General features: G+C 33.6%; 114 protein-coding genes and 1 pseudogene (1 of these 115 cut by a window edge). 64 read left to right on the top strand and 51 right to left on the bottom strand.

Features of this window, described 5'->3' with window-relative positions; all coding sequences use genetic code 11:
* Positions 1–64: 64 nt before the first annotated feature.
* Positions 65–1,585, bottom strand: a complete 1,521-nt coding sequence (locus tag ACE94K_RS10535; protein WP_378183910.1) for a helix-turn-helix domain-containing protein — start codon at positions 1,583–1,585, stop codon at positions 65–67.
* A 285-nt stretch (positions 1,586–1,870) separates the two neighbouring features.
* Complete coding sequence (mazG, locus tag ACE94K_RS10530; RefSeq protein WP_378183908.1) at positions 1,871–2,644, bottom strand: nucleoside triphosphate pyrophosphohydrolase; 774 nt, start codon at positions 2,642–2,644, stop codon at positions 1,871–1,873.
* A 124-nt stretch (positions 2,645–2,768) separates the two neighbouring features.
* Here mazG and ACE94K_RS10525 point away from each other — a divergent pair, with 124 nt between their 5' ends.
* Positions 2,769–4,058: a hypothetical protein gene (locus ACE94K_RS10525; RefSeq protein WP_378183906.1), complete on the top strand. Its 1,290-nt coding sequence runs from the start codon at positions 2,769–2,771 to the stop codon at positions 4,056–4,058.
* A 4-nt stretch (positions 4,059–4,062) separates the two neighbouring features.
* On the opposite strand, the gene ACE94K_RS10520 is transcribed toward ACE94K_RS10525, so the two are convergent.
* From ACE94K_RS10520 to ACE94K_RS10510, 3 genes are all read right to left on the bottom strand, one after another.
* On the bottom strand, positions 4,063–5,007 hold the full coding sequence (locus ACE94K_RS10520) for an NAD(P)H-dependent flavin oxidoreductase (RefSeq protein ID WP_378183904.1): 945 nt from the start codon (positions 5,005–5,007) through the stop codon (positions 4,063–4,065).
* 47 nt (positions 5,008–5,054) lie between these two features.
* Positions 5,055–6,242, bottom strand: coding sequence for a tRNA 2-thiouridine(34) synthase MnmA (mnmA, locus tag ACE94K_RS10515; protein ID WP_378183902.1), 1,188 nt, complete (start codon positions 6,240–6,242; stop codon positions 5,055–5,057).
* 152 nt (positions 6,243–6,394) lie between these two features.
* On the bottom strand, positions 6,395–7,081 hold the full coding sequence (locus tag ACE94K_RS10510) for a toxin-antitoxin system YwqK family antitoxin (protein WP_378183900.1): 687 nt from the start codon (positions 7,079–7,081) through the stop codon (positions 6,395–6,397).
* Between the two features lie 254 nt (positions 7,082–7,335).
* Between ACE94K_RS10510 and ACE94K_RS10505 the strand changes: the two genes are divergently transcribed.
* Complete coding sequence (locus tag ACE94K_RS10505; RefSeq protein ID WP_378183898.1) at positions 7,336–8,325, top strand: fasciclin domain-containing protein; 990 nt, start codon at positions 7,336–7,338, stop codon at positions 8,323–8,325.
* An 81-nt stretch (positions 8,326–8,406) separates the two neighbouring features.
* On the opposite strand, the gene yidC is transcribed toward ACE94K_RS10505, so the two are convergent.
* The 5 genes from yidC to ruvX form a co-directional block, all read right to left on the bottom strand.
* Positions 8,407–10,296 carry a membrane protein insertase YidC gene (yidC, locus tag ACE94K_RS10500; protein WP_378183896.1) on the bottom strand — a complete coding sequence of 630 codons (1,890 nt, stop codon included), beginning with the start codon at positions 10,294–10,296 and terminating at the stop codon, positions 8,407–8,409.
* An 88-nt stretch (positions 10,297–10,384) separates the two neighbouring features.
* Positions 10,385–12,028, bottom strand: coding sequence for a CTP synthase (locus ACE94K_RS10495; protein ID WP_378183894.1), 1,644 nt, complete (start codon positions 12,026–12,028; stop codon positions 10,385–10,387).
* 208 nt (positions 12,029–12,236) lie between these two features.
* Complete coding sequence (locus ACE94K_RS10490; protein WP_378183892.1) at positions 12,237–12,656, bottom strand: DUF5606 domain-containing protein; 420 nt, start codon at positions 12,654–12,656, stop codon at positions 12,237–12,239.
* Positions 12,657–12,769: 113 nt separating this feature from the next.
* Positions 12,770–13,360 (bottom strand): peptide deformylase, encoded by a 591-nt coding sequence (gene def, locus ACE94K_RS10485; RefSeq protein ID WP_378183890.1) that lies wholly within the window; start codon positions 13,358–13,360, stop codon positions 12,770–12,772.
* A 47-nt stretch (positions 13,361–13,407) separates the two neighbouring features.
* Positions 13,408–13,818, bottom strand: a complete 411-nt coding sequence (ruvX, locus tag ACE94K_RS10480) for a Holliday junction resolvase RuvX (RefSeq protein ID WP_378183888.1) — start codon at positions 13,816–13,818, stop codon at positions 13,408–13,410.
* A gap of 125 nt (positions 13,819–13,943) precedes the next feature.
* Between ruvX and ACE94K_RS10475 the strand changes: the two genes are divergently transcribed.
* Both ACE94K_RS10475 and ACE94K_RS10470 read left to right on the top strand, forming a co-directional pair.
* On the top strand, positions 13,944–14,759 hold the full coding sequence (locus ACE94K_RS10475; RefSeq protein ID WP_378183886.1) for a 2,3,4,5-tetrahydropyridine-2,6-dicarboxylate N-succinyltransferase: 816 nt from the start codon (positions 13,944–13,946) through the stop codon (positions 14,757–14,759).
* A 72-nt stretch (positions 14,760–14,831) separates the two neighbouring features.
* Complete coding sequence (locus ACE94K_RS10470; protein WP_378183884.1) at positions 14,832–15,896, top strand: glycosyltransferase family 9 protein; 1,065 nt, start codon at positions 14,832–14,834, stop codon at positions 15,894–15,896.
* On the opposite strand, the gene ACE94K_RS10465 is transcribed toward ACE94K_RS10470, so the two are convergent.
* Positions 15,893–16,765, bottom strand: a complete 873-nt coding sequence (locus ACE94K_RS10465; protein ID WP_378183882.1) for a glycosyltransferase family 2 protein — start codon at positions 16,763–16,765, stop codon at positions 15,893–15,895. The genes ACE94K_RS10470 and ACE94K_RS10465 overlap by 4 nt on opposite strands.
* Before the next feature lie 22 nt (positions 16,766–16,787).
* On the opposite strand from ACE94K_RS10465, the gene ACE94K_RS10460 reads away from it, so the two are divergent.
* Positions 16,788–17,549 (top strand): glycosyltransferase family 2 protein, encoded by a 762-nt coding sequence (locus ACE94K_RS10460; RefSeq protein ID WP_378183880.1) that lies wholly within the window; start codon positions 16,788–16,790, stop codon positions 17,547–17,549.
* Positions 17,550–17,551: 2 nt separating this feature from the next.
* On the opposite strand, the gene ACE94K_RS10455 is transcribed toward ACE94K_RS10460, so the two are convergent.
* Both ACE94K_RS10455 and ACE94K_RS10450 read right to left on the bottom strand, forming a co-directional pair.
* Complete coding sequence (locus tag ACE94K_RS10455; protein WP_378183878.1) at positions 17,552–18,337, bottom strand: lipopolysaccharide kinase InaA family protein; 786 nt, start codon at positions 18,335–18,337, stop codon at positions 17,552–17,554.
* Positions 18,338–18,341: 4 nt separating this feature from the next.
* Complete coding sequence (locus ACE94K_RS10450) at positions 18,342–18,989, bottom strand: class I SAM-dependent methyltransferase (RefSeq protein ID WP_378183876.1); 648 nt, start codon at positions 18,987–18,989, stop codon at positions 18,342–18,344.
* 149 nt (positions 18,990–19,138) lie between these two features.
* Between ACE94K_RS10450 and ACE94K_RS10445 the strand changes: the two genes are divergently transcribed.
* The 9 genes and pseudogenes from ACE94K_RS10445 (at position 19,139) to ACE94K_RS10405 (ending at position 27,158) form a co-directional block, all read left to right on the top strand.
* Positions 19,139–19,942, top strand: coding sequence for a glycosyltransferase family 2 protein (locus tag ACE94K_RS10445; protein WP_378183874.1), 804 nt, complete (start codon positions 19,139–19,141; stop codon positions 19,940–19,942).
* A 2-nt stretch (positions 19,943–19,944) separates the two neighbouring features.
* A complete protein-coding gene (locus ACE94K_RS10440) occupies positions 19,945–20,874 on the top strand; it encodes a glycosyltransferase family 2 protein (protein WP_378183872.1) in 930 nt (309 codons plus the stop codon).
* The gene (locus ACE94K_RS10435) at positions 20,871–21,857 is read left to right on the top strand and encodes a glycosyltransferase (RefSeq protein WP_378183870.1); all 987 of its coding nucleotides are present in this window, start codon (positions 20,871–20,873) and stop codon (positions 21,855–21,857) included. The genes ACE94K_RS10440 and ACE94K_RS10435 overlap by 4 nt, the downstream gene beginning before the upstream one ends.
* Positions 21,857–22,426, top strand: a complete 570-nt coding sequence (locus tag ACE94K_RS10430; RefSeq protein WP_378183868.1) for an L-threonylcarbamoyladenylate synthase — start codon at positions 21,857–21,859, stop codon at positions 22,424–22,426. The genes ACE94K_RS10435 and ACE94K_RS10430 overlap by 1 nt, the downstream gene beginning before the upstream one ends.
* 100 nt (positions 22,427–22,526) lie before the next feature.
* Complete coding sequence (locus ACE94K_RS10425; protein ID WP_378183866.1) at positions 22,527–23,975, top strand: CCA tRNA nucleotidyltransferase; 1,449 nt, start codon at positions 22,527–22,529, stop codon at positions 23,973–23,975.
* A gap of 38 nt (positions 23,976–24,013) precedes the next feature.
* Positions 24,014–24,346 (top strand): annotated as a pseudogene (locus ACE94K_RS10420) (four helix bundle protein).
* A 67-nt stretch (positions 24,347–24,413) separates the two neighbouring features.
* The gene (locus ACE94K_RS10415; RefSeq protein WP_378183864.1) at positions 24,414–25,442 is read left to right on the top strand and encodes a heme A synthase; all 1,029 of its coding nucleotides are present in this window, start codon (positions 24,414–24,416) and stop codon (positions 25,440–25,442) included.
* A 56-nt stretch (positions 25,443–25,498) separates the two neighbouring features.
* Positions 25,499–26,008 carry a hypothetical protein gene (locus tag ACE94K_RS10410; RefSeq protein WP_378183862.1) on the top strand — a complete coding sequence of 170 codons (510 nt, stop codon included), beginning with the start codon at positions 25,499–25,501 and terminating at the stop codon, positions 26,006–26,008.
* A gap of 91 nt (positions 26,009–26,099) precedes the next feature.
* Positions 26,100–27,158: a nucleoid-associated protein gene (locus ACE94K_RS10405; RefSeq protein WP_378183860.1), complete on the top strand. Its 1,059-nt coding sequence runs from the start codon at positions 26,100–26,102 to the stop codon at positions 27,156–27,158.
* Positions 27,159–27,232: 74 nt separating this feature from the next.
* Here ACE94K_RS10405 and ACE94K_RS10400 read toward each other — a convergent pair whose 3' ends face one another.
* On the bottom strand, positions 27,233–28,300 hold the full coding sequence (locus tag ACE94K_RS10400; RefSeq protein WP_378183858.1) for a hypothetical protein: 1,068 nt from the start codon (positions 28,298–28,300) through the stop codon (positions 27,233–27,235).
* Between the two features lie 152 nt (positions 28,301–28,452).
* Between ACE94K_RS10400 and ACE94K_RS10395 the strand changes: the two genes are divergently transcribed.
* The 23 genes from ACE94K_RS10395 (at position 28,453) to ACE94K_RS10285 (ending at position 49,552) form a co-directional block, all read left to right on the top strand.
* Complete coding sequence (locus ACE94K_RS10395) at positions 28,453–29,352, top strand: ABC transporter ATP-binding protein (RefSeq protein ID WP_378183856.1); 900 nt, start codon at positions 28,453–28,455, stop codon at positions 29,350–29,352.
* A gap of 4 nt (positions 29,353–29,356) precedes the next feature.
* Entirely contained in the window at positions 29,357–30,196 is an 840-nt protein-coding gene (locus tag ACE94K_RS10390) for an ABC transporter permease (RefSeq protein ID WP_378183854.1), read from the top strand.
* 26 nt (positions 30,197–30,222) lie between these two features.
* Complete coding sequence (locus tag ACE94K_RS10385; protein ID WP_378183852.1) at positions 30,223–33,636, top strand: T9SS type B sorting domain-containing protein; 3,414 nt, start codon at positions 30,223–30,225, stop codon at positions 33,634–33,636.
* A 79-nt stretch (positions 33,637–33,715) separates the two neighbouring features.
* The gene (gene uvrB / locus ACE94K_RS10380; protein ID WP_378183850.1) at positions 33,716–35,722 is read left to right on the top strand and encodes an excinuclease ABC subunit UvrB; all 2,007 of its coding nucleotides are present in this window, start codon (positions 33,716–33,718) and stop codon (positions 35,720–35,722) included.
* Positions 35,723–35,902: 180 nt separating this feature from the next.
* Positions 35,903–36,919 carry an adenosine deaminase gene (locus ACE94K_RS10375; RefSeq protein WP_378183848.1) on the top strand — a complete coding sequence of 339 codons (1,017 nt, stop codon included), beginning with the start codon at positions 35,903–35,905 and terminating at the stop codon, positions 36,917–36,919.
* 252 nt (positions 36,920–37,171) lie between these two features.
* On the top strand, positions 37,172–37,423 hold the full coding sequence (locus tag ACE94K_RS10370) for a type II toxin-antitoxin system ParD family antitoxin (RefSeq protein ID WP_378183846.1): 252 nt from the start codon (positions 37,172–37,174) through the stop codon (positions 37,421–37,423).
* Positions 37,416–37,715 (top strand): type II toxin-antitoxin system RelE/ParE family toxin, encoded by a 300-nt coding sequence (locus ACE94K_RS10365; RefSeq protein WP_378183843.1) that lies wholly within the window; start codon positions 37,416–37,418, stop codon positions 37,713–37,715. Before ACE94K_RS10370 ends, ACE94K_RS10365 begins: the two co-directional genes overlap by 8 nt.
* A 77-nt stretch (positions 37,716–37,792) precedes the next feature.
* Positions 37,793–37,984: a hypothetical protein gene (locus ACE94K_RS10360; RefSeq protein ID WP_378183840.1), complete on the top strand. Its 192-nt coding sequence runs from the start codon at positions 37,793–37,795 to the stop codon at positions 37,982–37,984.
* Positions 37,985–37,995: 11 nt separating this feature from the next.
* Positions 37,996–38,403, top strand: coding sequence for a hypothetical protein (locus tag ACE94K_RS10355; protein ID WP_378183838.1), 408 nt, complete (start codon positions 37,996–37,998; stop codon positions 38,401–38,403).
* 109 nt (positions 38,404–38,512) lie between these two features.
* Positions 38,513–39,400 carry a hypothetical protein gene (locus ACE94K_RS10350; protein ID WP_378183835.1) on the top strand — a complete coding sequence of 296 codons (888 nt, stop codon included), beginning with the start codon at positions 38,513–38,515 and terminating at the stop codon, positions 39,398–39,400.
* 197 nt (positions 39,401–39,597) lie between these two features.
* Entirely contained in the window at positions 39,598–39,876 is a 279-nt protein-coding gene (locus ACE94K_RS10345) for a hypothetical protein (protein ID WP_378183832.1), read from the top strand.
* Positions 39,876–40,346: a hypothetical protein gene (locus tag ACE94K_RS10340; protein ID WP_378183828.1), complete on the top strand. Its 471-nt coding sequence runs from the start codon at positions 39,876–39,878 to the stop codon at positions 40,344–40,346. Before ACE94K_RS10345 ends, ACE94K_RS10340 begins: the two co-directional genes overlap by 1 nt.
* Positions 40,347–40,382: 36 nt before the next feature.
* Positions 40,383–40,853 (top strand): hypothetical protein, encoded by a 471-nt coding sequence (locus ACE94K_RS10335; protein WP_378183825.1) that lies wholly within the window; start codon positions 40,383–40,385, stop codon positions 40,851–40,853.
* Between the two features lie 134 nt (positions 40,854–40,987).
* Positions 40,988–41,569 carry a TetR/AcrR family transcriptional regulator gene (locus ACE94K_RS10330; RefSeq protein ID WP_378183822.1) on the top strand — a complete coding sequence of 194 codons (582 nt, stop codon included), beginning with the start codon at positions 40,988–40,990 and terminating at the stop codon, positions 41,567–41,569.
* A 50-nt stretch (positions 41,570–41,619) separates the two neighbouring features.
* Entirely contained in the window at positions 41,620–42,510 is an 891-nt protein-coding gene (locus tag ACE94K_RS10325) for a hypothetical protein (protein WP_378183819.1), read from the top strand.
* 6 nt (positions 42,511–42,516) lie between these two features.
* Positions 42,517–43,416 carry a haloalkane dehalogenase gene (locus tag ACE94K_RS10320; protein ID WP_378183816.1) on the top strand — a complete coding sequence of 300 codons (900 nt, stop codon included), beginning with the start codon at positions 42,517–42,519 and terminating at the stop codon, positions 43,414–43,416.
* A gap of 280 nt (positions 43,417–43,696) precedes the next feature.
* The gene (locus ACE94K_RS10315) at positions 43,697–44,182 is read left to right on the top strand and encodes a putative adhesin (RefSeq protein WP_378183813.1); all 486 of its coding nucleotides are present in this window, start codon (positions 43,697–43,699) and stop codon (positions 44,180–44,182) included.
* A gap of 429 nt (positions 44,183–44,611) precedes the next feature.
* The gene (locus ACE94K_RS10310) at positions 44,612–45,058 is read left to right on the top strand and encodes a GNAT family N-acetyltransferase (protein WP_378183810.1); all 447 of its coding nucleotides are present in this window, start codon (positions 44,612–44,614) and stop codon (positions 45,056–45,058) included.
* 96 nt (positions 45,059–45,154) lie between these two features.
* Positions 45,155–45,592, top strand: a complete 438-nt coding sequence (locus ACE94K_RS10305) for a nuclear transport factor 2 family protein (RefSeq protein WP_378183808.1) — start codon at positions 45,155–45,157, stop codon at positions 45,590–45,592.
* A 97-nt stretch (positions 45,593–45,689) separates the two neighbouring features.
* Complete coding sequence (locus ACE94K_RS10300) at positions 45,690–46,670, top strand: M28 family metallopeptidase (protein WP_378183805.1); 981 nt, start codon at positions 45,690–45,692, stop codon at positions 46,668–46,670.
* Positions 46,667–47,089: a hypothetical protein gene (locus ACE94K_RS10295; protein ID WP_378183803.1), complete on the top strand. Its 423-nt coding sequence runs from the start codon at positions 46,667–46,669 to the stop codon at positions 47,087–47,089. Before ACE94K_RS10300 ends, ACE94K_RS10295 begins: the two co-directional genes overlap by 4 nt.
* A gap of 158 nt (positions 47,090–47,247) precedes the next feature.
* The gene (locus ACE94K_RS10290; protein WP_378183801.1) at positions 47,248–48,915 is read left to right on the top strand and encodes a formate--tetrahydrofolate ligase; all 1,668 of its coding nucleotides are present in this window, start codon (positions 47,248–47,250) and stop codon (positions 48,913–48,915) included.
* A 91-nt stretch (positions 48,916–49,006) separates the two neighbouring features.
* A complete protein-coding gene (locus ACE94K_RS10285) occupies positions 49,007–49,552 on the top strand; it encodes a hypothetical protein (RefSeq protein WP_378183798.1) in 546 nt (181 codons plus the stop codon).
* Between the two features lie 68 nt (positions 49,553–49,620).
* On the opposite strand, the gene ACE94K_RS10280 is transcribed toward ACE94K_RS10285, so the two are convergent.
* The 3 genes from ACE94K_RS10280 to ACE94K_RS10270 form a co-directional block, all read right to left on the bottom strand.
* On the bottom strand, positions 49,621–50,067 hold the full coding sequence (locus ACE94K_RS10280; RefSeq protein WP_378183795.1) for a hypothetical protein: 447 nt from the start codon (positions 50,065–50,067) through the stop codon (positions 49,621–49,623).
* A gap of 2 nt (positions 50,068–50,069) precedes the next feature.
* Positions 50,070–50,876, bottom strand: coding sequence for an RNA polymerase sigma factor (locus tag ACE94K_RS10275; protein WP_378183792.1), 807 nt, complete (start codon positions 50,874–50,876; stop codon positions 50,070–50,072).
* 127 nt (positions 50,877–51,003) lie between these two features.
* Positions 51,004–51,456: a DUF1569 domain-containing protein gene (locus tag ACE94K_RS10270; protein WP_378183789.1), complete on the bottom strand. Its 453-nt coding sequence runs from the start codon at positions 51,454–51,456 to the stop codon at positions 51,004–51,006.
* A 347-nt stretch (positions 51,457–51,803) separates the two neighbouring features.
* Between ACE94K_RS10270 and ACE94K_RS10265 the strand changes: the two genes are divergently transcribed.
* The gene (locus ACE94K_RS10265) at positions 51,804–52,274 is read left to right on the top strand and encodes a hypothetical protein (RefSeq protein WP_378183786.1); all 471 of its coding nucleotides are present in this window, start codon (positions 51,804–51,806) and stop codon (positions 52,272–52,274) included.
* A 3-nt stretch (positions 52,275–52,277) separates the two neighbouring features.
* Here ACE94K_RS10265 and ACE94K_RS10260 read toward each other — a convergent pair whose 3' ends face one another.
* From ACE94K_RS10260 to ACE94K_RS10245, 4 genes are all read right to left on the bottom strand, one after another.
* Positions 52,278–52,457, bottom strand: a complete 180-nt coding sequence (locus ACE94K_RS10260) for an Arc family DNA binding domain-containing protein (protein WP_378183783.1) — start codon at positions 52,455–52,457, stop codon at positions 52,278–52,280.
* Between the two features lie 3 nt (positions 52,458–52,460).
* Entirely contained in the window at positions 52,461–53,315 is an 855-nt protein-coding gene (locus tag ACE94K_RS10255) for an SPFH domain-containing protein (RefSeq protein WP_378183780.1), read from the bottom strand.
* Between the two features lie 150 nt (positions 53,316–53,465).
* Positions 53,466–53,897 carry an Hsp20/alpha crystallin family protein gene (locus ACE94K_RS10250; RefSeq protein WP_378183777.1) on the bottom strand — a complete coding sequence of 144 codons (432 nt, stop codon included), beginning with the start codon at positions 53,895–53,897 and terminating at the stop codon, positions 53,466–53,468.
* Between the two features lie 212 nt (positions 53,898–54,109).
* A complete protein-coding gene (locus ACE94K_RS10245) occupies positions 54,110–54,511 on the bottom strand; it encodes a TerB family tellurite resistance protein (protein ID WP_378183774.1) in 402 nt (133 codons plus the stop codon).
* Positions 54,512–54,615: 104 nt separating this feature from the next.
* On the opposite strand from ACE94K_RS10245, the gene ACE94K_RS10240 reads away from it, so the two are divergent.
* Positions 54,616–54,876: a DUF1456 family protein gene (locus ACE94K_RS10240; protein WP_378183771.1), complete on the top strand. Its 261-nt coding sequence runs from the start codon at positions 54,616–54,618 to the stop codon at positions 54,874–54,876.
* Between the two features lie 80 nt (positions 54,877–54,956).
* Complete coding sequence (locus ACE94K_RS10235) at positions 54,957–56,564, top strand: class I SAM-dependent methyltransferase (RefSeq protein ID WP_378183768.1); 1,608 nt, start codon at positions 54,957–54,959, stop codon at positions 56,562–56,564.
* A 100-nt stretch (positions 56,565–56,664) separates the two neighbouring features.
* Here ACE94K_RS10235 and ACE94K_RS10230 read toward each other — a convergent pair whose 3' ends face one another.
* The 10 genes from ACE94K_RS10230 to ACE94K_RS10185 form a co-directional block, all read right to left on the bottom strand.
* Entirely contained in the window at positions 56,665–57,000 is a 336-nt protein-coding gene (locus tag ACE94K_RS10230; protein WP_378183765.1) for a hypothetical protein, read from the bottom strand.
* 171 nt (positions 57,001–57,171) lie between these two features.
* Positions 57,172–57,684, bottom strand: coding sequence for a PAS domain-containing protein (locus tag ACE94K_RS10225; RefSeq protein WP_378183762.1), 513 nt, complete (start codon positions 57,682–57,684; stop codon positions 57,172–57,174).
* A gap of 94 nt (positions 57,685–57,778) precedes the next feature.
* Positions 57,779–60,193 (bottom strand): TonB-dependent receptor domain-containing protein, encoded by a 2,415-nt coding sequence (locus ACE94K_RS10220; protein WP_378183759.1) that lies wholly within the window; start codon positions 60,191–60,193, stop codon positions 57,779–57,781.
* Entirely contained in the window at positions 60,174–61,535 is a 1,362-nt protein-coding gene (locus ACE94K_RS10215) for an HTTM domain-containing protein (protein WP_378183756.1), read from the bottom strand. The genes ACE94K_RS10220 and ACE94K_RS10215 overlap by 20 nt, the downstream gene beginning before the upstream one ends.
* A gap of 18 nt (positions 61,536–61,553) precedes the next feature.
* A complete protein-coding gene (locus ACE94K_RS10210; protein ID WP_378183753.1) occupies positions 61,554–62,666 on the bottom strand; it encodes an imelysin family protein in 1,113 nt (370 codons plus the stop codon).
* 105 nt (positions 62,667–62,771) lie between these two features.
* Entirely contained in the window at positions 62,772–63,998 is a 1,227-nt protein-coding gene (locus ACE94K_RS10205; protein WP_378183750.1) for a DUF4856 domain-containing protein, read from the bottom strand.
* 194 nt (positions 63,999–64,192) lie between these two features.
* Positions 64,193–64,654, bottom strand: coding sequence for a heme-binding domain-containing protein (locus ACE94K_RS10200; protein ID WP_378183747.1), 462 nt, complete (start codon positions 64,652–64,654; stop codon positions 64,193–64,195).
* An 18-nt stretch (positions 64,655–64,672) separates the two neighbouring features.
* Positions 64,673–65,539: a hydroxymethylglutaryl-CoA lyase gene (locus ACE94K_RS10195; RefSeq protein WP_378183744.1), complete on the bottom strand. Its 867-nt coding sequence runs from the start codon at positions 65,537–65,539 to the stop codon at positions 64,673–64,675.
* A gap of 49 nt (positions 65,540–65,588) precedes the next feature.
* Entirely contained in the window at positions 65,589–66,215 is a 627-nt protein-coding gene (locus ACE94K_RS10190) for a LysE family translocator (RefSeq protein WP_378183741.1), read from the bottom strand.
* Between the two features lie 15 nt (positions 66,216–66,230).
* Positions 66,231–67,268, bottom strand: coding sequence for a quinone-dependent dihydroorotate dehydrogenase (locus ACE94K_RS10185; protein WP_378183738.1), 1,038 nt, complete (start codon positions 67,266–67,268; stop codon positions 66,231–66,233).
* Between the two features lie 101 nt (positions 67,269–67,369).
* Between ACE94K_RS10185 and pepT the strand changes: the two genes are divergently transcribed.
* The gene (pepT, locus tag ACE94K_RS10180) at positions 67,370–68,605 is read left to right on the top strand and encodes a peptidase T (RefSeq protein WP_378183735.1); all 1,236 of its coding nucleotides are present in this window, start codon (positions 67,370–67,372) and stop codon (positions 68,603–68,605) included.
* Between the two features lie 74 nt (positions 68,606–68,679).
* On the opposite strand, the gene yajC is transcribed toward pepT, so the two are convergent.
* The 4 genes from yajC to ACE94K_RS10160 form a co-directional block, all read right to left on the bottom strand.
* Positions 68,680–68,979: a preprotein translocase subunit YajC gene (yajC, locus tag ACE94K_RS10175; protein WP_378183732.1), complete on the bottom strand. Its 300-nt coding sequence runs from the start codon at positions 68,977–68,979 to the stop codon at positions 68,680–68,682.
* Positions 68,980–68,988: 9 nt separating this feature from the next.
* Positions 68,989–69,468 (bottom strand): DUF1573 domain-containing protein, encoded by a 480-nt coding sequence (locus ACE94K_RS10170; protein WP_378183729.1) that lies wholly within the window; start codon positions 69,466–69,468, stop codon positions 68,989–68,991.
* Between the two features lie 49 nt (positions 69,469–69,517).
* Positions 69,518–70,429, bottom strand: coding sequence for a transcription antitermination factor NusB (gene nusB / locus ACE94K_RS10165; protein ID WP_378184257.1), 912 nt, complete (start codon positions 70,427–70,429; stop codon positions 69,518–69,520).
* 168 nt (positions 70,430–70,597) lie between these two features.
* Positions 70,598–71,689 carry a Leu/Phe/Val dehydrogenase gene (locus ACE94K_RS10160; RefSeq protein WP_378183726.1) on the bottom strand — a complete coding sequence of 364 codons (1,092 nt, stop codon included), beginning with the start codon at positions 71,687–71,689 and terminating at the stop codon, positions 70,598–70,600.
* 141 nt (positions 71,690–71,830) lie between these two features.
* Here ACE94K_RS10160 and ACE94K_RS10155 point away from each other — a divergent pair, with 141 nt between their 5' ends.
* The 3 genes from ACE94K_RS10155 (at position 71,831) to ACE94K_RS10145 (ending at position 76,678) form a co-directional block, all read left to right on the top strand.
* Positions 71,831–73,588, top strand: coding sequence for an ABC transporter ATP-binding protein (locus tag ACE94K_RS10155; RefSeq protein WP_378183723.1), 1,758 nt, complete (start codon positions 71,831–71,833; stop codon positions 73,586–73,588).
* A 78-nt stretch (positions 73,589–73,666) separates the two neighbouring features.
* The gene (locus ACE94K_RS10150; RefSeq protein WP_378183720.1) at positions 73,667–74,059 is read left to right on the top strand and encodes a PUR family DNA/RNA-binding protein; all 393 of its coding nucleotides are present in this window, start codon (positions 73,667–73,669) and stop codon (positions 74,057–74,059) included.
* A 105-nt stretch (positions 74,060–74,164) separates the two neighbouring features.
* On the top strand, positions 74,165–76,678 hold the full coding sequence (locus ACE94K_RS10145) for a M14 family metallopeptidase (RefSeq protein WP_378183717.1): 2,514 nt from the start codon (positions 74,165–74,167) through the stop codon (positions 76,676–76,678).
* Positions 76,679–76,755: 77 nt separating this feature from the next.
* Here the strand turns inward: ACE94K_RS10145 and ACE94K_RS10140 are convergent, their stop codons facing one another.
* Positions 76,756–77,619 carry an alpha/beta fold hydrolase gene (locus ACE94K_RS10140; protein WP_378183714.1) on the bottom strand — a complete coding sequence of 288 codons (864 nt, stop codon included), beginning with the start codon at positions 77,617–77,619 and terminating at the stop codon, positions 76,756–76,758.
* 1 nt (position 77,620) lies between these two features.
* Positions 77,621–78,085, bottom strand: a complete 465-nt coding sequence (locus ACE94K_RS10135) for a DUF962 domain-containing protein (protein ID WP_378183711.1) — start codon at positions 78,083–78,085, stop codon at positions 77,621–77,623.
* Positions 78,086–78,288: 203 nt separating this feature from the next.
* On the opposite strand from ACE94K_RS10135, the gene ACE94K_RS10130 reads away from it, so the two are divergent.
* Positions 78,289–78,846, top strand: a complete 558-nt coding sequence (locus ACE94K_RS10130; RefSeq protein ID WP_378183708.1) for a thioredoxin family protein — start codon at positions 78,289–78,291, stop codon at positions 78,844–78,846.
* Positions 78,847–78,863: 17 nt separating this feature from the next.
* On the opposite strand, the gene ACE94K_RS10125 is transcribed toward ACE94K_RS10130, so the two are convergent.
* From ACE94K_RS10125 to ACE94K_RS10105, 5 genes are all read right to left on the bottom strand, one after another.
* Positions 78,864–79,382, bottom strand: coding sequence for a YfiT family bacillithiol transferase (locus ACE94K_RS10125; protein ID WP_378183705.1), 519 nt, complete (start codon positions 79,380–79,382; stop codon positions 78,864–78,866).
* A 7-nt stretch (positions 79,383–79,389) separates the two neighbouring features.
* The gene (locus ACE94K_RS10120; protein ID WP_378183702.1) at positions 79,390–80,190 is read right to left on the bottom strand and encodes a hypothetical protein; all 801 of its coding nucleotides are present in this window, start codon (positions 80,188–80,190) and stop codon (positions 79,390–79,392) included.
* Between the two features lie 244 nt (positions 80,191–80,434).
* Positions 80,435–81,367, bottom strand: coding sequence for a peptidylprolyl isomerase (locus tag ACE94K_RS10115; protein ID WP_378183699.1), 933 nt, complete (start codon positions 81,365–81,367; stop codon positions 80,435–80,437).
* 512 nt (positions 81,368–81,879) lie between these two features.
* On the bottom strand, positions 81,880–82,677 hold the full coding sequence (locus ACE94K_RS10110; RefSeq protein ID WP_378183696.1) for a hypothetical protein: 798 nt from the start codon (positions 82,675–82,677) through the stop codon (positions 81,880–81,882).
* The gene (locus ACE94K_RS10105) at positions 82,674–83,240 is read right to left on the bottom strand and encodes an RNA polymerase sigma factor (RefSeq protein WP_378183693.1); all 567 of its coding nucleotides are present in this window, start codon (positions 83,238–83,240) and stop codon (positions 82,674–82,676) included. The genes ACE94K_RS10110 and ACE94K_RS10105 overlap by 4 nt, the downstream gene beginning before the upstream one ends.
* Before the next feature lie 103 nt (positions 83,241–83,343).
* On the opposite strand from ACE94K_RS10105, the gene ACE94K_RS10100 reads away from it, so the two are divergent.
* Positions 83,344–83,901 carry a hypothetical protein gene (locus tag ACE94K_RS10100; protein ID WP_378183690.1) on the top strand — a complete coding sequence of 186 codons (558 nt, stop codon included), beginning with the start codon at positions 83,344–83,346 and terminating at the stop codon, positions 83,899–83,901.
* The gene (locus tag ACE94K_RS10095; protein ID WP_378183687.1) at positions 83,846–86,686 is read left to right on the top strand and encodes a CHAT domain-containing protein; all 2,841 of its coding nucleotides are present in this window, start codon (positions 83,846–83,848) and stop codon (positions 86,684–86,686) included. The genes ACE94K_RS10100 and ACE94K_RS10095 overlap by 56 nt, the downstream gene beginning before the upstream one ends.
* Here ACE94K_RS10095 and ACE94K_RS10090 read toward each other — a convergent pair.
* On the bottom strand, positions 86,675–87,079 hold the full coding sequence (locus ACE94K_RS10090) for a hypothetical protein (RefSeq protein WP_378183684.1): 405 nt from the start codon (positions 87,077–87,079) through the stop codon (positions 86,675–86,677). The two genes, ACE94K_RS10095 and ACE94K_RS10090, sit on opposite strands and share 12 nt — an antisense overlap.
* Positions 87,072–88,973 carry a histidine kinase gene (locus ACE94K_RS10085; RefSeq protein ID WP_378183681.1) on the bottom strand — a complete coding sequence of 634 codons (1,902 nt, stop codon included), beginning with the start codon at positions 88,971–88,973 and terminating at the stop codon, positions 87,072–87,074. The genes ACE94K_RS10090 and ACE94K_RS10085 overlap by 8 nt, the downstream gene beginning before the upstream one ends.
* A gap of 240 nt (positions 88,974–89,213) precedes the next feature.
* Between ACE94K_RS10085 and ACE94K_RS10080 the strand changes: the two genes are divergently transcribed.
* From ACE94K_RS10080 to ACE94K_RS10065, 4 genes are all read left to right on the top strand, one after another.
* On the top strand, positions 89,214–89,954 hold the full coding sequence (locus tag ACE94K_RS10080; protein WP_378183678.1) for a LytR/AlgR family response regulator transcription factor: 741 nt from the start codon (positions 89,214–89,216) through the stop codon (positions 89,952–89,954).
* 180 nt (positions 89,955–90,134) lie between these two features.
* Positions 90,135–90,356, top strand: a complete 222-nt coding sequence (locus tag ACE94K_RS10075) for a hypothetical protein (protein WP_378183675.1) — start codon at positions 90,135–90,137, stop codon at positions 90,354–90,356.
* A 202-nt stretch (positions 90,357–90,558) separates the two neighbouring features.
* The gene (locus tag ACE94K_RS10070) at positions 90,559–90,705 is read left to right on the top strand and encodes a hypothetical protein (protein WP_378183672.1); all 147 of its coding nucleotides are present in this window, start codon (positions 90,559–90,561) and stop codon (positions 90,703–90,705) included.
* 255 nt (positions 90,706–90,960) lie between these two features.
* Positions 90,961–92,166, top strand: a complete 1,206-nt coding sequence (locus ACE94K_RS10065) for a hypothetical protein (RefSeq protein WP_378183669.1) — start codon at positions 90,961–90,963, stop codon at positions 92,164–92,166.
* Between the two features lie 81 nt (positions 92,167–92,247).
* On the opposite strand, the gene recQ is transcribed toward ACE94K_RS10065, so the two are convergent.
* Complete coding sequence (gene recQ, locus ACE94K_RS10060) at positions 92,248–94,455, bottom strand: DNA helicase RecQ (protein ID WP_378183666.1); 2,208 nt, start codon at positions 94,453–94,455, stop codon at positions 92,248–92,250.
* 232 nt (positions 94,456–94,687) lie between these two features.
* On the opposite strand from recQ, the gene ACE94K_RS10055 reads away from it, so the two are divergent.
* The 4 genes from ACE94K_RS10055 to lptB all read left to right on the top strand — a co-directional run bounded on the left by ACE94K_RS10055 (position 94,688) and on the right by lptB (position 97,655).
* A complete protein-coding gene (locus ACE94K_RS10055; protein WP_378183663.1) occupies positions 94,688–95,653 on the top strand; it encodes an SIS domain-containing protein in 966 nt (321 codons plus the stop codon).
* Positions 95,653–96,489, top strand: coding sequence for a twin-arginine translocase subunit TatC (gene tatC / locus ACE94K_RS10050; RefSeq protein ID WP_378183660.1), 837 nt, complete (start codon positions 95,653–95,655; stop codon positions 96,487–96,489). Before ACE94K_RS10055 ends, tatC begins: the two co-directional genes overlap by 1 nt.
* On the top strand, positions 96,486–96,836 hold the full coding sequence (locus ACE94K_RS10045; RefSeq protein WP_378183657.1) for a carboxymuconolactone decarboxylase family protein: 351 nt from the start codon (positions 96,486–96,488) through the stop codon (positions 96,834–96,836). The genes tatC and ACE94K_RS10045 overlap by 4 nt, the downstream gene beginning before the upstream one ends.
* A 78-nt stretch (positions 96,837–96,914) precedes the next feature.
* Positions 96,915–97,655 carry an LPS export ABC transporter ATP-binding protein gene (gene lptB / locus ACE94K_RS10040; protein WP_378183654.1) on the top strand — a complete coding sequence of 247 codons (741 nt, stop codon included), beginning with the start codon at positions 96,915–96,917 and terminating at the stop codon, positions 97,653–97,655.
* A gap of 63 nt (positions 97,656–97,718) precedes the next feature.
* Here the strand turns inward: lptB and ACE94K_RS10035 are convergent, their stop codons facing one another.
* The gene (locus ACE94K_RS10035) at positions 97,719–98,480 is read right to left on the bottom strand and encodes a CDP-alcohol phosphatidyltransferase family protein (RefSeq protein ID WP_378183651.1); all 762 of its coding nucleotides are present in this window, start codon (positions 98,478–98,480) and stop codon (positions 97,719–97,721) included.
* A 126-nt stretch (positions 98,481–98,606) separates the two neighbouring features.
* Between ACE94K_RS10035 and ACE94K_RS10030 the strand changes: the two genes are divergently transcribed.
* The 5 genes from ACE94K_RS10030 (at position 98,607) to ACE94K_RS10010 (ending at position 105,009) form a co-directional block, all read left to right on the top strand.
* Positions 98,607–99,695 carry a PorV/PorQ family protein gene (locus ACE94K_RS10030; protein WP_378183649.1) on the top strand — a complete coding sequence of 363 codons (1,089 nt, stop codon included), beginning with the start codon at positions 98,607–98,609 and terminating at the stop codon, positions 99,693–99,695.
* Between the two features lie 91 nt (positions 99,696–99,786).
* The gene (gene lnt, locus ACE94K_RS10025; RefSeq protein WP_378183646.1) at positions 99,787–101,367 is read left to right on the top strand and encodes an apolipoprotein N-acyltransferase; all 1,581 of its coding nucleotides are present in this window, start codon (positions 99,787–99,789) and stop codon (positions 101,365–101,367) included.
* Positions 101,368–101,701: 334 nt separating this feature from the next.
* Positions 101,702–102,367 (top strand): hypothetical protein, encoded by a 666-nt coding sequence (locus ACE94K_RS10020; RefSeq protein WP_378183643.1) that lies wholly within the window; start codon positions 101,702–101,704, stop codon positions 102,365–102,367.
* A gap of 181 nt (positions 102,368–102,548) precedes the next feature.
* On the top strand, positions 102,549–104,414 hold the full coding sequence (locus tag ACE94K_RS10015; protein WP_378183640.1) for an ABC-F family ATP-binding cassette domain-containing protein: 1,866 nt from the start codon (positions 102,549–102,551) through the stop codon (positions 104,412–104,414).
* A 22-nt stretch (positions 104,415–104,436) separates the two neighbouring features.
* Complete coding sequence (locus tag ACE94K_RS10010) at positions 104,437–105,009, top strand: hypothetical protein (RefSeq protein WP_378183638.1); 573 nt, start codon at positions 104,437–104,439, stop codon at positions 105,007–105,009.
* On the opposite strand, the gene ACE94K_RS10005 is transcribed toward ACE94K_RS10010, so the two are convergent.
* A complete protein-coding gene (locus tag ACE94K_RS10005) occupies positions 104,999–105,523 on the bottom strand; it encodes a hypothetical protein (RefSeq protein ID WP_378183635.1) in 525 nt (174 codons plus the stop codon). The genes ACE94K_RS10010 and ACE94K_RS10005 overlap by 11 nt on opposite strands.
* Before the next feature lie 167 nt (positions 105,524–105,690).
* Here ACE94K_RS10005 and ACE94K_RS10000 point away from each other — a divergent pair, with 167 nt between their 5' ends.
* A complete protein-coding gene (locus tag ACE94K_RS10000) occupies positions 105,691–106,377 on the top strand; it encodes an ABC transporter ATP-binding protein (protein ID WP_378183632.1) in 687 nt (228 codons plus the stop codon).
* 70 nt (positions 106,378–106,447) lie between these two features.
* Positions 106,448–107,905 (top strand): sodium:solute symporter, encoded by a 1,458-nt coding sequence (locus ACE94K_RS09995; RefSeq protein ID WP_378183629.1) that lies wholly within the window; start codon positions 106,448–106,450, stop codon positions 107,903–107,905.
* On the opposite strand, the gene ACE94K_RS09990 is transcribed toward ACE94K_RS09995, so the two are convergent.
* Entirely contained in the window at positions 107,882–108,244 is a 363-nt protein-coding gene (locus ACE94K_RS09990; RefSeq protein WP_378183626.1) for a CoA-binding protein, read from the bottom strand. The genes ACE94K_RS09995 and ACE94K_RS09990 overlap by 24 nt on opposite strands.
* A gap of 432 nt (positions 108,245–108,676) precedes the next feature.
* On the opposite strand from ACE94K_RS09990, the gene ACE94K_RS09985 reads away from it, so the two are divergent.
* Positions 108,677–111,097, top strand: a complete 2,421-nt coding sequence (locus ACE94K_RS09985) for a TonB-dependent receptor domain-containing protein (protein ID WP_378183623.1) — start codon at positions 108,677–108,679, stop codon at positions 111,095–111,097.
* A 267-nt stretch (positions 111,098–111,364) separates the two neighbouring features.
* Here ACE94K_RS09985 and ACE94K_RS09980 read toward each other — a convergent pair whose 3' ends face one another.
* From ACE94K_RS09980 to ACE94K_RS09970, 3 genes are all read right to left on the bottom strand, one after another.
* A complete protein-coding gene (locus ACE94K_RS09980) occupies positions 111,365–112,375 on the bottom strand; it encodes a 3-oxoacyl-ACP synthase III family protein (RefSeq protein WP_378183620.1) in 1,011 nt (336 codons plus the stop codon).
* A 331-nt stretch (positions 112,376–112,706) separates the two neighbouring features.
* Positions 112,707–114,014, bottom strand: coding sequence for an ABC1 kinase family protein (locus ACE94K_RS09975; protein ID WP_378183618.1), 1,308 nt, complete (start codon positions 114,012–114,014; stop codon positions 112,707–112,709).
* A 37-nt stretch (positions 114,015–114,051) separates the two neighbouring features.
* Entirely contained in the window at positions 114,052–114,717 is a 666-nt protein-coding gene (locus tag ACE94K_RS09970; protein ID WP_378183615.1) for a TetR family transcriptional regulator C-terminal domain-containing protein, read from the bottom strand.
* A gap of 255 nt (positions 114,718–114,972) precedes the next feature.
* Here ACE94K_RS09970 and htpG point away from each other — a divergent pair, with 255 nt between their 5' ends.
* Positions 114,973–115,343, top strand: the 5' end (the start) of a protein-coding gene (gene htpG, locus ACE94K_RS09965; protein WP_378183612.1) for a molecular chaperone HtpG. The gene runs 1,516 nt beyond the window's last position; 371 of the gene's 1,887 nt are visible here — the first part of the coding sequence; the start codon lies at positions 114,973–114,975; the stop codon falls past the right edge of the window.

Here is a 115,343-nt window from a genome sequence, read left to right as displayed (position 1 = left end):
GTTTACCTTTACCGAATAAATTTTACTTTTTCCGAAGAAAGTTTACTTTAAAACACAATAAAAATCAGGCTACGAGTGATTTTACATACTCTGAAGGAGTGATTTGATTATATTTTTTGAAAGACTTATTAAATGTCACTTTATTATTGAAACCGACTTCATAAGCAATATCAATGATATTGAAGTTTTTATGCCTTTCTTCTCTAAGAAGCTCTTTAGCTTCTTCTATACGATATTTATTGATCAGCTCAAAGAAGTTTAGATTAAAATGCTCATTGATAATCTGAGAAGCATTGTGCCTGGTAGTATCCATCAATTCGGATAGAACTTGGAGTGTAATATCGTTCTTTTTATATATTTTTTCTTCATTCAATAAATACAACAACTTTTCTTTTAGCTCAAGAGATAAGCTTTCTGTGAGACCGGATTTTTTGTACTTGCTGTTATATGGATTGTTTTTTGATTCTGCTTTAATAATTTTTAGACTTCCAAAAATACTCGGTTGAACAAAAGCTGTATAACTAACATAAAGAACGAGCAGTGCCATTACACCTACTTGCATATTAAAAAGAAAACCACTGTAAATTTGCGACATGATCAAAAAAGCATAAATACCGTAAGTAATGATGTAAACCGAGCAGAAAACTACGATATTTCTTTGCCATAAAAACTCTGTTTTTAGCATCGCCTTTTTATTCTTTATAGTCTTAATATACAATTGAATTACTAAAATACCATACACCACTAATGATATTAATTTGATCACAGTGATCAATGTTCCGTGCGGTGTTGTACCGTGTAACATCATTCTTAATTTTTCTTCTGCCGATAGCATGTAAATTGGCATCAATAGGAACACTACCAAGAAGATCGTAGGCACTGTGTGTAATAGATCAATTGCTCTAAATTTATACTTCAGAATTACTCTTTTGAAATAGAAATAAATAAGTGGTCCATAAAGAAACGAAAATGATGTAGAGATATACAAACTATGAGAAAAATAATACTGATAGTTAGTCAACAATGCACAAATGTGTATGATAAAAATAGAATGCAATAAAACAAATGAACTCATTAATAGATTTGCTATTTTATCAGATCTCTTTCTAAGATTAAGAACGATGGCAACAAAAAGACCTATAAACCCAGCGTACAAACAAAATATTGACCATATGTTTACCTTTTTCAGATATTTATCAGATAATAGTTTATACGATTCGGAATCACTGATTTTTTCAAAAAAACTATGTCCAACAAACGCAATATCCAAACTTGCCATTACATACCGATTTATGTATTGTACCGCAAGATCAGGTTCATTAATTTCTGAATACGCAAATGCAATTTTTTTAAGCACCGATAAAGAATCAACTTTTTTCTCTTCTAATTCTTTCAGATACTTTTCGATTACTTTATGGTATTGTTGAGAATCCTTAAGACCCTGAGAAGAAGAAAAAGTAAGCGCACTACGTATATCCTTGTCTATTGTAATTTCAGAATCCGTACCGTACAGAGATGCTGTAATAAACAATAAAACAAGAACACTCAACAAAGTTATCCCTTTATTTTTTTTTGAGTTAGCCACACAATAATTACTAAATAATTATACTTCCTAATTTACGATAACTTTTTCACAATTTTTTCACAACATTGGATCACCCGATAATATCTTACTAAAAATATCAGTAAAAACAAGGGTTCTCAAAGGATAAATAATTTACAAAAACTATGGTATAACCGTAAAATTTAGAAGAAAATTCATCATTGATAAGTCCTTAAAGAACAAAAAAAAATAAAATCAGTACTTTTTAAGATTTTTGCTTTACCATTTTCTGGTTTGAGAAAACTTTTCAAATAGCATTTAAAGGCATTATAATTTTTTAGCTTCTTCCCAAAAGACATCCATTTCTGCCAATGTCATTTCTTGTAAACTTTTACTCTTTTCTTTTGCCTTTTCTTCTAAATATTGAAATCTCTTTATAAACTTTTTATTAGTTCGTTCTAAAGCATCCTCGGGATTAATCTTTAGAAAACGTGCATAATTTATCATGGAGAATAGGACATCTCCAAATTCGGATTCTATTTTATCCTGATTCTGATCATTAATTTCTTCTTGTAGTTCTGCTAGTTCTTCTTGTAACTTCTCGAATACTTGTTGTGGTTCTTCCCAATCAAAGCCTACTCCGGCAACTTTGTCTTGTATTCTGCTGGCTTTTACTAAAGCTGGTAAGGATTTTGGAACTCCTTCCAAAACACTTTTCTTACCTTCTTTCAGCTTTAATTTTTCCCAATTTCGCTTTACATCCTCTTCATCAAATACTTTGACATCTCCGTAAATATGTGGATGTCGATTGATAAGTTTATCACATATATCATTAGCTACATCGGCAATATCAAAATCGCTTGTTTCGCTTCCAATTTTAGCATAAAAAACAATGTGCAACAATAGATCTCCGAGTTCTTTTTTAACCTCATTAAGGTTATTATCTAAAATTGCATCTCCTAATTCATATGTTTCTTCTATGGTAAGATGTCGCAAAGACTGTAGGGTTTGCTTTTTATCCCAAGGACATTGTTCTCGCAATTCGTCCATGATGGTTAGTAATCTATCAAAAGCTTTTAGTTGATTTTCTCTAGTATTCATAGCCATTGTTTATTTCAAAAATAAGGTTAGTAAGATGCAACCTATAATTCGACAATAAAAGCAATTTTATCAGAAAAAAGTATAGCTTTGACTTTTTTTTACATCGACTAAAATTAGTTTTTACATGGTTCCCTTAAAAATTCTTTTTGCAAGTATCCCTGCTGACGGACATTTTAATCCAATGACAAAGTTAGGCGTACACCTTAAAGAGAGAGGACACGATGTAAGATGGTATACGGGCAATACCTATAAAAATAAATTAATCCAAATGGGCATTCCTTATATACCTTTTAAAATAGCAAAAGAAATTAAGGTCTCAGAACTAGATGAAGCCTATCCCGAAAGGAAAAAATTAAAAGGAATATCTCATATCAAATTTGATATTATTAACCTTTTCATTAATAGAATGAAAGATTATTATGCCGATGTGAGAGATTTATATGAATCTTTCCCTTTTGATATCATAGTTTTTGACAACACATTTCCAGGTACGATCGTTAAAGATAAGCTAAAAGTTCCTGCGGTGGGAATCGGTGTGGTTCCCTTGGCGCTAAGTGCTTCTGATATCCCACAATATGGCATGGGACAGCAACCGGCTTCAAATTTTCTTGGTAAACGAAAACAAAACTTTATTAAGTTAATGGCTGAAAAACTTATTTTTAGAGAAACAAAAGAAGCATATAATCAATTATTAGAACACCTTGATTTACCCAAAGAAGATCATAATATTTTTGATATCGCCCCTTTAAACTCTTCTATCTTTCTACAAAACGGAATAGCAGAAATGGATTATCCCAGACATTTTATCCCTGAATCTATCAAATATGTAGGTGCTTTAGAAACCTGGTCTGATCATAAAGTGGAAAAAAATAAGAATTGGAAAAAAATCCTAGATTCATCAAAAAAAACAATCCTTATTTCTCAAGGGACTGTGGAAAAAAACAACAATAAACTAATAATTCCGGCTTTAGAAGCATTTAAAAGTTCTGATTATAACGTTTTAGTTGCCACAGGACATAATGATACAGACGCTTTACGAAAACAATATCCTCAGAAACATATATATATTGAAGATTTTATATCTTTTGAAATGGTCATGCCAGTCACGGATGTTTTCATATTTAATGGTGGTTACGGCAGCAGTATGATTAGTATCAGGTACGGAGTTCCGATGATTACTGCAGGGGTCAATGAGGGTAAAAACGAAATTTGTGCTCGAATCGATTACTGTGAGTTGGGAATTGATTTAAAAACGGAAAGACCCAGAGTTATTTCTCTTCAAAACGCTGTAACCAAAATATTAAACTCTAACAAATACAGCACAAAAGTGAAACAAGTACAGAAAAAACTTAATTCTTATGACACATTGAATATTTGTGAGGAATATATTATGAATTTAATCTCTAAAAAATGAGAAGCTAAAACTTAATAGTACTCATCATTTGCCGTGTCTTTTCAAAATCTGTTATTAAATCCTCAATGATTTTGGATGCGGGTTTAATATCGTGAATCAATCCTGACACCTGTCCGATTTCTAATTCACCTTCTGCAAGATCACCTTCAAACATCCCGCGTTTTGCCCTTGCACGACCCAAAAGATTTTTTAGCTCTTCTGTAGATGGTCCTTTCGTGTATAGTTCTGCTACATCATTATAGAACTTATTTTTAAGCATTCTTACAGGTGCTAGTTCCTTTAACGTAAGATGTGTATCTCCTTCTTTGGCATCAACGACCATTTGCTTAAAATCCTGATGCGAAGATGCTTCGTCACTAGCTACAAATCTACTACCAATCTGAACTCCATCTGCACCTAAAGCCATTACTGCAAACATAGATGCACCAGTTGCAATACCACCCGCAGCAATTAAGGGTATTTGTATTTTTTCTTTAACCATAGGAATCAAGGCTAAAGTTGTTGTTTCATCCCTTCCATTATGCCCTCCTGCCTCAAAACCCTCAGCAACCACAGCATCTACTCCTGCATCTTCGGCTTTTAAAGCGAATTTCAAACTACTTACCACATGTACTACAGTGATTCCTCTTTCTTTGAGATAAGAAGTGTAGGTCTTTGGATTTCCTGCAGATGTAAAAACGATCTTCACACCTTCTTCAAGAATAATATCTATGATCTCTTGAAGGTTTGGATATAACATAGGTACGTTTACTCCAAAAGGTTTATTGGTAGCTGTTTTACATTTTTGGATATGCTCCCTCAAAACATTCGGATACATAGAACCTGCACCTATCAGTCCTAAACCACCCGAATTACTCACCGCACTGGCTAGTCTCCATCCACTAGCCCAAATCATCCCTCCTTGAATAACAGGATATTGAATTTTAAAAAGTTCTTTAACTTTATTCATTAGTATTTTGATATTTTGTTTGTGAGAGTTTAGATATCGATTTGACTTTACGAAATTACACCAGATCCAATTAATTCTTCTCCAATATACCAGGCTACAAACTGACCCTCGGTAATAGCGCTTTGGGGATTTTCGAAAACTACATACATCCCGGAATCCGACTGATACAGTTTCGCTTTATCTAAAGGTTGTCTATATCGTATTCTAGCCATAACCTCTAACTCCTGATCAACATTAAGTTTTAGATCTTCTCTCACCCAGTGTAATTCTTCATTGCTTATAAAAAGGGCTTTTCTATATAACCCAGGATGACTTTTGCCTTGTCCTGTATAGATAACATTTGTTTCTACATCTGTCTCAATAACAAAAAGTGGTTCTGGTGTTCCCCCAACAGCTAGTCCTTTTCTTTGTCCTTTAGTATAATAATGCGCTCCTTGATGTTTGCCCACTATTTTTCCATCATTAACATCATATGTAAATTTTGATGATAGAAATGCTAATTCTTCTCTCTTAGAATTAAAACTAGGAATTGTTTTATGATACATTTCCTTTGAAGAGGAAATTTCAATAATATCCCCTTTCTTGGGCTGTAACTTTTGCTGAAGAAACTCGGGTAATCTTACTTTTCCAATAAAACATAACCCTTGAGAGTCTTTTTTATCAGCAGTAATTAAATTTTGTTCTTTTGCTATTGATCTTACTTCGGGTTTCAGCAATTCTCCAACAGGAAAAAGAGTTTTTGCTAATTGATCTTGAGACAATTGACATAGGAAGTATGACTGGTCTTTATTAGGATCTTTCCCTGCTAATAACCGATGTATTTCCTTACCATTTTCTGTGATAGTTTCTTTTCTGCAATAATGTCCTGTAGCCACATAATCAGCGCCTAAAGATAATGCGATCTTTAAGAAAACATCAAATTTAATTTCTCGATTACATAAAACATCTGGATTTGGTGTCCTTCCTCTTTCATACTCATTAAACATATAATCCACGATACGTTCTTTGTATTCTTCACTCAGATCTACTGTCTGAAATGGGATTCCCAGTTTTTCAGCTACCAACAAAGCATCATTACTATCATCCAACCAGGGGCACTCATCCGAGATCGTTACCGAATCATCATGCCAATTTTTCATAAAAAGACCTATCACCTCATATCCCTGTTCTTTTAATAGATATGCTGCTACACTAGAATCCACTCCACCCGATAAACCTACAATAACTCTTTTCATTACTATTATTTTGTCTGTATTTTTAACTTTGGTTTAAAAGCAAAAATAACAGCATCACCGTTTTTAAATTGTGTACAAAAATAACAAATAAAAAAAGCAATGCTAATGCATTGCTTAAAGCTTTTTCTATCTGTTTCTATTTAAAATTGATATTAAGAACCTCTCTTACTAACAGGAAATCGTTTTTGCTCCTTTAGCTTACCACTTTCATAGTATTTCCATATTCCATCTTTACGATCTCGCTTATAATTCCCTTCAATTTTCACCTTTCCCTGCGCATCATAATATTTAGTAATTCCGTGTAATTGGTCATTTTCGTATGTAAACTCTTTAATAATAACACCTTTATTAGAATACATAAGCCGTTTACCTTCTTTTTTACCCTCTTGATAAGTTGTTTTTTCTGTAAGCTGCCCATTTTCAAAATACGTCTTTTGTTCTCCGTGTAGTTTTCCAAAACTATATTCCTCTGTCATCATTATTTTAGACGATCCATTATGATAATATGTCCACACACCAACTCTTTCTTTACCAATCATATTCCCTTCGCTAATTACCTTACCTTTCTCAGTAAAATATTTTACGTTTACTGTATCCGTGTTTTTGGAAAATACTTTAATCGCTGTGGGAGATTTTCCACTACTAGGCTTGTAAAATTTAAACTCTCCTATTTCTTTACCGTGTTCAAATGTACCCTCATATCGCAATTGATCACTATCTGGGTACCTCTTTTGCCATTTCCCATGTCTTTTGCCATCAGCATCAAACTTGTTAAATTCTTGAGCATTAACCATCATCATCCCACAAACAAAAAAGAAAAACAAAAATTTATTTCGCATAGTTCATCTAATTATTTGGTAACTTCGTTTTCCAAAAAGTATACCAATATTCTTAAAAAATATAATTAAAAGAAAATTTCAGATACATTTTATGATTTTAATCTTACAAAAAAATCATTAAAATTTCATAAAAAACCATACAGCTATATTAAAAGCAGCAATACTTAACTTTTGTTTAACAAAATAATGAAAATATGTAAAATCATTATGACGTTAAGCATCTGAACAAATAATAACTTTTAAAACTCAAAAACATGAAAATTATTTCAAAAATCACGAACGCGATAATCATTGGGGCCTTAATTCTGGGAGTCACCTCTTGTAGTGATGATGATGACGGCAACATTATTATTCCTGAAAATAATATAGTTGTAACAGCTACAGCGGATACCGACTTATCACTATTAGTTACAGCCCTTGCTGCAGCTGATGGAGATTTAGTATCTGTTCTAAGTGGAGCTGGTCCTTTTACTGTATTAGCTCCTACTAATGAGGCGATACAAGCTTATCTTACAGCTAATAATTATGCTGATATTAATGCAATTCCTACAGCAGAGTTACAGCAACTATTACTTAACCACGTAATTCCCGGAGAATTTAGTTCTACTGCTCTTACTAATAGTGGAGCAGGTTATGAAAATACAGCTTCTACCGCCGGACCTAATGGAAGTGCTATTAGTATATATTACAACACAACAAGTGGAGTTGTTTTTAATGGAGGTGCCACGGTTACCACAGCGGATATTGAAGCCTCAAATGGAATTATTCATAAAATTAATGCAATAATAGAATTGCCGGATGTAACAACTTTTGTAACAGCAGATCCCGAGTTTTCTAGTCTTGTAGCGGCTTTAACAGCTTACAATTTTGATTACGTAAACACTTTAAAAGGAAATGGACCGTTTACTGTATTTGCTCCTAATGATACTGCTTTTGATGAACTACTTGCAGTAAACGACAATTGGAATGTACCTGCTGATATTGACGAAACAGTTTTGAGCAACGCTTTAAATCTTCACGTAGTGCCAGATTCCAACATAAGAGAAGCAGATATTGTAGACGGAAATTTGACTACCTTATCAAAAGAAATAACCGTTAATGCTACTGCTAAAACCATTAAACTTGCGGGTAATGATGATGCAAGTGCCAGTACCATTATTGCAACAGATGTTCAAGCCACTAATGGTGTTATTCACGTAATTAATAAGGTTATTTTGGATTTACCATCAATAAACCCAAACTAATTATTAAAATAAAAACTATAAAAAAACTGCTTTGTACTTAAAGTACAAAGCAGTTTTTTTATAAATATATTATATGATCCCCTATTTTTTAGTCTTGGCTTTTTGCTGTTGTTCAGCCTGCTCCATCAACTGTTTCATTTTGGCCTGAAACTTACCTTGTTTTTTAGGTTTTTTCTTATTCTCCTGAATCTTAGCATGAATCTTATCTTCATCTATAATTACGTTCTTTATCACCAACATAATACCAATTGTGATTAAGTTAGAAATGAAATAATATAAAGATAATCCACTGGCATAGTTATTAAAGAAAATCAGCATCATCAAAGGAGATAAATACATAATAAACTTCATATTAGGCATGCCAGGTTGTTGTTGTTGCATTGTCTGACCGGTAGTCATCATCATATAAATGAATATCGCTACAGACGCTAAAATTGGGAATAAACTAATATGATCTCCATAAAATGGAATTTCAAACGGTAATTTAGCTATCGTATCATAACTTGATAAATCATCTGCCCATAAGAAACTTTTTTGTCTCAAATCAAAAGCACTTGGGAAAAAATTGAACAACGCATAGAAAACCGGAATCTGCATCAAAGCTGGTAAACAACCACTCATTGGGCTTGCTCCTGCTTTACTATACAAAGCCATGGTTTCTTGTTGTTTTTTCATAGCATTGTCCTTATACTTTTCATTAATCTCTGTTATTTCAGGCCTTAAAATTTTCATTTTAGCCTGAGAAACATACGATTTATAAGTTACTGGTGACAATACAATCCTTACTACTATAGTCATCACTATAATTGCAATCCCGTATGGAAGAAAACCACTTAGAAAACTAAAGAACGGAATAAAAATATATCTGTTTATAACTCCAAAAATCCCCCATCCTAATGGTACAATTTCATCCAAATTACGATCGTAAGAGCTTAGAATTTTATAATCTGTTGGTCCATAATACCAATTCATATTGTAATCTAATTCACCCCCTTGTAATTCTAAAGGCATCGATGCAGCAAACTCCTTTGTTACTTTTATATCTTTATCATCTAGTTCACTAGTGTTTGCAATGTTTTTCGATGCTAAGGTTGCTGTTTTAAAAGGAGTATCGGTTAGTAAAATTGAAGTAAAAAAGTGTTGTTTGAAACCAATCCAACTTACTTGTTCTTCTTGATCTTCGTCAAAATCACCCTGTCCCGTAAAATCATCTTTATCACCTTCATACTCATAGTGAATATCGGTATATCTGTTCTCATAAGAAGCACTCTTGGCTTGTCTGATAGCTTGTAATTTCCAATCTAAGCTAACTGCTTGACTGCTATTTATGACTTGTTGTAAACCTTTCGACTTTATAGAAAAATCCATCATATAATCGTTAGGCTTCAATTCGTATCTGTATTCTAAATATTTAGATTCTGAAACCTTTAGTTTCATAGATAAAACAGTGTTATCACCGCTTTTTGTTATTGACGGTTCAAAAAACAGGTCTTTGGTATTTAAGATCCTATTGTCGGTTGTTCCAAAGTTAAGATTGAAGGAAGCATTTTTTCCGTCTTTTATTAAATATAAAGGTACTGAGTCATAGGTCTTGAAATTCTTTAACAACGCTTCTTTAATATAACCTCCCCTATTACTAATTTTTAAACTTAGCACCTCATTCTCAATCTGAGTAACATTTTCTTTTGCTGAAGGCAAACTAGCTGAGTAAGCAAAAGCGCCTAATTGAGATTGCGCTGCAACTATCGCTAGTGAATCTGTTGGATTAACCACTATAGGTTCACTTGGTTCAACAAAATCTGTGGCTTTACTCTCACTGTCTTGTTGTTGGTTTTCAACCTGTTCTTTTTTTGCTTTTTCCGCTTCAATCTCCTCTGGTGTAGGCTTATTGATATAAAACATCCACGCAAAAATTCCAAATATCAGTATAAATCCAATTACTGTATTAAGGTCAAACTTTTTTTCTTCCATTGATATGTGTATAAAAAAACCTCTATTTGATTATTCAAAAGGTTTTTAAAAATTATAATACTTTTTAATTAGTCAATTATCTAGCCAGTTACGATCCTTGTGCCACTTTGACATCTTTGTTACAATCAGAATGTTCTACTGCGGCTTTAACAAAAGCAACAAAAAGTGGATGGGGATTTGCTACCGTGCTTTTATATTCTGGATGATATTGCACTCCTACAAACCAAGGATGATCCGGAATTTCCACGATTTCCACCAATCCGGTTTTAGGATTGATCCCGGTAGTTCTTAGTCCCGCCTTTTCTAGTTGCTCTTTATATTGATCATTGTATTCATAGCGATGACGATGACGTTCTGCGATTAAAGTTTTTCCGTAAGCTTCTGATACCTTGCTGTTGTCGACCAGTTCACAATCCCAGGCACCTAGTCTCATAGTACCACCCATATCTGTAATATTTTTCTGTTCTTCCATTAAACTGATCACCGGATTTGCAGTATTTTCATCAACTTCGACAGAACAGGCATCTTTAAGACCCAATACATTTCTAGCATATTCTATAACTGCCATCTGCATTCCAAGGCAAATTCCAAAAAATGGCAATTTATTTTCTCTGGCATATTGCACTGCCTTTATTTTTCCTTCAATACCTCGTTCCCCAAATCCTGGTGCAACTAAAACGCCATCTAAATGCGCTATTTTATTTGCAATAGTTTTTTCATCTATGTATTCCGAGTGAATACTTTCTACATTTACCTTTACCTCATTTTCCGCACCGGCATGAATAAATGCTTCTAAGATTGATTTATACGAATCCTGTAATTCTACATATTTTCCAATAAGCCCGATAGTCACTTCACATTTCGGATTTTTATGTCTATCCAGAAAATTATTCCATTTATCTAAGTTTGGAACATCATCATCTCTTAACACCAATTGTTTTAAAACTACGGTATCGAGCCCTTCTTCTAACATTAAATTAGGTACATCATATATTGTAGAAGCGTCAATAGATTGAATCACTGCTTCTTTCTTTACGTTACAAAACAAAGCAAGCTTACTTCTAATATCTTCTGATAGCTCATGTTCTGTTCTACATACTAAGATATCTGCTTTTATACCGCTTTCCATTAATGTTTTTACACTATGTTGGGTTGGTTTCGTTTTTAATTCTCCAGCAGCAGAAAGATATGGGATTAGTGTTAAATGTATTACTAAAGCATTTGTATCGCCAAGCTCCCATTTTAGTTGGCGTACCGCTTCAATATAGGGTAATGACTCTATATCACCGACCGTACCTCCAATCTCGGTAATTACAATATCATAATCCCCACTTTTTCCTAAAATTTGGATTCGTTCCTTAATTTCATTAGTAATATGCGGCACTACCTGAACTGTTTTGCCTAAAAATTCACCACGACGTTCTTTTTCAATAACGCTCTGATAAATTCTACCGGTAGTTACATTATTTGCTTGCGACGTAGGTGTATTCAGAAAACGTTCGTAATGTCCAAGATCGAGATCAGTTTCTGCTCCATCATCGGTTACATAGCATTCTCCGTGTTCATAAGGGTTTAACGTTCCTGGATCTACATTAATGTACGGATCCAGTTTCTGAATCGTAACTCTGTATCCTCTTGCCTGAAGCAATTTTGCTAAAGAAGCCGCTATAATTCCTTTTCCTAATGATGAAGATACGCCTCCGGTTACAAAAACATATTTGGTATTAGCCATGTAAACTTAACTATTAGTACGGTTGTGTTTAAATTTTGCGCAAAAATACAAAGAAGAACCCAAACAGGACATTGAAAACTTTGCAATATTCATATAACTTATCCATAATTCGTTAACAGTATAAAAAACTGAAAATGAATTGATAACGTTATATACAAAAAAAATCCTATCTCATAAAGACAGGATTTTAATTCTATAATATCAGGTTTTATTCTTCTTCTTTAGAAACCTCTTCTTTTGGTTCTTCAAAATCGGTAATTCCTTTTGCCTGAAGAATATTGTACCATTGGATCACTTTTTTCATATCACTTACATATACTCTATCCTCATCATAATCCGGTAAGACTTCACTAAAATAAGCCTCTAACTTATTCTTAGATTCCTTGTGGCTAATAGCTTGTTCGCCATTTTCTTTTTCTTGAATCCTTTTAAAAATCTCTCTTAACGGAACTTCTTCAGTAAATGTATAAATAGCAATTTCGCTAAGTATACTCACATTATTTTGTATACTAACTGATAGTTTTTTCCCATCAGCCAATGACTCTGCAACAAATCCACTACGCGTCTGTGCTTTTAATTCGAACAAACCCGGTTTTCCGGAAATTGATAATATTTTGTCTAAACTCATAAATTTCTTTTCAAAGATGGCAAATATCTACAGTTCATTTTAAAAAATCAAACATTCGCCAATATAAATTATTACTGAATTCTTTGTCTTAAATTGTATCTTAATTCTTTCTATTAACGACTCTTTTTTGCCAACGGAAATCTCATGCGATATTCTGGAGTAATTTTACCTTTAGATATATTCGTGAGCTTTCCTTTAATCAAACGTTTTTTAAGACTAGATAGTTTATCTGTAAACAAAACTCCTTCAATATGATCATACTCGTGTTGAATGACTCTTGCTGCAAGCCCACTATATATTTCGGTGTGTTCTACAAAATTCTCATCAAAATAGTTAATTTTTATAGTTTCCTTTCTAAATACATCTTCTCGTACTTCGGGAATACTTAAACACCCTTCACAGAAAGACCACTCTTCACCAGTCTCTTCAAGAATAATGGCATTTATAAATACTTTTTTAAATCCTTTCAAAACCTCTCTTTCTTCTTCAGAAAGCTCCTCGTCATCTGCAAAAGGCTCTGCATCTACCAAAAATAATCGTATCGGGAGTCCAATTTGCGGCGCAGCCAGCCCAACTCCATGAGCATTATACATAGTCTCGAACATATTATCGAGTAATTCTGATAGCTTAGGATAGTCCTTAGTTATCTCCTTTGCTTTTTTCTTTAATACAGGATCACCGTATGCTACAATGGGTAAAATCATTTAATAAATATTCTATATTTTCTATTTTTTATTTTATTGAATACACTTTATAAATTATAAAGATAATCCTGAAGTATGATGGTGGCACTAATCTGATCTACTAATGCTTTATCTCTTCTTTTTTTCTTTGATATTCCGCTGGCAATCATAGTATCAAATGCCATCTTAGAAGTGAACCGTTCATCTATTCGTTTTATCGGAATATCAGGCAATAATGCTGATAATTTCTTTAAAAATGGTTGTATTAACTTCTCACTTTCTGACGGTTCTCCGTGTAAACGTTTCGGCTCGCCAACTACAAACAATTCTACTTGTTCTTGTGTCACATAGTTTTGTAACCAACCCAATAATTCTTTAGTATCTACAGTGGTTAACCCAGAAGCTATGATCTTGGATTCATCTGTAACAGCTATCCCACATCGCTTACCTCCATAATCTATTGCCAAAATCCTTGCCATACTTTGTTTTATGCAAAAGTATGACATTATTATAAATTAGGGTAAAATATTAAGAGTATCCTAAAATATTTAATGAGCGTATGATTTTAGAATGAAGCTATTATCTTTACGAAAATTTTTTATCAATGAACCAACTAAAAGAAACCATAGAAAAAGCTTGGGACAACAGAGAGCTTTTAAAAGAATCCAATACTCAGGATGCCATTAGAAAAGTCGTAGATCTTTTAGATTTAGGAGAACTTCGTGTAGCAGAACCGATAGAAGGCGGATGGCAAGTTAACGAATGGGTTAAAAAAGGAGTGGTACTCTATTTTCCTATTCAGAAAATGGAAACACTGGAGGCCGGTATTTTCGAATACCACGATAAAATTCCATTAAAAAAAGGGTACCAAGCAAAAGGAATCAGAGTAGTCCCGAATGCCGTTGCTCGACACGGAGCTTACATTTCGCCCGGCACTATCTTAATGCCTAGTTATGTTAACATCGGAGCATATGTTGATGAAGGAACTATGGTAGATACATGGGCAACAGTGGGTAGTTGTGCACAAATTGGTAAAAATGTACATCTGAGTGGTGGTGTTGGAATCGGCGGTGTTTTAGAACCATTACAGGCCGCACCAGTAATTATAGAGGATAATGCATTCATAGGATCCAGATGTATCGTGGTTGAAGGCGTTCGTGTAGAAACTGAAGCAGTACTTGGTGCTAACGTAGTATTAACTGCTTCTACAAAAATCATTGATGTTACTGGCGAAACTCCGGTAGAAAGCAAAGGAGTTGTTCCAGCTAGATCAGTGGTGATCCCTGGAAGTTATTCTAAAAAGTTTGCCGCAGGAGAATATAACGTTCCTTGTGCTTTAATTATTGGTAAACGAAAAGAAAGTACTAATAAGAAGACTTCTCTTAACGATGCACTTAGAGAGCACGATGTAGCTGTTTAATTATAAATAAAACATATACTTGTGAGCTTGTCTTTTTTTAGGCAAGCTCCTTATTTTAATCGATAGTCTTAAATGAAAATACTAGTCATTCAGCAGAAAATGATAGGCGACGTGCTTACCAGCACTATTATCTGTGAAGCGCTTAAGAAAGAATATCCTGGAGCCACTATTGATTATCTTATAAACTCTAGCACAAAACCTGTTATCCAAGAAAATCCATTTTTTGATCATATTGTCGAATTCAAGAACGAATATCGTGACAGTAAAAAAGAGTTTTATTCTTTTTTAAAAGAAATCAAAAAGTCAAAATATGATTTGGTGGTTGATGCATATGGAAAATTAGAAAGTAACCTTATCTCCTACTTTTCCAAAGCTCCGGAGAAAGTTTCTTTTTATAAATGGTACACCAGATTTTTATATTCGAAAGTTATTCATAGAAAACCTGAACCTATTACCAGTGCTTCAATAGCTGTCGAAAACCGATTGAGATTGGTATATCCAGAAGATAAAATTGCCACTCACATTATTCGACCCAAAATATTCCTAACGGAAGAAGAGAAGAATTCATCAAACTCCTATCTAAAAGACAATGGAATAACCTCAGAAAAACCTCTTATTATGATTAGCGCATTGGGAAGTGAGATGAGAAAAACCTTGCCATTTGAATATATGGCTAAGGTCATTGATGAAATTGTCAAATCTACTAATGCGAATATTCTATTTAATTATATTCCCAGTCAGGAAAAAGATGCAAAAGCCATTTACGACCTAACTAATCCCATGACTCAGGATCACATTCATTTTCAGGTTTTTGGAAAAAGTCTACGCGAGTTTATAGCCATCCTATCTCATTGTGATGTCCTAATTGGAAATGAAGGTGGCGCAGTTAATATGGCGAAAGCTTTAGATAAACCAACATTTACGATTTTCTCACCTTGGATTATCAAAAAAGACTGGAACATGTTTGAAGATGGTCTCAAACACGATTCGGTTCACTTGTACGATTTTAAACCCAAATTATATGGAAACAAAACACCGAAAGAAATGAAAGATAAAGCTATAGAATTATATAAAAGTTTATCACCAGAATTTATTATCCCAAAATTAAAATCGTATCTAAACAACCTGAAACTTTAATCTTTTTCGATTCCAAAAGGAGTTCTGATAACTTTATCCCGTTTGGTAACTTTTCGGATTGCCTTATTTTTTGTGATCATCTCAGGTTGTACATATCCTCTTTCATGATACAGATGTAAACAAATCGCACTATATCGAATTTGCTTTGCCCTAATCCCTAAATTAAATAATCGCTCTCCTATCTCTCTATCTTCTCCCCCATACTGCATGCGCTCGTCAAAGCCATTAACTAATAACACATCTTTTTTCCAACCAGAAACATTCATTCCATCCCAAGTGGCTTTAGTAGGAGTTATAAAATTAAGAAAGCTCTCTTTAAATCCCCTCGAAGTTAATTTATTCAACTTAAAAGAAGATTTCAGCCCGTGTCTTTTTAACCAATTTACGTTAAAACAGTTTTGAGTTTTAATATCTTCTTGAGTAATACCTTCTGAAATATCTTTAGGTAACTTAAAATAACCTCCCGATAAAAACCAACCAGGTTTTCTTAATCTAAGATGCGTTTCAATAAAATCATTTCTTGGTATACAATCACCATCTGTAAATAGTAAATAATCAGCAGAAGCCACTGTAATCGCTTTATTTAAAATTACAGTCTTTCTAAACCCAAGGTCTTCTTGCCATATATGCTTTATAGGATATTTGACCACCCTAGAGAAATCTCGAATAACATTCTTAGTTTCTTCGCTAGAACCATCATCCGCAATGAGTACCTCAAAACCATTTATGCTTTGATGTTCATAACCTAACAAGACTTTTTGCAACCATTGTGGTTGATCATACGTACTTATAATAACTGTTATTATTGGTGATTGCATTGCCGTAAAAATAACTATTTTTGCACGATAGCGTGCTAATAAATAAAACATCTATCAATCTTAAAACACCAGAATGGTTAAACTATCTGCCGTTATCATAACATACAATGAAGAAAAAAAAATAGAGAGATGCTTATCCTCATTAGTTGGTGTTGTTGATGAAATTGTAGTTGTAGATTCTTTTTCTACCGATAGAACAGCAGAAATCTGTAAGCAGTATGACGTTAAATTTATTACACAAGAATTTCTAGGATATATAGAGCAAAAGAACTTTGCAATCAACCAAGCTTCAAATGATCATATCATATCGCTTGATGGCGATGAAGCTTTATCTTCTGAACTACAGGATTCTCTGATCCAATTAAAATCTAATTGGGTACATGATGGATACTATATGAACAGGTATAATAATTTTTGCGGGCAATGGATAAAATATTCTGATTGGTATCCCGACAAAAAACTAAGAGCTTTTAAAAAAGGTTCAGGCTCCTGGAAAGGTATCAATCCACACGATTCCTACAAGTTAGATAATCCTAAGTCATCTGCTAAATTACAAGGGGATATCCTGCACTGGAATTATACAACCTATCAAGAATTTAATCTCAAAACAGATAAATTCTCTACCATCTCTGCAGAATCTTATTATAAATTAGGAAAAAAAGCACCCGTTTGGAAAATTGTTGTAAATCCAACGTGGGCCTTTTTCAAAGCTTACTTTTTGAGATTGGGATTTTTAGATGGTTTTAATGGATTTGTAATCTGTGTTCAAACTGCAAATATTACATTCCTGAAGTATTCAAAACTTAGAGAGTTGATAAAAAACGGTACATCTTAAAGTTAAGATTCTTCTCTGTACTTCTTTTTCCAAAAGAAGATTTTTCGTTTTAATTTTCGTTTACCGTGATAGCGATTCTGAAATTCCTGAGTGTACTGCCACATCCACTTAAATATCTCAGCTTCATTTTCACCTGTACATTTAGCATATTCGTTACTCATTACTCTAACCATCGATTCGTGAATTGTGAGTCGTGCAAAGTTTTTTATTCGAGTTTCAAAACTCATCTCCCCAAATTCCATTCGATTTAAATCAACCAAATAGAACTCATACCCATTTTCTGTTCTCTCAATTAAAGTATTTCCCGGAGAATGGTCTAAGAAATTCACTCCATTCTTATGTAACTCATAGGTAAATCGCGTAAAGGCTCTCAAGATTTCCTCATGATCCGCAATACTAAAATCGGTAGTCAATTCTCTATAAGTAAGGTCACATTCAACCAGCTCGCTTACATAATAGCTTTTTTTGAACAAAAGTGGTGTTGTTCTTATTTCATAAGCAACCGGAAAAGGAGTTTTGATTCCTAAATCTAATAATTTATTAGCATACATATATGATCGCTCAGCTTTGGATTTTCTAAAAAAACGATAGGCTATCTGATTAATAATATTAGGAATCTTGAATGATTTAATCGTATATTTTTCACTATCCAGATTTACAATTTTAATGACATTTCGTTCTGCATCACCTAGTATTTCATCGTACTTTTCAAAATTATCAAGGGCTTCGACAATAGATTGATGCATATAGTTTTTGGTAGTATGTACAATGATATTTTTTGACATCATTTACCTATCTGATAAACTTCGCTACAGTAGCATATTGAGGAAACCTTATATCTAAATGCCTAAAAAACAAAGGAATATTATAAAGCAAAGGCTTAATTGATTTACTTTTATTAATTCCTTCATGTGTAAGTACCGTATAACCAAGGTTTTCATACATCTTCTGAATACTTTTTCCGGTAAAAAAACGAAGATGGGTTCTATCCATTACCCCATAATCTTCATATTCCCAATCTTTATTAAAAAGCACCTTTAAAAAGGTATTATGATATCTAACATTAGGTATAGAACTTATCACTACGCCATTCTCGGCAAGCTTATGCTTTATTTTATCTAAAACCATATAAGGATCAACGAGATGCTCTAAAACATCATTAAAATAAATAACATCAAAATAGTTATCAGGCAATTCATCTAAAAAGTCTTCACATTTTCCAGAAAACACTTTATCCAGTTTAGTCTTAGCAACTTGTGCTTCACTATCCATATATTCAATTCCCCAAACTTCTGCTTCTGTTTTATCTTTTATAATTTTTGCAAAGGCACCATTTCCACATCCGACATCTATGACTTTTTTGGTTTGCTCAGGAATATATTTTATCATTTCCTTTCGAACGTTATCATAGTAACCATCTGGTTTATTATCGTAATCCATAAACATTTGTTTGATCATCGCAAATATATCAAAATATAGCTTCTATCTTAAAGTTATACTAAGTCATTATAATGATTATCATATATTCACCTTTTAGAATGAATATTTATTTCTAAAATCCTTTACTTTGTAACATAAATAATATTTTAATGAAAGTATATCCTAAATGCTCTTTAGTCACGCCTACGTATAATTGGCCAGAGGCTTTAGAACTATTACTTTTAAGTATAACAAAACAAACACATCTCCCTAATGAAGTCATAATAGCCGATGATGGATCCAGAGAAGATACAGCAGCGTTGATCAAGCGAATGCAAAAAGAATTCCCTGTACCATTACATCATATCTGGCATGAAGACAATAAAAATCAAAAGCCTGCTATTATGAATAAAGCCATAGCTAGTGCTAAGTTTGACTATATTCTAGAGATCGATGGTGATATTATTATGCATAAGGATTTTGTAAAAGATCATCTTTCTTTAGCAGAAAAAGATGTTTTTCTATATGGTAGTAGAGTAAATATACGAGAAGACTATTTGGACACTCTATTTGATAAAAAGCAAACGCATTTCAACTTCTTTTCAAAAGGCATCAAAAAAAGAGGACGTACCATACGTATTCCTTTTCTTGCTAATAGATATAAAACAGAAGACAAACGCTCTTCTAAACTAAGAGGTTGTAATATGTCTTTTTGGAGAGAAGATTTCTTAAAAATTAATGGTTTTAATGAATCTTTGACCGGTTGGGGTATTGATGATAGCGAGATGATCCAGCGTTTAATCAACATTGGAATAAAAGGAAAACGACTTAAATTTAAAGGAATCGTATACCATATTTACCATAAGGAACAAGATAAAAGTCATATCCATATAAACGAGATTATCGAGAAAGAAACCACAGAAAAGAAAATTACTTATATCGAAAAAGGAGTTGATCAATATCTAAAAGACTAATCATGTTTGATATTTCGGTTATTATCATTAATTATAATTCTGAAGAATATACTATAAATTGCATAAAATCGCTCTTAGAACAAACTTCAGCGCAGCTATTTTGCCAATATATCATAGTTGATAATGGTTCTGAACGTCAAAGCTATGTCAAGCTAAAGAAGTATGTAGATTCTATAAATATCATTCCACCAGTAGAATTAATTAGAAGTAACATCAACACTGGTTTTGGAGGTGGAAATATGATTGGTGTACAAAAAGCTACTGGAAGATATATCGCCTTTATTAACAATGATACAATTCTTGAAGATGATTGCTTGTCATCGTTAAAAAACTTTATGGACAAGCGATTAGATGTTGGTGTTTGTGGACCTCAAGCCTTCACAGAAGATAAAAAAATCTTACCTACAATAGATCATTTTGCGTCTTTAGGAAGAGAAATTCTTGGAAGAAAATTTCTTGAAAAATCCAATTCTAAAAAGTATCCAAAACGTAAAAAATTATACACAGAACCTAAACAAGGTCAATTCATCGCAGGAAGTTTTATGTTTTTCAGAGCTGATGACTTTAACATCATTGGAGGATTCGATACAAATATCTTTTTATACTACGAAGAAACCGATATTTGCAAACGTCTTGCTGGTATTAATAAATCTGCGTATCTCGTTCCAGAAGCTACATTTATACATTATCACGGTGCAAGTACCGAAAAATCAGTTGCAATTAAAACTGAATTAAAAATTTCCTTGATGTATATCATTAGAAAACATTACGGTATCATTCCGTTTTACATATTATTGACCTACTTACAGATTAGATATTTCTTTAGTAGTATTGTAAAACCAAAGTATTGGCCCTTATTTTATACTTTGTTATTACAGGCTCCACTCACGAGATCTTTAAAACACAAACAAAAAATTAAACCAGTACTATGAAAATATTGATCGTTGACAATTCAGGGATTATCCCAGCAATCAATTACGGAGGTATTGAACGAGTAATATGGGGGTTAGGAAAAGAATTGAATAAACTGGGACACGAAGTAGTTTATTTAGTCAGGCCTGGATCTCGATGTGATTTTGCAGAAGTATTAGCACTTAATCCTGATCAGGATTTAAATTCTCAAATACCAGATGATATTGATATAGCACATTTTAGTCATACGCCTCTTTATGAAGTCAATAAACCTTTCATTGTAACTATTCACACGAATCCACCAAAAGCCGAAATATTAGATATAAATACCGTTTTCATCTCTAAGAATCATGCCAACAGATTTGGATCATCGACCTTTGTATACAACGGTTTAGATTGGGACGACTATACAGACCCCGATTTGGATCAGGAAAGAACATATTTACATTTTTTGGGAAAAGCAGCCTGGAAAGTGAAAAATGTATTTGGTGCAGCCAAAATTGCCCTCGAATCAAAGAATAACCTACATATTTTAGGAGGAGAAAGATGGAACTTTCGAAATTTTAAAAGAGGTCTGAAATATGTTTTAAACCCTAAAATAATTTTTAGAGGTATGGTAAATAATGAAACCAAAATGGAGATCCTTAAGTATTCAAAAGGACTTCTATTTCCGGTAAAATGGCATGAACCATTCGGATTGGCCATTATTGAAAGTTTATATGCAGGTTGTGCTGTTTTCGGTACTAAAAATGGTTCGTTACCAGAATTAATAACTCCTGAAGTTGGTTTTACCGGTACCGGATCTGATGAAATTGCAGAAGCTATTCGAGAATTCGATTACAACCCCAAAAGATGCCACGAGTATGCCGTAAAATATTTTAATTCTAAAGTAATGACAACATCCTATCTAAAATTATATGATAAAGTTATTTCTGGAGAAACCATCAATAAAGAAGTCCCAAAGTATATAGACGCAGAGAATGTAGTTCCAAAATTCAACTAATGGAAGATCAAAGAGAAGAAATAGAAAAAACAATAGACGTTCTTAAAAAAGGAGGACTTATACTCTATCCTACCGATACCGTTTGGGGAATAGGATGTGATGCTACCAATGCAGAAGCAGTAGATAAAATATATGCTTTAAAACAAAGAGCAGATAGCAAAGCAATGCTATGCCTTGTCAGTGATTTTAAAATGCTTCAGCAATATGTAGAAGAAGTTCCAGAAGTGGCTTATGATATTCTCAAATTCGCTACAAAACCAACAACAATTATTTATGATCGTCCTTTGAGAGTAGCAGAAAATCTGATAGCAGCTGATAATACCCTAGGGATTAGAGTGGCTCGTGATCCCTTTTGCGGAAAACTTATTAGAAAATTTAAACGCCCTATTGTTTCTACCTCAGCAAATATTAGTGGAAAACCAACTCCTCGAAACTTTCAAGAAATGAGTAAAGAGATTTTGGAAGGCGTGGACTATGTCGTAAATTTGCCTTTGAAAAACAAAGATGCTAAACCTTCCTCCATTATTAAAATCGGAGGCGATAGCACCGTAAAAATTATAAGGAAGTAAAATATCAGCACCTTTGCATATAAGGTATCTATAAGAACAATTTTTGATTTCGGGAATACCCTCGAAACTTTAAAATCTCGATTATCGAGTACATTGATTCATGTCGGAAGAAAATAATTACAAAGAAGCATTACAACATGCTGTTTTTAATGCCATAACACAAGCTGCAGCTAATCTTAGTTTAGAAAGTTATGTTATTGGAGGCTTTGTTAGAGATCATATTTTACAAAGAGGTACTGCCAAGGATATCGATATTGTGGCGGTAGGCAGTGGAATTGAATTAGCAAAAGAAGTATCAAAATTACTTCCCGGAAACCCTAAAATTCAGATATTTAAAACCTATGGAACGGCAATGCTAAAAGCCGGCGATATCGAGGTTGAGTTTGTTGGTGCCAGAAAAGAATCTTATCGAGAAAATAGCAGGAATCCGATTGTAGAAAATGGAACATTACAAGATGATCAAAACAGAAGAGATTTTACGATCAATGCCTTGGCATTAAGTCTTTCTAAAGATAATTTTGGAGATATACTGGATCCGTTTGACGGGTTGGAAGATCTTCGTTCTAAAATTATCAGAACACCATTAGATCCAGATATCACATACTCTGACGATCCACTGCGAATGATGCGTGCTATTCGTTTTGCAACACAGTTAAATTTTAAGATCGAAGAGAAATCGCTAAAAGCAATTACCAAAAACAAGGATCGTATTAAAATCATTACTAAAGAACGTATTGTAGACGAACTAAATAAAATTTTATCAAGCGAAAAACCTTCTGTAGGATTTTTGCTTTTAGAAAAAACAGGTTTATTACCTTATATACTACCAGAGCTAGTTGCCTTAAAAGGTATTGACGAAGTAGAAGGACAACGCCATAAGGATAACTTTTATCATACCCTAGAAGTTGTAGATAATATTTCTGAAAATACAGATGATCTATGGCTGCGTTGGGCTGCGTTGTTACACGATATTGGAAAGGCTCCTACTAAAAGATTTAGCAAAAAAGTTGGATGGACATTTCATGGCCACGAGTTTGTTGGTTCTAAAATGGTCTATAAACTATTTAAGCGTTTAAAAATGCCCTTAAATGACAAAATGAAGTTTGTTCAGAAAATGGTTTTAATGAGCTCGCGTCCAATTGTTATTGCATCAGATGTGACAGATGCTGCTGTACGACGGCTGGTATTTGATGCTGGTGATTATATTGAAGAATTGATGACGCTTTGCGAAGCAGATATTACCACCAAAAATCCCAAACGCTTTAAGAAGTACCATAACAATTTCAAGATCGTTCGCCAGAAAATGGTGGAAGTAGAGGAACGTGATCATATCCGTAACTTTCAGCCTCCTGTGAGCGGAGAAGAAATTATGGAAACTTTCAATATAAAACCCTCTCGTGAAATAGGCATTATCAAAGAGGCAATCAAAGAAGCTATTCTGGAGGGAGAAATACCTAATGAACACGAAGCTGCCTATGAATTTATGATAAAAAAAGGAGAAGAACTGGGGTTGAAGAGTAATAAAGTATCTAAGACACAAAGAAATTGAGTGATTTAGTTTTGCTGGCTTAGTAATTTATAAAGCTTATGGGTACGTTTAAAGACTTATTAATTTGGCAGAAATCTATTGAATTAGTTACTCAAATTTATTCTGAAACTAAAGACTTTCCTGCTGATGTACAATATGGATTGACATCACAAATTAGAAGATCAAGTATATCTATTCCAAGTACTATTGTAGAAGGGTATGGAAGATTAGATAAAAACAACTAATTACGATTCTTAAATATTGCTATGAGTTCTCTTTTTGAACTACAAACCCAGTTAGAAATTTCTAAAAACTTAAATTTTCTCAATAAAGAAAAATTTGAGGTTATCTTTGAAAACACAAGAGAAATTGAGCGTATGTTAGCTAGTTAAATAAGGAAAATCAAAATATTTTAAATACTTAGGTACTTAGATACTTTTAAACTTAGATTCTAAAAAAATGAAAAAATACTTTAGACCACTTGTAATTACTTCTGTTGTGCTTATCTATTTGATTATAATTGCCGGAGCAGTGGTAAGGATGACAGGATCAGGAATGGGATGTCCTGATTGGCCTAAATGTTTTGGATACTATATTCCGCCGACGGAAGAGGCACAAATTCAATGGAAACCCAATCACGAATATCAGAAAGGGTTTATTGTAATCCTAAACGAAGAATTAAGAATCGCTGCCAAAGATTTTACATCTTCATCTACATTCACCCCATCGAATTGGGAACCCTATACGAAACACGACTATGCTAAATTTAATGTATGGCATACCTGGATCGAATATATCAATAGGCTGGTTACCGTGCTATCCGGAATCCCCATCTTATTAATGTTTATTTTATCATTATGGTTCTGGAAAGAAAAACGAAAGATAACACTGTTTTCAGGATTAACGATTATTGCCATGGGATTTCAGGCATGGTTGGGTAAAATTGTAGTGGACTCTAATTTGTTACCTCTCAGAATTACCGTACATATGCTTGTCGCTTTTATCATTTTGGCAATTTTGCTCTATATATTATTCCTGACCAGAGATCGAAATATTTCAGTTGCATTTAATAAAAAGTTTAAAAGCGTTTTGGTCTTTTCAGTTATACTTACTTTAATTCAGGTAGCTTTAGGAACTCAGGTAAGGCAATATGTGGATGAACAGATCAAAATCATAGGAGAACTTGCCAAATCAGAATGGCTAAATCCCCCTACACTTACTTTTTATATACACAGATCATTTTCCATTTTGATTGTCCTAATCAATGGCTGGTTATTATGGTACAATAAAAAAATGCAACTGAAATTGACCAAATTGAATTGGGTCATTGTACTTATTGGTTTAGAAGCTTTAACCGGGATCATTATGTACTATTTTGATTTTCCTTTTTTATCCCAACCTTTACATCTAGTAATTTCATCTTTGCTATTTGGAGTACAGTTTTACATATTGCTAGAGGTGTTCAAAAATAAATCTATTGAAACCTGAAAATTTAAAATAGTCAGAAACAAGTTTGTATCTTTGTGCCTCCAAATTAATCAAGAATGATTTACCGCTTCAGAATTATCCTGGATACCGAAGAAGATGTATTTAGAGATATCGAAATAGAACAAGATGCGACTTTAGAGCAGTTTCACGATGTCATCAACCAATCCTTTGGTTTTGATGGTATGGAAATGGCCTCTTTTTATACGAGTGATGAGCAATGGAATCAAGGAGAAGAAATTTCTCTTTTTGATATGAGCGATGGTAATCAACCGGTAAGATTGATGAATGAAACCACATTGCTAGATGTAGTTCACGAAGCTTCCCCAAGATTGATTTACATATATGATTTTCTAAGTATGTGGACTTTTTTAGTGGAACTGGCTGAAATTGCTGATTATGAAAACGGTAGAGAGTATCCCAATGTGATGTTTGTGCACGGACAACTACCAGATAATGCGCCGGACAAAGAATTCAAAACAGATGAATTTGATGAAAATGATGACGAAGAAGGTTTCTTGGATCTTGATGATTATGATGAACTTGGATTCGATGAAAATTGGAATTAAATCTTGAGTATTTAAGCTTCTTAGAATCAAAGAATATATTCACAACTGAAATTAAATAGATCCCAGCCTTCGCCGGGATGACATATACGTTATGATCAACTTATACAGCACCCAAATAGAGTCGCTTTCGATTCACAGAATAGGTAATAAAAGTAGAAATGAGAATATTTTTCTTTCAGATGCTCCTTATACACTAAATGATGAGCTAACGGCTCTACTAAAAGAATATTTCTTCAAACCATTTAGAGAAAAAGAAGAGAATTATTTTCAGTTTGTCAATGAAGTAGATGTAGAATTCAATCCACTCTATAAAATAGTTACCGAAATTTTTAACAATCCATCTTCTGCTCACGAAAAATCAAAAAGAATTGCTTCTCTTTTGTACGAACAGTCACAACATCCTCATATTAAAAGTGGAGAAGTATATGTTACCTACTTAGAAAACCTAACCATTGATAACGAAAAAACAAGTGCTGTTGGGATTTTTAAATCAGAATTGAAATACGATTTCCTGCAATTTGAAGAAAAAGGAACTAATTTAGAACTACTCCATCAACAAGGAGTAAATCTGAACAAGCTTGATAAAGGATGTTTGATCTTTAATCACAAAAAAGAAGAAGGATATAAAATTCTTTCAGTCGACTCTAATCGCTACGATACTAAATATTGGCTAGAACATTTCTTGGGGGTTGAAGCTTTTGCCGACGAAAACTTCTATACCAAAAAATATATGAAATTTTGCCAGGACTTTGCCAAAGATGTGGTATTACCTGCAGAAGACAAAAAGGAGGAAGTAATGTTTATGAATCGAGCGGTAAATCATTTTGCAAAAAATGACACGTTTGAAGAATCTGCTTTTATAAATGAAGTCATTGACAATCCCGATTTAATTCCAGAATTTAAGCATTATAAGACAGAGAAAGCTCCAAAATATCATATTGAAGATCTTACAGAATTCCCAATTGCGAACACCGCTGTTTCAGCAGCAAGAAAAAAGATGAAAAACACTATCAATCTGGATACCAATATCCAGATTAAAATGGATTTCATCAATCCGGAATCTGCCGAAAAATTTGTAGAAAAAGGGTGGGATGAAGAAAAACAGATGTACTACTATTTGGTATATTTTAATAAAGAGCAGAAGGATTAATATAGAGATCAGGATGTGATTATTTGAGTTAATAATCTTAAAACTCAAATACTCAAATACCCACCTCGCACCTATTAACCTTCCAGCAACCGCTTCATATTTACATTCTCGTAGTTTCTTCTTACAAAATCCAACGCAGTTTTTAAAATTTCGCCCATGGTTTTACTTCTGCGAAACTTTAGATCCAAGGTAAAATTATAAAGATGTTCTCTTAACTCCTTTATATTTTCCTCTGTAGAAATAGTATCCTTACACATACATTTCACCAATGTTTCATATCGAGATCTCGAGTTTAAAATTCGCTTTGCTAAAACAGAACGTTCTTCTTTTTTATATTGTTCGATAGAGTTGGGCTGTAGCTTCTTCATCACAATGTCAACCATATCAAAATTCTCTTTAAAAAATTGAGGCTGATATACTTTTAGTTTTCCTTCAAAACATTGTTGATCAAAATCGATGGCCCTGATTTTATACTCTACGTGATCAAAATCGTGGATCGGAATAATGACATAATTATAAGAACGCATATCGCCCAACAGGCGCATCTGGCATCGCTCATTGAATTTTACGAATTCTTTAGCAATCTGTGATTTGGCTTGATCACTAAGATCCGGTAAAAAATCCTTGATAAATACGTCTCCCGGAATTCCGGCGATATGTTCTTCTATCAAAGTGTTTTTATATACCAAAAAGTTGATCCTATTTGGTGAAAACATATGCTCCAGCTCTAATCCATAAATTCTGGATGCATCAGCTTTCTTTACATATATATAAGTGTAATTATCATTCAGGATATTTCTTACTCGAACTCTAAAAGGTTTAGAATTTCCGAAGGTACAGTAATCAATAGCATCAATATTCAAAAATTCTATAGCATCTTCGTTACCATCAGAATGTAATATGGTATAAACTTTTTTTAAACTCGACTCGATCTCAGGCCGCTCGTGTTCTTCATAGTAAACACGAACCCACAACGTATCTTCATCATTACTATCGTATACAACGATCGAACCTGAAAACCTTAACAAATCATCATAAAACACAGGTATTTTAATTTTACGATTGCATTCCTTTAGGTAACTATCCAGGCTATCATTAATTGGATATGTAGGTTTCTTTTTAGACATTAACTTTTCTTCCATATTCTCACAGCTTTCAGTTGGCAATTTACAAAACCTGACTTCAAATTATTATATATCCTTTAGAAATACTTTAGAGAGAAACTTCAGGGTTGCTTGTAACAAAAATGTACTCCAGTCGTCTACTATATTATAACCGCCAAAAGAAATTACAATTGGAAACCATTCTAACTCTGAAGAATCTTACAAAAAGATTTGGACCTATAACCGCAGTCAAAGATCTTTCTTTTACCATAAAAAAAGGAAATGTTTATGGAATACTTGGACCTAATGGAAGTGGTAAATCAACGACGCTCGGAATTGTGCTTAACGTAGTCAATAAAACCTCGGGAGATTTTACCTGGTTTGACGGAAACTCCTCAACTCACGATGCGCTGAAAAAAGTAGGAGCCATCATAGAACGTCCTAATTTTTATCCTTATATGACCGCGTCGCAAAACCTAAAACTGGTATGTCAAATTAAGGGAGTTCCTACGGATAAAATAGATGAAAAATTAAAGCTTGTCGGGCTTTTAGAGCGAAAGGATAGCAAATTCAGAACTTTTTCTCTAGGTATGAAACAACGATTAGCAATCGCATCTGCATTACTGAATGATCCTGAAATTTTAATTCTGGACGAACCCACCAATGGATTAGACCCTCAGGGAATTCATCAGATAAGGGAAATTATTAAGGTCATCGCTTCTCAAGGAACCACTATACTCTTGGCATCTCACCTACTAGACGAAGTAGAAAAAGTATGTAGCCACGTTGTGATCATTCGTAAAGGAGTAAAACTATATTCGGGTCCTGTTGATGAAATGAATGCAAGTCACGGTTTCTTCGAACTTAAAAGTAATCAAAACAGCATACTTAAAAAGTGGTTAAGTGAACAAAACACTTTTGGGAATATTAAGGAGGAAGAGGGCAAACTTATAGCTTTTTTAAATAGCGAATTAGATGCAGAGAGTTTAAATAAACAGTTATATGAAGCTGGTATTACGCTAACCCATCTTGTAAAAAGAAAAGAAAGCCTTGAAGAACAGTTCCTACAATTAACCAACAATTTAAACTAAAGCAATGTTACGATTACTCAATATAGAATTTCAAAAATTACGATATAATAAATCGGCTAAAGTACTGACAATAACCTATTTTATTCTAATCACTTTAATTTCTCTAATCGCCTCTTATGAATTTAGTTTCGGTGGGGTTAATTTCAGATTAGCAGATCAGGGAATTTTTAATTTTCCATATATATGGCACTTCAATGCTTGGATTGCCGCTTGGTTAAAATTATTCTTGGCTATTGTTATAGTTTCTATGATGGCTAATGAATACTCCAACAGAACATTAAAGCAGAACTTAATAGACGGTTTGAGTAAAAAAGAATTTATAGCATCTAAATTTCTTACTGTCGTTGTTTTTTCATTAGTATCTACCCTATTTTTATTTATCGTTTCATTAATACTCGGACTTATTTTTTCTGATTATAATGAGATTTCAATTATTCTTTCTGATTTAGAATTCATTCTGGCATATTTTGTCAAACTCGTTGGATTCTTTTCATTCTGCATGTTTTTAGGAGTTCTTATAAAACGTTCTGCTTTTGCATTAGGATTTTTGATTTTCTGGCAACTTATCGAATTGGCATTCAGATTATTTTCCGGGTTGATCAAATGGAAATTTGATTCGGATATCATTGATAAAATCATACCTTTTTTACCTTTAGACAGTATGGCCAATCTGGTGAATGAGCCTTGGTCTAGATTAAATTTCGTACAATCGGCTGCTAACCAGTTAGGAGAAAACTTCCAGAGAGACTACGCTGTACATTGGTATGAAATTATTATTGTTCTGGTTTGGACCGCAATATTTGTGAGACTTTCATATTATCTTCTTAAAAAGAGAGATTTGTAATATCTTTGAGTTTTTGAACTCAACTCATGAAACACATATCATTTGTCCTTTTATTTTTATTAGGTGCAACTTTATTTGCACAGGGAGAAGCTAATAATTGGTATTTTGGGCAAAATGCAGGAGTAAATTTTAGTACAACGCCTCCTACTCCGCTGACCGATGGAAGAATCAACACTTTAGAAGGTTGCACTACAATATCGGATGCTACAGGAGGTCTTCTTTTTTACACAGATGGTTCCACAATTTTTACACGGAATCACGATATTATGCTAAATGGTGTTGATCTTAGAGGAGATACATCAAGTACTTCATCTGCTTTGATTGTACCTCAGCCAAACACACCTAATATTTATATTGTTTTTACGGTAGATGAGCCTCATCACTTTAATGCTGATAATGATCCTAACACTTTTGATGGAGATGGTGTAAATGATGGCTTGTTGTATTCTATTGTCGACATGACTTTGGATGGTGGAAATGGAGCGGTGGTAGCCGGGCAAAAAAATGTTCCATTAATTACCTATGACACCTCTGACCCTGCTGAAAGTTTATATAAATGTTCAGAAAAAATTACGGCTGTAAAAAGCGATGATTGTGATTCGTTTTGGGTGATTACCCATTTTATAGATACCTATTATGCATTTATGGTAGACCAAACAGGAGTTAACACGACTCCGATAACCTCTCAGGTAGGAGTTACTGTGCCGGTTTCAGGATATCGAAGAAATGCTTTAGGATACCTCAAAGCTTCTCCAGAAGGAGATAAGTTGGCTGTGGTGCATTTTGGACTCACCAATGTAACCGGAGGTGATGGACCGGGTAAAGTTTTGTTTTACGATTTCGATAACAGCACGGGTATTGTTAGTAACGAAATAGAATTATATGATGGAGATGCTCCTTATGGTATAGAGTTTTCACAAAGCGGTGAACGTTTATATACAACGGTTGGTGAAGGAAATGGTGGATTTGGTAATGGATTTTTAATGCAATTTGACCTCACCTTACCAGATACTCAAATAGCTGCAAGCGGAACAAGAATTTTAAATGAGAACGGACAAGATACTTCTAATTTTAGTGCCGGCGCATTACAATTAGGCCCAGATGGCAGAATATATAGAGCCTTGTACGATTTTGACTCTGGAACCGGTAATTACCTTGGAGTTATAGAAAATCCCGAAGCTGTGGCTGCCAACGTAAATTATCGAGATCAGGGACTATTACTTAATGTAGATGGTAGAAGAGGCTCAAGGATAGGTCTACCTCCTTTTATCCAATCAATTTTTGCGCAAACCATCGATATCATTAACAGTGGAGATCCTAATAATGTCAATCTTGTTTTATGTGAAGGAGACACTTATCGATTAGAGTATCAAGATATCCCTTCTGCTACATATACCTGGTTTGTGGACGATATTCAGATTACAGATACCAATTTCTTTCTTGATATTACCACAACAGGCAATTATCGATTAGAAGTAGATCTTAACGATGGTAGCTGCCCGTTGATAGGTGTAGCAAACGTAACTTTTTTTGAAGTTCCTTCTGTTCAAAATACTCCAGCCAATCAAATTATTTGCGATGATAATAATGATGGCATTACAGACTTGGATCTTTCCGTATTTGATACTACCATTCTGGGGACACAAGACCCTAATCAGTTTCAAATACGCTATTTTAGATCAATTGCTGATGCGAACGCAGCTCTAAATGAATTGCCTCAAAATTTCACTACTGAAAACAATCCACAAACTATTGCCGCCAGAATCGAAAACATCGGAAATATCGATTGCTACGATACAACTAGTTTTCAAATAGAAATTTTTAATGAACCAACTGCATTCGCTACTAGTCCAATTCTTGCCTGTGATAATGCGGATGATGGAGATGACACCAACGGAATGATCGCTTATGACTTAACTACTGCTAATACAGATATTTATAATGGTCAAAGTGTTTCTGATTACACTATTACCTATCACACTACACTTTTGGATGCTGAAAACGGTACTAATGCCATCGTAGATCCAACAAACGCTGTGTTATCAAGTACAATGACTGCAGTATATGCAAGACTTGAAAATAATGTAAATCCGGATTGTTTTGACACTTTGGAAATTCCGGTAACCATTAATATTTTACCAGAAGCTAATGATACATCCTTAACTCAATGTGACGAATATATGAATACCAATGACGGTATCACATTATTTAATCTAAATGAGGCCTCAGATCAAATTACCGGAGGAGTAGCAGACCGCTCCCTCTTATTTTTCGAAGATTTAACTTCAGCAGATGCCGGAACGCCATCCATTATGAATACCACTAGTTATCAAAATACCGTTCCTAATCAGCAGATTTTTGTTAGGGTTACTAATGATGTTACTGGCTGTTTCAGAATAGCGACATTAGATCTTGTAGTCAGTACGACGTCTGCCAATGATGCAACGTTAGCTGTATGTGATGACGATGGTATTGAAGATGGTTTTAGAGAATTCGATCTTATCCAAGCTGATGCACAGATCTTACTTGGTATCGTAAGTCCAAACCTTTCCATTAATTATTATGAAACTACCGAGGATGCATTAAATGAAACAAATCCAATCACTCGCTACACGAATACAACCGCTGGTACTCAAGGACAAGATATTGTATATGCAAGAGTTGAAGACGATTTAAATCAGTGCTTTGGAATCAATGAGGTGGCACTTTTTGTCAATCCTCTACCTGATATCGAAGATCAAGATGAAGCATTTCTATGTGAAGGCACCAATATTATTATTGATTCAGGATTAGAATCCGGAAATCCAAATAATTTCGACTATCTATGGTCTACGGGAGAAACTACAGAAAGTATTACAATTAATACTGCAATGGACTATTCAGTTACTGTTACTAACCGCATAACAGGATGTAACAAGGATCGAACCGTATCTGTTACTAATTCTGCACCAGCTACAATTAATAATATTGAAATCAATGATGCTTCTAATAATAATACGGTCACTATCAATGTCACTGGATCTGGTAATTACGAATTTGCCATAGCCTTTAACGGAAGTAATATCAGAACCTATCAGGACAGCCCTACATTTACAGATGTCCCGCCCGGGTTTCATACTGTATACATTAGAGATAAAAACGGATGCGACCCTGAAACTATTCAGGATATTTCTGTGGTAGGATTTCCTAAATATTTTACACCTAATGGGGATGGTTTTCACGAAACCTGGAATGTAGAAGGCATATCATCTCAAGTTCTGGGCAATTCTATCATTTATATTTTTGATCGTAGCGGAAAGTTAATAAAACAATTGGTTCCTTCAGGTAATGGTTGGGATGGAACATATGGCGGAAGGTTAATGCCATCAAGCCAATATTGGTTTCGGGTACAATTAGGAGACGGCAGAATTCGTACTGGAAGTTTTTCTTTAATACGATAAACTTTACCCAAAATTTATACACTCTTTTAAAAATAGTAGTAGTATTCTGTATCTTTATTCAGAAAAGAAAGCGCATACCATGAAGTTCGAACTCAAGTCAGATTTTAAGCCCACCGGAGACCAACCTGAAGCGATAAAACAACTAGTAAATGCAATAGAAGCAGGAGAAAGATACCAGACACTTTTGGGGGTAACCGGATCCGGTAAAACGTTTACAGCCGCCAATGTCATTTCTCAGGTACAGCGACCCACTCTAGTATTGGCGCATAATAAAACCCTGGCAGCTCAGCTATATTCTGAGTTCAAGCAATTTTTTCCTGAGAACGCTATAGAATATTTTGTTTCTTATTATGATTATTATCAACCAGAAGCCTATATCCCGACTACGGGAACTTATATAGAAAAGGATCTATCGATTAACGATGAGATCGAAAAACTGCGATTAAGCGCTACCTCTTCCCTACTTTCAGGGCGCAGAGATGTATTAGTAGTTGCTTCGGTTTCGTGCTTGTACGGTATTGGAAATCCGATCGAATTTCAGAAGAATGTAATTTCTATCCAACAAGGACAATTCGTATCAAGAACAGCATTACTCCATAAATTGGTTCAAAGTTTATACTCCAGAACTGAAGGAGATTTCCGCCACGGAAACTTTAGAATTAAGGGAGATACCGTAGATATTTTTCCGAGCTATGCGGATGATGCATTTAGAGTACATTTTTTTGGTGATGAAATTGAAGAAATAGAGGCCTTTGATGTTCAAACTAATGAAATTATAGAAAAATATGACCGCTTAAATATCTATCCTGCTAATATGTTCGTTACCTCTCCGGATGTATTACACGGAGCTATTGATCAAATCGCTTTGGACCTTGGAAAACAAGTAGAATATTTTAAAGAAATAGGAAAATTTCTAGAAGCCAAGAGATTAGAAGAGCGCACCAACTTTGATTTAGAAATGATCAAAGAGTTGGGCTACTGTTCCGGAATCGAAAATTATTCTCGCTATCTTGATGGTAGAGAACCGGGAACCAGACCTTTCTGTCTATTGGACTACTTCCCTGATGACTATTTGATGATTGTAGATGAAAGCCACGTAACCATTCCACAAACACATGCGATGTATGGTGGTGACCGATCCAGAAAAGAAAATTTGGTAGAATATGGTTTCAGACTTCCGGCTGCTATGGATAACAGGCCCTTAAAGTTTGAAGAGTTTGAAGCACTTCAAAATCAAGTCATCTATATCAGTGCTACTCCGGCAGATTATGAATTACAAAAAAGTGAAGGAACTTATGTAGAACAAATCATCCGTCCGACCGGATTACTGGATCCCATTATAGAAGTACGACCTAGTCTCAACCAGATAGATGATCTGATTGAAGAAATGCACAAACGTATCGAAAAAGATGAGCGAATATTAGTGACGACCCTGACCAAACGGATGGCAGAAGAACTGACTAAATACCTGACCAGAATTGACATTAGATGTCGCTATATACATAGTGATGTAGACACGCTAGAACGGGTAGAGATTATGCAGGATTTACGAAAAGGACTTTTTGATGTACTGATTGGTGTAAATCTGCTTCGAGAAGGGTTGGATTTGCCTGAAGTATCTTTAGTTGCAATCCTGGACGCGGACAAAGAAGGATTTTTACGAAATAACAGATCTCTTACCCAAACCATCGGTAGAGCTGCAAGAAATGTAAACGGGTTGGCGATTTTATATGCTGATAAGATCACGCACAGTATGCAGGAGACTATTGATCAAACCAATTATCGTCGCGAAAAACAAATTGCATATAACACTAAACACGGAATTACACCTACGGCTATCAAAAAATCCTTAGATAATGCTCTAGCAGGTAAAAAAGTAGAACCCTATCAATTTGAAACTGCTCCGACCTTAAAAGCAGCTGAAGAAGAAACTGCTTATTATACCAAAGATCAGTTAGAGACTCGTATTCGAAATGTTAGAAAAGAAATGGAAAAAGCTGCAAAAGAACTTGATTTTATGACCGCAGCCAGATTACGAGATGAAATTAAAATGCTACAAGCAAAAGTGCAAGATCAAAAAGTATAGTTTTTGTAAAATAGTTATAGAAAATTAAGCAAAAAGGCGGTGTCGACGAACAGAATACCGACCTGTTCAATTCGGATTTGCTTTGTAAATTGTTTTACGTAGCCTTACACTTAGCTCAGCAGGACGTTGAGTGAAGCCGAAGTATTAAAAACAAAAAAGAACACAAAATTTAAAACGAATATGGCATCTATAGAAGAATTCATACAAGGCATTCCTAAAACAGAACTTCATCTACATATAGAAGGAACATTTGAACCTGAGTTAATGTTCGAGATTGCCAAAAGAAACCAAAAGAAGATTCCATACAACTCTATTCTAGAATTGAAAAACGCTTATAAATTCAATAACCTCCAGGAGTTTTTGGACATCTATTATGCTGGGGCTGATGTATTGATAACAGAACAGGATTTTTATGATCTTACCTGGGCATATCTCACAAAAGTACACGAACAAAACGTAGTACATGTGGAGATATTTTTCGACCCTCAAACACATACAGATCGAGGGATTCCTTTTGAAACGGTAATTAAAGGTATCCGATCTGCGCTAGAAGACGGTACATTAAAACTGGGAATTACTTATAAATTGATCCTTTCGTTTTTAAGACATCTGGATGAAGCATCTGCTTTTAAAATCTTAGAAGAAGCATTGCCCTATAAAGATTGGATCAGTGCCGTAGGATTAGACTCATCAGAGGTTGGTAATCCTCCATCAAAGTTTGAAAGGGTTTTTGCTAAATCGATCGAAGAAGGTTTTCTAACGGTAGCCCACGCAGGTGAAGAAGGTCCAGCGGAGTATATTTGGGAAGCCCTGGATTTGCTAAAAGTTAGCAGAATTGATCACGGTAACCGTTGTCTTGATGATATAGCATTAGTAAAACGACTTGCTGATATGCAAATACCACTAACCGTATGTCCGTTATCCAATTTAGAATTAAAAGTAGTACAAAACTTGAAAGAACATCCTATAGCTGAGATGATGAAAAAAAATCTATTGGTCACGGTTAATTCTGATGATCCCGCTTATTTTGGAGGATATATGAACGAAAATTATTTGGGAATTGCCAAAGCTTTACACCTTTCTAAAAACCAAATCACAACCTTAGTAAAAAATAGTTTTAAAGCAAGTTGGTTACCAGACGAGGAAAAAGAAAAGAGAATTCGGGAGATTGATGCCTATTTTATTACAAACTCTTAAGATAAAATCGACTTAACGAATCATTTTGGCCATACTCCATACATTTGTACGCTAGGATATTTTCCTTTTCTTTAATCAAATCTTAAAAAATAACCGTCGAATGAAACGTTTATTATACGTTTGTAAACGGTTACAATCAAATTTTATAATAGAAATATATGTAACAGTTTACATACAAACTTGTTGTGTGCAATTTGGGGAATTTGTTTATTATACCAATTTTTGGTATATTCAACGTAAATTAGTACTCAAATGAACAAAAACACATCTATATCACTTGGAAGTTATTTCGACCAATTCGTGCAAAATAGTATAAGCGAAGGAAGATTCAAGAACGTTAGTGAAGTTATTCGTGCTGGATTAAGACTTTTAGAAGAAGAAGAAACTAAAGTAATTGCATTGAAGAAAGCTATTCAAGAAGGAATTGACAGTGGAATAGCTCACGACTTTGACCCAAAAAAACATCTTGAATCTCTAAAAGCGAAAAAGCAGTCGAATGGCTGAATATAAATTGACCAATAAAGCTGTTGAGGATTTATCAAAGATTTGGGATTATACTTTTGAGGTTTGGTCGGAAAAACAAGCTGACAAATATTACACAGAACTGATTTCTAATTGTCAAGAAATTGCAGAAAACCCAGATATAGGGAAATCCTACGATGGAATATCAAAGCAACTTCTCGGAATGAATACACATCGACATATCATATTCTACAGAACTTTGAACGAAAATTATGTTGAAATAACGAGAATATTGCACGAAAGAATGGATTTAAAAAAACGAATAGCTGAATAAAAACTGCACACAACACCATTTATAATTCATCGCTAGTACTCGCAACGAAATCATACACAAAACCGCTAGCATTGGTTATGGAAGCAATTTTTGAAATTATAATTATCCTAATCTTCTCCTATCCTGGAGCAGGATTTAGATGGTTCATTTCGAGGTTTTGGAAATCTAAAAAAACTTTCAAAGATTTTTTAAACGATGATTCATATATGAATGGAATAATTGGTTTATTGGTACTTTCTGCTCCTGTAATAATATATAATCTAATCTAACCAATTTCAAAATGGGAATATGTAGATTGTGTTTGAAAAACAAAAAGTTGATTAAAGCACATATAATTCCTGATTTTATATACAACGGAATGAAGGACGAAAAAAATGTATTTCATTCTATAAAGGGAATTTCTGATGAAATCAAGCCCATTCCATTACAAACTGGAGAATTTGACAAGGTAATACTTTGCGAGGATTGTGATAATATAATACTCGGAGGCAAATATGAAAGATATGCCAAATCATTAGTTTTTAGTGAGAAATTAAATCTGCAAACTTATCCAACTTATAAAGCGGAAAACGGCAAGGATTTTTCAATACTTAATGATATAAATTATGGTAAAATGAGATTATTCTTGTTATCAGTATTATGGAGGGCAAGTATCACAAACAGATCTTTTTTAAAGAAATTGATCTAGGACATAAACAATGGGATGACAATTTTTTACCATAAAAACAAGCAGGATTTTAATATTTTGAACTCTATTTTAAAATAAAAACGAAAGCCTAACAATTTGGATATTGCATATGCTCCCTTCGGGAAGCAAACGCACCATACAAGAGACGTTACAAAAAATATTGAAGAACAATAGTAAAATAATAAAGTTTAGTTCTAAATCGAAATTCGAAGACTCAAATGTTTATAGATTATCGGAATTAAAACCAGCTGGAACCAAATTAATCTTGGAACCAAAGACGGAACTAATCGAACTCTTAAAACTGACTTTATTTGACTTGACCTTAAAACAAGTTCTTATCATAAAAAAAACGTTAAAAAAATCTCACTCGAGAGATCCTCATTTAAGAGAATATATACTTGTAGAGACTGGTAAAAATTTCTCAAAGTATACCCCAAATAAATTTGAGCAATATTTTACGAAGAGAATCGACGAGGATAGTTATTTTCAACTAAAAACATATTTAAGAGAAATATTCAAAGAAATACCATCCGAACACAAGTATAAAAAGGAAATTATTCATAATTTAAAAATCAATGACCTTTTTAAAAACAATTTGATTTCAAGTGTTTTCTCTTGGTTTAAAACTAATCCAAAAGGAAATAAACTAAAAAAGGATATTACCGAATACCTAAATGAGGTAGACAGGAATATTGAAAATTTAATCGAAAACGAACCCGATAAAGCATTAGAACTGATACTATTTCTTCAAGGAAATATTTTTCTGCTTACAAAACTAAAATTTGAGCTTTTAGAAAAACTTAAATTAATTTCAACTGTACGTTCAAGTAATGATGACAAATATTATGACGACTGGTTTTGGATTGATTTCATGCACGATTCTGATTTATCAATTTCTGACTTAATTTCCGAAATCTCTGAAGTTTTTGATTCGATAGATGATTATTTCGACTTTGATAGCGGAGAAGATTGGGATGCAGATTTTGATTTCGATTAAAAAATACTTACCGTAACATTATATATAAAATCAGAGCAAAGTTTAGTGCTCGATCGAAAGATCTTTTCCTTTTGTAGAAGTGCTAGATTTTTATAAATAAAACAAGAAATAAAAACACACAGATAGATCAATTGGTTTAAGTATTCTTACCTTGCTCCGATTCATATATTTGGCGATACAAAAAATTACAGAACTGAATGAAAAAACTAATAGAAATTTTAATTCTTGCCATATTGATTTCAGGTTGTTCTGAAAAAGAAGAATCTGGTGACAGACAATCAAAACAATTCTCTTCTGAAATTATAGAGTTGAGGGATTATTTTAAAATTCCTGGACTTGCAGTTTCTATCGATAACGATGGAGAAATTATTTATCGGGATTATTTTGGATTTTCGGATATTGAAAACTCTACTGAATTGAAATGGCCTACTTGCCATATATTTAACGTAGTGTGCATTTCACTGAAAAAAAAATAATGGAAGAAATAACGTCTGCAATTTTAGAATCTGACATCGAAAAGTTGAACAACTTATTGAATAAAGTTGAGATTCTTAAATTAAGCGGTTCTGACGTTAAAGAACTTATCAAATTGAGTAAAGACAAAGGTGTTTTAAAAGTTGAGGCGACTATTTTGTTAAAATATAAAACGGAATTAAACTCATATTCTGATGAGGAAAAAGAAAGATCTATTATTGCATTAATTAAAGAATTAAGTGAAGATTTCTATTGCTCAGGTTGGAATGATGGAATTGAGAAAGAGTTGTGGTATTGGGGAAATGGAATATCTGAACCACACCAAATATTTAAAAAGGGAGTGATTAAGTCAAATGCAAAACTTGCCGTTAATTTTGGAAAAGAAATCGGACTTTGGACAGAGTGGAATAATAATGAAAATAAACCAAAAGCAATCTCAATCGAAGATTGGAATAAAAAACTGAACATATAATAAACTTGTTACCACACGGTATATGAAATAAAAAAAGTGAGTTTTTTAAGTAAAATAAGAAATTGGTTTAAATCGGACTATCGAAAGAAAACGAATAATATTAACCTAGATGGAATTGACGATCGAGAATTTGAATGGTGTATTGTTGGAAATATCGTAGATCGCCACTTTTATGGAGTGGAAAAAGAAGTAAGACGAGGAACCAAGCAATTTCGACCAGGAGCCAAAGTTTACTGTATGCCTGAATTTGGAGGAATGGCTCACGAAGAAATTCGGGTAATAGGAAAACCTCGAAAACAAAACAGGCTGATCAATATTGTAATGAAAACTAAAAAAATAAAGAATTTTAGAGTTCAAAAAGTATATAATCCAAAAATTCAGTTCGACCTGGGCAGTCACCTATATTACTGGAAAAATAGACGATCTGAAAATGAAATAGAACATCTAAATGAAATGGTGAAATACTTGAACACTCTAACAGAAGAACTAAATAAAAAAAGTATATAACGAGATAAATAAATCATTAATGGTTTCGCCATAAAAACTTATACAAGCAGCGTAGCATTTTAACCAAGATTCAAAAAACAAAATAAAAAATAAACCAACCAGTCTAATTAAATAAAGTTTTATATATTTGTACTATGGGATATAAATATAAGAAAGAAGATATTCTAAATGTGGGCTATGAAATTTTCAGAAAAAATGGTTACCACAATGTAGGTATAAATGAAATATTAAAGGCATCGGGAATACCTAAAGGTTCTTTTTACAATTTCTTTGATTCTAAAGAAGATTTCGCTCAACAAGTGATAAACCAATATGGTATTTCAAACCAAAATTGGATAGAAAATTACTTTAAAGAATCTAAGTTATCTCCTATTAACGCTCTGAAATCATTTTATTCTATGGTTATAGATATGAATGAAAAAGATAATTTCGCTGGTGGTTGCCTAGTTAATAATATGAGTATGGAGGTTGGTCGAAACAACGACACACTTGGCTCAGAAGCAAACCAACATTTTATTGGATGGTTGCATATTCTTTCTCCCATTATTGCCAAAGGACAGGAAATTGGGGAAATAATTACAGATTATTCTTCAATAGAATTGGCAGAGTATTTACACGCTGGATTTTATGGCACTTTATCTCGTACTAAGGTTACTAGGTCCAGAGTATTTATGGATACTTGGTTGGACATAACTTTCAACCTAATAAAAAAATAAAAAAATTTAACATTAAATTAAACAGAACAGTCTAATTAAATTAAATCCAAATGAAAAACATTTTCAAATTATCCAGCTTAACGATACTAATTATCGCTTTAAACTCCTGTAAATCGGTTGATTTAAGAACCGAATCACTTAAAAAAAATACCATATCACATTCAGAACAAAAAGGAAAAGACCTACTTACCAAATCTAAAATAGCGATGGGTTATGATAAATTATCTGAAGTAAAAGTCTATGAATCAACTGTGAAATTTGAATGGAATAATTTCTGGTTATTAATGCCTATGAATGCATTTCCTGGAAATAATGGTAAAGAACTTCAATTAAGACTTGCAACAAATAGTTTTGATGGTCAGGTAGAATATTTAGAGGGACGCAAAAAGAATATAGTTCAGGGGGTACAAGCTTGGCAAGGCTATAAAAAAAAATCTTACAGCGATAATCTCAAACGTCACGAACACGACAGGTATATTTGGGGACTTGCTACCTATCATTATTTATTAGAAGCACCCATGCATCTTCCTGATGCAGAAATAATAAGATATGCAGGAAGTAAAGAACTTGATGGTATTTCGTACGAAACAGTTTATGTTACTTGGGGGAGTGAAGAACCAAATAAGAAGTTTGACCGCTTTTTAGTCTATATCAATCCAACAACCAAATTTATTGATTTATTAGAAGTAACAATAAATGATTTTTTTATCAAGATGCCAAAAGGTCTACAACACGCAACGGCTAGATATGAGCGCAAAAAAACAAATATTGGAACTTATTTGCCAAGCAATATCAAGATTCAACTTAAAGGTCCCAAAAAACCAAAAAATAAAGTTTACAGTATCTCATTAGATAATTACCAGTTTGATTCATTCGATAAAGCAATATTATATCCTATCGAAGGATTAGAAAACATTGGGCTCTCTAAACCAAAAAAGTAAAATTAAATGAAAAATAAAAAAGAAATATCCGCAAAATTCCCTTTCAAATCTAACTATCAAGAAATCCTTAAATCCAAGATTCATTACATAGATGAAGGTGAAAAAAATTCTGAACATACATTTGTGTTAATACACGGAAATCCTACATCAAGTTATTTGTGGAGAAATATCGTCCCTCATCTATCACCATTAGGACGCATAGTGGCACCTGATTTAATTGGTATGGGAAAATCAGGTAAACCAGATATTGACTATACTTTTAAAGACCATATCGACTATATGGATGCTTTTATTAATAAAATGGATTTGAAAAATATCATTTTCGTTATTCAAGATTGGGGTTCCGGTATAGGCTTTCATTATGCAAACCGTTTTCGCGAAAACGTATCAGGTATTGTATTTCTTGAAGCCATCGTTAGACCTATTTCATGGAGTGATGCTAATCTCATAGAAAGATTTATTTTTAAACGTTTTCGCCATCCAAAAAAAGGTTATAAGATGATAGTCAAGAATCATTTTTTTGTAAACCGTTTTTTACCAATGATGACAGGTAGAAAATTGACCAAAGAAGAAATGGAGCATTACAGATTACCTTATCTAAAGAAAGAAGACCGTAAACCACTTTTTGTATGGCCATCTCAAATTGCCATTAGTGGTACACCAAAATTTAGTACAGATATCATACAATCATATGGTGATTATTTGCCCAATTCTGAGGTTCCAAAATTAATGTTTCACGTTAAGCCCGGAATGATAATTAAGCCAAAAGAAGCTAAACATATCATTGCAACTTGGAAAAATCTTACTGCAATAAATCTTGGTAAAGGCAAACATTACATACAAGAAACACATCCTCACGAAATTGGCGAGGGAATTTACCATTGGTATAATAAAACATATAAATAAGCAGAAATGATAAACCCTATTATAAAGAAGCTGATTATATTTTTACTAACGTAATCATAACAGAAGAATAGAGATGATCTCGGGGAAATTGTTTATCTTTAGCCTACAGCATATCTAAATAATAGTTTTAAGCTAGTCAAAATTTAAAATCCAAAAATTTGACAAAAGCCAAAAACTTAATGCCCCAATATCTAAACAAAAGTGGAGATCAGAACCCACCAAAAAAAACGGGGCGTATTCTGAAAAGCCTTACGAGTAGGAAAACAAATAAAAATTTAAAATGTCAAAAGTTATCGTTTTAAGTGGTCATGGATCCTGGGAAATGGGAGATGGCTACGTCACTCTTCCTGCCAGATACAGTATAAAATTTTACACCGATAATATGAAACTCCTTAGTGATACTTTGGGTGGTAACATTGATAGAGGTAACGTTGCCGGACTGATTCCGGATCAAGAGGCCAGCCCATATTCAACTATTCCCAATATGCGCTTATATCCACCAGACGGATTAATGATTCAAGCACCTGATCAAAATACTTGGAACGTAGTCGATATTCCCACCGGTATTATTCCACGCGATGATAAAAACCTGCAAATACATGTTGCCGACTATTATAATGATGGTATGAATTTAAAAGAACTATTTGATGTACTTGATCAAGCTTTATTTGGACAAGAAGTTACTATTCTTTGGGCAGCTTGTCGCGATATTGGTTTAATTGATGCGGGTGGTGAATCATTTGGTGTTAATGTTTTACAGAGATAGCATAAAATATTTTCTTAGAGCGATGTGTTTTTAAAAACACCCAATAACTTAAACACTCGCTATTGATACAGAGTTTTATATAAAACAAACAATCTAGCTGCTACATTTTCAACCAAAAATTGACAATTCAGCGGTTAAATGAAGTATTATATTTTATAATGAAATTCGATTATTCTAGACTACTCTGCGCTTTTAAAAAAGCATACTTGTTTTGTAGCAATCTTTTACACTTGCATATATTTTAATAAAGATTATGAAAAAATATTTGAGTTTTATGAATCTATTCTTGAAAAAGAATCCAAATAGATCTAAGGCTACAAAGACTTTCCCTATATGGTAGAACGTAACTTTCCTATTCATAAAAAATAATATCTTCATACCAAGATCCATTTCAATACTTGTAATAAACTTAAACGTTAATGGAGTACTGTGAAAATAAGACGATACATATCCCAAGATAAAGAAGCAGTAATTGAATTGCTTAATTTAAATATCCCAAAGTTTTTTGATAGGTCTGAGAAAGAGGATTTTCAAAAATATTTAGAGACCGAAATAGAAGATTACTATATAGTAGAAGAAGAGAATGAAATCATTGGTGCAGGCGGCATCAACTATGCTGCCCGTGATAAAACAGCTATCATTTCCTGGGATGTCATTAAACCAAGTGCGCAAGGAAAAGGAATCGGCAAGAAATTAACGGAACATAGAATTAAGCATATTAACAAAAAGGATGAAATTGATTTGATCATTGTAAGAACTTCTCAATTCACTTTTAAATTCTACGAAAAGATGGGGTTCGAACTGGTAAAAATTCAAAAAGATTATTGGGCAAAAGGCTTTGACCTATATTTTATGGAACAGGAAAATAAAAGTTAGCTTCAATCAGGTTTATATAGCTTACAAATTAAAAACATACATTATAAAATAATTTACAAATGGTTGTTCGCAACATATAAATTAAGACTCGAAAAAATGAAGAAGACCATAATAATTCTAATATTTATTTCAATTTTAGTAATTGCATGTAACACCGAACGGAAGAAATACGAAATTTCAGGAAATCAAAGTAATATGATCAAAGAAATGATAGATGCGGTGAACGAAAAGAATCCTGAAAAATACGTTATTGGCTTTGCCGAAGATGTAAAGGTATTTGTAGAATCCCAGATGAAAGTTAATGGAAAAATAGACCTAAAAAATAATAGAGCCACACATTTTGAAAATCATCCAGATGTACGTTCAGAAATACAGCATCTTGTAGAAATTGACAATAAAGTAATTCTACACGACAAAGTTTGGCTTGATGATTCGGACAAAGAAGGTCAAGATATCGTAGAAATTTTCACTTTTAAAGATGAAAAAATAATCAGGGTTGATGTGATTCAGCCAAAAGATTTATTTAGAAATTAAGTAGTTACCTCAGCAAACACTTTTTTAAAAATAAGTAGTTTGTGGTAATTAAATAATACCTTCAAAAATTTACTGACATTGATTATCTTTAGGAGTAATGAATAACATCTTACTATATTTCGACTGGTATAGATTAAATGCCGTAATGATCCCAATCAAGAAATCCATCTGTTTACTACTATTACCAATATGTATTTTGGGCTGTAACTCCATCACTGAAAAAGATATTGTGATAAAACCATTACCTGCAAAAACCGAGGAAGCTCAAGCCAAAATAATATCTGTGCTTAGCGGAAATGAAAAAACAAACAACTCACAGTATATCATAAATAGTAGAACAACTGTCAACGAGAAACGAATAGCTAGAGCATATCTTTCTCAAATCATAAAACAATTAAATTTTACTCCGGCTACACATAATTATCAAGAACCCAATACAAATGCATTCATTGACCTATTGATTGGTCCTTTTAGAGGTGTAAATTTATATACAAAAGTCCCTTCTAAAACCAGCTCTAATGAATATGTAGTTTTAGGAGCACATTACGATACTGCCCGAAATTGTCCAGGAGCTAATGATAATGCATCGGCAGTAGCTGTCCTTTACGGAGTACTTAAAAAATTATCTCAGGTACAATCCAGAAATAAAAATGTACTCATTGTATTTTTCGATCAGGAAGAAGAAGGGCTTATAGGCAGCAAGGCATTTGCCAAATATTTAATACGAAACAATTTTAATATACATTCTGTTCATACGTTCGATCAAATTGGGTGGGATAAGGATGCAGACAAAGCGATAGAATTAGAACTACCAACACCCGAGATCGAAAAATCATATAAGACTAAAGCTGATCAATTAAATATTCCCGTTTACATTACCAAAGTAAATTCGACTGATCACCATTCATTTAGAGAAGCGGGATTTACTGCTGTTGGAATTACAGAAGAATATGTTGGTGGTGATACAACTCCATTTAAGGACACAGAAAATGATACTTTTGATACTATAGATGTGGAATATATTAGATCCACTACCCAACTGATTTTTGAAGTCATACAACAAATTATAACAGAATGATTGGTAAGAAAAACATCAAACAAGATAGAGATCATCTTTTTTATAATTCTATTCTCATTTTATCTTTGCTTTTGTTTTTTACAAAAGGTATTCAATATGCAATTTTGGGTAGTTATATCCCGATAATACTATCGACTACGATTATTATAGTGTTTTATATATCAAGAAAGAACAAAAAGTTTCTTAACACTGTTTTGAAAATATGGTCCTTTTTAATCATTGCGTGGTCTTTGATCCGATTGCTAATTGCAGCTGTAGATCATTTTGGCAAAGAACTTATGGAGAATCACCTACAAGAAAATCTTGGATTTTTGGGCTCATTGGTGAGCATTTGTTTTTTAATCGCTGGCTTTTATCTTTTTAACAAAAAACGCAGGTATAATTGGCTCTTTAAAAATTTTGAGCAAAAAATTTTATAAAACGAAATTTCATTAATGGAATAAAGCGCAAATATTAGTCTGAAATTATCACTATTTTTAGAAGATCAATGATCTATGTATTCATCACTAAAAACAGTAATCAATCTAACATACAAAAGCCGCACTATTTCGAATATCTCTAAAAGAAACTCTAAGCTATGAATGATCTAAAAATTGCCAAAAAAACTACTCTTGCTCCTATTTCATCTATTGCTACAAAATTTGGAATTGATCCGGATCAAATAGAAATGTATGGCAAGTTCAAAGCTAAATTACCCTTAGCTGCAATCAACAAAGAAAATGCCGAGAAAAGTAATCTCATTTTGGTTTCGGCTATTTCTCCTACTCCTGCTGGAGAAGGAAAAACCACTATGTCTATCGGTTTATCTGAAGGATTGAATCAATTGGGCAAAAAGACGACAGTAGTATTAAGAGAACCTTCTCTGGGTCCGGTTTTTGGAATTAAAGGAGGTGCTACAGGAGGAGGTTATTCGCAAGTCTTGCCCATGGAAGACATCAATCTTCATTTTACAGGAGATTTTGCCGCCATAGAAAAAGCACACAATCTCTTAGCTGCAATCATTGATAACAATATTCAAAGTAAAACCAATACCCTTTTATTGGATCCAAGAACAATTAGCTGGAAACGCGTAGTTGATTTAAATGATCGTGCATTACGTCGCGTAATTGTTGGTTTGGGTGGAACCACATCAGGTGTCCCACGAGAAACCGGTTTTGATATTACCGCGGCTTCAGAAATTATGGCTATTCTGTGTTTAGCCGAGAATTTAAATGATCTTAAAAAACGTTTAGGTAATATTTTTATAGGTTACACCTACGATAAGAATCCTATTTATGCCAAAGATCTGAAAGCTGAAGGTGCAATGACCGCCTTGCTTAAAGATGCTATAAAACCCAACCTTGTACAAACAATTGAGGGTAATCCGGCAATCATCCACGGCGGACCTTTTGCTAATATTGCTCAGGGAACAAATACAGTTATAGCTACGCTTATAGGTATGTCATATTCTGAGTATACCGTTACCGAAGCTGGTTTTGGATTTGATTTGGGAGCCGAAAAGTTTTTCGATATCAAATGTCAGAGTGCCGGGTTAAAACCTAAAGTTGTGGTACTTACTGCCACGATCAGAGCCTTAAAATATCACGGTGGTGCGGATTTAAACGCTCTCACTATTCCTGATACTGAAGCCCTACAAAAAGGCTTACCTAATTTAGAAAAACACCTTGAGAACATCACTAAATTTAGAGTAACACCTGTTATTGCCATCAATAAATTTACGTCTGACAGTGAAGCTGAAATCAATATTATCAAAAACTTTGCAGCTTCGAAAGGTGTAAAAGTTGCCTTGGCAGAAGTTTGGGAAAAAGGCGGAAAAGGAGGTCTCGAACTAGCTAGCCACGTTATTGATGTTGTAGCGTCAGATACTTCTAACTTCGAACCATTATACAAATGGGAATCTCAAGTAACAGATAAAATAGAAACTATTGCAACAGAAATTTATGGGGCAAAACATGTAGATTATACTTCGAAAGCCAAAGCGCATTTGAAGAGAATTACGGATTTGGATTTGGATCATTTACCGGTCTGCATTGCAAAAACTCAAAAATCATTATCTGATAACCCTAAATTATTAGGTAGACCCAAAGACTTTATTCTTACAGTAAGAGAAATTGAAATTGCTGCCGGTGCAGGTTTCTTGATTCCGATTACAGGTGATATTATGAGAATGCCGGGATTGCCTGCACATCCGGCATCCGAAGGAATAGATGTTAATGAGGATGGAGAAATAACAGGATTGTTTTAATTAATAAGTAATAAACAAACATCCATAATTCATCGTGATTTATTTTAAGAATTTATTTAAACTAAAAAGTAAACTGTTTAATTTCAATAATTTGATTTGTGAGCTTGGAACATCTGAAATTCTTGAAAACGCCATATCTATCAATAATTACCCATTCAAACCCTCTATAGTTTATCCTGAAAGCATCGTGAAAGCTGCTGAAATTAATAGTATTTGTATCGATTTTGGGTATTTAAAAATTATGATCAAGGACGATATTGTCTTTTTAGCGGCAGATAAAAAAGAGGCATTGAAAACATTTGCAGAAAAGAACGACATTCCGCTCATACCTTACAGCTGGAATTGGGATTGGATTCTGGAACCTTACCTTGATACAGAATTCACAGAAGAAAACAACAACCAAGTTACCGCCAGGCTTTTTGAAAATGGTTTCAACAAAAATGAAATTGATACCATCAGAAACGAAATTGGAAAACAGATGTATAAATATAACTTTCACACCATGTTATGGGAATGGTGTAGTTTATCACTCTATGATGTTTTATCTGCCATGCGTGCAAAGTATAACGAAAAAGAATTCAGAGATTTTTATAATAGAGCTATAGTCATAGAAAAACGGAAAAAAGCAGTATCATAGATTTTCGAAAAATAACGTTTAAGCAGCCTTATTATCAAGTAAGATAAGGTATTATAATCCATTTTAATCTATTGTGGCATCCAACGTCTAGTCTGATATAATTTAGAAGCAATCCAAGCAGCAACCACCATTTCTAACCAACTTAACGGAAGCGTTATTAAAAGAATACTCCAATTAGACAAGCCCATATTGGCAGTTGCCACCCAGAAGATTACAAATACACATAACCAAATGATCGTACTGGAAACTAAAACAGATTGAAAACGGTTACCAAATTCTCTGGCATAAAGCCAAAATAAAAATACCAATAGTGCCGATAACAACATATCCCAGAATCCCCAAATAGAAAAGATGCTTATATCCATTTCTGCAATACCGCTTTTATAGTCAAAAAATGATTGTACACGAGGCATAACCAAAACAAAATATCTAAATACTTCGGAAACATTAATCCAAATGCTCGTTAGTAGTGCTATAATAACAAATTGCTTTATTCTGAAATCATTTATCTTCATTTCTAATTTATATTAAGGATTTGTCTAATGGTTTTCATCACGATATCAGGAGCAGGAACGTCAGGAGTTGACCGGTATATAGCTATAGATTTTTCTAAATCACTAATTTGCCGAACTAAATCTATACTTCGATTGGAAAAATGAGCAAATCTTAAATCTTTTGGATTGATTATTTGTTGATCAATGAGAAAGTCTATTTTTCGATTACATCGACAAGGGTTTTTGCTATTTACCAAACCGCATTTTTTATTCAAAAAATTTCTAATTTTTCTTCTGGATCTAGACAATTTCTTTCTAAAATTTTCTGCAGTGATTTCCATAATCTCAGAACCCTCTTTACCATTGAAATCAAGTATTTCGGATAAAATGTAGACGATCCTATCCTCTTCACCCAGACAAAGCAACAATCCTTGGGTACAACTAACTTTTACTTCCTCTTCTAACAAAGACAACACTCCTTCGTTTTTAGAATATCTAACCACATCTGACTGACCTAAATCGATTAAATCTTCGTAATCTTCAAAAGGCATAACAAATTCTTTAGCTTTTTTACCTTTTTCAGTTAGTAAATAATTGGTAGCGACTCTGTAGACCCAAGTTGTAAACTGGCTCTTATATTGATAAGTGCTTAGATGCGTTATTATTCTTATTAGGATTTCTTGTGTCGCATCTTTTGCATCTTCGGGGTAAAGTAACATCTTAAGAGAAAGGTTATATACTAAATCCTTAATCTCAATGATTACTCGTTCCAGCGCTTTTTTATCTCCTGAATTCGCTTTTTCTACTAACTCTTTTAGGTTTTCATTCATATCTTCTATTGGTTAGACAATTGAAAGATACAAAGTGTGACAATCCATACTAAGAAATTAATTAAAATCTTCGGATCGCTTTTAAAAAGGGAATAAACTTGCGCATCATAAAAATCTACAAGCCTTCTTATTCTTTACGCAAGATATCTTGTATAATTTTCAAGTGATGCTTAGTATGTATTTTTAGAAACTGCTTGGTATGTTTTTTATTTAACTGACCAAAAACAGGATGGATAAAATTCACATAAGGATCTAAACTTTCAAGGTCCGCAATATTTTCTCTGGCAGCTTCTAATTGAGACAGTATATCTTCAGTTTTGATAACCTCTGGAGGTAACACAGATCCGGGAGACTTGCCTTTTCCTCTAGGAATATACCCAAATGTGAAGAAAAAACTGCGAGCCAAACTAAAGCGTTTTTCATAAAAACTAGGATCAGAACTCTTGAGCACATGATGTATCCTATTAATAACTTTTAGGCTATGATCCAGATGCCAAGCAATTGGCACTTGAGAAACTTTGGCATTTACCCTGTCTCTAAACTGAATTAAATATGCAATATCGTATAATTGGCTATCCATATTTTTCTTAACATCATTAATATCTCCTTGTCCATACTCCCCCAGAAAGCCAAGTTTTGAATACCACTTAACGTAAAAAATAGCCCTTTGATTGTGTGCAATGGAAAATTTAACTACAAAAACAAGGTATTTGCTACGAATGAAAAACAAACAGAACAAAAAATAATTACAAATGAAGGGGAAATCTCACATATTTTAAAATGAACTTATACAATAATTTCTTACTTTCGTAATCTCACACTTTTTATCTGGATCATAGTTTAAGATACTATTCTTCATCTGATCTGGATTCGTCTCATAGTTTTAGGGTTTAAACTAATTTATAAATAGTATAAAGTACACCCTGTATGAAACTAATTTTATTATCGATATTTACTAGTATTTTTGCCATTGGCACACCTAAACCAAGATCTGCACGAAATGTAGATGGTATTTTTATCACCTCTACTGATCCCGAATCTGGAAGAACTATAATGATCGAAGAAGATGAATATTCTATCTGGGTTTACGTTTTAAACCCAGATATGCAAGGTATTGATTTTGACGGATTCCTCTGCTCTGTTGTTGATCCTGAATCCATTAACATAAGCCCAAAAGAAGCTACTAAAAATGGAAATGCTCCACCACTAACATCTGCTTTCGCGAATCAGTATAGCTATATCAAAAATCTTAAATCTAAAGATATCAAAATACACTGGAAATCAAATAGAATAGAAATCAAACTAAAAAAAGAAACCTACCTTATTATGGATTTAAAAACTAAAACCAGTTATTCTAAAGCACTTTCAGAAGATTGCTATTATGGCAATGCTTTATAGCTATTATTCATCTGTATTGTTATTCTTTTTTTTCGAATCTAAACGTTTAGCATCCTTTAGACTTTTATGAATCATCCATTCTAATTGCCCGTTAACACTTCGAAATTCATCATCTGCCCATTTCTCAATTAACTTAAAAGTTTCTGGGGATATCCTAAGGACAAATGATTTTTTTTTACTCATAAATTATGAATGTAATGTTCCTGCATTAATTACGGGAGTTGCTTCTTTATCACCACACAAAACTACCATTAAATTGCTAACCATAGACGCTTTTTTATCATCATCAAAATCGATGATGTTATCAGCAGCTAATTGAACCAATGCATCTTCTACCATACCTACAGCTCCTTCTACAATCTTTTTACGAGCAGCAACAATTGCAACAGCTTGTTGTCTCTTAAGCATCGCATTAGCGATTTCCGGTGCATACGCCAAATATCCTATACGAGCTTCCATAACTTCGATTCCTGCAATCAATAACCGTTCTGTGATTTCATTTTCCAATGCTTCATTCACCTCATCCAAACCGGATAACAAGGTAATTTCAAATTCACCCTCAGCAAAGTTATCATAAGGATAAGAACCAGCCAATTTTCTAACAGCTGCATCTGTTTGCACTCGCACAAATTCTTCATAATGATCTACATCAAATGCTGCTTTATAGGTATCACTTACCTTCCATACTAAAATTACATTAATCAAAATCGGGTTACCTATTTTATCATTGACTTTTACTCTTTCACTATAAAAGTTTCTCGCTCTTAATGATATCTTCTGTTTAGTGTAAAAAGGATTAGCCCAAAAGAATCCATTTTCTTTTACCGTTCCTTTATATGCCCCAAAAAGAACAAGCACTTTTGAACTGTTTGGATTTACAATAAAAAATCCTTTAATAATTAAAATTATAAGAAGTATTAATGTTAGAAATAATGGGTTTTTGGTAACAACAATTCCAAAAATTGTTACTGCGATTACCAATAGCAACACAAACGCCATAATATAACCATTTCCCGTTTTTATAGTTTTCTCATTTTTCATAATAATATCATTTTGATATCACAATAATACAAAATAAATTCGAATACTTGTGAATAATCAGCAAATATGATTCGTCTATATATAAAAAAACACCCTACAGAAAGGGTGTTTTTCGTAACATTAACTAACTAACTCAAACTTCAAATCAACTTATGAAATTTCTATAAATCTTTTTGGTTGTACTTTTGCTTCTTCTTTTTTCGGAAGTGTTACCGATAAAATTCCGTTATCATAAGAAGCTTTGATATCGACACTATTTACAGTTTCAGGTAAAGTAAACGAACGCTTAAACGTGGTGTAACTAAATTCTTTTCTGGTGTAATTGTCTTTTTCTTCTGTAGTTTCGTTTTTCGCTTCAGAAGAAATCATTAACACGTCATTATCTAATTCAATGTTGAAATCTTCTTTTACTAATCCCGGTGCAGCAAGCTCGATAATAAAATCATTATCATTCTCTTTTACATTTACAGCCGGAGTATTGAAACCTGTTTTGTTTTCATTAACAATACCCCCAAACCAATCTGTATTAAAAATGTCATCAAACATTAATGGTAATCTTTCTGTTCTTTTAATTAAACTCATTGTATTATATTTTTTAAGTTATTCTATATTTCAAATTCAATGAGTATATAGCAATTTAGATTCCAATACGATTTTTAAGACATTTTGTCATTTTTATGCATTCAAATACTGTCTTTTTGTCAAAAAAAGATAGATTTTATGACATATACGCAAAAAAAATCCTTAACTAAATGCCAAGGAGTATGCGTCTGAATTTTAGAATTAGATTAAAGTTAATTATAAAACCTAGTAAATATCGTTATCAATTCTTGTGGAGGAATCACTTTGTTTGGATACTTATGCATTTCCTTTAACACAGTATCTATTGCTTCTGGTCTTAATCCCATGTGCAATCCCATTTCTCTTATTTTGTGTAGCTCTGACAATGTCGCTTCCTGATCTACATTCATCAACAGAACCAATCGATGAAATTGCAGTATTCTCTGTGATTCTGGTTGAAGGTTTTTCTTTTCAGCTTCATTGCGCACCATATGTCCGATCTCTTCTTCTGTTATTCCTAATTGTGAGGCAACTGCTAAAATAAAATTGTACTCTTCATCTTTTATTTGCTTATCAACCTTTGCAAATTCGATCATTTCTGATAACAAACTTAACTTCTCTTCCTTACTATACATTAATCTTTAATATTTTAAGCCTACAAATATCATATAAACATATGTGTTATGGAACAGAAACAATATTTTTTTCCAGAAGTCATTTAAAAAAGTACCTTTGCCTTATGGGATTAACTAACAATGATATTTTTAAAAAATTACGTGTAGCTCATAAACTGCGTGATGACGATATTGTAAAAATATGCTCATTAGTAGACTTTAAAGTTACCAAAAGTGAGCTTGGTGCTATTTTTAGAAATGAAAACCATCCTAAATATATGGAATGTGGGGATCAAATTTTGCGTAATTTCTTAAATGGACTTATTATTCATCTTAGAGGACCAATGCCGGAAAAAAACAAACCCCCAGGAAATAAAAAAGACTAGGCATTTACTTCACAAAATAATTGCTTAATTTGGATGAGAAAAACTTTTTAAACATTCAGTCATTCATCAATTAAGTACCCATGTTAACAAAACGGGAAAAAGAAAAATTTCGTGAAGAGCTTTTCAGGCATTTAGATGGTATTGCGGTAGCTCCAGTTGCGTATTCTTTATTTAAAAATAAAGTTACCGTGTACCTCCTAAAACATAAGACTGCCAAGGTTTCTGAGATTGCAAAAGAGTTTGATGGAAACGAGGGATATCTAAATGTTGGACTACGAATGTTATCCTCACAAGGATGGCTAGATTACAAAATTGATCAAGATTCAATTTTCATTTCTACAAATAAACGATCTAAAATAGCATTTGATCATTTCTACCTTTATGAAGGCGTTGTTGATCTCTTAAAATACTCTGGAAACTATCATCCCAGGAAATTTGAACTAGAACCCTTCCAAAAATTAGAGAAACTACTCAATAAATACCAAAACAGATTAGAAATACCTATTCCTGAAGATCCATTGACAAACGAGATACAACATCAGATCTTTAAACACATCGAAGGAATTCTGGTAGGGCCGACTATCGTACATTTAGGTATGGGTGGAATGTTTCATAAATATTTTATGGAAGCATCTTTTCGAGCTGATGAATACCACCGTTTTCCTGAAAGTTTTGATATAATCCTTACTTTTCTCAGTTACCTAGGATGGTTTCATAAGAGCAATGATAATTACTCATTTACCGAAAAAGGATTATTTTTTGCCAAAAGAGCTACTGCATACGGCGTTACAGTTTCTTATATCCCAATGTTCAGGCAAATGGATGCTTTACTTTTTGATGATCCAAATGTATTATGGAATACAGGAAAAAATGAGGATGAAACACATGTTGATCGTGAAATGAATGTTTGGGGAAGCGGTGGAGCCCACACCACCTATTTTAAGAAAATTGATGAAATTATCATTAGCTTATTTAATAAGCCATTAAACGAACAACCTAAGGGAATTTTGGATATGGGATGTGGAAATGGAGCTTTTCTGATTCATCTTTTTGAAATTATCGAGTCTAAAACATTACGAGGCAAACACCTTGATGACCATCCTTTATTTTTGGTTGGAGCAGATTACAACAAAGCTGCACTAAAAGTTACCAGAGCTAACTTGATCCAGGCAGATATCTGGGCGAAAGTGATTTGGGGAGATATCAGTGATCCTGACCTACTAGAAAACGATTTGAAGGAAAATTATAACATACAGTTGAAAGATCTCCTTTCTGTGCGAACCTTTTTGGATCATAATAGAATCTGGAGCGAACCCGTGGCACAACTTGAAGCACCTAGCAACTCTACAGGAGCATTTGCTTTTAGAGGAAAACTATTGAGTAATACAGATGTAGAACGTAACCTGAAAGATCATTTTGATAAATGGGCTCCGCATATTGCCAAATTTGGATTAATTGTTATTGAATTACATACGATTTCACCAGACATAGCCTCCAAACATATCGGAAGTACAGCTGCTACCGCATATGACGCAACCCATGGATTCTCTGACCAATATATTTTAGAAATTGAATCCTTTCTGAAAATTATTGAAGAAGTAGGTCTTAAAAGTAATCCGGCTTATTTCTCTAAGTTTCCGGATTCTGACTTAGCTACTGTTAGCATACATTATATCACAGGTTATTAAACACAAACCTATTGACTTAGTTTTTGGCGTAAAGAAATACATTTCATAAAAAAATCCCGGTTGATGAATCCGGGATTTATTTTCTCTTTTGATCAACTTTTTAGGAAGCAATAACCCTTACCGGAACGGTGTAAAATTTAATTCCAGTATCCAGTTTTGTTTCTATTTTTTGGTAATTCAATCTACTTTTAATAAAACCTTTTACGATATCACTATCAGAATCAACAGACAGTACTACGATTTCACCTTCGTTATTAACGGTAAAGGTAACGCTCGCTTCGATCTCGTCTTCGACTTTAAAAGAAGGTTTCTTTAATAGTTCCTTAATTTCTTTGGTGAAATTAACTTGTGGCTCTTTTGTTGTCGTACTTGCAGTTGCAATACTACTACTGATTGCAAATGCCGCTGCTAACAGCATAACATTGAATTTTTTCATTCTATTCGTTTTTATTGATTTATGTATATATGACGAACAGAAATCATACTTTGTTACAGCCACAAAATATGTTTAACAACAGATTAACAAACTAACAAATGGTAGTGGTACAAAACGAATTATAGAAAATATTAAGCTCGCAATACCTTTGAAGGAATGTAAAATAACAAATTATGCAGCCTGCTCAAAAGCTATATAATTAACAAGTTTTCCTCGTTTATCCCTAACAGGAAAACCTTTGATATGACATAAGTACGTAGATCTATCTTTTTTGTAATTAACGATAGAAACTTCAAATGGTTCGTGCTTATCTATTGCCTCTCTTATAATCTTTGACATTTTGGGGTCTGTCTTTTCACCCTGAAACATTTTAGGAGTGTTACCTATAACTTCATCAGAAGTATACCCACTCATTTTTTCTATGTTATGAGTAGCATATACTATTTTAAGATCAGGATTGGTTACAACGATAACCGCTTTTTTATTCACAAGTTCGTTATGATATATATTTTCAAAATCCCACTTTTTCGAAATCTTATTCAAAGAATCCAAATCGTTCTTAAAATTATTCAAAGACCAGTTATGTTCTCCAAAAAATTCCCAAGAAGAAAGTGGTAATACTAAAGCCTGTGTAGTATTGTAATATTCTGCCATCATTGTATCATAGCCCTCAAACTCTTTCATAACGCGTTTTTTTCAAAATTATAGATTATATCTAAAATCTTAGATTGAACAAAAGTTAATTATACAAGTAAACAAACGTTAAATATTACACAAACTACCACTTAAATTGTAATGTAGCATACCAAGTTAATGGGTCTGAAGGTATGATCCCCGGACCTGGATATCCACTAGCGCGTTGTGTAAAATAACTTTCATCTAATAAATTGTTGATACCTGTTTCTAGCTTAAACATTTTATAAGTGTAGGACAACGATAGATCCAGAATAGAGTATGCCGGTATCACCCCAATAATACCACTAGCACTTGGAGTGACTGAGTTTTCTGCATCAGAAAACTGATCTGACAAATAAGAATATTGTAGTGATCCTAATAAATTTTTCCATCCAAATTTAACTCCAGTTTTCACGTTTACGTTAGGAACAAATTCTACTTCTCTTTCAGTACCATTATACTTTGAATTAACCAAGGATGCATTTACAAACCAATTAAAACTAACATCTGTATTATTTTTGAGTAAGAGTTTATTTAAATTTACATCAATTAGAGATTCTAATCCGTACATAGTAGCATCACCAACATTCGTTCTAAAATTCTTAACACTACCATCCTGCTGCTCTTGTTGAATTACTCCAATACGATCATTGTAAAACAATCCAAAAAATCCAACATCATAGGAAACCAGATCATTCACTCTTCCTCTCAATCCAATATCTGCAGTAAAGCCAGATTCATCAGTAATATTGGGATCCACTCTAAAGGACGGATTAACAATATTGATATCTGAGAAAGTTACTGATCTATAGTTTTCTGAGATATTACCATAAATTTCCAGTTCATCCAACGGCTTATAACTACTCCCTAAACCAAGTAGTACAAATGATCTTTCAAACGTTCGATTGTCCGGCTCGATCTCATCTCTAATTACATTACCTGCCAAATCTGTTACGATCGTTCTGGACTCCCCTGCAACTTCTGTCTTGATATATTCAAACCTAAAACCAGGGGTAATAGAAAATTTATCAGATATCTTAAAAATGTTTTCTCCAAAAACAGCGATATTTTCATTTGGATAATCGAAATCAGATTGATTTGGGTAGGTAGGAAACTCTTCATTAGCGAATTCGAAGTCAGGTCCGGTACCGTTTGATCCAGGCCCCTGTCTCTCTCCGTTATTAGCATTATAATATTTTGCTCCTAAAAGAAAAATTGATTCTTTACTAAACAGATGATAATTAGATAAAAATCTTAGTTCTGCTCCAAAGTTTCTAAAATTCCCTTCGATCAAATCTCTGGGGCTATCTAATTGATCCGGTTGATCTACTCTATTGGTTCTAAAACCAAGAGCAGTTCTGGATGCATCTAACCCAAAAACATTTAGACTAAGATCTGTTTTTTCTGAGAACTTATGATCTAAACGTAGCGAAAATAGTTTCCAGTCTACTTCAAACCAATTTCGCGTTCTATTACTCTGACGCGGATTTTCTTCAAATCGGGAATCGGATAATCCTCCGGGTTGTTGTGCCAAATAATTTAGATATGTAAACTCGCCTGTCAGCTTTGTCCTTTCAGCAATTTGATATCCTAGATGACTGTAAAAATTTCTAGAATCAAATTGAGAGTTTGGTCTAAAACCTTCTCCCTCCTTATAATTAAAATAGGTGTAATAACTAAACTTACCAACGGTACCGCTTAAACTATTAAAACTATTGAATAAATTATATGAACCCAGTGTTTGACGAGAAACCAGTTCAATTTTCTCATTAGGATTAGGCGTTTTCATCTTGAAATTAATCAAGCCACCAAATTGTGTACCGTATTGTAAAGAAGCAGCTCCACGAACAACCTGTATCTCACTCAAGGCTTCAGCAGGTGGTGTGTAATAGCTCTCGGGGTATCCTAACACATCTGCACTAATATCATATCCATTCTGACGTGTATTAAAATTTGCGGTCCGATTAGGATCCAAACCCCTGCCTCCAATATTAAGTTGTAATCCTCCGGTGCTGTTTTCATAAATATTTAAACCAGCCACCTGTGCATAAATCTGCCGAGCATTGTTAGAAGCCAAATTACCCTGAACATTACTCAACAACACTACTTCACTCTTCTTTCCTGCATAAATTGCTGTTCCTTCTACCGGTTTGAGTTGTTTAAGTCCAAATACCTTTTCTCTTCGTTGGGTTACAACCACTTCAGACAATTCTTCTCCCAACGGACTGAGTACAAGATTTAAATCAGTATTTTCACTTACCGTAATTTGTTGTTCCAGAATTTCATAATCAAAGCTAAAAACTGTAAGAAAATATTTGCCCGCTTTTACATCTGAAAACTCGAACACACCATCGCCGTTTGTTAGTGTCTGTTCTCCTGTAGTTCGATTATACACTTCTGCACCTTGGACAGGTTGATTTTTTTGATTTTTTACAACTCCCTTAATTGTATACTGTGCTGAAACGACAGAAGTTATTAATAAAAAAAAGATAGCTACTTTATAATCCCTTAATCTCATCCTTAAATGGAATAATCCACGTTTTATGTTTAAATGTCTCTTTTTGTTTTCCCAGATCTATTGTTGGATCTATATACTGACTGCTTAGTCTCCCATTAAGCGCTACAAAACTTTCTACAAATACCTGAACATTTTTGTGTCCTTGATTCTCAAAATGTGATTTTAAATGATGTGCATATTCCAAAATAAAATCAGGCTGCGTTGCCATCTGCTTTTGTTGAAAAGCCGTCAGGAAATCATCATTATCTACGTAAAATCTTTTTCCGGTAGCTGCATCTACAATCTTAAAATTAGCATACCCTGCTTTTTCCATCAACATCACTCTCCAAGAAAAACGATATCCTTCTTCTGTCCAGAATAATTCTCCTGGATATATCAAATATCTAAAAGGTAAAAGCAACTGTATTACAAAAAACACTCCCAATAATGAGGTGATCATTTTGGTTTTTGACTGACTTAAATTCAAAACAGTTTTGCTATCAAAATATCCCTTATTTATTTTGCATATTTTAGATATGAATTGTAATATCTGATGATGAATCTTGTAATCAAAAAATATCAATGCGCCAACGATCATAATATAGGGGAACATTCCAATTGGAAAAAGTACTCTAGTTAAAACATGAAATATCACCACCAATACAAAACCAAAGACTCTAGTCTTTCTAGACAATAATAAAAATGGAATCGTTAGATCGTAGATAGCACCAGTATAACTAAAAGCATAATGTACCCATTCTTGTTGCAAAATATCTCCTAGTAATGGAATGTCATATTTAGAGGGCAACCAAATCTTAAGAGGCATTGCTTTTAATAACCAATCAGAATTTAGTTTTGCTAAACCTGCATAGAAATAAACAATCCCCAATAACAATTTTATAGCATCAATCGACCATGCCGGAATCTTTTGAAAAGACACACCCTTTAACTTAGCATCTAGAGAATAATAAGCATTGGCGGGTAAGAAAATAAGCAAAAAACTCAGGATACTTATAAAATAGTAATGATTAAGATATGTGGTCTTGTCCATTAATTCTATATAAGTAAAACTTAGAAAAAAAGTAATGACCGCTATTCTATATTTATAACCAATAGCAACAAAAATGGAAGAAATACCACATATAGCGAAAACCAAATATGTATAAACCCCGATAGGTTTAATAAAATCAAAACCGTAATAGGAGAAGAAAAAAGTAGGTTGAATGTATAATTTATCAATCCAACCATAACTCCAAAAACGGATAATACTGATTAGCATCATCACACCAAAAAAAATACGAAAGACTGCAAGTGGTGCAGCCTCCGTACTTTTTTTAAAATATTCGTTTAGATGGTAATTCATGTGATGCCAAAAACAATTTTAATCTCCGTCAGCATCTACAAAATCCACATTTACTGATATCGCTTGTAGCATATCCACTTTCAGGAAAACTACATTTTTTTGTAGCTCATCATAGGTATTTAGCATCAAACTATTATTGCTTCGAACTTGCTCAGAAAAATCATCGCTTAAATTACTAGCTGTGGTTCTTGATGTATTAAATTGGTCATTAATTAAAACACTAAGATCTTCTTCTTCTTTTATTGTATTAAGAAAATCTAAATATGTTTTTAGACTTTCGCCTGTAACACTGCTACCAAAATGTTTTCCATTAAAAAAACCTTGTAAGGCATCCAGATTCGCATTAAAAAGAGTTTTTGATAGGTCCCCTTTATAACGAGCTTCTACCCTATCATCCAAAGGACTTCCTGAAAAAACACCAGCAGGAATACCTATTTTACCGGCACGTAAATGCTTTTCGTAATGAAAAATAAAGTCGTTCACCAATTTATCTAAAGAACTGGTCGCAGAAGAACCACTATTATTTACAAAAATATCTCTATATCCTCCAGTCCAGTCATTTACTACCTGATTAGTCAAATTATTCATTCTATTGATGATAGCCATAAGGTAGTTTTTATAATTCTCACCATTAACCACGTCGGTATAGAAAGCAACAATATCCGGATCAGAAGTAGATAAACCATTCAACAAGTAATCTAATGCCCCAAATCCTTGTTCATCTTGTAAGGATACAGAAGTAAGATCATAACTACCTGATGATATATTACTTTCTATATTGATTACATCCACTGGATATACATTTAAGAAATCTCTGTATAACAATTCTTCAGCCTTTCCTATTTCGAACATACTCACATACTGCCAAGAAACATATGCTGTCGACCAAGCTTGTCTTAAAGCAATTAAATTAGTTTCATTGGTAGTATTCACAAAATTCGAAGCAGCGGTTTGTAGCGATGTTACATCTGTAGAAAAATTTTGATACGAAGGAATAATTATATTATCCGCAACATTTTCTAATAAAGCTTTTCTATCAAAATTATCACGTGTTCCTGCACCATCATCATTGGATGAACAGGCTACAATAATTAGCGCTAAAACAATCATTAAAAATCGATACTTCTTCATCTTATTTTTATTTATTCTTAATAAATTTTTGCAAATGTAAAAAAAGAGGTGGGAATGATATAACTTACACACTCTTTTTTTACAGTTTTAAGTTTTGTTTACTTTTTAGCTTCCTGCTTGAGTCACCGTAAAATCAAATCTGGAAGCAATAGTTTCTGACAATGTTTGTAATGTGGCAGGAGTTACATCCCAAAAACCATTAGCACCGCTCATCAACTCATCGATAAGATCCTGAACTTCTGTTTTTGAGAAATAAGGAGCTTCGGTGTTTGGTTTTCTGGTAAACTGCAAACTATAAATGAATCCGAACCCTTCAGACAGATCGTGGAATGCACTTGCATAATCAATGGTAGTTGCTTCTAATTTAGCTTTACCTTGTTGTAAATAATAGACTGCTCTGATGGCTATAATTTCAGAAATTTTTTCTTTTATAATCTGTGCCTGTTGATCACGAATCGTGTAGTTTTTAGCCACAATTGCTGCTCTTCCTAACTTGAACGCATTATAGATTTCTTCTGCAATTCCTTCAAAATCTGTGTCATTCTCTACTCTTCCTATGTATTTATTCAAGAAATTGTCATCCTGACCAATAGTAGCGTTAGGGTCTGCAGGATTTACAGAGGCTCCATACAGATAACCATACGCTTCATCCCATTTGTGCTCCATGGTTGTATAAGGTTTCCCTTCGGCTAAAACATCATTGTCGTTATTTGCTACATTATCCGCTTCATCAAGAACAGCTGTCCCTAAATAATTGTTTAATGCCTGATCAGTCATTAAAGCACCCAGTAAACTTTTTGCGAATGCCTGGTTATATTCTAATCCTTTTGCATTAACGTATCTATTGGCTCCATTGGTTCCACCTTCTTGTAAAACTCCCGGAACACCTGCTGTCGCCGTGGTAGTCCAATTTGGAAACACCTCATCTACCTGACCTTTAATCCAACTTTCAAAATCTGCTTTGATTGCAGCTGCATCAGTTGCATTTGCAGAAAAATAATCAACACTGGCCGCAGTTTTACTTCGAACATTTTTATCAGAAGCATTAAGATCAGCATCATCAAAATTGTCACTACCAGCTTGATGGTCAAACATGGCGTCTATAATTGCTTCTGTACTTGTATTATCAATTAATTCACTTACAATTGCTTCTGCCATGGCTATTCTGGTAGTCTGACCGCTAAAACTTACAGTGCTTTCACCATCTCGCTCAAATTGGTAAGTTGCCGGAGCTTGTACTTGATTTATCGGAGCATCATCATCTGAAGAACAAGAACCTAAAACAAGGGTTCCAGAGATGCATAAAACGTTGATTAGAGTTTTAATTTTCATTATACTTTATTTAGACTTAATATAAATAGTTAGTTTTAATGAGTGCAAATATATGCATCAAAACCATTTCTTCAAACTTTTATTTATATTAAATCTAAATAAAATTAAAACTTAACAATAAGGTAAAATCACAAAGTAAACGTAATACTTTAGTTAACAAAAGTTTACATTATTCACTACGCTATTTTAATTAGCTATTGCGGAGTGGTATATTTTTTTCTGAGTTCATTTGTCCAGTTAATTAGCATTTCCATCTCTTCTTTTTCAAGATCTCCGTGAATCCAAGTATACGATGAAAGCGGCATTTCTCCTTCCTCCACTTCTTCTATAAGCTCTTCTAATTTATGATCTTTCTTTTTAACCGAATATTGTTCCCAATCAGATACATTGAAATGTTCTTTTCCTTCGTCAACGTGATGGGCTAACCAATGCGAAACAGGTGCTATTTCTGCATACCAGGGATATACAGTTTGGTTACTATGACAATCGTAACAGTTATTTCTTAATATTTCTTTTATTTCGGGTGTAGGTTTTGTTTCATTTTCAAAATAAGCAACTGATTCATAACCTGATTCATTTTTATCCGGTCTGATAAATTGCATGATCACGAGTACTACTAACAATAACAATCCTATTTTTTTTAATATGTTTTTCATTTTTATCGATCTATGTATTTAATGGTATTTTGTAAATATTTTAGTGGCTTCATTGTGTGAAGCCTCAAAACTCATCGTTTTAATGTTTGTATCGGCTTTTGCTGTTGTAAAATACGACAGCATTCGTTCTGTTGGCATATTACCGGTTAATTCGTCCTTTGCCATTGGACACCCACCAAATCCTTGTATGGCACCATCAAATCTTCTGCAACCTGCTTTGTATGCAGCATCTACTTTTTCATACCAGGTGGTTGGTGTCGTATGTAAGTGTGCTCCGAACTCTATTTCAGGATATTTTGGAATAAGATTAGCATACAGATATTCTATAATCTCGGGATTAGACGTTCCAACCGTATCGGATAACGAAAGAATCCTAACTCCCAAATCACTTAATTTTTCGGTCCATTCTCCAACAATTTCAACATTCCAAGGATCACCGTAAGGATTTCCAAAACCCATTGAGAGATATGCTACTACTTCTTTATTGGATTTATCAGCAATATTAAGAATCTCTTGTAGGGTTTCAACTGATTCTGCTATCGTCTTATGGGTATTACGCATTTGGAAATTTTCGGAAATAGAAAAAGGATATCCGAGATAATTAATCTCATTATGTTGTGCCGCATCGTTGGCTCCACGAATATTAGCAATAATAGCTAATAATTTACTTTCTGTTGACGACAGGTCTAATTTGGACAATACTTCTGCCGTATCCACCATTTGCGGAATAGCTTTGGGCGAAACAAAACTTCCAAAATCTATAGTATCAAATCCACAACGCAACAAAGATTGAATGTATTGGACTTTCTTTTCGGTAGGAATAAAATCCTTGATGCCTTGCATAGCATCTCGTGGACACTCAATGATTTTTACTTTTTCGGCCATTTACCAGCTTATTTCTAAAAGAAATTCAATTAAGAGCATAAAAATATAATTATTTTTCAGAAAAAAGGATAAAAATTCCAATTCCAATAAAGACAACAACTTGTAACCATTTTAGGTAGCTGCCAACCCTCGTGTTCTTTTTAACAAAATCCGAAATATAACCCGCCATAATAGCAATTCCTCCGAATATAAAAAATGATACTACAATAAAAAGAAATCCTAAAATATAAAACTGAGTAACATTACTAAGTTGATCACTAAAAAGAAATCCAGGAAAAAAGGCCAAAAAGAATATAGACACCTTAGGATTTAATACATTCATAATAAAACCTTGTTTAAACAATTGTCCTAAACTCTTTTTCTCGACAGTATCATTGGTAAGCTGAATGGAGAGATCGCTTTTCCATACTTTAAAGGCTAAAAAAAACAAATAGAATGCTCCTAGTAGTTTGATAATCAAAAATACCACTTCGCTTTGCTTAATTATTGCAGAAACTCCAAAGGCTACCAAAGTGGTATGTACTAAACAGCCAGACATCAAACCGGCAACAGTTGCGAGACCATATTTTTTTCCATTAACGATGCTTTGCATCAATACGTAAATATTATCAGGTCCTGGCGAAATTGCTAAGGCAGCTGTTGCTAAGATAAAAGTGGATAAAATTTCAAAATTCACAGAACTTTACATAGGTTACAATCCTTTCTTAAGAATTAGTTTGTTAATATCTTTAATCAATTTAGGCCCTTCATAAATGAAGCCTGTATAGATTTGCACCAGACTTGCTCCAGCTTCTAGTTTCTCTACGGCATCAGCGGCAGAATGGATCCCACCCACTCCTATGATCGGAAATGCCTTGTTACTTTTTTCGGATAAATACTTAATAACCTGTGTACTCTTATCTTTTATTGGCAAACCACTCAATCCTCCATTTCCGATAGCTGCTAATTTTTCTTCAGAAGTTTTCAGCCCATCTCTGCTTACAGAAGTATTACTGGCAATCACTCCGTCTAACTTTGTCTCTTGAACCAATGCTACAATTTCATCTAATTGTGTTGTATTTAGATCAGGAGCGATTTTAAGTACAATTGGCTTTTGTGTCGGAAATGTAACGTTTGCTTTTTGCACTGCTACGATTAATTCTAAAAGATATTCCTTATCATTAAGCTTAGCGTGACTTCCGACATTAGGACAACTTACATTTAAAACGAAGTAATCAACATATGGATGCAATGCCTGAAAACAAGCAAGATAATCTCTGGTATAATTTTCTGGAGCTGTATCCGTATTCTTTCCGATATTTCCACCAATAATGAGCTTACCTTTGTTTTTTTTCAATTGATCAATCGCTGCCTCCAGCCCTTCATTATTGAATCCCATTCTATTAATAATCCCAAAATCTTCCTTTAGTCGGAATAATCTTTTTTTTGGGTTACCTTCTTGAGCTTTCGGAGTTACCGTACCAATTTCAATAAAACCGAATCCGAAATTAGCCAATTCATTATACAATACCGCGTTTTTATCAAAACCAGCTGCCAGTCCCACTGGGTTTTTAAATTTTAGCCCAAAAACCTCTCGCTCCAATGCTATACCTTTTACAAAGTATCTTGAACGTATCAATAATACTATAAAAGAAAACTTAGAAATGAATTTTATCAAACCAAATGTAAAGTGATGCACTTTTTCAGGATCGAACTTAAATAAAACTGGTCGGATTAAAGATTTATACATGAAAGATTCTTTTGCTTGGCAAAAATAAGTCTTAAGAGGTTCTAATAAAAGTGTATGAATGTGTATTTTTGAAATCTTCAGATTAAAAAATATGCACTGCTATGATTCCAAAAAAGCACATCATCGATAGATTCATAAGTTATGTAACGATAGATACTGAAAGTGATCCTAATAGCGATACGACCCCTAGTTCCAAAAAACAATGGGATTTGGCAAATAAACTGGTAACAGAATTAAAGTCTATAGGGTTAGAAGATGTTACTATTGACGAAAACGCCTATATAATGGCTACACTTCCTTCTAATGTAGATCACGAAGTACCTATCATTGGTTTTATATCTCATTTTGATACGACCCCGGATTTTACAGGAGCTAATGTGAATCCGCAAATCATAGAAGTATATGATGGAAAAGATATTGTTCTTAACAAAGAAGAAAACATCATCTTATCACCAGATTATTTTGAGGATCTAAAACTATATAAAGGACAAACATTGATCACTACCGATGGAACAACGCTTCTGGGTGCTGACGATAAAGCAGGTATTGCTGAAATTGTTTCTGCCATGGAATATCTCATCCAACATCCAGAAATTAAACACGGAAAAATTCGAATAGGTTTTACTCCTGATGAAGAGATCGGTCGTGGTGCACATAAATTTGATGTAGAGAAATTTGGAGCTCAATGGGCCTATACTATGGATGGTAGCCAGATTGGAGAATTAGAATATGAAAATTTTAACGCTGCTGGCGCTGTTGTGACTATAAAAGGTAAGATTGTGCATCCCGGATATGCTAAAGGCAAAATGATCAATAGTATGTACATCGCTCAAGATTTTATTAGTTCTTTACCAAGATTTGAAACCCCGGAACACACTAGTGATCGAGAAGGTTTTTTTCATTTACACACTATGAATGGTGAAGTAGAAGAAACTAAGTTGCATTACATTATAAGAGATCACGACAAAGAGCATTTTGAAGCTCGCAAGGAAGTCATGATCAAACTAACCGAAGAGCTAAATACTCAATATGGAAAAAACACCATTACTATTGATATAAAAGATCAATATTACAATATGCGAGAAAAAGTAGAGCCGGTCATGCACATTGTAGACATTGCAGAAGATGCCATGAAGCAATTGGGCATCACTCCCATTATAAAACCAATTCGCGGTGGTACTGATGGATCACAATTGAGTTATAAAGGACTGCCTTGTCCTAATATATTTGCAGGAGGACATAATTTTCATGGAAGGTATGAATATGTACCTGTAGAAAGTATGATTAAAGCAGTAGAAGTAATTGTAAAGATTGCTGAGTTGACTGCAAAGAGATAAAATTTACATAAACACAAAGTATAAAAAAAGCGTCATTTAATCTATAAATGACGCTTTTTTGTTTTATAGCCTTATTACTTCTTCTTTTCTGCAGGTGGTGGCGCATTCAATTTCTGACTCATTTCTAGCGAAATAGCAGATTTATCAAATGTTAACTTACCTGATCCTGTTTCAATAATAACGGCATTGTTTTTATCACTGAAGTCAAAAACTTTTCCGTGAAGACCGCTTTTTGTAACCACGCGATCTCCTTTTTTAAGTTCTTCAGCAAATTTCTTCTCCTTTTTTGCCTTTTGCATTTGCGGACGTATCATAAAGAAATACATCACTACAAATATTAAAATAATAGGAGCAAACGATTGAAATCCTTCCATATACTACTATTACTCGCTTACAGGAGTTCCGCTTACTGGTTTAGCTTTTGGAGTTACCATTGCTTTGATTTTAAGGATTTCTTTTCCTGTTTCAGTGTTAGCAGTGATAGTAACTTGTTTGTTTTGAGCGTTTGGTTTACCGTTAGAGTTAAACTTCACTAACATAGATCCGGTAGCTCCTGGAGCTACAGGCTCTTTTGTCCACTCAGGAACAGTACAACCACAACTTCCTTTTGCATTTACAATTACAAGAGGAGCTTTACCGGTATTGGTAAATGTAAATGTATGCTCTACTACGTCACCTTCATTGATTGTTCCAAAATCGTGCTCTGTTTCAGAGAATGTCATTACAGGAAAATCTGTATTCTTTGCATCACGATCCGCAGCATCTGCTACATTTTCTTCTTTAACTTTTTCTGCTGCATTGTCTTTACAAGACATAAATGTCAAAGCAAAAACACCAGCTAAAATCAAGATTCCTTTTTTCATTACTTGGGTTTTTAATTAATTGAGGGTTAAAAATACTATTTTTTTTGAACTACATAAGTCCTCGGCCAACTTTATTTAGTTTACCGCTTTCTTTATACTCTTTAGATATTTTGTCTAATATTCCATTTATAAAGATACTACTCTTTGGAGTACTATATTCCTTAGCAATCTCTAAATATTCGTTAATTGTTACCTTAACAGGTATCGAAGGAAACTTTTGGAACTCGCAAATCGCCATTTTGATTACAGCTTTGTCTAATTCTGCAATACGATCTTTATCCCAATTCGGGGTTTTTCCTTCAATTTCTTTTGCAAACTCGACTCCGTTCAGTGCTGTTTTTCTAAAAATATCTTTTGCAAATTTCTTATCATCTGCATCTTTATATAATCTAGGTAAAGCCATATGCTCATCATAACCTTCCTTAACCTTCCTCAGCATTTTGATAATTCCTGTATTGATTAATGGTAAATCATCGATCCAGGTAAGCTTTTTATCTTCGATGTATTCGTATAGCTTATCATTAGGAGCAATAATTTCTTTAAAGATATTTATAACAAAATCTTTGTCTTCTTTAAAAGAGCTCATTTTGGTATTCATATAATCAGCATACAACTTACTCTCGCTTATTTCTCTCCAAAGAATTTTTACATACTCATCGTCAAGATCCCAGCAGTTCATTTTTTTACGATCCATAGCTTCTTTTAGCTCGTTATTCTTTTCTAATAAAAGAAGGACTTCGTTATTAATAAACTTTTGATTCGGGTTTTTTTCTTCTGAAGTGGCCAAATACTTTTTCTGGCTTTTTTTAAGAAAATCGGCGGCGTGCTTTCTTATCTCTACCAAAAGCTGAAGATTTATTAAGAATAGATCATACATTTGATCTATACTAAAAAGCAAAAACTTTTCTTCTTTATCTAAATTGTCACTTTGCGTCTGCTCTAGAGCATAGAGAGACTGCATTACTTTCACTCGAATATGTCTTCTGGTCAACATAAGAAATTACAAAGAACTGTTACATTAAAAAGGCGAAAGTGATGTTCACTTTCGCCTTGCAAAAATACTATTATTTTTAATCTACCAATTCTAAAATTTACTTTTTATCTGGTAAATTCTAGAAAAATTAAATCACTACTTTTTTTTAGCAGCAATTCTTTCATCTGCAATGCTCACTGCAGCAGCATTGGTAGTCATTCCTGTAGCCTTTGCTTTATTTAATATATCCAAAGTCGTGTTATAAATATTTTCTGTTTTATTTATAATTTGATCTCTTCCGTACCCTTCAATTTCTGCATATACATTAATAATTCCACCTGCGTTGATTAAAAAGTCCGGAGCGTACACGATTCCTTTTTCTTGTAATAAAGTACCGTGAATATTTTCTGAAGCTAATTGATTATTCGCTGCTCCGGCAATGACCTTTACCTTTAATTTATGAATAGTCTCATCATTTACGGTAGCTCCTAAAGCACACGGAGCGTAGATATCAGCAGTTTCTGCATACAGATCATTTCCTTTATATATATCAACTCCGTATTTCTTACTTACTTCAAGAAGTCTTTCTTGATTAATATCTGTTACAATAACATCAGCTCCTTCTTCTGCTGTCAAACGCACAAGTTCTTCTCCCACGTGACCAATACCTTGGACTAAAATCTTTTTACCTTCTAAATTATCAGTACCATATGCAAACTTAGCAGAAGCTTTCATACCCATGTAAACACCATAAGCAGTTACAGGTGATGGATTTCCTGCGCCTCCTTTTGATTCAGAAATACCTGTTACATAAGGCGTAACTTCACGTACTGTATCCATATCAGAAGTTTCCATACCTACGTCTTCTGCAGTGTAGTACTTACCGCCTAATGTATGTACAAACTCACCAAAACGTCTCATCAACGCCGGAGTTTTTAATGTTTTTGGATCTCCAATAATAACCGCTTTTCCTCCTCCGAGGTTTAGTCCAGTGATCGCTGCTTTGTAGGTCATTCCTCTAGACAATCTCAAAACGTCATTCAAAGCATCCCATTCTGTCTGATAATTATACATTCTTGTACCTCCTAAAGCTGGCCCTAAAATTGTGTTATGCACTCCAATTATTGCCTTTAATCCTGTATCTTTGTCCTGACAAAAAACAACTTGTTCGTGATCATTAAAAGACAATTGGCCAAACACAGGAGCCTCTTTTTTTAATTGATTTGCGGTAAGCACTTCGGTTATCATTTTCGGAAATTTTAAAATGTTATGAATTATATAATAGTCAAAATTGAGGTGCTAAAATAATGTATTTTTACGAATTCAAAATTTTTTGTTGTTAAATTTTATGAATTCATTAATAATTGAGCTTTTAAAAATCAATACTTTATGCGCGCATTACGCCATTTAAACAAGTACTTTCTCAAATATAAGTACCGCCTAATCATCGGTCTTATTATCACGATCATAGCAAGAATCTTTGCCGTAGCAGTTCCTAAATTTGTAGGAGACTCTGTGGATGTTGTAGAACAATACTTAAACCAAAGCATTACAGACATCAACGAGGTAAAAACTGGATTGATTACAAACATATTACTCATTTTAGGATCTGTTCTTATAGCTGCTTTTTTTACATTTTTAATGCGTCAAACCTTTATAGTTGTATCCAGATTCATTGAATTTGATTTAAAAAATGAAGTATTTCATCATTACCAGGTTTTATCCCTTAATTTTTATAAAAAGAACAGAACTGGGGATCTAATGAACCGCATCAGTGAAGATGTGTCAAAAGTAAGAATGTATGTTGGCCCTGCTATTATGTACAGTGTAAACACCGTTACGTTATTTGTAGTAGTGATTGGCTACATGATTAGCATTGCTCCAGAACTTACTTTGTATACAATAGCACCATTACCTATACTTTCTGTATCTATTTATAAACTAAGTGTTGCTATACATAAAAGAAGTACCATTGTACAACAATTCTTATCTAAACTAACCACTTTTACCCAAGAATCCTTTAGTGGTATTTCTGTCATCAAGGCCTACGGAATAGAATCACAAACCCTTGAAAATTTTACCGACTTATCTAATACTAGTAAAGAAAAGAATATTGACCTTGTAAAAGTACAGGCCTTATTTTTCCCGTTGATGGTTTTACTCATAGGGATAAGTAACATTATGGTTATTTATATTGGTGGCAAACAATACATTAATGGCACTATAGAAGATTTGGGCGTTATTGTAGAGTTTATCATTTTTGTCAACATGCTCACATGGCCGGTAGCTACTGTAGGCTGGGTAACTTCTATTATACAACAAGCAGAGGCTTCTCAAGTAAGAATCAATGAATTTCTAAGCCAAGAACCGGAAATAACAAACACAACAACAGAGAAAACACCAATCGTAGGAAATGTTGCTTTTAAAAACGTTTCTTTTACTTATGATGACACCAATATTACTGCTTTGAAAAATATTAGTTTTGAAATTCATTCTGGCCAGACCTTGGCAATCATCGGAAAAACTGGATCCGGAAAATCTACCATTCTTGATCTAATCGGAAGATTATATGATGTTTCTTCAGGAGAAATCAGCATTGATGGAAAACCTATCAGCAAACTTAATTTGCTCAACCTGAGAGAATCTATAGGATATGTTCCTCAAGATGCTTTTTTGTTTAGTGATTCCATCAGGAACAATATAAAATTTGGAAAAGTAAATGCTACAGACGAAGAAGTTTTGGAAGCAGCAAAAAATGCAGTTGTTCACGAAAATATTCAAGGCTTCAGCAAAGGTTATGATACTGTTTTAGGAGAAAGAGGAATTACCTTATCCGGCGGGCAAAAGCAACGCGTATCGATAGCGAGGGCTATTATTAAAGACCCATCTATTCTTCTTTTTGATGACTGTCTATCTGCTGTAGATACAGAAACAGAAGAAGAAATTCTAAATAATCTTAGTAAAATATCCGAAAATAAAACCACATTTATTGTAAGTCATCGAGTTTCTACTGCAAGAAATGCGGATAAAATAATTGTGTTAGAGGATGGAGAAATTATTCAAAAAGGCACTCATAATCAACTGTTAGAGATAGATGGCTATTATAAAGAGCTTTATTTAAAACAGCTGAGCGAAAAAGAAATTTGATATTTTGTTGTACGATTAACAAATTTTTTAGATTTTTGATTCCAACGTAACAGACTAATAAATTAAGAAATACGGATTATGAGCGATAATGAAATGTTGGAGAAAGAGGAAATTTTCTCAAAAGTTTTAAGAGCAGGAAGAAGAACATATTTCTTTGATGTAAGATCAACAAAAGCTGGAGATTACTATCTTACCATTACAGAAAGTAAAAAATTCACTAATGATGACGGATCTTTTCACTACAAAAAGCATAAAATCTATTTGTATAAAGAAGACTTTGCAGGGTTTAGTGAGATATTAGGCGAAATGACTGATTTCATCGTTAATGAGAAAGGTGAAGAAGTAATTAGCGAAAGACATCAAAAAGATTATCAAAAATCTTATGAGCAACATACCCAAGAATCAGTAAGCAATGAAGAAGTAACTGCTTCTACAGAAAGTTTTACTGATGTAAGTTTTGATGACATATAAGACATAGATACTTTTGTTAAACTTATGCAAACCGCTTCAATCTCTGAAGCGGTTTTTTTTATTTTCGATGACTCATAAACTCAACAATTCCACAAACGATCTCAAATGAAACAGTTTTTCACTTTTATTTTATCATTTTTCTTCCTCGCTTTTTATGCACAAGAAAATCTTTCTTTATTTTATTATTTGCCACAACAAGTATCCTACAATCCAAATATACCTACTCCTGAAAGCGTATTAGGTTTTGTACCAGGAAAATGGCACGTTACTCATGATAAATTAGTAGAATATATGAAAGTATTGGCTGCTGCTTCGCCTCGCATTATTTTAGAAGATCGTGGTAAAACCTTTGAAGATCGTCCGATTATCCTATTGACCATAACCTCAGAAAAAAATCATCGAAACCTTGAAACCATAAAAAGCCAACATGTTCAATTGACACAAGAAAATGCAAACACCTTGGATATTGCATCTATGCCCGCAATTGTATACCAGGGATTTTCTATCCATGGTAATGAACCTAGTGGATCCAATGCCAGTTTACTAGCTGCCTATTATCTAGCAGCAGCACAGGGCGCAGAAATCGACGAACTACTAGATAATGTTGTGATTTTATTCGACCCCTCTTTCAATCCTGATGGTCTTCAACGATTTGCATATTGGGCAAATACTAATAAAAGTAAAAATATAAGCACGGATCCTCAAGACAGAGAATTCAGCGAAGTTTGGCCAGGTGGAAGAACCAATCATTATTGGTTTGATATGAACCGTGACTGGTTACCTGTACAATTACCAGAATCCAGAGCCAGAATCAAGACTTTTCATCAATGGTACCCTAATATACTTACAGATCATCATGAAATGGGCACCAATAGTACTTTTTTCTTTCAGCCGGGTATTCAATCCAGAACGCACCCATTGACACCAAAACTAAACCAAGAGCTAACTAAAAAAGTGGCTAATTATCACGCTGAGGCATTTAATAAAATAGGATCCTTATATTTTACAGAAGAAAATTTTGATGATTTCTACTACGGAAAAGGCTCTACTTTTCCAGATATTAATGGAGGAATCGGTATTCTTTTTGAACAAGCAAGCTCTAGAGGACACGCTCAGGAAAGCGATAATGGAATATTAACATTCCCCTTTACTATCAGAAATCAATTTACTGCAGCCCTCTCTACTCTGGAAGCTGCCAAATCTATGCGCAAAGAACTACTGCAATACCAAAAAGATTTTTACACAAACGCCAGAAAAGAATCCGGAAATGGCGTTTATATTTTTGGTAACGAAAAAGATGCAGCTTCAGCGTATCACTTAGCTGAAATTTTGGAAAGACATAAAATCAAAATGCATAAATTAAAAAATGATATTACTTATAACGGAAACAAATTTAAAAAAGAGCACAGCTATATAGTTCCAAAAAACCAAAAACAAAGTCGTTTATTAAAAGCTATGTTCGAAAAAAGGACTTCATTTCAGGATAGCTTATTTTATGATATATCTGCGTGGACATTTCCGTTAGCGTTTAATCTCGATTATATTGAAAAAGCAACTACTGTGGACGTAGGTGAAGAAATTAACGAATTGTCATTTAACAAACCCAAATCTGTCAATAAGAGTAATTATGCGTATGTAATGGAATGGCACGAGTACTACACTCCTGCAGTGCTTTATAAAATATTAACTAAGGGATTAAGAGCAAAGGTAGGAATGAAGCCTTTCTCCATAGAAAACAAAAAGTATGACTATGGAACGATTTTGATACCATTACAAAACCAAAAATTAAATCCGGCAGAAATCCATTCCTTTCTACAGAACCTTGCCACTGAAAATCAAGTTGATATTACAGGAGTGTCTACTGGGCTTACTAAAGGGATTGACTTAGGAAGCAGCCAATTCAGGGCATTATCCTTACCAAAAATTGCATTACTAACGGGCGACGGAATCACCCCTTACGATGCAGGAGAGATTTGGCATCTTTTAGATCAACGGTATAACATCCCAATTACAAAATTAAATACCAATTATCTCGAAAGAAGAGACCTGTCTAGATATACACATATTATATTACCCAATAGCTGGAACCAAACCATGAATAAAAATGTAATCGATAAATTAAAGAATTGGATTCGCAGTGGGGGTACAATGATAGGATATAGAAATGCTGCTCAATTTTTTAAGAATAATGAACTGATGAAGATAGAGTTTGCAAAGCCAGAGAATGACGCTAAACAAATTACATTTGAAGAAAAAAGAGATTTCTTCGGAGCACAGGTGATTGGCGGTGCTATTTTTGAAGCTAATATAGATAGATCACATCCGGTAAATTTTGGATATAAGAATGACAAAATTTCCTTATTCAGGAATACTACTCTTTTTGTTAAACCGGACAAGCAGAGTTACAACAATCCTATTAGATACACAAAATCTCCCTTATTAAGCGGGTATATTAGTAAAAAAAATCTAGATTCACTGTCTGGCACTGTACCATTTAGGCACCAGCGCTTAGGAAGAGGAAATACCATTTTGTTTACAGATAATACAAATTTCAGAGCTTTCTGGTACGGAACAAATAAATTACTTATGAACGCTATTTTCTTTAGTGACGAAATGTAGGTTAGTGAATAGTAAAAACTAATGAATAGTTTTATAATTGATATTATATTGATTTAAGGATGTTGGTTTTTAAAATATTATAACTGTTCTCTGAATTCTGTATAGTGGTGTAATACATCTTCGGGAGCTTCTGTTTGTGGGTAATGCCCTATGTTATCTAGTATCACAACATCGGCATTAGGTATAATTTTTTTGTAAAATTCTGCCATGTGCCTACCTGAGATTGGATCAACCGCTCCATCAATAAGTCTCTTTGGCACATCGGTAAATTGTATTGCCTCACGCCAACGAATCTTATACGTATCTCTTTCTTTTAAATATTTTATGAGTTTTGGAAATACATTTTTTCCAGAATTATAGTCAATTGTTGCCCAGAAATCATCAATTTCCTGCTCACTGGCTTGTGTATATTTTCCAAATATTTTTTTGAAATTTTTGGCTAATGTGTTTCGCCCCATAAAATGTTTCAGAATAGAACCAATAGGCGTGAGCAACATTTTTTGCGTAAGTGTTGGAAAATTAGTTTCCGGAAACAGTCCTCCATTCAAAAAACAAACTGACAAAATTTTCAATTCATATTTAGGATTTTCTTTTGATCGAGCCAACAATTCCTGAACCACAGTATCCCCATAATTATGAGCCAATATATGAAAAGAAGTAATTCCTTTTTCTACTAAAAAAGTTTCCCATAAATCAGCTTGCGCAGCAATCGTATAGTTAAAATCTGTAGGCTTAGAAGAAAAACCATACCCTAACATATCAATTGTTACTACGTTGTATTCTTTACTGAGCGGACTCCATATTTTGTTCCAGTCCCAAGAAGATGTAGGAAAACCATGAACCAAAATCAAAGGCACACCGCTCCCTTCTTCTTTATAAAATATTTGATAGTTTTTATATGAATAATAAGACTCTGATTTCTTCCAATCCTGTAGTCTCATACTACTTTTTACCAAATATTTTTTGAAGCACCCATGCTGGCCCTATCAATAAAAATTGTAAATCCTTTGCTGCAGAAGGCTTCTTACCCTCCAGGTGATGTCCATAAAATTGTCCGATCCAGGCAACCACAAAAATAATAAGTGATACCATCCATAACGGCGCATATTGACTAATGTAATAATTAGTAATGATACAAAAAGAAACAAAAATAAGTATTTGCAAAGCCATTTTTACTGACAATCTAACATAAAACAACAGAATCAGTAAGGCCACCACAAACGCCCAGTTTTCGATAAACGGATTATTACCGGGAATAATGGATGCTAAAATTCCGCTAGGAATGCTCATAATCAAACCAACAACTGAAAAAAATATCAAAGGAACACACACAAAATGAATTGCGATATTCGTTTTATTTTGGTGACTTACTGCATATTCTTCGAACCAAGTTTCTAAAGTTTTCATTTATTTATATTTATTGTTTTTTAATGGACATACTTCGGTTTAGCTAAGTATAGGAAAAGAATTGCCACATAATCATTTCAGAGTTATCAATCTGATTGTTATGACTTATTTAATAACTACTACATTTTTGTGTAACTAAGATACTATTTTTTAGACGTATTATATATAAAATTGTAATTTCGAACATTCTAAAACTAAGAAATATGGCTCGCACTCCTTCCAACATGTTACCACTAGGCACAATCGCTCCGGATTTCACTCTTGTAGATACTATTACCAATGATAGGCTCTCTTTGAATGATGTTAAAGGTGAAAAAGGGACAGTAGTCATGTTTATTTGTAATCACTGCCCTTTTGTAATTCACGTAAATGAAGAGATTGTAAGAGTAGCTAACGACTATAGAGTACAAGGATTTGGGTTCGTTGCGATCAGTAGTAATGATATTGAAAATTACCCACAAGATGCGCCGGAGCTTATGTGGAAAACGGCGCAAAAAAATAAATATACATTTCCTTATTTGTATGATGAAACGCAAGAAATTGCAAAAGCTTACGATGCTGCTTGTACCCCTGATTTTTATCTTTTCGATGCTGAACTTAAACTGATCTATCGCGGACAGCTAGATGATTCCAGACCCGGAAATGGAATTCCGGTAAATGGTCGTGATCTTCGACAGGCATTGGACGCAGTGCTCAAAAACTCAAAAGTTGTCCAACCTCAAAAACCGAGTATAGGTTGTAATATTAAATGGAAAAATTAATTTCGAAGAGTCTTTCTTTACTTTTTATCGGCGACTATTTGTAAATGTGCTAGGTGATGGTTTCCGTGCCAAGCATATATACCGATATCTTCTGCTAAAGAAATCTTTACATCCCCTTCAGGATGAATGAATACTTTTTGCAAATCATTATCAGACAAACCTTTTAAAAAATACACCCACTTTGCGTGTAAAGCTTTGATCAAATCTAATGACAGGTATACTGGTGCTGATTTTGTGTCAAACAATTCTGCCCAACGATCTTCATAATAAGCTTTTATAGTTGGAGACTCCTCTGTAAGGGCCCACTTAAAACGGATATATCCATTGTGATGACTATCATGTATATGGTGAATCACCTGACGAGCTGTCCACCCGCCTGGTCTGTAAGGAGTTTCCAACTGATCTTCGGTAAAACTAGTAACTAAGTTAGATATTTTAGCAGGTAGCTCTTCTATATCCTTAATCCATTTTGAAACATGCGTTTTCGTAATAGTATCAGGACACTCAAACTTTCCGATCGGATACTGAAGATTCATAGGATTACTATTCTACTTTTTTATATAATACTAAATTTGATGAAGGGTCTTGTAAATCTTTTACCACTAATTCATAGGGGTTTAAGGACTCTATTTTGTATTTATATACGTATTGATCTTTAGGCGAAGAACAATACATTACATCTCCTTTTATTTTGACCTTTAATCTTTTTAAAAATTTACCGTCTCGAAAATTGAATCGTATGCTTTCTTCAAAAATCATATGCTCATCAGGAAATTGTACATTGACCCACTTACCTTGCAACGCTTCATAAGTACTTCTATTTTTAAACTTATCATCCAGCAAAGCCTTCATTCTCATTCCATATTTGACAAAAGACTTCTGCGGTTCAATATTGTCTACCGCATTACCTGTAACTACTTTATTAATTTCAACACCTTTATCATAATAATGATTTGATTCGTAACGAGTAAAAGCATTAGAGTAATCCATCACTCTAAGCCCTTCATCGTTTTTTGTTTCCATGTATTGTCTTTGCTTATAATTCACGTGTATCAATTGATCATTCCAAAAATAAAATACAGTAATAATCATGGCACTGGGCATACCAATTTTTCTGATAATTTTCTTTAATCGCTCGTGTTCATAATATCCGTTTAGCTCGGCACCGTGATCCGCTATCTGATCAAGAAATTCTTCTGGATCCAGTGAAAAAACATCAGATTCGATATAACTATCAATGATTTCGATCTGATCTTTAATAGCTGACATCGCTGCTTCGTCTTTCTGAGAGAAAGAAAAATTTACACAACAAAATGTTAAAAAAATGATTAATATCCGCTTCATAACTAACAAGAATGGGGTTCTTTTTTGTTTTTCATCTCCAAAAAGAGATGGTAAATATCTAAATTATAGATAAGAATGCAGACCCTTTTCGTTAAAACCTGCAAATTATGAAAATAAACTAACTTATTAAAAGACATGTCAAAAATGTTAATAAGAAGTTAAAAGCAATGAATGTGCCAGAATTCAAGAAGAAAAAAACCTCTGAAGTTTTCTCCAGAGGTTTTCACCATATTTTAAAAATCTTTTATTTTACTGCAACCAGTTCTACATCAAAAATCAGTGTAGCGTTTGGAGGGATTACGCCTCCAGCTCCATGTTCTCCATATCCTAAAGAAGGTGGTATCACAAAACGAGCTTTATCTCCAACCTGTAACAACGCAATACCTTCATCCCAACCGGATATCACTTGCCCCGTTCCTAATGAAAAGTCAATAGGTTGATTACGTTTGTAGGAAGAGTCGAAAACAGTTCCATCAGGCAAACTACCTTTGTAATGTACAGAAACTGTATTTCCTTTTTCCGCCTGAGCTCCATCTCCTTTTTGAATGATTTTATAACGTAAACCGCTTTCCGTTTTATCAAATCCAGCAGCTAACTCTTCTAACAATTGTTCTGCTTCTTTCTTTGCAGCAGCTTCTCTTTCAGCTTTTGCGCCATTAAACTGTCTAAACGTTTCTACTGCATTAAAATTTTCTGCTTCTTCTCCTACTCTGATAATTTCTAAAGAATCAATAGTATCTCCTTGTGCTACGGCATTTACTACATCCTGCCCTTCTACTACTTTACCAAACACTGTATGCTTACCATCTAACCAGGAAGTTTCTACATGGGTGATAAAAAACTGACTTCCATTAGTTCCAGGTCCAGCGTTGGCCATAGATAAAACCCCTGGTCCGTCGTGTTTGAGATCTGGATGAATTTCATCATCAAATTTATATCCCGGACCACCTGCTCCGGTACCCTGTGGATCTCCTCCCTGAATCATAAAATCCGGAATAACTCGATGAAATTTCAACCCGTCATAATACGGCTTCCCTTGCGGAATTGCTTGATTTTCCATATTCCCTTCTGCCAAACCTACAAAGTTTCCAACTGTTCCCGGAGTTTTCTTATACTCCAGATTTACCAGAATACTTCCTTTTGATGTGTTAAATTTTGCGTACAATCCGTCTTGCATAACTGCGTGTTTTAAGCTTGTTAAATTTTAGGCTGCAAAGATAGGTAATTGCTTACGGTTTAACACATAAAACCGGGGATTGTTTGCCAATTAGAGTGATTTCTACATAAACATTTGATCGAAAAAACATCCTTCTAAATCTCTCTTCTAAAGGAGATTATTAGCCATAACTCTCACGGAAAGAAGAGATAGTGATAAGAATATGATTTTTATGTAACCATTAATATCCTTACATTTTAAATTAAGACTGTCCAGTAGAGCGTACCACTTATGCACTTTGTAATGTATTGTTATCAGATTGCTACTTAGCTCTTTGATTTAACTTTTTTAAATTTCCTTGTGGTGCATTTCTCTCGTTTCACTTGTAGTATGTAGTAAAAAAAGAAACAAAAAAGAGAAGATGCTTTTTTCAAGCTGTGTCTTAGAACCTAAGCCGGCACACTGGACCAAATTTTTATTAGATGTCTTGAGTCAACGAACTCCGAATTGAAAAACAAGATCCTTTAAGGGATTTAATCAATTTTTTCTAATAGTTCCTGTGCCTCTTGATATTTATAACTGTTTTTGTCTGCGAGGATTGTTTTTATGACTTCTTTCAGTTTTCCCTTCTTTTTTTGTTTTAGATACACTAAAGCCTTGTACCAGTTTGCTTTTTTGGCTTGCAAAGTTTTAGAATTCGCCAAAAGTTCAAATTGAACCAATGCTTCTTGAAACTTATTCAGCTCAGCAAAAGCAATACCATTATAAATATAACTTAAAGGATCAATAGTTTCTTCTGCTTTATGATATGCTGCAAAAGCCTCTGTGGCTTCCTGATACTTTTTATCTTCGAATAACAGTTGTGCATCTTCTAACAGCTTATTTGTATCTTCTCCTCTAGTAACCAGTGAAGGTATTTCATCCATATGTATATAAGAGGCATATAATTCATCATAATTATTCTCTTTAAACACAAACAAGGAAACGGTTAACAACACTGCAATAGATGCTGCAATCCCTATAAACCAAAAGGTTTTATGCTTAGAACTTGATCGATTTTCCAAAATTACTTCTTTAATAGTCGATTTCAAGCCAGCAGCCTCATCGCTTTCAAAAAAGGATTGTAATTGTTTCGCTTTTTTTGTTTTTAATGCACTTTTATCACCTTCTAACCATTGCTGATCTTCATACAAGGTCAACATTTCTTTTTGAAGTCTTAGTTCTTCTGCCAACTCAATATCTGTACGAAGTCTTTCCTCGAAGGCTTGTTTCTCTGAAGCCGACATAGCTCCACTCAGATAATCATCAATTTCTATGGGATAATCCTTCATAATTCTTTGATTTGATTATATCTAGAATCACTTTTAATCAATTTGGTCAATTGTGATTTACAATTAAAAATACGTTGTCTCACTACATTGTCTGTATTATATCCTAGTTTTTCTACGATTTCTTTATATGGCACTTTCTGAAAAAACAATTGTAATAATTGCTTACAATTATCTGACAGTTCGTTTATTTTTTCCTGAAACAGCTCCCACTTCTCCTGCTCTAAAGTTGCCATGGTCATGTCTTCTGCTTCTTTAACATGTTCTAAAGCATCATCATTTGTTACTATGCGTTTTTGTTTATTTAGTTCTCTACGCCATAAATTTCTGCAAACCACAAAGAAATACGGGCCTATAGGTCCTTCGATTGTAAATGCTTTTACTTTATATCTGGCAATTAATTGTATTAAGGCTTTCTGAAAAACATCTTCTGCGTCTGCTGTATCCCCTTTATTGCTGAGCACAAAACTTTGTACTCTAAGAAACTCTTTTTGATACAGATCCTGGATCACTTCTTTCTCTCCGCTTACCAGTTGTTTTAATTGATCTTTTTCAGTTATCTTCATTAAGATATCTTTAACTGTTTAATTTTTTTTACTTTCGCGTGGTAACATTTATTAGGTTAGGGAAACATACTAATAAATAATGAAAACAAAAAACATTTTAAAAATGAAAAAAATCACGTTACTATTAGTAGCGGCAGTCTTTGCCATTGGAATACAAAGCTGCTCAACAGAAGAAGAAGTATTTATTGAGGAAAGTGTAATAAAAAAGGAAAACAACATTCCCGAAAATGCCGTTCATTTTGGTTCGAAAAATATTGCTAAAGTTCCAGAAAAATTTTACAAAAGAATATTTGTACGATATCCTAGAGGTACTAGTTATCAAGAAAGAGTAGATCACGCGACGGAAGTTGGATCTCAAATTTTTGATGATTTTTATGTGGTCTTTGATAATGGATGCGCTTATGTAGATGAATGGTTCTTACGTTGCGATACGTGTCAATTTTCTCCGACGAATACTAAAGAAAGTAAAGTAGTAGATGAAGATGAGCTAACGGCAGCTGACGCCACTGATTCAGATTTAACAGATCCTAATTCTGATCCTACAGTATATGCTGATTGTAGCGACGTTCCGATTGAACAAATAACCATAAACAATAATGGAAATAATGGAGGTAATAATTCAGACCCTTGTGGATTTTGTGCCGGCCAACCTACAGAATAATGTAATATCAATAATCAGCAATAGGAAGCAATGTAAAATGCTTCCTATTTTTTTGATTTTTATAGGATTGCCATATACTTTCTGTAGTGCTCAACAAACATCTATTGCTTTAGATGCTATCCATCAATTGAATCCGGAAGATGATTACGGGAACATGGATCTATACGACTCCCTTTTTACGCATTATAAAAAGACTAAAAACTATAGCCAGTTAGGTTCTGATGCGCATCAATTAGCCAAATGGCTATCCAGAGAAGGGCAATTAGAGAAAACCATAGAAGTTCTAAAAATAGGTATTGAAGCCAGAAAAAATGCGGTCCCCTTCAACCCAGAATTATTAAAAAGAAGTTATGCCAACTTAGGAAAAAATCATAATCTAAAAAAAGATTATGATAAAGCAATAAAGGCTTATCAAGATATGATCAACGTTGAAGAAAACACTATCTTTAATGAAATAGCGTATGTCCGTCTAGGTCGTATATATAAAAAATTAGAAGACCCTTATAAGGCTCTAACAAGTTTTTCCAAAGCATTCAAATTCTTCAATCCAAAAAAAGATAAAGAAAAGATCATTAAAAATCATTTTGAGATTTCCAAAGTACACAGAAGCCTAATATATTATGGATATCAAGAAAAGGATAGTAACTCATACAACGCTTTAAAACATTTAATCACAGCTGATTCTTTAATCAGTAGCTATCCCGAACCGACCTCAGAAAATCTTTTTACTATCAATTTAGAATTAGGAGTGTTTTATTTTTCAGCTAATACCCCACCAAACCCAGAAAAAGCTCTATTCTATTTTGAAAAAGCTTTAAAATATTCAAAAGAAATAGATAACAAAAGATATATCGCTGGCTGTTATATTAACATCGGTCAAACCTATTTACTATTAGAACAGTTTGAAAAATCCGAGCAATACTTTTTTAAAGCATTAGAGGTAATAAATAATAATCAATATCTTAGAGGAATATCTTTTTTAGGTTTAGCGTCTATCGAATCTAAAAAAGAAAATTACGAACAAGCGCAAGAATACTATCAAAAATCTCTGGCTAACATTCTAAAAGTTGAACGTGATAAAAACTGGACTCCCAAAATAAAGGATTTAAAAAATTCTAACCATAAAGATGAAATATTAGAGTTATTTCATTTCAGTGCTGTAGACTATCTAGAACAAAATAAAATTAATAGAGATCCAAAAATATATGACACTTTTCTAAAAACTATTAAATCAGGTGATTCACTTGTAGACTACATCATCTTAGAAAACTTTTCTTATCGAACTAAATTAAAAACAAGAGATATTGGCTCCGAATTCCATAACTTAGGACTAGAAGCTTGTTATCAAACTAACAATCTTAGAGACGCCTTTTATTTTATGGAGAAAAGTAAAGCGGTATTATTAATGCAGGATATTAATGATCAAATTACCTCACTACCTACGAGTGTTCTGTCTAAAAAAGTAAATTATGAGGATGACATCAAAAACTTGCAAAATAACGTATTGATTGCTGTAGATAAAGAGAAGGATTCTTTAGTGTCGCTTATAAAGACCAAAAAAGAACAATTTAATCGTTTTAAAGATTCTATTAGCCTAGAATTTCCCCAATATTTTTCTGCAAAAAAAGTTCCGGAAATTTTACCGCTATCTAAGGTTTCTGTTCCAGAAAATGAAGCCACTATTCAATATTCTATGGCAGAAAGAACGGCTGGCGCATTGCCACATGCATATATGATGGTGCTTACCAATAAGGATCAAAAACTATTTAAAGTACCAAACGTCAAAGAATTGATAGAAGATATCAAGATTCTAAGAAGATTACTAAACCAACCGTTTAAAACATCAGAAGACATCACGACTTATAAACAAACAGCACATAACATATATAAGACACTATTCCCCAATGAAATAAGAACAACACTCCAAAACAAAAAAGTAACTATCATACCGGATCATATGTTGGGGATGATACCTTTTGAAGCATTGATTACAGATCTTGACAAAAGCACCTATCTTATTGAAGAAAGTGAAATCAATTATGCGTTTTCGCTTACGTTTCAAGAGAAAAATGCTACTATCAACAGAGCCGCTGATCAAGATTTTTTAGGTATTGCTCCTGTCAACTTCACTGCTGAGTTAACACCTTTAAAAAATAGTACCAAAGAGATTGCATACGCAAATGATTTGTACGATGGAACTTTACTACTAGACAAAGAAGCTACCAAAGAAAATTTTATAAAACGGATCAAGGACTATAAAATACTGCACCTGGCTACTCACGCAGATGCTTCGGATTCTATTGCGCCCTGGATCGCTTTTCGTAATTCTAAATTAACAGACTTAGAACTTAATTCTCTACAAAGCCAAGCAGAATTGGTAGTATTGAGTGCTTGTAATACCTCTTTAGGAAAAATTAGTCGTGGCGAAGGGATTTTAAGCCTGGCCAGAGGATTCTTTAAATCAGGAGCCAATACAGTGATTCCTTCATTATGGAGCACCAATGATAAGGCCACCGCTACCATCACTTCGGATTTTTATAAAAACCTAAGCGAAGGACAAACCAAATCCGCTGCTTTGCGAACTGCAAAATTAAATTACTTAAAAAATAATAACGATGCCGAAGCATCGCCGCATTACTGGGCATCGCTAGTATTGATTGGAGATAGTGGAACGTTGTTGCCACAAACGAATAACTTATTGTATTTATGGATTGGGTTGGGATTAGTTTTTCTTACATTATTCATCTATCTCTTTAAAACCCAAAAGAAAAAATCAATCCTCTAACAAATAAGGCAATAACATGTTCACTTCTGTACCTGTTCCGTCGGTCACTTCTTTAATGGGAAAAGAAGCTTTTTTACGTAGCGACTTGGAATAAATCTGTAACCGTTCTTTGATAATTTTACCCGAAAAAGATTCAGGTTTATTTACATTCTTAAATTCTGAAGCTTTCGAAATTCCGATGCCGTTATCGGTAATTTTACACTCCACTAATTTACGATCATCATTCATTTGAATATTTACTTCGATCAAACCATCCTTTACCCCTTTTAAACCGTGTTCTATAGAATTTTCGACAAATGGTTGAATGAACATTGGAGGAACATACACCTCTTCTACATCGATGGTATCTGCCACGGTTATCGTATATCTAAACTTGTATCTTCTATTACTCAACTACAAAAGGTAAGAATATTATAACTTCTGTACCTGTTCCCTCTAAAACATTAGTAATTGTATATTTTGCCTTTTTATTCAAGGATTTAGAATAAATCTCTAAACGTTCCTGGATAATTTTACCAGAAAATGATTCGTCTGTATTACTATTCAGATCTTTGTTTTTAGAGATCTTAGAAAAACCTATACCATTATCTACTATTTTACATTTTAGCAAAGAATCCTGTACCTTTGCTGTAATTTGTATTCTAATAGTTCCGTTCTCTATACCTTGTAAACCGTGTTCTATCGAATTTTCTATAAACGGCTGAATAAACATTGGAGGTATATAAGTTCCTTCTTTATCAATATCTTTTTCAATATCGAGGGTGTAGCTAAACTTTTGTGAGAAATTTGATTGTAATTCCAGGTAATCTTCTACCGACTGTAATTCATCTTCTAAAGAAATAAACTCTTCTCTCGAATTTTTAAGAATCAGACGGATCAGACTACTCAATTTTGCAATGTATTTTGATGTATTCTCAGAATTTCTACTCGCTAAACTGCTTACTGTACTTAAAGCATTAAACACAAAATGTGGATTGAGTTGGGATCGTAGTAGTCGTTGCTTTAAATTGGCGGTTTCATACTTACTTTTAAGCTTTCTCTGCCTAAAGATAAGGATTGATATCCCTATGATTAATCCCAATAATACAAATAGCGTAACGGCAATAACATTTCGTTGATTGATAATAGTTTTTTGCTCTTCTGTTTCTGCTTCTAATTGCGCTATGGACTTATCTTTTTCCTTTACTTCATAAGCTATGTTAAGCTCTATAAGCTTCTCATCTAATGTCTGTTGAATAAATTCTTCTAACACCGAACTTTTAGCCTTCGCTACCTCAAATACTTTCTGAGTCTGACCTTTCATTGCGTAAGCTTCCATAAGGTAATCCATCGCAACCGAATTTAAAGATTTAATATTTTCGTCAATTTTTTCTATACCGGATATACTATCTAGTACAACCTCTAATCCAGAAATTGCTTCGTCAACTTTTCCTTTCTTTAATAAAACATAATTATAGTTAGCAAGTGTAAAATATGTAGATGCAGAATAATAGGAAACGGGATGAAGATCAAGAACTTCTTTTGATTTAGTATAATAATACAGAGTAGAATCTAAGTTTCCTTGTTCTCTAAACAAATCTCCCATATTATTATAAGCAGCACTTACTCCTGTAAAATGATCATATTTTAATCGGTTCTTTATGGATTTTCGATAGTAGTACAGAGCTGAATCTTTTTTACCAAACTCATCATATAAAATTCCTAGATGGTTATAAGTCGGTGCAGCTTCACTCGGAATAGCCATATAAGTAGAATCTTTGGCTAGCGATAATCGATATTCAAAAGCCTTTTTCTTATCTCCCATCCTAAGGTAATTTCCCGCCAAACTTGCGATGATCCAAGGATTTACTTTACTGTTGTAGTTTGGATACTTATCAATTTCATTTACTGACTTTAAAAGATACTCTGTAGACTTTCTATAATCTTTTTTATAATCAGTTAGAACCATTCCCATATAGAGGTATATCTCTTTTAAATATTTTCCCTCTTCAGTTCGTTTTTCTGGAGAAAGATTTTTGTTTTCAAAGAATTGTAATCCTTCTGTTGCATAGAGTAATAGTGAATCGGGTTTTCGTTGTCGCAGATAATGATAGCTCATTTGGCGATAATAATTCATCCATCCAACTAAGGCTTCATCAGACTCCAACATGGTTTTAAATTGCTCTAGTCGTGTAGGTTTTGCTCCTCTTAGCTTAAAACTATCTACTTCTTTTTGGGTGTATACCCTATGCTGTGCTATCGACTTATGAGTAAAAATTAATAATAACAGAATAAGTATTTTTTTCATGTATATTTTGTTCAGTTATCCATCCAAAAGTAAGTATTTTAGTAAGAATATTTTTTTTGATGAATATCACGTTGCTTCGCTATCAAACAGAATCATTCGATAAAGATTTTACAGTTAATTGAGTCTAAGCCAAGGTACCATTTAAAAGGAAAGTGATTTTTAACAGTTGCTATATAAAAATGCATTTTTGAAAGTAACACTGTATATGATATTGTTACCAATAGTAAAACTATATTCTAAATGAACTCAGAAATTCCGGTTATTATAATTGAAGATGATGTAGAGGCCAAAATACATTTATCTACTATACTCAGTAAACATTTTTCAAATATAAAAATAGTAGCTACTTCAGACACTATAAAAGAAGCTGTTTCTGTGCTCTACACTTACAATCCGGAAATTGTTTTCATGGATATAGAGCTAAAAGATGGTACTGGTTTTGAAATCCTTGACACCATAGATAATTATGATTTTGAAATTATATTTGTTACTGCACACGCCGATTATTTGAAACAAGCAATTTCTTATTATGCCTTCAATTTTATCACCAAACCTATTGATGAAGAACACCTGATCAAAGCAGTTAACCGGTACATCCAGCTTAAAAATCGTTTATTCACCAAAAAGAAATATCTCTTATTTAAAGAATTTATATCCGATTCAAGATTACTCATCAATACAGGACATGAACATATTTCTTTAGAGATTGAAAACATCATTCGGTGCGAAGCAGATGGTAATTACACCTTTTTTGTGATGAATTCTAAAGAAAAATATATGGCATCTAATTACCTTAAGTACTATGAAGGTTTATTAGGTAAAAAAGGTTTCTTTAGAGCAAACAGATCTACTTTGATAAATATCAAACATATACGCTCCATTTATAAAAAAGAATCTATTATACTTTCTAATAAAGATAAGGTTACAGTTTCGGTCAGAAACCGATCTAAACTTTCTGATCTCATTCAGGAACTCACCTAAATAATAAATACATCTACGCTCATCTATCCATTACCTCCGCTTATCCATTTATAACAAAAAAACGGTCATTTGTTCATTAAGTTTATGCTGTAGTATCGATTTGATATTTCATTCATAGACATATATCCTGAGTGTCTCTAATAGGTTCGGGAATTTAGAATTCAAAAAAAACAAAAACTTATGTTACAAAACATTTTAGAATTACAGGGTGCACAAAAATTAAACAACAATCAGAAGAGAAGTATAAATGGCGGTATGTTATCAGCTGGATCAGGTTGCAACAACAATGGAGATGCCATTTGTTGTGGAACTGCTAGCTGGCAATGTGGTACTACACAATCAGAAGGAGGTACTTTTGAAGGAAGATATTTCAATGGAAATCCCGTTTGTGTTTGTTTTTAATCTTAATTAAAAATATAATTTGAATATCCGTTAATACTCATTATCCATACGACACCTTGAACTTCTTTCAAGGACTCAATTAGCAAATCACTATGGGTATTTGTCTATAAGATATTGAAACCTGTTCAACAAGACACTAATATGGAATTATTGCTAATTACGGACAATCAAAAAGTATAGGCAATTATTTAAACCAAAACCTATGTTAAACAACATTTTAAAATTTGACGGAGTTCACCAATTGGACAAAAACAAACAAAAACAAATCAATGGAGGTTCGCTAAACTCTTGCTTTCCTTATCTTCCGGAAGGAGGTTGTTTTAGCGGGCCGGAACATTGTAATATTTGAAATCTACCGAAATGTCCGGATGCACCGGATGAAAACCATTAATTTTTAATTATTATTATAAAAAGTTTCAGCTTGACTGGAACTTTTTTTTCAAACTAAGTTCAAAATTTACTTCCTGCGATCTGAAAAACAAACATCATCTATGATCCTTATACTCAATTTTTCGTAACTTCTTTGTGCTATTTCCATCCCAAATCATTTGATTCTTAACAAAAAAACTATATTTGTTGCTTCACAAACTCAGATCATCTATTCATGAAATCATTATTTTGTTTTGTAGTGGGTATATTATGTATGTCTGCTATTAGCGCACAAAGCATTTATGAAGCGGGATATTTTATTGATAACAATGGTAAGAAAACAGAATGCCTTATCAAAAAACTTCCCTGGAGAACTAACCCCACCGAATTTCAATGGAAAAAAACAATTTCTTCCAGTCCTAAAACTGAAGTAATTGAGGACATTAAGGAATTTGCAGTTGGTGAAGACTACCGCTATAAAAGATATATTCTTCAATTTGACCTTAATGGCGATACTGTTGGAAAGTCTACGAAATCCAAAGACCCGGATCTCACATATAAAAAAATATTCTTAAGAACCATTCTGAAAAGTAAAACTACCCTCTTCCAATATTCTAAAGATGATGTTCATCGATTCTTCTATACAAATCCAGAAACAGTATATCCGGAACTTTTAGTTTATAAGGTTTTTTATACGCCCGATGAGAGCAAAAAACCAGGAAAGAAAGTTATTCCACAAGAAAACAATACATACCAACAGCAATTGGCAGAGAAAATAAAATGTGGTAAACAAGATCCATCTAAACTTACGTACACACAAGGAGATCTAAAACGCTATTTTAAAAAGTATAATGAATGTAAAGGAAATAAAATAGACTACATCATTCGTAAAAAGATCAACCAAACCAGAATTGGTATTGTTGCAGCAGCAGACTTAACAGGTTTCACTCATAACTCTATAATAGGAAGTGCGGGAAATGTTAACTATGATGATGTCTTCGTTCCGAGATATGGAATATTTGTTGAAACATTTATTCCATTTTCTAAAGTCGATTTAAGTTTCTTTCTAGAATCTACGTATAAAGCTTTTTCTACAGAGGGAAGTGATCTTGCCATTGCTAATAGTGAATTCAAATTGGATTATAAAAGTATCAATGTGGCAGTCGGACCTAGGTTTCACATCTATCTAAGTTCTAAATTTGAGTTGTTCTTGGAAGGAGGTCTTACCGTAGATTTTAACTTGGGTACAGAATCCAATGTCTTTGCAGAGAATGAAATCGAAAATACAACAACTGACTATTTTTATGGAGGAGGTTTTGGATCCGGTCGCTTTAAAATTGGATTTAGACAATATACACCCAAAAATATATCCAAAAGTACCTTAATACCAGATTCAGAATTGACCACATCTAGTTTGTATGTTTCTTTTAATATTTTTTAATACGTCAAACTTGCTAATACAATATATAAGAAAGGCTTTGAAAATTTTCAAAGCCTTTTTGATTATCTATGCTTTTAGCTATTAATTTGCTACGTCACTAATAAATTTAATACGATATAATCTCAATTCTTCATCATCGTAATCACCGTCAAATTCTTCGATTGCCGTATCAATTTTATCACTTTCGGCCTCTATAAAATATTCGTGAATTTCTTCTTGCTGATCCTCATCAAGGATTTCATCTATCCAATAAGTGATGTTTAGTTTTGTGCCACTGTATACAATAGCTTCCATCTCTTTAATAAATTCTGGCATGTCCATACCTTTAGCCGCCGCAATATCATCAAGAGGCAGTTTTCTATCTACATTTTGTATTATATACAATTTGAGTCCGCTATTCGCTCCGGTACTTTTGACAACAAAGTCATCAGGACGCATTATATCATTTTCTTCTACGTACTTAGCTATCAAATCCACAAATTCTTTTCCATATTTCTTGGCCTTCCCTTCCCCTACACCGTGCACATTGCCCAGCTCTTCAATATTTACAGGATACTTAAGTGCCATATCTTCTAAAGATGGATCTTGAAATACTACAAATGGTGGGACTCCTAGTTTTTTAGCAACACTCTTTCTTAGATCCTTGAGCATTCCTACCAATCGATCGTCTGTTCCTCCTGCTTTGTTACCTGATTTAGCGGCAGTAATAATAGAATCATCGCTAGTTTCATTATACACGTGATCTTCGGTCATCATAAAACTTACGGGGTTATCGATAAAATCTTTCCCTTCGGGAGTAATTCTTATCACGCCATAGGTTTCTATATCCTTTCTGAGATATCCGGAAACCAGCACTTGCCTGATCAAAGCCATCCAGTATTTATCATCTCTGGATTTACCACTTCCGAAAAAAGGTTGCTCGTTTGTTTTATGTGATATGATGAGTGCATTACTTTTACCAATCAGAGTATTTACTACTTCTTTTGATTTATAAATCTCTCCTGTTTTATTGACTACTTTTAACAAAAGTTGTACTTCATCTTTGGCCTCGTGTTTTTTCTTAGGATTACGCACATTGTCATCCATGTCTGCTCCTTCTCCGCTCACCTCATCAAACTCTTCACCAAAATAGTGTAAAATGAATTTACGTCTGGAAATCGAAGTTTCTGCAAAAGCAACTACCTCTTGCAAAAGCGCGTGACCAATTTCCTGTTCTGCCACAGGCTTTCCGCTCATAAATTTTTCGAGCTTCTCAATATCTTTATATGCATAATATGCCAAACAGTGACCTTCTCCACCATCTCTACCCGCACGACCAGTTTCCTGATAATAGCTTTCTATACTTTTTGGAATGTCATGATGAATAACAAAACGAACATCGGGTTTGTCAATCCCCATTCCAAATGCAATGGTGGCTACCACAACATCAGCATCTTCCATCAGAAACATATCCTGATGTTTAGCTCTTGTCTTAGCATCCAATCCAGCGTGATATGGAACGGCTTTTACTCCATTTACCTCAAGGGTTTGGGCTAGTTCTTCAACACGTTTCCTGCTTAAACAATATACAATACCGCTTTTACCACTATTCTGTTTGACAAAACGAATAATATCAGCATCTACATTTTTTGTTTTTGGTCGTATCTCGTAGAATAAATTGGGCCTATTGAACGATGCCTTAAACGTTTGGGCATTGCTCATGGCCAAGTTCTTAAGAATATCTTCTTGGACTTTGGGTGTAGCCGTTGCAGTCAGTCCTATGATAGGAATGTCTTCTCCTATTCGTTTGATAATATTTCTAAGATTTCTGTATTCAGGTCTAAAATCATGACCCCACTCACTAATGCAATGAGCTTCATCAACTGCTAGAAATGAAATTTTTTGTTCTTTCAGAAAATCCACATATTCTTCTTTGGTAAGAGACTCTGGCGCCACGTACAGTAGTTTGGTCACACCACTGACAATGTCGTCTTTTACTCTCTTAACCTCAGATTTATTAAGGGAAGAATTTAATACATGTGCTATCCCTTCTTCGGAAGAAATACTTCGAATAGCGTCTACCTGATTTTTCATTAGTGCGATTAAAGGGGATACTACAATCGCAGTTCCTTCACACATTAAGGCAGGAAGCTGGTAGCAAAGGGATTTTCCACCACCTGTAGGCATTATTACAAAAGTATTTTGTTTACTTAAAATACTTTCTATCACCTTCTCCTGCAATCCTCTAAATTGACTAAAACCAAAGTACTTTTTTAGAGCTCCTTGTAAGTCAGTTTTGTTCAAACTCATTAAATCATCTAACTTTTATATACCAATTAAATTAAAATCGCTATCACTCAAACCTTTTTCCCCAATAAAGATTTAGTGGATTGTTCTTTTTTTAAAAAAGTCACCAAAGATAAGCAAACAAAAAATAGTAAGCTTTTTTTCAGCACTATTTAAAATTCATAAGGTATTACATACCTTTGCATAAATTAAAGATAATAAAATCTTTATTTATAACACGCAAATTTTATAAATTTTGAACACCCTCGATACGATTATTTCTTTTGCCCAACAAACCATTAATGAAGAAGCGAAAGCTATTGCACATCTAGAAGAACTGATTGATCAGGAATTCGCTGAAGCAGTTCATACCATACATAATTCTAATGGTCGCGTTATTATCACTGGGATAGGCAAAAGTGCTATTATTGCTTCAAAAATAGTAGCTACTATGAATTCTACTGGCACTCCCGCTGTATTCATGCACGCGGCAGATGCGATTCACGGAGATTTAGGAAATATCCTTAAAGATGATGTCGTTATTTGTATTTCAAAAAGCGGAAACACTCCTGAGATTAAAGTATTGGTCCCTTTGATTAAAAACTTTAACAATACATTAATTGGAATTACATCTAATAAGGATTCATTTTTAGGTCAGGAAGCTGATTTTGTTTTACACGCTTATGTAGAAAAAGAGGCTTGCCCTAATAACTTAGCTCCCACTACCAGTACAACAGCACAATTAGTAATAGGTGATGCTGTTGCTGTATGCTTATTGCACCTTAAAGGATTCTCGAGTAAAGACTTTGCAAAATATCATCCCGGAGGTGCATTAGGTAAAAAGTTATATCTTCGGGTTAATGACATTGTTTCTAAAAATGAAAAGCCAGAAGTTAGTCCAGATTCCAATATTAACGCTGTGATTGTAGAAATGACAGAAAAAAGACTAGGTGCTACTGCCGTGACTGAGAATGACAAAATTATAGGGATCATCACAGACGGAGATTTACGACGAATGTTAACCACAAACACTTCGTTCAACGGATTAACTGCCAAAGATATTATGTCTCCCAGTCCAAAACGTATTGATGTGGATGCCATGGCTGTAGATGCCTTAGATCGACTGGAAGAATATGGTATCTCACAGTTATTAGCGGAAGAAAAAGGAAAGTATGCTGGTCTTTTACACATTCATGATCTAATGAGAGAAGGTATTTTATAATGGCAAATAGAAAAACAAAAGATCCGCAATCCATGTCATTTCTGGATCATCTGGAAGAATTACGATGGCATTTAATTAGAGCAACAATAGCAGTATTGATCGCTGCAGTTGCAGCTTTTATAGCGAAGGAATTTATTTTTGACGTATTAATTTTTGGGCCTAAAAAAGCGGATTTCCCTACCTACAAAGGACTTTGTAATTTATCAAAACTATTAGGTTTGGATGAGAGTTTATGTTTTAAGGAATTACCTTTTAGTGTTCAAAGCAGAAAAGTAGCCGGACAGTTTTCTGTACATATCTGGACATCTATTACTGCTGGTTTTATAGCGGCTTTTCCTTATGTTCTATATGAATTTTGGAAATTTATTGCTCCGGCAATGTATGATAAAGAAAAAAAATATTCTAAAGGGTTTATCCTTATTTGCTCTTTTCTATTTTTCTTGGGAGTTCTTTTTGGATACTACGTAATAACTCCATTATCCATTAATTTTTTAGGAGGATATCAAGTTAGTGACGAAGTGCTTAATGAATTTGATATTGATAGCTATATTGGTTTATTGAGAGCTTCGGTAATTGCCTGTGGGCTAATATTCGAGTTACCCGTAATTATGTTTTTCCTGACCAAAGTAGGATTGGTCACCCCAGAGTTTCTAAAGAAATATCGAAAATTTGCCTTAGTTATCGTATTAATCTTATCAGCAATAATTACGCCACCGGATATTGCGAGTCAGGTAATCGTTGCTATTCCGATACTGATATTATACGAAGTAAGTATTTTTATTTCCAAACTAGTAGTTAAAAGACAAAACAAAAAATTAATTCCACAAACTAAATGAGCAACATAGTAAACGAGTTTAACGAATATCGAGAGAAAATGAACGCTCGTATTTTAGAAGATAATAATAAAATTATCAAAAGAATCTTCAATTTAGACACCAATGCCTATATGAAAGGGGCTTTGGATGTAAAAACCAAAGAATTGCTAGGATTAGTTGCATCAACAGTTCTAAGATGTGATGATTGTGTGAAATATCATTTAGAAACCTGCTATAAAGAAGGCCTAACAAAAGAAGAGGTGGTTGAATCGTTAAGCATTGCTACTCTAGTTGGAGGTACCATCGTTATACCTCATCTCCGACGTGCTTATGAATTTTGGGATGCACTGGAAGCTCAAGAATCATAAATCCAAGGTTTAAATAATAATGTACATTTATCAATATTTTTTTAGCAACACTCTATATTTAAAGAAGTCATTCTGATTATGAAGTTAAAAGCGGATAATTTAATAAAGTCATACAAGGGAAGAAAAGTAGTAAAAGGAATTTCTCTGGAAGTTAATCAAGGAGAAATCGTAGGACTTTTAGGTCCCAACGGTGCCGGTAAAACCACTTCTTTTTATATGATCGTTGGTTTGGTAAAACCGAACGGCGGAAAGATTACATTGGATAATATTGATATTACTAAATTTCCTATGTATAAACGTGCACAAAACGGAATTGGATATTTAGCCCAGGAAGCATCTGTTTTTAGAAAATTAAGTATTGAAGATAATATACTCAGCGTGTTACAGCTGACCAAGCTTTCTAAAAAAGAGCAGTTACATAAAATGGAATCTTTAATAGAGGAATTTGGTTTAGGACACATCAGAAAAAATCGTGGTGATCTGTTAAGCGGTGGAGAAAGAAGACGTACAGAAATTGCGAGAGCATTGGCTACAGATCCTAACTTTATTTTATTGGACGAACCGTTTGCCGGAGTAGATCCGGTAGCGGTAGAAGATATCCAGCGAATTGTAGCACAGCTAAAAAACAAAAACATTGGTATCCTAATCACGGATCATAACGTACAAGAGACGTTAGCAATTACCGACAGAACCTATCTCATGTTTGAAGGAAGTATTCTTAAAGCAGGGATTCCAGAGGAGTTAGCAGAGGATGAAATGGTACGTAAGGTATATCTGGGTCAGAATTTTGAATTAAGAAAGAAGAAACTGGATTTTTAGTAGTAGGAATAAATCAATGTCCGTTTTGTTATGTTTTATACTTAAAACCTACCCAAGTACTGACTAATCACTCGCAGATTTCTTTTTAAAAATCACTGACATTAAAACGTACAACAGGATAACACAAGGTATCGCGACAAACTGAAGCAATACTAACAATATAACCGCAAGCATTAGGAAAATATATCTTACTTTATTCTCTGCAAACCCCCAGGTTTTAAATTTTAGCGCAAACAATCTAATTTCTGCATTGAGCATGTAACAACTTACCAATATCAAACCAATCAAAAACAAAGGGTTTAAAATAATATTCTGAATCCATTCTTCGTTTTGAAATTCAAGAATTAACGGTAAGCTTAAAATCAACAAAGCGTTGGCCGGTGTTGGTAACCCTATGAAGGAGGTAGTTTGTCGTGTGTCAATATTAAATTTGGCTAATCGATATGCAGATGCTAATGTTATCAATAATCCCAGAAAAGTAAGATAAGTCCAAAAACTATCGCCAAAGGTTTGATTAGAATCCCACGCATTAAATAGAGTGTTTGACGGGCTTACAAAAGCCTTTCCTAATAATTGAAACATTACAATGCCAGGCACCAATCCACTGGTAACCAGATCTGCCAGAGAATCTAATTGTAATCCAAGTTCACTTTGCACTTTTAAAATCCTGGCAGCAAAACCATCTAAAAAGTCAAATCCAATACCCAGAGCTACAAAAAGTGCTGCCAGTGCTAAGCTATCGTGTACCGCTAGCATCGTAGCAATGCATCCACAAAAAAGATTAAGAAGGGTAATAAAGTTAGGAATATGCTTTTTAAGCTGCATAAGATTTGAATTTTTGTAAAAATAGCAAACTATTTCCGTCTATTAACATATACTGTACAATATGAAATCGCAAATAAAGTTTATAATGTTGAAAAATAGTAAGATATTTGTCAAAAATTGCTTGGATTGAAAAGAATTATAATTGTTTTATTTTTTCTAACTGTAACCCTTTCTATTGCACAGACTAGAAAATATTCTAATGAATTTCTAAACATCGGTGTAGATGCTGGTGCTTTAGGTATGGCCAATGCTGTAGTAGCAACCTCTGGAGATGTAAATTCCGGATATTGGAATCCAGCAGGATTAATTCATCTAGAGGACAACCAAGTATCCTTTATGCACGCGGCCTATTTTGCCAATATTGCTAACTACGATTATCTTGCTTTTGCAATGCCTTTGGATGAAAAAAGTGCTATCGCACTCTCTTTAATTCGATTTGGTGTTGACGACATTCTAGACACTACTAGTTTGGTTGATGCCGATGGAAATATTGATTACACAAGAATTAACTTGTTCTCTGCTGCCGATTATGCATTTACATTTTCGTATGCACGAAAACTTCCAATAGATGGATTGAGTTATGGTGTAAATGCCAAAGTGATAAGAAGGATTATTGGTGATTTTGCTTCTTCCTGGGGATTCGGTTTTGACGCAGCTTTACAATATCAAAAAAACAACTGGCAATTCGGAATTATGGTTCGCGACATCACTACAACTTTTAATGCGTGGAGTGTTGAGGATTTTGCTATCGGAGATTTAAATGGTGATGGAATCCCGGATGAAGATCAAATACCACAAATTAGAGATCAGGAATTACCGGAAACTACCGAGATAACGATCCCAAAACTACAATTTGGAGCAGCTAGAAAGTTTGATTTAGGTAAGAAATTTGGTTTAAACACCGAATTAGATATGAATATCCGTTTTGCAGAAACCAATGATATTATTTCTTCTTCAGCTATTAGCATTACTCCTGCTTTCGGTTTTGAATTGGATTATTCTCAAATTGTTTATCTAAGAGGCGGTGTTGGAAATTTTCAGAATATCGAGCAATTTGATGGATCAGATAATATAGGTTTCCAACCTAATTTTGGTGTTGGGTTCAAATACAAAGGCATACAGGTAGACTATGCTCTAACAGATATAGGAGATCAGAGTGCCGCTATCTACTCTAATGTATTTTCTATTAAAGTGGATTGGAGTATTTTTAGATAAACACTAACGAATCCATAACATTTTTTTAGCTTAAGCTTTAAGTTTTGTAACGAAATAAAACTATTTTCGTTATTAAGACAGAACACTCTTTATGAAGAACATCTTACTTGTCATCATCTCCGGTATTTTACTTGCAATCGGTTGGCCTACCTACGGCTTTCCTCTATTTCTTTTTTTTGGTTTCGTACCATTATTAGTTACCGAATACAAAATTCGTAATAAACGACACCATAAAATCAAAGTGTTTGGTTTATCTTTTCTTACATTTTTTATCTGGAATATGATCACTACCTGGTGGATCTATAATTCTACTCCCTTTGGAATGTGGTTTGCAGAAATTGTAAATAGTTTATTAATGGCACTCGTATTTCTGATTTATCATGTAGTTGCCAGAAGATCCTCTTTTAATAACGGTTCGATTTTTTTGGTATGCATCTGGATGAGCTTTGAATACCTGCATCTCCAATGGCAATTTTCCTGGCCGTGGCTTAATCTAGGTAATGGATTCGCCAATTTCACTTCTTGGATACAGTGGTATGAATATACGGGTACTTTTGGCGGAACTCTATGGATATGGATTGTAAATATTGGAGTTTTCAAAAGTGTATTGCTGTTTATCGAACATAAAGACAAATCAATTCTTTATAAGTCAGCGTTTAAAAATGGGCTTATTATTATAATACCAATTTTTATATCCATTATAATTCTAAAAACTTATGAAGAAGGTGGTCGAGAGATCGAAGTTGTAATTCTTCAACCCAACATAAATCCGTACACTGAAAAATACAACACCTCTGATGATCGTGTGGGTACATTATTAACTACAATTACTGCAACAGAAATTACCGATACAACTGACTTTATTATCGCACCAGAAACAGTTTTTGCTGATAACAATAGATTGAAGAATTTCAATAATTCTATTGCAAAAAAGACTGCTTTAAATATTATTGAGGGTTATCCTAAAGCTAACTTTTTATCCGGTATTTCATTACTGGATGTTTTTAAGGATCCTACAAAAGTACACGCACAAACCAATGAACATAAAAGTGGCGTATTTTATGACGACTACAACTCTGCCTTTCTGGTTCGACCTGATGGAACTGATGAACTGTACCATAAAAGCAAATTGGTGGTCGGTGTTGAGAATTTTCCATATCAAAGTGTTTTTAAACCTATTGTTGGTGATGCCATGATCGACTTAGGAGGCACCGTTGCAAAAAAAACAACACAACCAGATCGCGAGGTTTTCTTTACAAAAGAAGGTATAGGCGCCGGACCTATTATTTGTTATGAAAGTGTTTATGGAGAATTTGTTACTGGTTATATAAGAAACAATGCAGATTTTTTAGCAATCATTACAAATGATGCCTGGTGGGGAGTTACACAAGGGCATAAACAACATCTTAGTTATGCAAAACTCAGAGCGATTGAAACCCGAAGAAGTATCGCCAGAAGCGCTAATACCGGAATCTCTGCAATTATAAATCAAACTGGTAATCTGGTTGCATCGTTGAGCTATAATGAACAAGGAGCCCTAAAAGGCAAACTTAAGACTAATGACAAAATTACTTTTTATGTCAGAGCTGGTGATTACTTAGCGAGAGTAGCTATTTTCTTAATGATTTTGATCTTTTTATTTTCCTTTACCAAACGACGAAAGAAAATATAATTTTTTATTTAAGCCAAGTAAGTCAGTTTCTGTATCAAGAATCTATGTAAGAAGTATATGGTTTCAATTATCAAGTTTGTAAAATAAGAAAAACTTAATTCTGAAATGGAAAATAAATTTCAGATTCCATATTCATTTATTTATAAATCAGATTTTTATATTTTTTTTAAAAAAAAACTTAAGATTACTAGGGTAACAATTTTTAGTGCTTATACTCTTCTCTATAAATAAACAATTGTTTATCATTTGGACTGATCATCCAATACTCTTTTTTACATAATAATTTTTAGAAAGCGAAAAGCGAATAGAGTAAGTAATATTTAAAACAAGTATCATGAAAAAAATAAAAATTCACACAGTAATATTAGGATGTTTATTCACCTTATTATCCTGTAGCAAGGATAATCTTGACAATACAGTTGGTAATCAAAAAAAAATTATAGAGACAGAAAATCGTGAAGAGGGAGAATCTTCTTTTTTTAAAGAGAATGTTGCTTTAATCGATTCGAGGATCAGAAGTATTTCTGAAGAAGCATACGTGAGAGAGCTAGTATTTGTAAATTTTTCTCAAGAAGAACCTATGCTAGACACAGTAACATTTGATAACACCTCCTTTTTTGATGATGGATCTTATAATGATCTTAAGGCAAATGATGGAATCTATACCTCTGCTGCAATTTTTAAGCATAGCAAAAGAGTACCTTATTTTAAAGAATTCGAAATTGTTTCTGTAATGAAAGAAGTTGTTGTGGATAGCAATTTCAAACACTCAGAAAGATTAAAAGAGTTATCCGCAACATACGATCACGCTCCATTTCTTAATAATCTTGATCCTGATAATGTTATACTGGAAGCCGGGATCGGAGTTAGTATAGAATGTGATGTGGAATTTGGAACCTGTGGATGTTATGCAGATCAATGGGGGCTTTGTGACTGTTGTTGTGTCACAGTTTCTAATTGTAAGGTGACTGTTTCTGCTGAAGTTGGACTAAGTAGCTAATCATAACGCTACGCTGGTTTTTTAAATAAACCCAGAAGAGTGTGATGGTATAAATCACACTCTTTTTTGTATTTAATTTTATTATTCTCTTTAAAGATACTTTATTACCTATTAAGAAACTTTGCAACGAATAGATTTATTATACGTCAACTTTGTACCTTAGCGTCTTTAAAAAAAGCTCGTGAATTACGTTTCAGTAGAAAATATAGCCAAATCCTTTGGAGAACGCATACTGTTTAAAAACATTTCCTTTGGGATTAATGAAGGTCAAAAAATAGGATTTGTTGCAAAAAATGGAACAGGTAAAACTTCACTTCTTAATATCATTGCAGGCGATGAAGAACCTGATGAAGGACAAGTTGTATATAGAAAAAACCTAAAAGTTGCTTTCTTACCTCAAGAACCAAATCTAGATCCTAATCTAACGATCGAACAAACCATTTTTGCTGCAGATAACGAAACATTGCGGGTAATCAATACGTACGAAAAAGCGTTGCAAAACCCAAACGATACTGAAGGATACCAAAAAGCCTTCGAGCAGATGGATGCTTTAAATGCCTGGGATTTTGAAACGCAATACAAACAAATTCTTTTTAAGTTAAAACTTGAAAATCTGGATCAAAAAGTAAGTCAACTTTCCGGGGGACAGAAAAAAAGGTTGGCCTTAGCCAATATTTTATTGAGCAGACCAGAATTATTATATCTCGATGAACCTACGAACCATTTGGATCTAGAAATGATCGAATGGCTGGAAGAGTATTTTGCTAAAGAGAATTTTACCTTATTTATGGTAACTCACGATCGTTATTTTCTGGAAAATGTATGTAATGAGATTGTAGAGTTAGAAAACGGTAAATTATATAGTTATAAAGGTAATTATGCCTATTACTTGCAGAATAAAGAAGCTAGAATTGCTAATGAAGAAATTGAAACCGGAAAAGCAAAACAACTTTATAAAAAAGAATTAGACTGGATGCGACGGCAGCCAAAAGCTCGCACAACAAAATCCAAATCCAGAATTGATGATTTCTATGAAATAAAAGAACGTGCCCATAAAAGAAGAAATGATCACGAAGTACAATTAGAAATCAATATGGAACGTCTGGGCAGCAAAATTCTAGAAATCCATAAAGTTTCGAAAAGTTTTGGAGACCTGATATTACTAGACAAATATGAATATGTTTTTAGAAAAGGAGAACGAGTAGGTATTATTGGTAAAAATGGAACTGGGAAATCTACATTTCTGAATATGATTACCGGATCCATTTCACCGGATCAGGGAAAAATAGTGATTGGTGATACTGTAAAATTCGGATATTATACTCAGAAAGGAATTACTATCAAAGAAGGACAAAAAGTCATTGAAGTTATCAGAGAATTTGGCGATTACATCCCGCTAAAAAAAGGAAGACAAATTTCTGCACAACAACTACTGGAACGCTTTTTATTTGACCGAAAAAAACAATATGATTTTGTAGAAAAACTAAGTGGAGGAGAAAGAAAACGTTTATACCTCTGTACCGTTTTAATACAAAATCCTAATTTTTTAATTCTGGATGAACCAACAAATGACCTTGATATAGTTACATTAAATGTTCTGGAAAACTTCTTATTGGATTTTCCTGGTTGCTTGATCGTAGTATCTCACGACCGTTATTTTATGGATAAAATAGTAGATCATTTATTTGTTTTTAGAGGTAATGGTATCATTGAAGATTTTCCTGGTAATTATTCTGATTATCGCATTTATGAAAATAGTCGCGAACCCGAGAAGGAAAAAACACCTGACATAGAGACTAAAACAAAAACTTCCTGGAAAAAAGATAATAAAACGACCTTATCATATAATGAACAAAAAGAATACAACCGTATAGAACGCGATCTAAAAAAATTAGAAATTCAGAAAAAAGAGATCGAAGCTCTGTTTAACAGTGGTGCACTCGAAGGAGATAAAATCAATGAAGAATCTGCTAAACTCAAAGATATTATAGACGCTATCGAAGAAAAAGAAATGCGTTGGCTAGAACTTTCTGAGAAAATGGAATAACTGATATCTATTCTTCGAACTGATGTTATTTAAAATTAAATCTTATCTGTGCTTTTTATGGAAATCTACCAATCAACATGGTGTCCATTCGCCATTTGTATATCATTTGGTTACGAAGTGTTTTTATAATAGAAAAGAAAGGGCATCAGAGGATTTTATAACATCAGTTGTTAAAAATAATCCTTGTGAAATTAGTTTAAAAAATGCTAAACTTCTAAACAGGCTCATTCCCTATCTAGATTACAAAAAGATATTGATCTTAAGTGATTCATCTTATCTTATAACCCAAATTTTATCAATAAACAATCAGGTCTCTATCACCAATTCTCCTGAAGATCAAAATTTATTCGATTTCATCTATGTAGATATTGCTCAATGTAAAAACAATCCTGAGTTATTGAAAACTATATTCTCTTTAGTTCATAATGATTCGCTACTGCTATTCAATAAAATCCATAAATCAAAGTCTAATCAATCTATATGGAAACAAATACAAAACAACTCAAAAACCAAAGTAACCATCAACACCTATGGTTTGGGGTTTGTCTTTTTTAGAAAAGAACAAGAAAAAGAGCACTTTGTGATTAGAGCTTAATAATTTCTTGTATATATTCGTCAAAGGTTTGGTTTCTTTCTTTTAAAAATCTTATCAAATATTTCTCTGACACCTCAAGCCCCATAGTTTGTTCAATAGACAATAGCTTATCATATAATTTAGAGATTTCTTTAACTGTTTGTGTTGATGGAGAAATTCTTCTTGCAAGAAACCAAAACGTATGGTTTCTTAAATTAAATTGTGCATCAAAATCAATAGTAACCCAGTAATAACCATTATCTTCTAGCGGACTTTTATTAACAAGAATTGTATTTCTTTTACTGTGTAATTGCACCCAAAACCTTTTAAGAATTGCTTTGGGCATATCTGTATGACATAATACTGTTGAAGATTTTTTAACATAGTCCCTTTCGCTAGATCTGCTTCTTAAAACGACAACACCCTCATCGGCATATGTTACACAAAAATTGATATTAGTCCTACTCAAAACCCGCCTATCTTTATTAGATGAAGCATCACTACTTACAACTGTGGATTTTTCTATTGTAGACATCACGAATATTTTAGACGGTTTGTTAAAAAGAAAATGTACTACAAATCAAGCAACTAAAAAATGAGAAATGTCATATAAATAAAAAATTACTTTTTATGTAACAACTCGATCCTTAATGCGTCATATTAGCTAAAATTGTATCTTACAGCTGTAATTTAATACGTCACATGGAAAACGTCATCGAGATTAAAGGTATCATAAGAAATTTTCAACTTGGTCAAGAGACCGTTTACGTACTTAAGGGTATTGATCTTGAGATTAAAAGAGGGGATTATATTGCGATCATGGGGCCATCGGGATCGGGCAAGTCTACTTTAATGAACCTTTTGGGCTGTTTAGACACGCCGACTGACGGAACCTATAATCTGAACGGAAATGATGTTAGTAAAATGACAGATGATGAACTAGCTGAAATAAGGAATAAAGAAATTGGATTTGTTTTTCAAACCTTTAATTTACTTCCCAGAACTACTGCTTTGGATAATGTAGCATTACCCATGGTTTATGCCGGAACTTCTAAAAAAGATAGAACTGCCAGAGCAGAAGAAGTTCTAGCAGATGTAGGACTTGCAGATCGCATGGATCATAAACCAAATCAGCTTTCTGGAGGTCAACGACAGCGAGTTGCTGTTGGTCGTGCTTTGGTCAACAAACCCTCTATTATTCTTGCTGATGAACCTACAGGGAATTTAGATTCTAAAACTTCTTTAGAAATCATGCAATTGTTTGACGACATTCACGCGGCCGGCAATACAGTAATCCTTGTTACACACGAGGAAGAAGTAGCTGCACACGCCCACCGAGTTATAAGATTACGAGATGGTATGATCGAGAGCGATACCAGGAATCGATAGTTTACCTTTTGCAGTTGGTTGTGTATACATATTAATTCGTATTTTGGTGTTTTACTAATCGGATTTCTATATGCAACCCATACATATTCTGCTTTTGATCGCTGTATACTTTGGCGTACTACTTTTAATTTCATATTTCACAGGAAAAAATTCAGGAAACGAGACCTTCTTTAAGGCCAATAAACAATCGCCTTGGTATGTAGTTGCTTTTGGTATGATTGGTGCTTCACTAAGCGGAGTTACATTTATATCTGTTCCCGGATGGGTTGAAGGTGCACAGTTTAGCTATATGCAGGTGGTATTTGGATATCTGGTTGGGTATTTTGTAATTGCCTACATTTTAATGCCCATCTATTATAAATTGAATGTTACGTCGATTTATCAATACTTAGAAGAAAGGTTTGGAGTCGTGAGCTATAAAACCGGTGCTTTTTTCTTTTTTATATCCAGAGTTTTAGGTGCTTCCTTTAGATTATATCTGGTAGCAATTGTTTTACAACAATATATTTTCGACCAGTGGAAGGTACCATTCGAAATTACGGTGATTCTATCCATACTTTTGATATGGATATATACCTTTAGAGGAGGTATCAAAACTATCGTTTGGACAGATACTTTACAAACATTATTCATGCTCCTAGCTGTGGGCACAGCTATCTATTATATCAATGATCAAATAGGATGGTCATTCTCAGAGTTTCTTTCTTCTGATGCTTTAAAAAGCTATGATAAAATATTCATTTTCGATAGCTTTTTAGCAAAAAATCATTTCTTCAAATCATTCATTGGAGGAATGTTTATTGCCATCTGTATGACAGGATTAGATCAGGATATGATGCAAAAAAACTTAACCTGTCGCAATTTGAAAGAAGCACAAAAAAATATGATTTCTTTTAGTTTGGTTTTAATAGTAGTGAATTTTATCTTTCTTTTATTAGGCGCATTATTATTTATATACGCAGATCAATTCAATATCGCCACGCCGATCGTAGATGGTGATGTAAAGACTGATTTATTATTTCCAGAAATAGCGATTAATGCAGGATTAGGTATTGTACTGGCTGTTGCGTTTATTTTAGGATTAGTTGCTGCAGCATACAGTAGTGCAGATAGCGCTTTAACTTCATTAACAACTTCTTTTTGTATAGATTTTTTAGGAATAGAGAAAAAAAACGAAAAAGATCAGGTAGCTATCCGAAAGAAAACTCATATTGCTATGAGTGCCTTATTAATCATTGTGATTATCATCTTTAAACACGTATTAACAGAAAATGTAATCAGTAATTTATTAACCGTTGCTACTTTTACCTATGGTCCATTACTAGGATTGTTTGCCTTTGGGATTTTTACCAATTACAAAATCAAAGATCAATATAGTTGGATCGTTGCTTTACTCTCAGTTCTAATTATTATTGGAGTATGGAAAATACCAGCTGAATTTATTGGCGGTTATAAAATCGGCTATGAATTACTACCTCTAAATGGTTTATTAACCTTCATTGGATTAATACTGATTCGTAGAAAGTAATACTAACGTACAGGCGACTTCAACTTCAATATTGGCTCGCTTTAGAATTTCAAAGAGTATAGGGTTTTCAGTACCAGGATTAAAGATGACCCTTCTAGGATTCAGATTTATAATATAGTCATAATACTCCTCTTGGCGACTAGGATTAAGATAAAGCGTTATAGTATCGATGCCGGCAAAATCAATCATACCTACTTTTATCTCAATTCCGGATACCAAACCAGCACGAAGACCAATAGCAACGACATCTTGTTTGTAACTTACTAATCTGTTTATAGCAATATTAGAATATCTATTAGGTTTTAGGGAAGCCCCTAATACTAAAGTCTTCTTGGACATAGGACCGTTTATTTTTTTTGCAAATTAAAGTTAATATAAGAGTGTTTCACCCTACAAACGTTAAAAATATACGTCAAAATGTTAAAAACAAAAAGGACGTGTAACACATGCCTTATCGGTCACGTCTTATAGATAAAGAAATATGATTTTTCATAAATTTAGTTAGTTAGTTACTTAATAATCAAATTTTATTCATAGTTGATGGTTAGTGTTACTATTTGATTATTATAGAAGACCGCCCCTTATCCAGGGGCGGTTTTTGATTTTGTAATTAATTGTTAAAAATTATACGTGATGTAACAGATCTTATAGTAAGTCGTCATATAACAAACACACGTCTAATCAACGTCGTGCAAAAAGGGAAAATCCGTGCCTTTGTATCAACCATTACAAAGAACGGTGCTATACAAAAGTCAATCAAATAAACGTAAAATGAAAACAATCAACCGACCCAACCTCTATGGAGGTTACAAACCCATTCTATTATTTCTTTTATTATGTTCTGTTATCGTCACAGCTCAACCTAATAACGACGCTTTCATAGGAACGATTAAAGGAAAAGTAATTGATAAAAAACTGAATCAACCTATCCCCTATGCCACTATAATCATTAATGATGGCTCAGAAAAGTTAATAAGCGGTGGTATTACCAAAGATGATGGAACATTTTTAATAACCGATGTACCCAATGGTAATTACATCTTGAAAATTCAGTTTATTGGATATACAAGCCATTCTCAACCCATTGAAATTTCGAGAAAAAGCAAAGACATCGATGTTGGCACTATTGCTTTAGAAGAAGAAGCTCAGGCTCTGGATGATGTTACGATCATAGCAGAACGTACTACTATCGAACAAAAGATTGATAGAAAAGTGATTAATATCGGAAAAGACCTTACAACAACAGGAGGTACCGCATCCGAAATTATGCAAAATATTCCATCTGTAAATGTAGATCAAGATGGAAATATAGCCTTACGCGGTAATCCTAATGTACAAATATTAATTGATGGTAAGCCAACGAATATCTCACCAACTCAATTGTTAAAACAAATTCCATCGACCTCAATCAAATCTGTTGAGCTAATTACCAATCCTTCTGCAAAATATAATCCAGAAGGTATGAGCGGAATTATAAATATTGTACTTCGTAAAAATGCCAATATTGGTTTTAACGGAAATGTAAATCTAGGGGTGAACTGGGATCAAAATGCACGATTTAACAGTTCTATAGATTTAAATTATCGAAGTGGTAAAATCAATGTTTATGGAAATTACGGCGCCAATATTACTAAAAATTTGAATCAAGGTTTTGTATTTAGAGGAGACCAAAATTATAGAACTGATTTTCGTTTTCTGGATAATAACAAATCGCATCTTATCAAAGTAGGTTTCGACTACTACATCAACGATAGAAATACGATCTCTCTTTATACGAATCAAAATTTATTTGATGGTGGTACTAATGGTACAACCGATATTATATTTCTCGACAACCAAGAAGAAAATATATTTCAGAGTCTGATAAATAGTAGAGATAATTTGGGATCTACCTATAATTTTGATTACAAACATGACTTCAAAAAAGAAGGACATAACATAGAATTGGAAGTTGATTATAATATTTTAGAAAGTGACAGTGATGATGATTTTAATTTTATCGGAGGCGCCACACCCAATTACGATGATGTATTGAATAATGAAAGAACGAATACTACTATTAATTTAGATTATGTAAACCCTTTATCAGAAAAAGCAAAATTAGAACTGGGATATGAAGGACGTATAAGACGCACGGAAAACCAGTACCAATCTACATTATTTGATGATTCAAAATACAATTACGACAGAGATATCCACGCATTGTATGCTACCTACGGAAAAAACTACGAAAAATGGTCATATCAAATAGGTGCCAGATTAGAAAGTTATCAGGTAGAAGCTATTTTTAATAATCAAAAAGTATTTGAAGACGATATTTTCACAGTGTATCCTTCTGCTTATCTTACTTATACTCCTGGAGAAAAAAATACGTATCAGCTAAGTTATAGCCGCAGAGTGGACAGACCGGGATTAAATCAGGTAAATCCTATTCGGGAATGGGCGACACCAAGAATAACTTCAAGAGGAAATCCTGAGTTAGATCCCCAGTTTACAAATTCTATAGAATTTAACTATACCAGAAAACTAAAAGGAGGATCTATCACTGCAGGTACTTTTTATAGAATTATCAATGATGGGATCAACCAAACATTGCTTGCAGATCCAACGGTAGAAGAAGGTCAAATACTTACGTTTGAAAATTTTGATAACAATTCTGCGTACGGAATAGAGATTTCCAGCAACTACCGACCAACCAAGTGGTGGAACTTTAATGCAAGCTTTGATTTGTATGCGCAAACACAAAAAGGAATCGTAGAAGATGTAATAGAAGTAAATGGGATGGATGAAATCGTGCAAGTGGCCAGTGAGGTTGATGCGGTAATTTACAATTTTAGGATTAATAATAACTTTAAAGCCACCAAGAACTTAACCTTTCAGGTTTTTGGGTTTTACCGGGGAGAACAAGAAGGTATTCAATTTAAAACAAAACCGTTTTACTTTGTGAATACAGGAGCCCGATACAATTTTTTACAAGGAAAAGGAACTGCAAGTATCAACTTTAATGATATTTTTAATACAATGCGTTTTAGATTCTCCGGAGATTTTCCTTTTGAACAAAGCGGACAATTTCAAGGAGAAACACAAACCGTTTTTCTTGGATTATCCTATCGCTTTGGGAGTGGAAAGAATAGAAAAGTTTCCAGAAAGAGAAGGGATAAGAATGAAAAAACAGGCGGAGGAATACTTTAAACAAATAAAATGTTAATTACCTGAATTATTTTTATATTATTTGTTAAATTTAAGAGTTTTTTAATCAAAATGACTCAAAATAAGATAAATGTAAAAAAATCAATCTTTTTGTAACACTATGTAATTTGTTACGTCTATTATAGTACCAATATGGTTATGATTTATTTGAATTAGCCTTTAAAGAAAAAAAATAACCCGGGTAACAATAAAAAAATCGCGAAGCACCATCTTCGCGATTTTTTGTATATAGAAGTATTACTTTTTTAATTACCATCTAATGATAGCACTACCCCAAGTGAAGCCACTTCCAAAAGCAGCTAGGACCACCAAATCGCCTTTTTTTATTTTTCCTTCTTCCCAGGCTTCGGTTAAAGCTATCGGAATAGAAGCAGCTGTTGTGTTTCCATATCGCTGAATATTATTATACACCTGATCGTCAGAAAGTCTGAACTGTTTTTGTACAAACTGAGAAATTCTAAGATTTGCCTGATGTGGAATTAACATATTTATATCAGAGGCCTGTAGATTATTTTTTTCTAATCCTTCATTGATCACTTCTGCAAATCGAACTACGGCATTCTTGAATACAAATTGTCCATTCATATAAGGATAATATGGTATATTTTCCTGATCATTATCTGCAATAATCTCTGGAACCCAATGTTCTGTACTGGGCCCTTCCAATGACAATTCTTTGGCGTGTGCTCCTTCACTATGCAAATGAGTGGAGAGTACACCACTTCCATCATCTTTTTCATTTCTGGATAACACCATTGCTCCTGCTCCATCACCAAATATTACCGAAACCCCTCTACCTCTTGTCGTCATATCCAAACCACCACTATGATTCTCGCTCCCGATAATTAAAATATTCTTGTACATACCCGTTTTGATAAATTGATCAGCTACAGATAAAGCATAAACAAAACCACTACATTGATTACGTACGTCTAATGCCGGAATGGTATCCATATTCATCATATCCTGGACTCTAACTCCCCCTCCTGGAAAATACATATCAGGACTTAAGGTGGCAAAAATGATAAAATCTATATCGTCTTTTGTGAGTTTTGCTCTTTCTAAAGCTATTTTTGCTGCTTTAACTCCCATGACAGAAGTACTATTTCCGTCTCCTTTTTTGATATGACGTCTTTCTTTTATACCTGTACGTTCCTGAATCCAGGCGTCATTGGTATCCATAATTTTAGAAAGATCGTCATTGGTGACAACATTTTCAGGAACATAACTTCCTAATCCCGTTACTTTTGAAGTATACATATTGTTATAATATTGAGTGTGTATTGTGCGTAATTATAGCGTATAACCTGTGTTGCTAAAAAAACTGCAAAGCAAGATATGTATTCTTACGTTTTTGTTAAAAGAAACGGCAATCTTATTGTATGCACGCATAATAAATACAAGCATATGATATGACTGTAAATAATTCTTTTATTCTCGTATTTCATAATTATTAGCAATTAGTCATAGGTTGTAACAATTAATCCTAACCATTTCATCAGATAAAAAACGAAAGGCACGCCAACCACAGCATGCCTTTCTAACAACCTAACCAATAAATAAACAAACCAAAGCCAGTCAGAATGACTGACTAAAGGTACTTTTCAAAATTTTTCACACGAATTGTAGCTTTTAGATCGTGCAACAAATTATATAAGCCAAAGAATGTTCTATTGATATATAAGAAGTGTTTACTTCCTCTGTTACCATTCATTTTTCTCAGCTCAGTATCTTTAGAATATTTTTCACTTAATTCTGTAATTGATCCCCAAAAACCTTCATCAGCAAAATCAAAGACTTCTTCATTAAAAGGTCTTGTAAAAAGACTTAACATCTCATAGAATAACTCCGAGAAAAAGGCTTTCTCATCATCAGAATCATCTTCTCGGAGTATTTCCAGTTCGAACATCTTTAGGGCAAAAAAATCGGGGTCCTCGATATTTTCTTTTACAGCTAACTCAAAATAAGGTGTGTAAAACTCCATAGGAACTTTTTTAACACAGCCAAAATCTATAGCTATTAAATTATCGTCTTTATCTACCAGAAAATTACCAGGATGTGGATCTGCGTGTACCGCTTTTAAAATATGCATCTGATACATATAAAAATCCCACAATGCCTGCCCAATTTTATTTGCTTTCTCCTGATTTGTATTCCCTTTGGCAAATTCGCTTAAATGTACACCATCCATCCAGTCCATCGTAATAATTCGTTTACTGGATAAATCTTCATAATAAGTCGGAAATTTCAGATTAGGTATTTTCGAGCAAGCCTCCGTAATTTCTTTACTTTGCTGTACTTCTAAAATGTAATCTGTTTCTTCTAAGAGTTTACCTTCTAATTCCTGAAAGTATTTATCAGAATCCTTTCCTTTTAAATTAAACATTCTGATGGCGATGGGCTTAACCATCGCCAAATCAGAACTTATGCTGTCTGCAACTCCAGGATATTGAATTTTCACAGCAAGTTTTTTCCCGTCTTTAGATGCCTTATGTACCTGTCCGATACTAGCGGCGTTAACAGATTGAGTTGCAAACGTATCATATAAATCTTCCGGATATTTTCCGTGATATTTTTTAAATGTTTTCCTAACTAGCGGAGCCGATAACGGAGGAACACTAAATTGCGATAAAGAAAATTTTTCAACATATGCGTTGGGCAATAAATTTTTCTCCATAGAAAGCATTTGTGCTACCTTCAAAGCGCTTCCTTTCAAGTTCTTTAATCCATCATAAATATCAGCAGCATTGCTTTCATTTAGTTGATCTCTTGTAATATTAGGATTTACGGCCTTCTTACTATAATATTTCAGATAATTACCACCCACCTTAACTCCGGTTTTTACCAGTTCTGTGGTGCGTCCTATTTTGGTAGTTGGTATTTTATCTATTGTCTTCATTTATATTATTTATTTTCTTTAAATCCTTTTCAATCTATCAGTTCCACATTGCCTTTTCCTTCCAAAGGAATTTTCCGAAATCTAACACGCTACTTAATGGTGTATTATCGAATAAATCAAAAATCGTATTTACTGATTTTTCTATGGCAATATCAGTTTTCTCAAAACCAGCAGATTCATCATCCATCCAGAATTTTAATAGAAATAGGAACTGTAACCATGCTCCCTCAGAATATACGGACACAGGATTTTTCGCAATTTTAAACATTTTATCCTCGTTGTCTATTTCAATTAGTTCTTTTGCAAAATTCTTTACGTGCATTCTAAGTCCTTTCAACTGTCCCATATTTTTTAAAGGCGCGTTGTGATATTCTAAAGTAAAGAGTACATAACTTCTATTTAGCGTTAGCATCTCAAAGAAAGTAAAGAAAAAAGTTAGCATTTTGTCTTTACTCGATAAACGCTCATACTCCTTGTTTGCATTCATCGCATCAATAGTAGTGCTGAAAAAAGTATTCCAAATACCTTTATTCACGCTATCTAAACTACCATAAAATTGATAAAATTCTTCTTCTTTTATTTTAGACTCCTTACAAAACTTATATACCGACTTTGGATACTCTTCGTGTTCCAAAACATAGTTCATGTATTTAGTAATGATATACTGACTATCAACTACTTGTTTTTTATTAGATGCTGCCATAATTCTCATTTTACATGGTAAAGATAATAATTGTTTAACTTTTTTAATAAAAACCTAAACAAAAAAATTGTTAAAGTTGTTTCATAAAAAATGAAACTTTATTTAAGCTTCTAATAGTAGACGAAGAGTGGGTATTATTCTTACATCCGGAGTGTAGAAATTCTCTTTCAATGTCAGTTTGTCAGCCTTGTAGAATTGGTATTTTTTTTGACTACTAAAAGGCAATAGCGATAATTAAAATAAAAACATAAAAATATGGCAACAGGAAGTATTAATGTATCGGTAGAAAACATTTTTCCTTTGATTAAAAAATTCTTGTATTCTGATCACGAGATCTTTTTGCGTGAATTAATATCTAATGCAACAGACGCAACTCTTAAACTTAAGCATTTGACCAATATTGGTGAAGCAAAAGTAGCGTATGGTGACCCAAGAATTGAAGTTAAAATTGATAAAGAAAATAAACTTCTTCATATTATCGATCAAGGAATAGGGATGACCGCAGAAGAGGTAGAAAAGTACATCAATCAGGTGGCTTTTTCGGGTGCTGAAGAATTTTTGGAAAAGTATAAAGATAGTGCAAAAGATTCTGGAATTATTGGACATTTTGGTCTTGGCTTTTATTC

It is taken from the genome of Aquimarina besae (assembly GCF_042434905.1).
Classification (GTDB): domain Bacteria; phylum Bacteroidota; class Bacteroidia; order Flavobacteriales; family Flavobacteriaceae; genus Aquimarina.
This window is presented reverse-complemented; position numbering and strand designations above follow the sequence as displayed.

Coding starts and splice junctions, on each gene's coding strand:
- mazG (WP_378183908.1), bottom strand. CDS start 2,644: ATGAATACTAGAGAAAATCAACTAAAAGCTTTTGATAGATTACTAACC.
- ACE94K_RS10525 (WP_378183906.1), top strand. CDS start 2,769: ATGGTTCCCTTAAAAATTCTTTTTGCAAGTATCCCTGCTGACGGACAT.
- ACE94K_RS10520 (WP_378183904.1), bottom strand. CDS start 5,007: ATGAATAAAGTTAAAGAACTTTTTAAAATTCAATATCCTGTTATTCAA.
- mnmA (WP_378183902.1), bottom strand. CDS start 6,242: ATGAAAAGAGTTATTGTAGGTTTATCGGGTGGAGTGGATTCTAGTGTA.
- ACE94K_RS10510 (WP_378183900.1), bottom strand. CDS start 7,081: ATGCGAAATAAATTTTTGTTTTTCTTTTTTGTTTGTGGGATGATGATG.
- ACE94K_RS10505 (WP_378183898.1), top strand. CDS start 7,336: ATGAAAATTATTTCAAAAATCACGAACGCGATAATCATTGGGGCCTTA.
- yidC (WP_378183896.1), bottom strand. CDS start 10,296: ATGGAAGAAAAAAAGTTTGACCTTAATACAGTAATTGGATTTATACTG.
- ACE94K_RS10495 (WP_378183894.1), bottom strand. CDS start 12,028: ATGGCTAATACCAAATATGTTTTTGTAACCGGAGGCGTATCTTCATCA.
- ACE94K_RS10490 (WP_378183892.1), bottom strand. CDS start 12,656: ATGAGTTTAGACAAAATATTATCAATTTCCGGAAAACCGGGTTTGTTC.
- def (WP_378183890.1), bottom strand. CDS start 13,360: ATGATTTTACCCATTGTAGCATACGGTGATCCTGTATTAAAGAAAAAA.
- ruvX (WP_378183888.1), bottom strand. CDS start 13,818: ATGGCAAGGATTTTGGCAATAGATTATGGAGGTAAGCGATGTGGGATA.
- ACE94K_RS10475 (WP_378183886.1), top strand. CDS start 13,944: ATGAACCAACTAAAAGAAACCATAGAAAAAGCTTGGGACAACAGAGAG.
- ACE94K_RS10470 (WP_378183884.1), top strand. CDS start 14,832: ATGAAAATACTAGTCATTCAGCAGAAAATGATAGGCGACGTGCTTACC.
- ACE94K_RS10465 (WP_378183882.1), bottom strand. CDS start 16,765: ATGTTTTATTTATTAGCACGCTATCGTGCAAAAATAGTTATTTTTACG.
- ACE94K_RS10460 (WP_378183880.1), top strand. CDS start 16,788: ATGGTTAAACTATCTGCCGTTATCATAACATACAATGAAGAAAAAAAA.
- ACE94K_RS10455 (WP_378183878.1), bottom strand. CDS start 18,337: ATGATGTCAAAAAATATCATTGTACATACTACCAAAAACTATATGCAT.
- ACE94K_RS10450 (WP_378183876.1), bottom strand. CDS start 18,989: ATGGATTACGATAATAAACCAGATGGTTACTATGATAACGTTCGAAAG.
- ACE94K_RS10445 (WP_378183874.1), top strand. CDS start 19,139: ATGAAAGTATATCCTAAATGCTCTTTAGTCACGCCTACGTATAATTGG.
- ACE94K_RS10440 (WP_378183872.1), top strand. CDS start 19,945: ATGTTTGATATTTCGGTTATTATCATTAATTATAATTCTGAAGAATAT.
- ACE94K_RS10435 (WP_378183870.1), top strand. CDS start 20,871: ATGAAAATATTGATCGTTGACAATTCAGGGATTATCCCAGCAATCAAT.
- ACE94K_RS10430 (WP_378183868.1), top strand. CDS start 21,857: ATGGAAGATCAAAGAGAAGAAATAGAAAAAACAATAGACGTTCTTAAA.
- ACE94K_RS10425 (WP_378183866.1), top strand. CDS start 22,527: ATGTCGGAAGAAAATAATTACAAAGAAGCATTACAACATGCTGTTTTT.
- ACE94K_RS10415 (WP_378183864.1), top strand. CDS start 24,414: ATGAAAAAATACTTTAGACCACTTGTAATTACTTCTGTTGTGCTTATC.
- ACE94K_RS10410 (WP_378183862.1), top strand. CDS start 25,499: ATGATTTACCGCTTCAGAATTATCCTGGATACCGAAGAAGATGTATTT.
- ACE94K_RS10405 (WP_378183860.1), top strand. CDS start 26,100: ATGATCAACTTATACAGCACCCAAATAGAGTCGCTTTCGATTCACAGA.
- ACE94K_RS10400 (WP_378183858.1), bottom strand. CDS start 28,300: ATGGAAGAAAAGTTAATGTCTAAAAAGAAACCTACATATCCAATTAAT.
- ACE94K_RS10390 (WP_378183854.1), top strand. CDS start 29,357: ATGTTACGATTACTCAATATAGAATTTCAAAAATTACGATATAATAAA.
- ACE94K_RS10385 (WP_378183852.1), top strand. CDS start 30,223: ATGAAACACATATCATTTGTCCTTTTATTTTTATTAGGTGCAACTTTA.
- uvrB (WP_378183850.1), top strand. CDS start 33,716: ATGAAGTTCGAACTCAAGTCAGATTTTAAGCCCACCGGAGACCAACCT.
- ACE94K_RS10375 (WP_378183848.1), top strand. CDS start 35,903: ATGGCATCTATAGAAGAATTCATACAAGGCATTCCTAAAACAGAACTT.
- ACE94K_RS10370 (WP_378183846.1), top strand. CDS start 37,172: ATGAACAAAAACACATCTATATCACTTGGAAGTTATTTCGACCAATTC.
- ACE94K_RS10365 (WP_378183843.1), top strand. CDS start 37,416: ATGGCTGAATATAAATTGACCAATAAAGCTGTTGAGGATTTATCAAAG.
- ACE94K_RS10360 (WP_378183840.1), top strand. CDS start 37,793: ATGGAAGCAATTTTTGAAATTATAATTATCCTAATCTTCTCCTATCCT.
- ACE94K_RS10355 (WP_378183838.1), top strand. CDS start 37,996: ATGGGAATATGTAGATTGTGTTTGAAAAACAAAAAGTTGATTAAAGCA.
- ACE94K_RS10350 (WP_378183835.1), top strand. CDS start 38,513: ATGCTCCCTTCGGGAAGCAAACGCACCATACAAGAGACGTTACAAAAA.
- ACE94K_RS10345 (WP_378183832.1), top strand. CDS start 39,598: ATGAAAAAACTAATAGAAATTTTAATTCTTGCCATATTGATTTCAGGT.
- ACE94K_RS10340 (WP_378183828.1), top strand. CDS start 39,876: ATGGAAGAAATAACGTCTGCAATTTTAGAATCTGACATCGAAAAGTTG.
- ACE94K_RS10330 (WP_378183822.1), top strand. CDS start 40,988: ATGGGATATAAATATAAGAAAGAAGATATTCTAAATGTGGGCTATGAA.
- ACE94K_RS10325 (WP_378183819.1), top strand. CDS start 41,620: ATGAAAAACATTTTCAAATTATCCAGCTTAACGATACTAATTATCGCT.
- ACE94K_RS10320 (WP_378183816.1), top strand. CDS start 42,517: ATGAAAAATAAAAAAGAAATATCCGCAAAATTCCCTTTCAAATCTAAC.
- ACE94K_RS10315 (WP_378183813.1), top strand. CDS start 43,697: ATGTCAAAAGTTATCGTTTTAAGTGGTCATGGATCCTGGGAAATGGGA.
- ACE94K_RS10305 (WP_378183808.1), top strand. CDS start 45,155: ATGAAGAAGACCATAATAATTCTAATATTTATTTCAATTTTAGTAATT.
- ACE94K_RS10300 (WP_378183805.1), top strand. CDS start 45,690: ATGAATAACATCTTACTATATTTCGACTGGTATAGATTAAATGCCGTA.
- ACE94K_RS10295 (WP_378183803.1), top strand. CDS start 46,667: ATGATTGGTAAGAAAAACATCAAACAAGATAGAGATCATCTTTTTTAT.
- ACE94K_RS10290 (WP_378183801.1), top strand. CDS start 47,248: ATGAATGATCTAAAAATTGCCAAAAAAACTACTCTTGCTCCTATTTCA.
- ACE94K_RS10280 (WP_378183795.1), bottom strand. CDS start 50,067: ATGAAGATAAATGATTTCAGAATAAAGCAATTTGTTATTATAGCACTA.
- ACE94K_RS10275 (WP_378183792.1), bottom strand. CDS start 50,876: ATGAATGAAAACCTAAAAGAGTTAGTAGAAAAAGCGAATTCAGGAGAT.
- ACE94K_RS10270 (WP_378183789.1), bottom strand. CDS start 51,456: ATGGATAGCCAATTATACGATATTGCATATTTAATTCAGTTTAGAGAC.
- ACE94K_RS10265 (WP_378183786.1), top strand. CDS start 51,804: ATGAAACTAATTTTATTATCGATATTTACTAGTATTTTTGCCATTGGC.
- ACE94K_RS10260 (WP_378183783.1), bottom strand. CDS start 52,457: ATGAGTAAAAAAAAATCATTTGTCCTTAGGATATCCCCAGAAACTTTT.
- ACE94K_RS10255 (WP_378183780.1), bottom strand. CDS start 53,315: ATGAAAAATGAGAAAACTATAAAAACGGGAAATGGTTATATTATGGCG.
- ACE94K_RS10250 (WP_378183777.1), bottom strand. CDS start 53,897: ATGAGTTTAATTAAAAGAACAGAAAGATTACCATTAATGTTTGATGAC.
- ACE94K_RS10245 (WP_378183774.1), bottom strand. CDS start 54,511: ATGTATAGTAAGGAAGAGAAGTTAAGTTTGTTATCAGAAATGATCGAA.
- ACE94K_RS10240 (WP_378183771.1), top strand. CDS start 54,616: ATGGGATTAACTAACAATGATATTTTTAAAAAATTACGTGTAGCTCAT.
- ACE94K_RS10235 (WP_378183768.1), top strand. CDS start 54,957: ATGTTAACAAAACGGGAAAAAGAAAAATTTCGTGAAGAGCTTTTCAGG.
- ACE94K_RS10230 (WP_378183765.1), bottom strand. CDS start 57,000: ATGAAAAAATTCAATGTTATGCTGTTAGCAGCGGCATTTGCAATCAGT.
- ACE94K_RS10225 (WP_378183762.1), bottom strand. CDS start 57,684: ATGAAAGAGTTTGAGGGCTATGATACAATGATGGCAGAATATTACAAT.
- ACE94K_RS10220 (WP_378183759.1), bottom strand. CDS start 60,193: ATGAGATTAAGGGATTATAAAGTAGCTATCTTTTTTTTATTAATAACT.
- ACE94K_RS10215 (WP_378183756.1), bottom strand. CDS start 61,535: ATGAATTACCATCTAAACGAATATTTTAAAAAAAGTACGGAGGCTGCA.
- ACE94K_RS10210 (WP_378183753.1), bottom strand. CDS start 62,666: ATGAAGAAGTATCGATTTTTAATGATTGTTTTAGCGCTAATTATTGTA.
- ACE94K_RS10205 (WP_378183750.1), bottom strand. CDS start 63,998: ATGAAAATTAAAACTCTAATCAACGTTTTATGCATCTCTGGAACCCTT.
- ACE94K_RS10200 (WP_378183747.1), bottom strand. CDS start 64,654: ATGAAAAACATATTAAAAAAAATAGGATTGTTATTGTTAGTAGTACTC.
- ACE94K_RS10195 (WP_378183744.1), bottom strand. CDS start 65,539: ATGGCCGAAAAAGTAAAAATCATTGAGTGTCCACGAGATGCTATGCAA.
- ACE94K_RS10185 (WP_378183738.1), bottom strand. CDS start 67,268: ATGTATAAATCTTTAATCCGACCAGTTTTATTTAAGTTCGATCCTGAA.
- pepT (WP_378183735.1), top strand. CDS start 67,370: ATGATTCCAAAAAAGCACATCATCGATAGATTCATAAGTTATGTAACG.
- yajC (WP_378183732.1), bottom strand. CDS start 68,979: ATGGAAGGATTTCAATCGTTTGCTCCTATTATTTTAATATTTGTAGTG.
- ACE94K_RS10170 (WP_378183729.1), bottom strand. CDS start 69,468: ATGAAAAAAGGAATCTTGATTTTAGCTGGTGTTTTTGCTTTGACATTT.
- nusB (WP_378184257.1), bottom strand. CDS start 70,429: ATGCAGTCTCTCTATGCTCTAGAGCAGACGCAAAGTGACAATTTAGAT.
- ACE94K_RS10160 (WP_378183726.1), bottom strand. CDS start 71,689: ATGATAACCGAAGTGCTTACCGCAAATCAATTAAAAAAAGAGGCTCCT.
- ACE94K_RS10155 (WP_378183723.1), top strand. CDS start 71,831: ATGCGCGCATTACGCCATTTAAACAAGTACTTTCTCAAATATAAGTAC.
- ACE94K_RS10150 (WP_378183720.1), top strand. CDS start 73,667: ATGAGCGATAATGAAATGTTGGAGAAAGAGGAAATTTTCTCAAAAGTT.
- ACE94K_RS10145 (WP_378183717.1), top strand. CDS start 74,165: ATGAAACAGTTTTTCACTTTTATTTTATCATTTTTCTTCCTCGCTTTT.
- ACE94K_RS10140 (WP_378183714.1), bottom strand. CDS start 77,619: ATGAGACTACAGGATTGGAAGAAATCAGAGTCTTATTATTCATATAAA.
- ACE94K_RS10135 (WP_378183711.1), bottom strand. CDS start 78,085: ATGAAAACTTTAGAAACTTGGTTCGAAGAATATGCAGTAAGTCACCAA.
- ACE94K_RS10130 (WP_378183708.1), top strand. CDS start 78,289: ATGGCTCGCACTCCTTCCAACATGTTACCACTAGGCACAATCGCTCCG.
- ACE94K_RS10125 (WP_378183705.1), bottom strand. CDS start 79,382: ATGAATCTTCAGTATCCGATCGGAAAGTTTGAGTGTCCTGATACTATT.
- ACE94K_RS10120 (WP_378183702.1), bottom strand. CDS start 80,190: ATGAAGCGGATATTAATCATTTTTTTAACATTTTGTTGTGTAAATTTT.
- ACE94K_RS10115 (WP_378183699.1), bottom strand. CDS start 81,367: ATGCAAGACGGATTGTACGCAAAATTTAACACATCAAAAGGAAGTATT.
- ACE94K_RS10110 (WP_378183696.1), bottom strand. CDS start 82,677: ATGAAGGATTATCCCATAGAAATTGATGATTATCTGAGTGGAGCTATG.
- ACE94K_RS10105 (WP_378183693.1), bottom strand. CDS start 83,240: ATGAAGATAACTGAAAAAGATCAATTAAAACAACTGGTAAGCGGAGAG.
- ACE94K_RS10100 (WP_378183690.1), top strand. CDS start 83,344: ATGAAAAAAATCACGTTACTATTAGTAGCGGCAGTCTTTGCCATTGGA.
- ACE94K_RS10095 (WP_378183687.1), top strand. CDS start 83,846: ATGGAGGTAATAATTCAGACCCTTGTGGATTTTGTGCCGGCCAACCTA.
- ACE94K_RS10085 (WP_378183681.1), bottom strand. CDS start 88,973: ATGAAAAAAATACTTATTCTGTTATTATTAATTTTTACTCATAAGTCG.
- ACE94K_RS10080 (WP_378183678.1), top strand. CDS start 89,214: ATGAACTCAGAAATTCCGGTTATTATAATTGAAGATGATGTAGAGGCC.
- ACE94K_RS10075 (WP_378183675.1), top strand. CDS start 90,135: ATGTTACAAAACATTTTAGAATTACAGGGTGCACAAAAATTAAACAAC.
- ACE94K_RS10070 (WP_378183672.1), top strand. CDS start 90,559: ATGTTAAACAACATTTTAAAATTTGACGGAGTTCACCAATTGGACAAA.
- ACE94K_RS10065 (WP_378183669.1), top strand. CDS start 90,961: ATGAAATCATTATTTTGTTTTGTAGTGGGTATATTATGTATGTCTGCT.
- recQ (WP_378183666.1), bottom strand. CDS start 94,455: ATGAGTTTGAACAAAACTGACTTACAAGGAGCTCTAAAAAAGTACTTT.
- tatC (WP_378183660.1), top strand. CDS start 95,653: ATGGCAAATAGAAAAACAAAAGATCCGCAATCCATGTCATTTCTGGAT.
- ACE94K_RS10045 (WP_378183657.1), top strand. CDS start 96,486: ATGAGCAACATAGTAAACGAGTTTAACGAATATCGAGAGAAAATGAAC.
- lptB (WP_378183654.1), top strand. CDS start 96,915: ATGAAGTTAAAAGCGGATAATTTAATAAAGTCATACAAGGGAAGAAAA.
- ACE94K_RS10035 (WP_378183651.1), bottom strand. CDS start 98,480: ATGCAGCTTAAAAAGCATATTCCTAACTTTATTACCCTTCTTAATCTT.
- lnt (WP_378183646.1), top strand. CDS start 99,787: ATGAAGAACATCTTACTTGTCATCATCTCCGGTATTTTACTTGCAATC.
- ACE94K_RS10020 (WP_378183643.1), top strand. CDS start 101,702: ATGAAAAAAATAAAAATTCACACAGTAATATTAGGATGTTTATTCACC.
- ACE94K_RS10010 (WP_378183638.1), top strand. CDS start 104,437: ATGTTATTTAAAATTAAATCTTATCTGTGCTTTTTATGGAAATCTACC.
- ACE94K_RS10005 (WP_378183635.1), bottom strand. CDS start 105,523: ATGTCTACAATAGAAAAATCCACAGTTGTAAGTAGTGATGCTTCATCT.
- ACE94K_RS10000 (WP_378183632.1), top strand. CDS start 105,691: ATGGAAAACGTCATCGAGATTAAAGGTATCATAAGAAATTTTCAACTT.
- ACE94K_RS09995 (WP_378183629.1), top strand. CDS start 106,448: ATGCAACCCATACATATTCTGCTTTTGATCGCTGTATACTTTGGCGTA.
- ACE94K_RS09990 (WP_378183626.1), bottom strand. CDS start 108,244: ATGTCCAAGAAGACTTTAGTATTAGGGGCTTCCCTAAAACCTAATAGA.
- ACE94K_RS09985 (WP_378183623.1), top strand. CDS start 108,677: ATGAAAACAATCAACCGACCCAACCTCTATGGAGGTTACAAACCCATT.
- ACE94K_RS09980 (WP_378183620.1), bottom strand. CDS start 112,375: ATGTATACTTCAAAAGTAACGGGATTAGGAAGTTATGTTCCTGAAAAT.
- ACE94K_RS09975 (WP_378183618.1), bottom strand. CDS start 114,014: ATGAAGACAATAGATAAAATACCAACTACCAAAATAGGACGCACCACA.
- ACE94K_RS09970 (WP_378183615.1), bottom strand. CDS start 114,717: ATGGCAGCATCTAATAAAAAACAAGTAGTTGATAGTCAGTATATCATT.